Annotated in this window: 119 protein-coding genes and 1 tRNA gene (2 of these 120 cut by a window edge); 25 read left to right on the top strand and 95 right to left on the bottom strand. The window is 67.6% G+C overall.

Annotation, left to right across the window (positions count from 1 at the left end):
- Window positions 1–1,096, bottom strand: the 5' portion of a protein-coding gene (locus BKK79_RS12945; protein ID WP_442873228.1) for a saccharopine dehydrogenase C-terminal domain-containing protein. The gene continues 110 nt to the left of window position 1, outside the view; only the first 1,096 of its 1,206 coding nucleotides appear in the window; it begins with the start codon at window positions 1,094–1,096; its stop codon lies beyond the left edge, outside the window.
- 214 nt (window positions 1,097–1,310) lie between these two features.
- Here BKK79_RS12945 and BKK79_RS12940 point away from each other — a divergent pair, with 214 nt between their 5' ends.
- Together BKK79_RS12940 and dapB are read left to right on the top strand one after the other, a co-directional pair.
- Window positions 1,311–1,760, top strand: a complete 450-nt coding sequence (locus BKK79_RS12940; RefSeq protein WP_071015810.1) for an Lrp/AsnC family transcriptional regulator — start codon at window positions 1,311–1,313, stop codon at window positions 1,758–1,760.
- A 173-nt stretch (window positions 1,761–1,933) separates the two neighbouring features.
- Window positions 1,934–2,743, top strand: coding sequence for a 4-hydroxy-tetrahydrodipicolinate reductase (gene dapB, locus BKK79_RS12935; protein ID WP_071037831.1), 810 nt, complete (start codon window positions 1,934–1,936; stop codon window positions 2,741–2,743).
- A gap of 76 nt (window positions 2,744–2,819) precedes the next feature.
- Here dapB and BKK79_RS12930 read toward each other — a convergent pair whose 3' ends face one another.
- The 6 genes from BKK79_RS12930 to BKK79_RS12905 form a co-directional block, all read right to left on the bottom strand.
- Window positions 2,820–3,539, bottom strand: coding sequence for a hypothetical protein (locus BKK79_RS12930; protein WP_071015813.1), 720 nt, complete (start codon window positions 3,537–3,539; stop codon window positions 2,820–2,822).
- Between the two features lie 214 nt (window positions 3,540–3,753).
- Window positions 3,754–4,002, bottom strand: a complete 249-nt coding sequence (locus BKK79_RS12925) for a hypothetical protein (protein WP_071015815.1) — start codon at window positions 4,000–4,002, stop codon at window positions 3,754–3,756.
- Between the two features lie 189 nt (window positions 4,003–4,191).
- A complete protein-coding gene (locus tag BKK79_RS12920; RefSeq protein ID WP_071015817.1) occupies window positions 4,192–5,778 on the bottom strand; it encodes a chloride channel protein in 1,587 nt (528 codons plus the stop codon).
- Window positions 5,779–5,986: 208 nt separating this feature from the next.
- Entirely contained in the window at window positions 5,987–6,991 is a 1,005-nt protein-coding gene (locus BKK79_RS12915) for a Bug family tripartite tricarboxylate transporter substrate binding protein (RefSeq protein WP_083384169.1), read from the bottom strand.
- 121 nt (window positions 6,992–7,112) lie between these two features.
- Window positions 7,113–8,633 (bottom strand): acyl-CoA synthetase, encoded by a 1,521-nt coding sequence (locus tag BKK79_RS12910; protein ID WP_071037830.1) that lies wholly within the window; start codon window positions 8,631–8,633, stop codon window positions 7,113–7,115.
- 71 nt (window positions 8,634–8,704) lie between these two features.
- Window positions 8,705–9,631: an SDR family oxidoreductase gene (locus BKK79_RS12905; RefSeq protein WP_071037829.1), complete on the bottom strand. Its 927-nt coding sequence runs from the start codon at window positions 9,629–9,631 to the stop codon at window positions 8,705–8,707.
- A gap of 200 nt (window positions 9,632–9,831) precedes the next feature.
- On the opposite strand from BKK79_RS12905, the gene BKK79_RS12900 reads away from it, so the two are divergent.
- From BKK79_RS12900 to BKK79_RS12885, 4 genes are all read left to right on the top strand, one after another.
- Entirely contained in the window at window positions 9,832–10,749 is a 918-nt protein-coding gene (locus BKK79_RS12900) for a LysR family transcriptional regulator (RefSeq protein WP_071038532.1), read from the top strand.
- A gap of 138 nt (window positions 10,750–10,887) precedes the next feature.
- The gene (locus BKK79_RS12895; protein WP_071037828.1) at window positions 10,888–11,430 is read left to right on the top strand and encodes a winged helix-turn-helix transcriptional regulator; all 543 of its coding nucleotides are present in this window, start codon (window positions 10,888–10,890) and stop codon (window positions 11,428–11,430) included.
- Window positions 11,423–12,790, top strand: coding sequence for an MATE family efflux transporter (locus tag BKK79_RS12890; RefSeq protein ID WP_071038531.1), 1,368 nt, complete (start codon window positions 11,423–11,425; stop codon window positions 12,788–12,790). The genes BKK79_RS12895 and BKK79_RS12890 overlap by 8 nt, the downstream gene beginning before the upstream one ends.
- Window positions 12,791–12,937: 147 nt before the next feature.
- Complete coding sequence (locus BKK79_RS12885; protein WP_071015826.1) at window positions 12,938–14,086, top strand: metallophosphoesterase; 1,149 nt, start codon at window positions 12,938–12,940, stop codon at window positions 14,084–14,086.
- A gap of 183 nt (window positions 14,087–14,269) precedes the next feature.
- Here the strand turns inward: BKK79_RS12885 and ettA are convergent, their stop codons facing one another.
- Window positions 14,270–15,937, bottom strand: a complete 1,668-nt coding sequence (gene ettA / locus BKK79_RS12880) for an energy-dependent translational throttle protein EttA (protein WP_071037827.1) — start codon at window positions 15,935–15,937, stop codon at window positions 14,270–14,272.
- Window positions 15,938–16,179: 242 nt separating this feature from the next.
- Here ettA and BKK79_RS12875 point away from each other — a divergent pair, with 242 nt between their 5' ends.
- Window positions 16,180–16,404 (top strand): hypothetical protein, encoded by a 225-nt coding sequence (locus tag BKK79_RS12875; RefSeq protein ID WP_071015829.1) that lies wholly within the window; start codon window positions 16,180–16,182, stop codon window positions 16,402–16,404.
- A 55-nt stretch (window positions 16,405–16,459) separates the two neighbouring features.
- Window positions 16,460–16,954, top strand: a complete 495-nt coding sequence (locus BKK79_RS12870) for a M48 family metallopeptidase (RefSeq protein ID WP_071038530.1) — start codon at window positions 16,460–16,462, stop codon at window positions 16,952–16,954.
- Window positions 16,955–16,992: 38 nt separating this feature from the next.
- Here BKK79_RS12870 and BKK79_RS12865 read toward each other — a convergent pair whose 3' ends face one another.
- Window positions 16,993–17,361, bottom strand: a complete 369-nt coding sequence (locus tag BKK79_RS12865; protein WP_071015831.1) for a hypothetical protein — start codon at window positions 17,359–17,361, stop codon at window positions 16,993–16,995.
- A 2-nt stretch (window positions 17,362–17,363) separates the two neighbouring features.
- The gene (locus BKK79_RS12860; protein WP_157903249.1) at window positions 17,364–18,374 is read right to left on the bottom strand and encodes a tripartite tricarboxylate transporter substrate binding protein; all 1,011 of its coding nucleotides are present in this window, start codon (window positions 18,372–18,374) and stop codon (window positions 17,364–17,366) included.
- A gap of 148 nt (window positions 18,375–18,522) precedes the next feature.
- Between BKK79_RS12860 and BKK79_RS12855 the strand changes: the two genes are divergently transcribed.
- From BKK79_RS12855 to BKK79_RS12840, 4 genes are all read left to right on the top strand, one after another.
- Entirely contained in the window at window positions 18,523–19,503 is a 981-nt protein-coding gene (locus BKK79_RS12855; RefSeq protein ID WP_071037826.1) for a LysR family transcriptional regulator, read from the top strand.
- Window positions 19,504–19,681: 178 nt separating this feature from the next.
- Window positions 19,682–20,671 (top strand): polysaccharide deacetylase family protein, encoded by a 990-nt coding sequence (locus BKK79_RS12850; protein WP_071037825.1) that lies wholly within the window; start codon window positions 19,682–19,684, stop codon window positions 20,669–20,671.
- A gap of 36 nt (window positions 20,672–20,707) precedes the next feature.
- The gene (locus BKK79_RS12845) at window positions 20,708–21,271 is read left to right on the top strand and encodes an ester cyclase (protein ID WP_071015836.1); all 564 of its coding nucleotides are present in this window, start codon (window positions 20,708–20,710) and stop codon (window positions 21,269–21,271) included.
- A gap of 56 nt (window positions 21,272–21,327) precedes the next feature.
- On the top strand, window positions 21,328–21,696 hold the full coding sequence (locus tag BKK79_RS12840) for a TonB-dependent receptor domain-containing protein (RefSeq protein WP_071037824.1): 369 nt from the start codon (window positions 21,328–21,330) through the stop codon (window positions 21,694–21,696).
- A 43-nt stretch (window positions 21,697–21,739) separates the two neighbouring features.
- Here BKK79_RS12840 and BKK79_RS12835 read toward each other — a convergent pair whose 3' ends face one another.
- On the bottom strand, window positions 21,740–22,591 hold the full coding sequence (locus tag BKK79_RS12835) for an EamA family transporter (protein ID WP_071037823.1): 852 nt from the start codon (window positions 22,589–22,591) through the stop codon (window positions 21,740–21,742).
- Between the two features lie 148 nt (window positions 22,592–22,739).
- On the opposite strand from BKK79_RS12835, the gene gcvA reads away from it, so the two are divergent.
- The gene (gene gcvA, locus BKK79_RS12830) at window positions 22,740–23,651 is read left to right on the top strand and encodes a transcriptional regulator GcvA (protein ID WP_071037822.1); all 912 of its coding nucleotides are present in this window, start codon (window positions 22,740–22,742) and stop codon (window positions 23,649–23,651) included.
- 9 nt (window positions 23,652–23,660) lie between these two features.
- Here gcvA and BKK79_RS12825 read toward each other — a convergent pair whose 3' ends face one another.
- Window positions 23,661–24,572, bottom strand: coding sequence for a LysR substrate-binding domain-containing protein (locus BKK79_RS12825; RefSeq protein WP_071037821.1), 912 nt, complete (start codon window positions 24,570–24,572; stop codon window positions 23,661–23,663).
- Between the two features lie 120 nt (window positions 24,573–24,692).
- Here BKK79_RS12825 and BKK79_RS12820 point away from each other — a divergent pair, with 120 nt between their 5' ends.
- Window positions 24,693–26,204 carry an amidase gene (locus tag BKK79_RS12820; RefSeq protein ID WP_071037820.1) on the top strand — a complete coding sequence of 504 codons (1,512 nt, stop codon included), beginning with the start codon at window positions 24,693–24,695 and terminating at the stop codon, window positions 26,202–26,204.
- Between the two features lie 112 nt (window positions 26,205–26,316).
- Window positions 26,317–27,318, top strand: coding sequence for a Bug family tripartite tricarboxylate transporter substrate binding protein (locus tag BKK79_RS12815; RefSeq protein WP_418235899.1), 1,002 nt, complete (start codon window positions 26,317–26,319; stop codon window positions 27,316–27,318).
- 36 nt (window positions 27,319–27,354) lie between these two features.
- Here the strand turns inward: BKK79_RS12815 and BKK79_RS12810 are convergent, their stop codons facing one another.
- Window positions 27,355–27,600, bottom strand: a complete 246-nt coding sequence (locus tag BKK79_RS12810; protein WP_071015849.1) for a hypothetical protein — start codon at window positions 27,598–27,600, stop codon at window positions 27,355–27,357.
- A gap of 859 nt (window positions 27,601–28,459) precedes the next feature.
- Between BKK79_RS12810 and BKK79_RS12805 the strand changes: the two genes are divergently transcribed.
- On the top strand, window positions 28,460–29,722 hold the full coding sequence (locus BKK79_RS12805) for an outer membrane beta-barrel protein (RefSeq protein WP_232346212.1): 1,263 nt from the start codon (window positions 28,460–28,462) through the stop codon (window positions 29,720–29,722).
- 85 nt (window positions 29,723–29,807) lie between these two features.
- Here the strand turns inward: BKK79_RS12805 and BKK79_RS12800 are convergent.
- The 6 genes from BKK79_RS12800 to petA form a co-directional block, all read right to left on the bottom strand.
- Window positions 29,808–29,883: transfer RNA gene (locus BKK79_RS12800), tRNA-Thr, on the bottom strand.
- Between the two features lie 58 nt (window positions 29,884–29,941).
- Window positions 29,942–30,436 carry a ClpXP protease specificity-enhancing factor gene (locus BKK79_RS12795; RefSeq protein ID WP_071015851.1) on the bottom strand — a complete coding sequence of 165 codons (495 nt, stop codon included), beginning with the start codon at window positions 30,434–30,436 and terminating at the stop codon, window positions 29,942–29,944.
- Between the two features lie 63 nt (window positions 30,437–30,499).
- Window positions 30,500–31,111 carry a glutathione S-transferase N-terminal domain-containing protein gene (locus tag BKK79_RS12790; protein WP_020202026.1) on the bottom strand — a complete coding sequence of 204 codons (612 nt, stop codon included), beginning with the start codon at window positions 31,109–31,111 and terminating at the stop codon, window positions 30,500–30,502.
- Between the two features lie 200 nt (window positions 31,112–31,311).
- A complete protein-coding gene (locus tag BKK79_RS12785; RefSeq protein ID WP_071009998.1) occupies window positions 31,312–32,055 on the bottom strand; it encodes a cytochrome c1 in 744 nt (247 codons plus the stop codon).
- A 31-nt stretch (window positions 32,056–32,086) separates the two neighbouring features.
- Window positions 32,087–33,490 carry a cytochrome b gene (locus tag BKK79_RS12780; RefSeq protein WP_071010000.1) on the bottom strand — a complete coding sequence of 468 codons (1,404 nt, stop codon included), beginning with the start codon at window positions 33,488–33,490 and terminating at the stop codon, window positions 32,087–32,089.
- Window positions 33,491–33,492: 2 nt separating this feature from the next.
- On the bottom strand, window positions 33,493–34,110 hold the full coding sequence (petA, locus tag BKK79_RS12775; RefSeq protein WP_071010002.1) for a ubiquinol-cytochrome c reductase iron-sulfur subunit: 618 nt from the start codon (window positions 34,108–34,110) through the stop codon (window positions 33,493–33,495).
- A gap of 214 nt (window positions 34,111–34,324) precedes the next feature.
- Here petA and mscL point away from each other — a divergent pair, with 214 nt between their 5' ends.
- Window positions 34,325–34,750 carry a large conductance mechanosensitive channel protein MscL gene (gene mscL, locus BKK79_RS12770; RefSeq protein ID WP_071010004.1) on the top strand — a complete coding sequence of 142 codons (426 nt, stop codon included), beginning with the start codon at window positions 34,325–34,327 and terminating at the stop codon, window positions 34,748–34,750.
- 171 nt (window positions 34,751–34,921) lie between these two features.
- On the opposite strand, the gene BKK79_RS12765 is transcribed toward mscL, so the two are convergent.
- Window positions 34,922–35,668, bottom strand: a complete 747-nt coding sequence (locus BKK79_RS12765; RefSeq protein ID WP_071037818.1) for a Nif3-like dinuclear metal center hexameric protein — start codon at window positions 35,666–35,668, stop codon at window positions 34,922–34,924.
- Window positions 35,669–35,688: 20 nt separating this feature from the next.
- Between BKK79_RS12765 and BKK79_RS12760 the strand changes: the two genes are divergently transcribed.
- On the top strand, window positions 35,689–36,888 hold the full coding sequence (locus BKK79_RS12760) for a Do family serine endopeptidase (protein WP_071010008.1): 1,200 nt from the start codon (window positions 35,689–35,691) through the stop codon (window positions 36,886–36,888).
- 631 nt (window positions 36,889–37,519) lie between these two features.
- Here the strand turns inward: BKK79_RS12760 and BKK79_RS12755 are convergent.
- From BKK79_RS12755 to BKK79_RS12630, 26 genes are all read right to left on the bottom strand, one after another.
- Complete coding sequence (locus BKK79_RS12755; protein ID WP_071010010.1) at window positions 37,520–38,611, bottom strand: porin; 1,092 nt, start codon at window positions 38,609–38,611, stop codon at window positions 37,520–37,522.
- A gap of 290 nt (window positions 38,612–38,901) precedes the next feature.
- On the bottom strand, window positions 38,902–39,702 hold the full coding sequence (gene tatC / locus BKK79_RS12750) for a twin-arginine translocase subunit TatC (RefSeq protein ID WP_071010012.1): 801 nt from the start codon (window positions 39,700–39,702) through the stop codon (window positions 38,902–38,904).
- A 91-nt stretch (window positions 39,703–39,793) separates the two neighbouring features.
- Window positions 39,794–40,294, bottom strand: a complete 501-nt coding sequence (tatB, locus tag BKK79_RS12745; RefSeq protein WP_071010014.1) for a Sec-independent protein translocase protein TatB — start codon at window positions 40,292–40,294, stop codon at window positions 39,794–39,796.
- Window positions 40,295–40,387: 93 nt separating this feature from the next.
- Complete coding sequence (tatA, locus tag BKK79_RS12740; protein ID WP_071010016.1) at window positions 40,388–40,627, bottom strand: Sec-independent protein translocase subunit TatA; 240 nt, start codon at window positions 40,625–40,627, stop codon at window positions 40,388–40,390.
- A gap of 594 nt (window positions 40,628–41,221) precedes the next feature.
- Entirely contained in the window at window positions 41,222–41,608 is a 387-nt protein-coding gene (locus tag BKK79_RS12735) for a DUF4870 family protein (RefSeq protein WP_071010017.1), read from the bottom strand.
- Between the two features lie 87 nt (window positions 41,609–41,695).
- Window positions 41,696–42,064, bottom strand: a complete 369-nt coding sequence (locus BKK79_RS12730) for a phosphoribosyl-ATP diphosphatase (protein ID WP_071037817.1) — start codon at window positions 42,062–42,064, stop codon at window positions 41,696–41,698.
- Complete coding sequence (hisI, locus tag BKK79_RS12725) at window positions 42,061–42,468, bottom strand: phosphoribosyl-AMP cyclohydrolase (RefSeq protein ID WP_071010021.1); 408 nt, start codon at window positions 42,466–42,468, stop codon at window positions 42,061–42,063. The genes BKK79_RS12730 and hisI overlap by 4 nt, the downstream gene beginning before the upstream one ends.
- A 15-nt stretch (window positions 42,469–42,483) precedes the next feature.
- Entirely contained in the window at window positions 42,484–43,254 is a 771-nt protein-coding gene (gene hisF / locus BKK79_RS12720; protein ID WP_071037816.1) for an imidazole glycerol phosphate synthase subunit HisF, read from the bottom strand.
- A gap of 72 nt (window positions 43,255–43,326) precedes the next feature.
- Window positions 43,327–44,073 (bottom strand): 1-(5-phosphoribosyl)-5-[(5-phosphoribosylamino)methylideneamino]imidazole-4-carboxamide isomerase, encoded by a 747-nt coding sequence (gene hisA / locus BKK79_RS12715; protein WP_071010024.1) that lies wholly within the window; start codon window positions 44,071–44,073, stop codon window positions 43,327–43,329.
- 121 nt (window positions 44,074–44,194) lie between these two features.
- Window positions 44,195–44,848 (bottom strand): imidazole glycerol phosphate synthase subunit HisH, encoded by a 654-nt coding sequence (hisH, locus tag BKK79_RS12710; protein ID WP_071037815.1) that lies wholly within the window; start codon window positions 44,846–44,848, stop codon window positions 44,195–44,197.
- Window positions 44,845–45,468 carry a YchE family NAAT transporter gene (locus tag BKK79_RS12705; RefSeq protein ID WP_071010027.1) on the bottom strand — a complete coding sequence of 208 codons (624 nt, stop codon included), beginning with the start codon at window positions 45,466–45,468 and terminating at the stop codon, window positions 44,845–44,847. Before BKK79_RS12705 ends, hisH begins: the two co-directional genes overlap by 4 nt.
- 83 nt (window positions 45,469–45,551) lie before the next feature.
- A complete protein-coding gene (gene hisB / locus BKK79_RS12700) occupies window positions 45,552–46,139 on the bottom strand; it encodes an imidazoleglycerol-phosphate dehydratase HisB (protein WP_071010029.1) in 588 nt (195 codons plus the stop codon).
- A gap of 4 nt (window positions 46,140–46,143) precedes the next feature.
- Window positions 46,144–47,244 carry a histidinol-phosphate transaminase gene (gene hisC, locus BKK79_RS12695; RefSeq protein ID WP_071010030.1) on the bottom strand — a complete coding sequence of 367 codons (1,101 nt, stop codon included), beginning with the start codon at window positions 47,242–47,244 and terminating at the stop codon, window positions 46,144–46,146.
- A gap of 54 nt (window positions 47,245–47,298) precedes the next feature.
- Window positions 47,299–48,636 carry a histidinol dehydrogenase gene (hisD, locus tag BKK79_RS12690; protein WP_071010032.1) on the bottom strand — a complete coding sequence of 446 codons (1,338 nt, stop codon included), beginning with the start codon at window positions 48,634–48,636 and terminating at the stop codon, window positions 47,299–47,301.
- Window positions 48,637–48,666: 30 nt separating this feature from the next.
- The gene (gene hisG / locus BKK79_RS12685) at window positions 48,667–49,338 is read right to left on the bottom strand and encodes an ATP phosphoribosyltransferase (protein WP_071010034.1); all 672 of its coding nucleotides are present in this window, start codon (window positions 49,336–49,338) and stop codon (window positions 48,667–48,669) included.
- A gap of 17 nt (window positions 49,339–49,355) precedes the next feature.
- Window positions 49,356–50,606 (bottom strand): UDP-N-acetylglucosamine 1-carboxyvinyltransferase, encoded by a 1,251-nt coding sequence (murA, locus tag BKK79_RS12680; RefSeq protein ID WP_071010036.1) that lies wholly within the window; start codon window positions 50,604–50,606, stop codon window positions 49,356–49,358.
- 109 nt (window positions 50,607–50,715) lie between these two features.
- Window positions 50,716–50,964 (bottom strand): BolA family protein, encoded by a 249-nt coding sequence (locus BKK79_RS12675; protein ID WP_071010038.1) that lies wholly within the window; start codon window positions 50,962–50,964, stop codon window positions 50,716–50,718.
- 86 nt (window positions 50,965–51,050) lie between these two features.
- On the bottom strand, window positions 51,051–51,881 hold the full coding sequence (locus BKK79_RS12670; protein ID WP_071010039.1) for an ABC transporter permease: 831 nt from the start codon (window positions 51,879–51,881) through the stop codon (window positions 51,051–51,053).
- On the bottom strand, window positions 51,878–52,828 hold the full coding sequence (locus BKK79_RS12665; RefSeq protein WP_071010041.1) for an ABC transporter ATP-binding protein: 951 nt from the start codon (window positions 52,826–52,828) through the stop codon (window positions 51,878–51,880). The genes BKK79_RS12670 and BKK79_RS12665 overlap by 4 nt, the downstream gene beginning before the upstream one ends.
- Window positions 52,829–53,049: 221 nt before the next feature.
- The gene (locus tag BKK79_RS12660) at window positions 53,050–53,346 is read right to left on the bottom strand and encodes an STAS domain-containing protein (protein ID WP_071010043.1); all 297 of its coding nucleotides are present in this window, start codon (window positions 53,344–53,346) and stop codon (window positions 53,050–53,052) included.
- Between the two features lie 146 nt (window positions 53,347–53,492).
- A complete protein-coding gene (locus tag BKK79_RS12655) occupies window positions 53,493–54,116 on the bottom strand; it encodes an MlaC/ttg2D family ABC transporter substrate-binding protein (protein ID WP_071010045.1) in 624 nt (207 codons plus the stop codon).
- Window positions 54,117–54,340: 224 nt separating this feature from the next.
- Window positions 54,341–55,174, bottom strand: a complete 834-nt coding sequence (locus BKK79_RS12650; RefSeq protein ID WP_071037814.1) for an MlaA family lipoprotein — start codon at window positions 55,172–55,174, stop codon at window positions 54,341–54,343.
- Window positions 55,171–55,701 carry an outer membrane lipid asymmetry maintenance protein MlaD gene (gene mlaD, locus BKK79_RS12645; protein WP_071037813.1) on the bottom strand — a complete coding sequence of 177 codons (531 nt, stop codon included), beginning with the start codon at window positions 55,699–55,701 and terminating at the stop codon, window positions 55,171–55,173. Before mlaD ends, BKK79_RS12650 begins: the two co-directional genes overlap by 4 nt.
- Window positions 55,702–55,756: 55 nt before the next feature.
- Entirely contained in the window at window positions 55,757–56,533 is a 777-nt protein-coding gene (gene mlaE / locus BKK79_RS12640) for a lipid asymmetry maintenance ABC transporter permease subunit MlaE (protein WP_071015859.1), read from the bottom strand.
- Window positions 56,534–56,541: 8 nt separating this feature from the next.
- A complete protein-coding gene (locus tag BKK79_RS12635) occupies window positions 56,542–57,366 on the bottom strand; it encodes an ABC transporter ATP-binding protein (protein WP_071010052.1) in 825 nt (274 codons plus the stop codon).
- A gap of 151 nt (window positions 57,367–57,517) precedes the next feature.
- Complete coding sequence (locus tag BKK79_RS12630; protein ID WP_071010054.1) at window positions 57,518–58,588, bottom strand: Bug family tripartite tricarboxylate transporter substrate binding protein; 1,071 nt, start codon at window positions 58,586–58,588, stop codon at window positions 57,518–57,520.
- A gap of 233 nt (window positions 58,589–58,821) precedes the next feature.
- Here BKK79_RS12630 and BKK79_RS12625 point away from each other — a divergent pair, with 233 nt between their 5' ends.
- Entirely contained in the window at window positions 58,822–59,382 is a 561-nt protein-coding gene (locus BKK79_RS12625) for a GNAT family N-acetyltransferase (protein WP_071038527.1), read from the top strand.
- Window positions 59,383–59,455: 73 nt separating this feature from the next.
- Here the strand turns inward: BKK79_RS12625 and BKK79_RS12620 are convergent, their stop codons facing one another.
- The 11 genes from BKK79_RS12620 to pilM all read right to left on the bottom strand — a co-directional run bounded on the left by BKK79_RS12620 (window position 59,456) and on the right by pilM (window position 75,145).
- The gene (locus tag BKK79_RS12620) at window positions 59,456–60,919 is read right to left on the bottom strand and encodes a glutamate synthase subunit beta (RefSeq protein ID WP_071037812.1); all 1,464 of its coding nucleotides are present in this window, start codon (window positions 60,917–60,919) and stop codon (window positions 59,456–59,458) included.
- A 119-nt stretch (window positions 60,920–61,038) separates the two neighbouring features.
- Window positions 61,039–65,748, bottom strand: a complete 4,710-nt coding sequence (locus tag BKK79_RS12615) for a glutamate synthase-related protein (RefSeq protein ID WP_232346314.1) — start codon at window positions 65,746–65,748, stop codon at window positions 61,039–61,041.
- Window positions 65,749–66,099: 351 nt separating this feature from the next.
- Window positions 66,100–66,846, bottom strand: coding sequence for a transposase (locus BKK79_RS12610; protein ID WP_071037810.1), 747 nt, complete (start codon window positions 66,844–66,846; stop codon window positions 66,100–66,102).
- A gap of 99 nt (window positions 66,847–66,945) precedes the next feature.
- Window positions 66,946–68,082 carry a deoxyguanosinetriphosphate triphosphohydrolase gene (locus BKK79_RS12605; RefSeq protein WP_071010061.1) on the bottom strand — a complete coding sequence of 379 codons (1,137 nt, stop codon included), beginning with the start codon at window positions 68,080–68,082 and terminating at the stop codon, window positions 66,946–66,948.
- Between the two features lie 56 nt (window positions 68,083–68,138).
- Window positions 68,139–69,245 carry a 3-dehydroquinate synthase gene (gene aroB / locus BKK79_RS12600; protein WP_071010063.1) on the bottom strand — a complete coding sequence of 369 codons (1,107 nt, stop codon included), beginning with the start codon at window positions 69,243–69,245 and terminating at the stop codon, window positions 68,139–68,141.
- A complete protein-coding gene (locus BKK79_RS12595) occupies window positions 69,242–69,781 on the bottom strand; it encodes a shikimate kinase (protein WP_071010064.1) in 540 nt (179 codons plus the stop codon). Before BKK79_RS12595 ends, aroB begins: the two co-directional genes overlap by 4 nt.
- Before the next feature lie 215 nt (window positions 69,782–69,996).
- Window positions 69,997–72,162, bottom strand: a complete 2,166-nt coding sequence (gene pilQ / locus BKK79_RS12590) for a type IV pilus secretin PilQ (RefSeq protein WP_071037809.1) — start codon at window positions 72,160–72,162, stop codon at window positions 69,997–69,999.
- Window positions 72,159–72,701: a pilus assembly protein PilP gene (locus BKK79_RS12585; protein ID WP_071010074.1), complete on the bottom strand. Its 543-nt coding sequence runs from the start codon at window positions 72,699–72,701 to the stop codon at window positions 72,159–72,161. Before BKK79_RS12585 ends, pilQ begins: the two co-directional genes overlap by 4 nt.
- Window positions 72,698–73,396: a type 4a pilus biogenesis protein PilO gene (locus BKK79_RS12580; protein WP_071010076.1), complete on the bottom strand. Its 699-nt coding sequence runs from the start codon at window positions 73,394–73,396 to the stop codon at window positions 72,698–72,700. Before BKK79_RS12580 ends, BKK79_RS12585 begins: the two co-directional genes overlap by 4 nt.
- A gap of 2 nt (window positions 73,397–73,398) precedes the next feature.
- Window positions 73,399–74,058 carry a PilN domain-containing protein gene (locus tag BKK79_RS12575; RefSeq protein ID WP_071037808.1) on the bottom strand — a complete coding sequence of 220 codons (660 nt, stop codon included), beginning with the start codon at window positions 74,056–74,058 and terminating at the stop codon, window positions 73,399–73,401.
- A 16-nt stretch (window positions 74,059–74,074) separates the two neighbouring features.
- Window positions 74,075–75,145: a type IV pilus assembly protein PilM gene (gene pilM, locus BKK79_RS12570; RefSeq protein ID WP_198173277.1), complete on the bottom strand. Its 1,071-nt coding sequence runs from the start codon at window positions 75,143–75,145 to the stop codon at window positions 74,075–74,077.
- 380 nt (window positions 75,146–75,525) lie between these two features.
- On the opposite strand from pilM, the gene BKK79_RS12565 reads away from it, so the two are divergent.
- Window positions 75,526–77,910, top strand: coding sequence for a penicillin-binding protein 1A (locus BKK79_RS12565; protein WP_071037806.1), 2,385 nt, complete (start codon window positions 75,526–75,528; stop codon window positions 77,908–77,910).
- 118 nt (window positions 77,911–78,028) lie between these two features.
- Here the strand turns inward: BKK79_RS12565 and cyaY are convergent, their stop codons facing one another.
- Window positions 78,029–78,364, bottom strand: a complete 336-nt coding sequence (gene cyaY, locus BKK79_RS12560) for an iron donor protein CyaY (RefSeq protein ID WP_071010083.1) — start codon at window positions 78,362–78,364, stop codon at window positions 78,029–78,031.
- Window positions 78,365–78,500: 136 nt separating this feature from the next.
- On the opposite strand from cyaY, the gene lptM reads away from it, so the two are divergent.
- Both lptM and lysA read left to right on the top strand, forming a co-directional pair.
- A complete protein-coding gene (gene lptM, locus BKK79_RS42125) occupies window positions 78,501–78,722 on the top strand; it encodes an LPS translocon maturation chaperone LptM (protein WP_071015862.1) in 222 nt (73 codons plus the stop codon).
- Window positions 78,723–78,724: 2 nt separating this feature from the next.
- On the top strand, window positions 78,725–79,984 hold the full coding sequence (lysA, locus tag BKK79_RS12550) for a diaminopimelate decarboxylase (protein ID WP_071010085.1): 1,260 nt from the start codon (window positions 78,725–78,727) through the stop codon (window positions 79,982–79,984).
- 57 nt (window positions 79,985–80,041) lie between these two features.
- Here lysA and msrQ read toward each other — a convergent pair whose 3' ends face one another.
- The 6 genes from msrQ to BKK79_RS12520 form a co-directional block, all read right to left on the bottom strand.
- Window positions 80,042–80,725, bottom strand: coding sequence for a protein-methionine-sulfoxide reductase heme-binding subunit MsrQ (msrQ, locus tag BKK79_RS12545; protein WP_071037805.1), 684 nt, complete (start codon window positions 80,723–80,725; stop codon window positions 80,042–80,044).
- A complete protein-coding gene (gene msrP, locus BKK79_RS12540; RefSeq protein ID WP_071010088.1) occupies window positions 80,725–81,735 on the bottom strand; it encodes a protein-methionine-sulfoxide reductase catalytic subunit MsrP in 1,011 nt (336 codons plus the stop codon). The genes msrQ and msrP overlap by 1 nt, the downstream gene beginning before the upstream one ends.
- Before the next feature lie 196 nt (window positions 81,736–81,931).
- The gene (locus BKK79_RS12535) at window positions 81,932–82,360 is read right to left on the bottom strand and encodes a COG4315 family predicted lipoprotein (protein ID WP_071010090.1); all 429 of its coding nucleotides are present in this window, start codon (window positions 82,358–82,360) and stop codon (window positions 81,932–81,934) included.
- A 182-nt stretch (window positions 82,361–82,542) separates the two neighbouring features.
- Entirely contained in the window at window positions 82,543–83,709 is a 1,167-nt protein-coding gene (ccsB, locus tag BKK79_RS12530; protein WP_198173330.1) for a c-type cytochrome biogenesis protein CcsB, read from the bottom strand.
- A gap of 152 nt (window positions 83,710–83,861) precedes the next feature.
- The gene (locus BKK79_RS12525; RefSeq protein ID WP_071037803.1) at window positions 83,862–86,051 is read right to left on the bottom strand and encodes a cytochrome c biogenesis protein ResB; all 2,190 of its coding nucleotides are present in this window, start codon (window positions 86,049–86,051) and stop codon (window positions 83,862–83,864) included.
- A gap of 204 nt (window positions 86,052–86,255) precedes the next feature.
- A complete protein-coding gene (locus BKK79_RS12520; RefSeq protein WP_071037802.1) occupies window positions 86,256–86,921 on the bottom strand; it encodes a c-type cytochrome in 666 nt (221 codons plus the stop codon).
- Window positions 86,922–87,453: 532 nt separating this feature from the next.
- Between BKK79_RS12520 and yihA the strand changes: the two genes are divergently transcribed.
- The 3 genes from yihA (at window position 87,454) to BKK79_RS12505 (ending at window position 90,661) form a co-directional block, all read left to right on the top strand.
- Window positions 87,454–88,164 (top strand): ribosome biogenesis GTP-binding protein YihA/YsxC, encoded by a 711-nt coding sequence (gene yihA, locus BKK79_RS12515; protein ID WP_071037801.1) that lies wholly within the window; start codon window positions 87,454–87,456, stop codon window positions 88,162–88,164.
- Between the two features lie 277 nt (window positions 88,165–88,441).
- Entirely contained in the window at window positions 88,442–89,434 is a 993-nt protein-coding gene (gene hemB / locus BKK79_RS12510) for a porphobilinogen synthase (RefSeq protein ID WP_071010099.1), read from the top strand.
- A gap of 15 nt (window positions 89,435–89,449) precedes the next feature.
- Window positions 89,450–90,661: a magnesium transporter CorA family protein gene (locus BKK79_RS12505; RefSeq protein ID WP_071037800.1), complete on the top strand. Its 1,212-nt coding sequence runs from the start codon at window positions 89,450–89,452 to the stop codon at window positions 90,659–90,661.
- A gap of 30 nt (window positions 90,662–90,691) precedes the next feature.
- On the opposite strand, the gene dsbD is transcribed toward BKK79_RS12505, so the two are convergent.
- From dsbD to BKK79_RS12355, 31 genes are all read right to left on the bottom strand, one after another.
- Window positions 90,692–92,536, bottom strand: a complete 1,845-nt coding sequence (dsbD, locus tag BKK79_RS12500) for a protein-disulfide reductase DsbD (protein ID WP_231907951.1) — start codon at window positions 92,534–92,536, stop codon at window positions 90,692–90,694.
- A 140-nt stretch (window positions 92,537–92,676) separates the two neighbouring features.
- Entirely contained in the window at window positions 92,677–93,015 is a 339-nt protein-coding gene (cutA, locus tag BKK79_RS12495; protein WP_071037799.1) for a divalent-cation tolerance protein CutA, read from the bottom strand.
- 138 nt (window positions 93,016–93,153) lie between these two features.
- The gene (rplQ, locus tag BKK79_RS12490) at window positions 93,154–93,549 is read right to left on the bottom strand and encodes a 50S ribosomal protein L17 (RefSeq protein WP_071010105.1); all 396 of its coding nucleotides are present in this window, start codon (window positions 93,547–93,549) and stop codon (window positions 93,154–93,156) included.
- Between the two features lie 158 nt (window positions 93,550–93,707).
- Window positions 93,708–94,688, bottom strand: a complete 981-nt coding sequence (locus tag BKK79_RS12485) for a DNA-directed RNA polymerase subunit alpha (RefSeq protein ID WP_071010107.1) — start codon at window positions 94,686–94,688, stop codon at window positions 93,708–93,710.
- 178 nt (window positions 94,689–94,866) lie between these two features.
- Window positions 94,867–95,490, bottom strand: coding sequence for a 30S ribosomal protein S4 (gene rpsD, locus BKK79_RS12480; protein ID WP_071010108.1), 624 nt, complete (start codon window positions 95,488–95,490; stop codon window positions 94,867–94,869).
- A gap of 289 nt (window positions 95,491–95,779) precedes the next feature.
- Complete coding sequence (rpsK, locus tag BKK79_RS12475) at window positions 95,780–96,181, bottom strand: 30S ribosomal protein S11 (protein WP_008642963.1); 402 nt, start codon at window positions 96,179–96,181, stop codon at window positions 95,780–95,782.
- A gap of 25 nt (window positions 96,182–96,206) precedes the next feature.
- On the bottom strand, window positions 96,207–96,572 hold the full coding sequence (rpsM, locus tag BKK79_RS12470) for a 30S ribosomal protein S13 (RefSeq protein ID WP_071010110.1): 366 nt from the start codon (window positions 96,570–96,572) through the stop codon (window positions 96,207–96,209).
- Between the two features lie 19 nt (window positions 96,573–96,591).
- A complete protein-coding gene (gene rpmJ / locus BKK79_RS38975; RefSeq protein ID WP_008642959.1) occupies window positions 96,592–96,708 on the bottom strand; it encodes a 50S ribosomal protein L36 in 117 nt (38 codons plus the stop codon).
- Window positions 96,709–96,739: 31 nt separating this feature from the next.
- A complete protein-coding gene (infA, locus tag BKK79_RS38970; protein ID WP_018313956.1) occupies window positions 96,740–96,958 on the bottom strand; it encodes a translation initiation factor IF-1 in 219 nt (72 codons plus the stop codon).
- Between the two features lie 23 nt (window positions 96,959–96,981).
- Window positions 96,982–98,325 carry a preprotein translocase subunit SecY gene (secY, locus tag BKK79_RS12460; RefSeq protein ID WP_071010112.1) on the bottom strand — a complete coding sequence of 448 codons (1,344 nt, stop codon included), beginning with the start codon at window positions 98,323–98,325 and terminating at the stop codon, window positions 96,982–96,984.
- A 48-nt stretch (window positions 98,326–98,373) separates the two neighbouring features.
- Window positions 98,374–98,808: a 50S ribosomal protein L15 gene (gene rplO, locus BKK79_RS12455; protein ID WP_071010114.1), complete on the bottom strand. Its 435-nt coding sequence runs from the start codon at window positions 98,806–98,808 to the stop codon at window positions 98,374–98,376.
- 22 nt (window positions 98,809–98,830) lie between these two features.
- Window positions 98,831–99,013 (bottom strand): 50S ribosomal protein L30, encoded by a 183-nt coding sequence (gene rpmD / locus BKK79_RS12450; RefSeq protein ID WP_071010115.1) that lies wholly within the window; start codon window positions 99,011–99,013, stop codon window positions 98,831–98,833.
- 11 nt (window positions 99,014–99,024) lie between these two features.
- Window positions 99,025–99,543: a 30S ribosomal protein S5 gene (rpsE, locus tag BKK79_RS12445; RefSeq protein WP_039007559.1), complete on the bottom strand. Its 519-nt coding sequence runs from the start codon at window positions 99,541–99,543 to the stop codon at window positions 99,025–99,027.
- A gap of 20 nt (window positions 99,544–99,563) precedes the next feature.
- Entirely contained in the window at window positions 99,564–99,920 is a 357-nt protein-coding gene (gene rplR / locus BKK79_RS12440; RefSeq protein ID WP_071010117.1) for a 50S ribosomal protein L18, read from the bottom strand.
- 11 nt (window positions 99,921–99,931) lie between these two features.
- Entirely contained in the window at window positions 99,932–100,465 is a 534-nt protein-coding gene (gene rplF, locus BKK79_RS12435) for a 50S ribosomal protein L6 (protein ID WP_071010119.1), read from the bottom strand.
- A gap of 9 nt (window positions 100,466–100,474) precedes the next feature.
- Window positions 100,475–100,870 carry a 30S ribosomal protein S8 gene (gene rpsH / locus BKK79_RS12430; RefSeq protein WP_071010122.1) on the bottom strand — a complete coding sequence of 132 codons (396 nt, stop codon included), beginning with the start codon at window positions 100,868–100,870 and terminating at the stop codon, window positions 100,475–100,477.
- A 27-nt stretch (window positions 100,871–100,897) separates the two neighbouring features.
- A complete protein-coding gene (gene rpsN / locus BKK79_RS12425; RefSeq protein ID WP_071010124.1) occupies window positions 100,898–101,203 on the bottom strand; it encodes a 30S ribosomal protein S14 in 306 nt (101 codons plus the stop codon).
- Between the two features lie 9 nt (window positions 101,204–101,212).
- Window positions 101,213–101,755, bottom strand: a complete 543-nt coding sequence (rplE, locus tag BKK79_RS12420; RefSeq protein ID WP_071010125.1) for a 50S ribosomal protein L5 — start codon at window positions 101,753–101,755, stop codon at window positions 101,213–101,215.
- Window positions 101,756–101,780: 25 nt separating this feature from the next.
- Window positions 101,781–102,089 carry a 50S ribosomal protein L24 gene (gene rplX / locus BKK79_RS12415; protein WP_071010127.1) on the bottom strand — a complete coding sequence of 103 codons (309 nt, stop codon included), beginning with the start codon at window positions 102,087–102,089 and terminating at the stop codon, window positions 101,781–101,783.
- Between the two features lie 9 nt (window positions 102,090–102,098).
- Window positions 102,099–102,467 (bottom strand): 50S ribosomal protein L14, encoded by a 369-nt coding sequence (gene rplN / locus BKK79_RS12410; RefSeq protein WP_006576237.1) that lies wholly within the window; start codon window positions 102,465–102,467, stop codon window positions 102,099–102,101.
- A 290-nt stretch (window positions 102,468–102,757) separates the two neighbouring features.
- Window positions 102,758–103,036: a 30S ribosomal protein S17 gene (gene rpsQ / locus BKK79_RS12405; RefSeq protein WP_071010129.1), complete on the bottom strand. Its 279-nt coding sequence runs from the start codon at window positions 103,034–103,036 to the stop codon at window positions 102,758–102,760.
- A complete protein-coding gene (gene rpmC / locus BKK79_RS12400; RefSeq protein ID WP_071010131.1) occupies window positions 103,033–103,227 on the bottom strand; it encodes a 50S ribosomal protein L29 in 195 nt (64 codons plus the stop codon). The genes rpsQ and rpmC overlap by 4 nt, the downstream gene beginning before the upstream one ends.
- Window positions 103,228–103,238: 11 nt before the next feature.
- Window positions 103,239–103,655 carry a 50S ribosomal protein L16 gene (rplP, locus tag BKK79_RS12395; protein WP_006576240.1) on the bottom strand — a complete coding sequence of 139 codons (417 nt, stop codon included), beginning with the start codon at window positions 103,653–103,655 and terminating at the stop codon, window positions 103,239–103,241.
- 2 nt (window positions 103,656–103,657) lie between these two features.
- Window positions 103,658–104,455 carry a 30S ribosomal protein S3 gene (rpsC, locus tag BKK79_RS12390; RefSeq protein ID WP_071010132.1) on the bottom strand — a complete coding sequence of 266 codons (798 nt, stop codon included), beginning with the start codon at window positions 104,453–104,455 and terminating at the stop codon, window positions 103,658–103,660.
- A gap of 9 nt (window positions 104,456–104,464) precedes the next feature.
- The gene (gene rplV / locus BKK79_RS12385; RefSeq protein ID WP_061956552.1) at window positions 104,465–104,794 is read right to left on the bottom strand and encodes a 50S ribosomal protein L22; all 330 of its coding nucleotides are present in this window, start codon (window positions 104,792–104,794) and stop codon (window positions 104,465–104,467) included.
- A gap of 9 nt (window positions 104,795–104,803) precedes the next feature.
- On the bottom strand, window positions 104,804–105,079 hold the full coding sequence (gene rpsS, locus BKK79_RS12380; protein ID WP_071010134.1) for a 30S ribosomal protein S19: 276 nt from the start codon (window positions 105,077–105,079) through the stop codon (window positions 104,804–104,806).
- Between the two features lie 22 nt (window positions 105,080–105,101).
- Entirely contained in the window at window positions 105,102–105,932 is an 831-nt protein-coding gene (gene rplB / locus BKK79_RS12375; RefSeq protein ID WP_071010135.1) for a 50S ribosomal protein L2, read from the bottom strand.
- Between the two features lie 2 nt (window positions 105,933–105,934).
- Window positions 105,935–106,249 carry a 50S ribosomal protein L23 gene (gene rplW, locus BKK79_RS12370; protein WP_006576245.1) on the bottom strand — a complete coding sequence of 105 codons (315 nt, stop codon included), beginning with the start codon at window positions 106,247–106,249 and terminating at the stop codon, window positions 105,935–105,937.
- Window positions 106,246–106,866 (bottom strand): 50S ribosomal protein L4, encoded by a 621-nt coding sequence (gene rplD / locus BKK79_RS12365; protein ID WP_071010137.1) that lies wholly within the window; start codon window positions 106,864–106,866, stop codon window positions 106,246–106,248. The genes rplW and rplD overlap by 4 nt, the downstream gene beginning before the upstream one ends.
- 12 nt (window positions 106,867–106,878) lie before the next feature.
- Window positions 106,879–107,529: a 50S ribosomal protein L3 gene (rplC, locus tag BKK79_RS12360; protein WP_071010138.1), complete on the bottom strand. Its 651-nt coding sequence runs from the start codon at window positions 107,527–107,529 to the stop codon at window positions 106,879–106,881.
- Between the two features lie 415 nt (window positions 107,530–107,944).
- Window positions 107,945–108,362: the 3' portion of a flavin reductase family protein gene (locus BKK79_RS12355; protein ID WP_071037797.1), read on the bottom strand. 86 nt of this gene lie beyond the right edge of the window; the window shows 418 of its 504 coding nt (coding positions 87–504); its start codon lies off the right edge, out of view — the gene reads right to left on this strand; the stop codon is at window positions 107,945–107,947.

The following is a 108,362-nucleotide window of genomic DNA, read 5'->3' as shown; positions in this document are numbered from 1 at the left end:
GCACGCCCTGTGCCACCAGGTCGAGCGCGGCGCAGATGCCGGCGGCGGTGGTGAGCTGGATCGCGTTCAGGTGGCCAGCCGGCGAGTCGGCGCCGCCGATGCGCGCCGAGAACGAAGCCTGCGTCAGCGGCGCGGCGCCCGCGGCGCCCGCTGCAGGATACCCCGTGGCGCTGGCGAAGACGATCACCACATCCTGCTGCGTGACCGGGATCGCGCTGTCGAAGATCTCGCGCAGCCATTCGCGCCGGTCGCGCAGGCGCAGGTCGTTGAGCAGCAGCTTCATCACCGCGCAATGGCCCGGGTAGCGGATCGACTTGTAGTCGACCTGGCGCGCGCGCCCGGCCAGCGTCTCGGGCAACGTGCCCAGCCCGCCGGACGTATTGAAGGCCTCGTACTCGACGCCGTCCAGCGCGAAGCTCTCCAGCCCTTCCAGCGCGGGGACTTCGACCTGCCGGCCGTCGACGATGGCCTCGCAGGGATTGCAGTACTCGTTGATCAGGCCCTCGGTGCTCCAGGTGAGGTTGTACTTGAGCGCGTTGTTCGGGTACCGCGGCAGCGCGCCGACGCGCATGCGCAGTTCCAGCAGTTCGCCGCCGTCGCGCAGGAAGCGCTGCGCCAGGTCGTGCCCGACGATGCCGATGAAGCCCGGCGCCAGCCCGCACTGGGGCATCAGCACCGAGCGCGCGCCGTCGGCCAGGCGCCGGATGGCCTGGGTCGCGGCGACGTCCTCGGTCAGGTCGAAGTAGTGGACGCCGAGCGCCGCCGCCTGGGTGGCGACACCGACCGCCGCGTGGAAGGGCAGTGCGTTGAGCACCGCATCGGCGCCGGCCAGCAGCGCCGCGCAGGCGGCCGGCTCGGCGGGATCGCCGGCCTGTCCGACGATGCCGGCAGGCAGGCCCTGCAGCCGCGCCGCGTCGCGGTCGACCAGGCGCACGCGGTAGTCGCCGCTGTCATGCAGCATGGCGGCGATGGTGCGGCCGATCTTGCCCGCGCCCAGCACCACCACCTGCCAGGGCCTGCGCCCCGCGCGCGCGCCGCCGCCGCCCGCCACCCCCACCGGATCGGCCGCGCGGGCCAGTTTGCCTTGCATCGTCATGGGACCTCCTCTCGTGCTTGACCTGCCGCTGCATGACGGCCTTCTGGTGTGAAGTATGGGTCGCAGCTCCGTCGGAATGAAGGCACGAGATTGACGATATCCAGTCATAATCCGTCGAAACGACAGACATTCCCGACGAATCGACAAACGTCGACAGTCATCGACATGCAAGCGGCGCGCCGGCCCCGGCGCCTCGCAGGCAAGGAGGAACCCGATGCCGGAACTGGACGCCACCGACCGCCACCTGCTGTCGCTGCTGCAGGCCAACGCGCGCGAGAGCGCCGCCAACCTTGCGCGCAAGCTGGGCATCGCGCGCACCACGGTGGTGGCGCGCATCGCCCGGCTGGAACGCGAAGGCGTGATCGCCGGCTATGGCGTGCGCCTCGGCCAGCAGATGGAAGACAACGCCATCCTGGCCTTCTGCGGCATCTCGGTGCAGCCCAAGGCCGCGCCCGCGGTGGTGCGCGCGCTGCAGCGCCTGCCCGAGGTGGAAGAGCTGAACTCGGTCAGCGGGCCGGTGGACTACCTGGCGGTGATCCGCTGCGACACGCACGCGCGGCTCGACAAGCTGCTCGACGAGATCGGCATGCTGGAGGGGGTGAACCACACCGCCACCTCGATCGTGCTGGCGCGCAAGATCGATCGCAGGCGTGCTGCCGGGTAGTGCCGGGTAGTGCCAGGCAGCACCGCCGCAGGCGCCAGCCGGATCGCCCCGCGGCAGGACGGGCGCGGCGGCGCTATGCTGCCGCATGCGAACGCGCCAGCGGTGCGGCCGCCGCGCCGACCGTCCCCATCAACGAACCTCGAACCGCAACAAGCATCCAGGAGAGACACACCATGAACCCTCGCATCCGAGTCGCCGTCGGCGGCGTGACCGGCTGGGCCGGCAGCGAACTGGCGCGCGGCGTGGCGCATGCGCCCGATATGCAACTGGTGGCCGGCCTGTCGCGCGGCGCCGCCGGACAGCCGCTGGCGCAGCTGACCGGCCATGCCGACACGCCGGGCGTGGCGGCGGCCAGCATCGACGTGCTGGCGCAGACGCCGTGCGACGTCTACGTCGAGTACACCAAGCCGGCGGTAGCCAAGCACAACATCCTGCAGGCACTGCGCCACGGCGCGCACGTGGTGGTGGGCACCTCGGGCCTGTCGGACCAGGACTACGCCGAGATCGACGCCGCCGCGCACCAGGCCGGACGGGGCGTGCTGGCCTGCGGCAACTTCGCCATCACGGTGGTGCTGCTGCAGAAGTTCGCCGAGATGGCCGCACGCCACCTGGACCAGTGGGAGATCATCGACTACGCCAAGGCCGGCAAGGTCGATGCCCCGTCCGGCACCGTGCGCGAACTGGCCTATCGCCTGGGACAGGTCAGGCAGCCCGAACTGACGGTGCCGCTGGACAAGGTCAACGGCCCGGTCGAGACGCGCGGCGCCTCGCTGTCGGGCACCCAGGTGCACGCCGTGCGCCTGCCCGGCTACCAGCTCGGCGTGGAGGTCATCTTCGGCGCCGACGGCCAGCGCCTGCACCTGCGCCACGAGGCGGGCGACGGCTCCAGGCCCTATGTCTCGGGCGCCCTGCTCGCCATCCGCAAGGTGCACACGCTGCGCGGCGTGGTACGCGGACTGGATCACGTGATGGAAGGACTGTAGGACGGTCTGCAGGAACGTCTGCCAGGCAGGCGGTGCGCCGGCCCATGCCGGCAGCGCCGCAGCGCAGGCAGCCGGGCTACCAGGCGGCCTTGCCCTTGGCCTTCGGCTCGGGTGCGGCCTTGGCGGCCGGCGCCGAGGCCGGCGCCAGCTGCTTGGCCATGGCATCGCTCTGGCCCGTCATCAGCTTGCGCGCCTGCGGCAGCAGCATCTCGATAGTGCCCTCGTCGCCCTCTTCCGGGATCGCATACAGCTCCACCGTCAACGGCGCCTTGACCCAGGCCGCGTGCACGGTCTTGAGCGGCTTGCCGTTGCGGTCCTTGACCTCGACTTCGCGCTGACGGAGCGGCTTGCCGTAGCCGGCCACCAGCGACTCCAGCGCGGCCTGCTGGCCGCGCGTGCCGGTGGTCGGCACGATCAGGCCGACCAGCGCGTTACCGTCGACGAAGGCAACCACGTGCGTGCCGTCCATGAAGGACGGGCGCTTGTCGCGCGGCACGCCGATCTGGCGCATCACGCCGTCGCCGCGCAGTTCCACGCAGTAGGCTGTCACGTCGCGGCCATCCGGCGTGCGCTTGTCGGCGCAGTCGGGCAGTGCCGGGATCGGGTTGCCGATCTCCAGCGTGTGCAGCACCGGCGCCAGCGCGTTGCTGCCGGTGCCGGCGGGCGCCGCCTGGGCAGCGGTGGCCGAAGCCGCGGCGGTGGACGGGGCCGGGGTTGCCGCGGGCGCGGCGGCGCGGGCCGCCGGCAGGCAGGCCATCAGGCTGGCGGCAGCCAGCCCGGCAAGGGTCAATCGCATCGATACTCCAGGAATCTCGGACGGCCCGGCGCCATGCACGGGCAGCCAGCAGTATGCCGGCTTCCCGCGCCTGCGCGCCGTGCGCGGCGAACAAGGCAGACAAAACCGGGCACAGACTGGATTGGAGCCCGGCCGGCCCGGGCGGTTCCTGAGCGGCACGGCCGGTCCGTTCCGGTGGCTCCGGCGGCATGTGGCCGCGGGCGCCGGAGGGGCGCTAGGCCGTCATGCGCAGCACCGCGTTGGCCAGTCCGGCCAGCACCGCCAGGAACAAGGCCCACAGCAGCAGGCGCGGCACGCGGCTGGGCGGCAGTTCGCGGCGGCCGGGCCGCGCGCGGGAGGCGTCCTGGCGCACCTCGTGGCGCGGGCCGCGCGTATGCCACACCATGTCGGGATCCGGCCGGGGCGGCGGGTCCTTCGCCTGCTTGCTGGGCGCGGGGCGTCCCGCCGGTCCTTGCGTGGCCATCTGTGCTCCCCGGTGAAGCGAAAGGCTGCCATCCGGCGCGGGCGGCGCCGTCGCGCGCACCGGACAGTGCGCCGGCGCGGGCCCATGGTAAGGCATCCGCCCATGCCCGCAACGGGCGCGGCACACGCTGCCGGGCAGGTGTTTGAACGCCGCCACACCTGGGCGCAGCACGCTCCACCCGGCGCCCGCTCAAGCCGGCGCGGCCTTGCGCTCCAGCCCCACCGCCTCGCGCCGGAAGGCATGGCCGACGTGGTGGTAGAAGGGATGAGGGCAGAACTGGCGGGCCAGGAAGGAGGCCAGCAGCGAGGCGGCCAGCAGGAACAGGGTCAGGTCCTGCGAGCGGGTCATTTCCATCACGATCACGCTGGCGGTGATGGGCGCCTGCGTGGCCGCCGCCAGGAAGGCGGCCATCGATACCAGCGCCAGCACGCGCGGCTCGGCCATGCCGGTGATGAAATGCGCGACGTTGGCGCCGATGCCGGCGCCGATGGCCAGCGACGGCGTGAAGATACCGCCGGGGATACCGGCGAAATACGACACCACGGTGGACACCAGCTTGGCCACGCCGAACCACAGCGTGGTCTCGTGCGGCACGCCGTTGATCAGGCCGGCGGCCTGGCCGTAGCCGGTGCCGAAAGTAGCGCCACCGGTGGCCCAGCCGATCGCGGCGGCCACCAGGCCGCAGCCGAAGGCCACCTGCACCGGGTGGCGCCCCGGCCAGCCGCGCCAGCGCGCCGGCAGCAGCGCGGGCACGCCGCCGATCAGCGCCTTGGCGAACAGGCCACCCAGCACGCCGTTGAGCACCGCGCACAGCAGCACCGGGCCCCAGGCGCTGTGCAGCGCCAGGATCGGCGTGCGCACGGTGAAGTACGGGTTGTTGCCGAAGATGGCCAGCGACAGGAAGCCGGCGGTCAGCACGCCGGTGAGCACCAGCCGGTCCCAGCGCACGGCCGTGCCCTTGCCCAGTTCCTCGATGGCGAACACCACGCCGGCCAGCGGCGTGTTGAAGGCCGCGGCCAGCCCGCCGGCGGCGCCGGCGGCGATCAGCGCATTGGGATGGAAGCCGATGCGGAACTGCAGCCGTTCGTGGCACCAGCGCCCCCACGCCAGCATGGCGGCCGCCCCCACCTGCACCGAGGGTCCCTCGCGGCCGATCGATGCGCCGGCCATCAGGCCGCCGGCGGTGAGCACCACCTTCCACATCGACTGGCGGAACGACACCAGGATGTTCTGCGCGGTGCCCGCCTCGGGCAGGTTGACCGCGGCGATCACCTGCGGGATGCCGCTGCCGCGCGCCTGCGGCGCGAAGCGGATGGTGAGCCAGCGCAGCGCCGCCAGCCCGCAGGGCAGCAGCAGGAAGGCCAGCCACGGCCTGGCCGTGGTGATGCGCTCGTTCCACTGCAGCGCCCATTCGGCGAGCCAGGCGAACACCATCGAGAACAGCGCGACGCAGCCGGCACCGCACATGAAGACGGTGTAGCGCATGGTGGTGCGCGACAGGCGCCCGACCTGGCGCGACTTGCGCGTGGCGGCCGAACGCGCGCGGCGGCCCAGCGCGCGCAGAAGGTCAGGGTCGTCCACGGCGGGGGCATCGTCCGGGTCAGCGTGATCGGGCCCCGCGGCGCGCCGCGCGGCAGTTGCGCCGGGCGCGGCGGCAGGACCGGAGGCAGGGGATGAGGAAGGCGGGGCGGCGGCAGAACCGGCGGGTTCAGCCGAACCGGTCCCGGGCGGGGCGGCGCCGGGACGGGACGCCGGGTTGGTCTCTTGGTCGTTCATGGGGCGGCAGGCGGTTGCAGGGACACCGCAGCCGCTCCCGGGCGCCGGAAACGTCGCGGCATCCCCGGCACTATACGCCCCTCGACGCGGCTCGTGCCGCATGGAATCGCATGGAATCGCATGGAATCGCGTGGAATCGCGTGGAATCGCGTTCGCCCGCACCGAGCCGTGCCGAGCCGCATCAAGCCGTGCCCCCGCCGGCAGCCGCTCAGTCCAGCGCGATGTGGTTGGCCTGGATCACCGCGCCCCAGCGGGCCCGGTCGGCATCGACGTAGCGCTGGATCTCAGCGCTGTCGCGCGGGCGCTGGATCACCAGGCCAAGCTCGGCGAAGGTGCGGCGGAAGCCCGGGTCGGCGGTGACGTGCGCGGCGGCCGCCTGCAGCCGCGCCACCACCTCGGGCGGCGTCTGCGCGGGCACCGCCAGGCCGAACCAGGTCGCAGCCTGGTAGTCGGGATGGCCGCTCTCGGCCACGGTGGGCACGTTGGGCAGCACCTCCAGGCGTTCGCGGCCGGTCACCGCCAGCGCCTTGAGCTTGCCGGCCTTGATGTGCGGCAGCGAGGTGCTCACCACGTCGATCATCAGCTGCACGTCGTTGGCCAGCAGCGCCGACAGCGCCGGCGCGCTGCCGTTGTAGGGCACGTGGGTCAACTGGATGCCCAGCTCCGTCTTCAGCATCTCGGTGGCGAGCTGCAGCGGGTTGCCGAGCCCGACCGAGGCGTAGTTGAGCTTGCCGGCGTTGGCCTTGGCATAGCTGGCGAAGTCACGGATATTGCCGGCCGGCACCTGTGTGTTGGTGACCACCACCAGCGGGATCTCGGCCGCCACCGAGACCACCTTGAAGTCCCGCCTGGCGTCGTAGTTGACCTTCTTGTACAGCATGGGGTTGAGCACCATGCTGGCGTTGCTGGCCAGCAGCATCGTGTAGCCGTCGGCGGACGCGCGTGCCACGGCAGTGGCGGCGATCATGGTGTTGGCGCCGGGCCGGTTCTCCACCACCACCGGCTGCTTGAGGTCGCGGCCCATGCCGTCGGCCAGCGCGCGGGCGAGCTGGTCGGCGGAGCCGCCGGGGGCGTAGGGCACCACCAGCTTGACGGGCCGCTCGGGAAAGGCGGCGGCCCGGGCGGCCGGGATGCCGGCGGGAATGCAGAACGGGGCGGCGCACAGGGCGGCGGCCAGTCCGGCGCGCCAACCCGCGGGAATACGGTGCAGCATGGTGTCTCCTGTTGCTCGTCTTTTTGCTTGTCTTCCTGCTTGTCTTCCTACTTGTCTTTTGGCTCGCCTGCCGGCGCCCGCTCCGCGCATAGCCGATGCGGGCGGCCCGGTGCCGGCGGCGTCAGACCCGGCGCGTGCGCCCGGCCCAGTACTTGTCGCGCAGGCGGCGCTTGGCCAGCTTGCCGGTCTCGTCGCGTGGCAGCTGCGGCTCGATCACGATGGTGCGCGGCACCTTGAAGCCGGACAGCCGGCCGCGCAGCCATTCGACCATGGCGCCCTCATCCAGCTGCGCGCCGGGCACCGGCTGCACCATGGCCAGCAGGCGCTCGCCGTATTCGTCGTCGGGCACGCCGAACACCACGCAGTCGGCCACGCCGGGATAGCGCACCAGTTCATGCTCGATCTCGGCCGGGTAGATGTTGACCCCGCCCGAGATCACCATGTCCGAGGCGCGGTCGCAGATGAACAGGTAGCCGTCGGCGTCGAGGTAACCCATGTCGCCCAGGCTGACCATGCCGTCGCGGTCGATGGCCTGCCGCGCGGCCGCGTTGTGGCGGTAGGTGAAGTCGGGGTAGGCGGGCTGGCGCACGTAGACCAGGCCGACCTCACCGGGCGCGCAGGGGCGGCCGGACTCGTCGAGGATGCGTACCTGCGCGGCGTCGACCGGCCGGCCGGCGGTGCCCGGGCGGGCCGCCGCATCGGCCGGCGTGGCGACGGTGATCATGCCGGCCTCGCTGGAAGCGTAGGTCTCGTGGATGACCGGGCCGAACCACTCGATCATGGCGCGCTTGACCTCGGGCGCGCACGGCGCGCCGGTGGAGGCGACGAAGCGCAGCGAAGAGAGGTCGTAGCGCGCGCGCACCTCCGGCGGCACCTTGAGCATGCGCACGTACATGATGGGCACCAGGTAGAGCACATCGATGCGGTGCTCCTGCACCAGCGCCAGCACCTGCTCCGGATCGAAGCGCGGCGTCAGCACCAGGCGCTCGGCCACCTGCAGCGCGTTCTGGATGAAGACGCCGGGGGCGCTGTGATACAGCGGCGCCGACATCAGCGCGCGGCAACCGGCCACCACGCCCATGGTCTGCTCGACCACCGAGCGCATCTGCGCCAGCTGCGCGTCGAGCCGCTCCAGCGGGATGGGCGCGCGCAGCACGCCCTTGGGCCGGCCGGTGGTGCCCGAGGTATAGGCCATGTGGCCGCGCGGCGCCACGCGCGGGCCGTCGTAGGGCGGCTGCGCGCGCAGCCAGCTCTCGTAGTCGCGCACGCCGGGCGCGCCCGCCGCGCCGGCCTCGCCGTGGCGCCCCGGCGCCAGCGCCAGCACGGTCACGCCGGCCGGCACCGCGTCGCGCGCGGCGTCGAGCAGGTCGGCATGGGCGATCAGCACCTTGGCGCCGCTGTCGCTCAGCAGGAAGCGGATCTCCTCGGTGGTGAAATGCCAGTTGATCGGGCAGTAGTAGCAGCCGGCCGTGCGGCAGGCATGCACGATGTCGGCATAGATGGGATCGTTGCGCAGCAGCACGGCGACCACGTCGCCTTCCTGCACGCCCAGCGCGCGCAGACCGCCGGCCAGGCGCGCGCCGCGCTCGGCGAGCTGCGCGCCGCTGTAGTGGGTGCCTTCGAAGTAGAGATCGGCGGACATCGGTGCTCCTCCTGTTTGCGGTTGGCCTTTGGCTGTTAGCGCCTGGCTGTTTGTCGTGTCTGTCATGCTTGTCATGCCTGCGGTGCCGGCGGCGCCTGGCCGGCATCGGCGTCGGGCGCGCCGACCGTGCGCGCCGCGCGGTCGGCGGCATTGCGTGCCTGGATGCGCTCGCGCGCGGCCTGCCACTCAGCGTCGCCCCAGTCCAGGTACTGCTTGAAATAGGCGCCGTTGGCCAGCCAGTCGCCGCCATCGAGGGCGATGGTCTGGCCGTTGATCCAGCTGTTTTCGCACGCCAGCAGGAAGGCGGCCAGGTTGCCGATGTCTTGCGGGCGGCCGAGCCGGCCGGTCGGGTTCTGCCCACTCATCTCCTCCTGGCGCGCATCGGTCGGCCGCAGCCGCGCGCCGGCGCCCTCGGTGGGAATCACACCCGGGGCGATGGCGTTGCAGCGGATGCCGTGGCGCCCCCACTCCACCGCCAGCGACTTGGTCATGGCATCGACGCCTGCCTTGGACATGGCCGAGGGCACCACGAAGGGGGAGCCGGTCCAGACCCAGGTGACGACGATGGACAGCACCGCGCCGGGCAGGCCGTCGCGGATCCAGCGCTTGCCGACCGCCTGGGTGGTGTAGAAGGTGCCGCGGAAGACGATGTCGGAGATGGCATGGAAGCCATTGGGTGACAGGTCCTCGGTGCGGCTGATGAAGTTGCCCGCCGCGTTGTTGACCAGGCCGTCGAGCGGGCCGTGCGCCTGCCAGATCGACTCGACCATGGCGTCGACGGCGGCAGCGTCGCGGATGTCCACCGCATGGGTGGCGACCATGCCGCCGTGGGCCGCGCGCAGCCGCGCCGCGGCCTCGTCCAGCACCGGCAGGCGCCGCCCGCACAAGTGAAGTTCGGCGCCCAGCGCCGCCAGCTGGTCGGCCATGGCGAATCCCAGGCCGGTGCCGCCGCCGGTGACCAGCACGCGCTGGCCGGCGAACAAATCGCTCTTGAACATCGCTTGTCTCCTGCCGTCTTGCGGTCGTCGTTATCGTGCCTCGCCCGCCCCGCACGAGCGCGGCAGGCAGAAGCAGCCCACTGTAGCGGCGTGGCACCGCATCGACAATTGCCGAGGGCGGAATCACAATGTTGCGCGAGACGCGACAATCCCGCTGGCAATCCCGGATGGACCGGCCAGCCCGCACCATTCCGACCACGATGGACCTCAACCTCATCCAGGCCTTCGCCGACATCGTCGAGGCCGGCAACCTGGCCGAAGCCGGCCGCCGGCGCGGCGTGACGCGCTCGCAGGTCAGCCGCCAGCTGCGCGAACTGGAAACGCAGGCCGGCGCGCAGCTGATGCGCCGCACCACGCGCCGCCTCGAACTGACCGAAGCGGGCCACGCGCTGTACCAGCACGGGCTGCGCATCCTGCGCGAAGTCGCCGCGGCCCAGGCCGAGATCGACAGCCTGGGCAAGACACTGCGCGGCCACGTGCGCCTGAGCGTGCCGACCGGGCTGGGCGACAGCTTCGTGGCGCCGCTGCTGCTGCGCTTCGCGGCGCGGCACCCGGGCATCACGCTGCGCGTGTTCTTCGCCAACCGCGTGGTCGACCTGATCTCGGCCGAGATCGACGTGGCGCTCAAGGTCACCTCCGAACCGCCGCTCGACCACGTGGCGCGCGAGGTCTGCGAGATCGGCTGGCAGCTCTTTGCCTCGCCCGACTACCTGGCACGCGCCGGCACCCCGCTCACGCCGGCCGACCTGGCCAGCTGCCAGTTCCTGTGCCCGCCCTACCCCGGCCGGCGCTTCGCACTGCGGCTGGAACGCGACGGCCAGCGCGAAGAGGTCTCCCTGAGCCCGCACCTGCAGTCGGAGCACTTCCCCTTCCTGCTGCGCGCCGTGCGCGAACACCATGGCGTGGCCCTGCTGCCGGCCTATGCCGGCTGGGAAGACGTGCATGCCGGGCGCCTGGTGCGGGTGCTGCCGGCGTGGCAGCCCGAGGGGCTGGGCAGCCGGCTCTACCTGATCACCACACCCAGCGTCCACCCCACCCTGGCCACGCGCGCGCTGATCGGCTTCCTGCGCGAGGAGATCCCGGCGCTGGACGTGTTCCGGGAAGCGGCTGCGGACTGACGCCGCCCGGGCATGGCCCCGCAAGCCATGCGGCAATCGGCACGGCCACCGAACTTGCAAATTGCAAGCTAAGATGCGGGCTTGCAGATCGCAAGTCGGAACACCACAGCACAACAGGCCGAGCCGGAGGAGACGACGATGGGCCATACCGATTTTGCCGCCATGGCCTGCCCCGTGGCCCGCTCGATGGCGGTGCTGGGCGAGCGCTGGGCCATGCTGGTGCTGCGCGAGGCCTTCTACGGCAGCACCCGCTTCGACGAATTCGAGCGCCACCTGGGCATCGCCCCCAACATCCTCAGCGCGCGGCTGAAGTCGCTGGTCGAGCACGGCCTGATGGCCCGCGTGCCGGGCACGGATGGTGTGCGCCACGTCTACCGCCTGACCGCCAAGGGGCGCGACTTCTTCCCCGCCTTCGTGGCGCTCAAGGCCTGGGCCGACCGCTGGATGACCGACGCCGCCGGCCCCTATGTGGTGCTGCAGGATCGCGCCACAGGGGCAGCCATCGAGCCGCCGGCGCTGGCGCGCGCGGATGGCTCGCCGATCACGCTCGACGACCTGCGCCTGCGGCCGGGCCCCGCGGCTGGCACCTACCTGCAACGGCGCTTCGGTGACGAGGCGGCGCATGCCGATGCTGCCGCGCCGGCCGCCGGCGCACCGGCGCGGGAGGACGGCGATGCGTGAATCCCCGACCGCCGCCGCGCTGCCCCGCGCCGGCGCCGCCCGCGCGGCGCTGCCCACCCCACAGCTGCTGCGCGGCATCCTGCGCCTGGCCGCGCCCACCAGCCTGATCGCACTGCTGCAGGCCAGCGCCCAGCTGATCGAGACCTGGCTGGCGGCACGCCAGGGCACGGCCGCGCTGGCCGGCTGGGCGGTGGTGCTGCCCTTCGCGCTGCTGCTGCAGCAGATGTCCACCGGCGCCATGGGCGGCGGCGTGGTCTCGGCCATCGCGCGCGCCCTGGGCGCGGGCCGGCGCGAGGAGGCCTCTTCCCTGGTGCTGCACGCGCTGATCATCGCCATCACCGCCGGGCTGGCCTTCGCCGTGGCGCTGGCGGGCTTCCCGCGCGGCGTGCTGGGCGCGGTGGCCGGCGCCACCGCGGCGGAGGCCGCCACCACCTATGCGATCTGGCTGTTCGGCGCCGGCGCGGTGCCGGCCTGGCTGGCCAATACGCTGGCCTCGGTGCTGCGCGGCGGCGGCCGCCACGCGCTGGCCGCGCGCGTGCTGTCGCTGATGTGGATCGCCTTCCCGCTGCTGGCCTGGCTGCTGGCGGAACCCGCCGGCATGGGCCTGGCCGGCATCGGCGCGGCGCTGGCGGCAGTGTCGTGGGCGGCCGCGCTGGCCATGGCCGTCGTGGTGGCGCGCGGCGGCGCCGGCTTCACGCCGGTGCTGCGCATGCGGCCCTCGCGCGCGCTCTTCGCGCGCATCCTGTCGGTCGGGCTGGTGGCCTGCGCGCTGGCCTCGGTGGCCAACCTGACCACCATCCTGGTCACCGCCCAGCTGCGCCACCACGGCACCGCCGCGGTGGCGGCCTACGGCATCTCGGCGCGCCTGGAATTCCTGATGATCCCGCTTGCCTTCGGCGTGGGTTCGGCGCTGACCGCGCTGGTCGGCCGCGCGGTCGGCGCCGGCGACTGGGCCACGGCGCGGCGCACGGCCTGGGCCGGCGCGCTGCTGGCACTGGCCGTGGCCGGACTGGTCGGCGCGGCGGTGGGCCTGGCGCCAGCGCGCTTCGCGGCATTCTTCACCCACGATGCACAGGTGGCCGCCATCGCCGCGCGCGCGCTGTCCTGGGTCGGCCCGGCCTTCGGCGGTTTCGGCCTCGGCATGGCGCTCTACTTCGCCTCGATGGGCGCCGGCCGCATGCGCTGGCCGGTGGCAGCCGGCCTGGCCCGCATCGGCCTGGCCGCCGGCGGCGGCTGGCTGCTGGCCAACGTGGCCGGCATGGGGCTGGACGGGCATTTCCTGGGGGTGGCGCTGGGCATCAGCGCCTACGGCCTGGTCACCGCGCTCGGGGTGCGGCCGGGGGCCTGGTCGGCACGCTGAGCCTGCCACGGCGGCCGGATGCGTGCACGATGCGGCATCCGCCCCTCTTGAACTCGGCGCGCCGGGCCCAAAGTAGACTAGAGCGGCCGCCGCGGCCCGGGATCCACGGCGCCGCGCCCGCCTCCCGTCCCCAACCGAGAAGGTGCCATGCCCCCTCGCACCACCATATTCATCGCCGCCCTGCTGATCGGCCTGCTGCACGCCTACGTCGGCGCGCGCGTGCTGCCGGACCTGCCCGTGCCCCTGCTGGCGAAGCTGCTGGGCGGCGCCTGGCTGCTGCTGTCGTGGCCGCTGATCCCCGCCGCGCTGCTGGCGCGCCGCCTCAGCCACCCGTGGTCCGATGCCATCAACTGGGTCGGCATGCTGGCCATGGGCCTGTTCTCCTCCCTGCTGGTGCTGACCGCCGCGCGCGACCTCGTGCTGCTGGGCTGCCGCATCGCCGGCTGGCAGCCACCCTGGCTGCTGCCGGGCAGCGCCGCCGCCGTGCTGCTGCTGGCGCTGGCGGTGACGGCGCTGGGCTTCCTCAACGCGCGCCGGGTGGCGCGCGTGGTCGAGGTGCAGGTGCCGGTGGAGGGGCTGCCGGCCGCGCTGGACGGCTTCACCATCGTGCAGATCAGCGACATCCACGTCGGGCCGACCATCAAGCACAGCTACCTGGCGCGCATCGTCGAGCGCGTCAACAGCCTGCAGCCCGACGCGGTGGCCATCACCGGCGACCTGGTCGATGGCACGGTGCGCGAACTGGCGCCCCACACCGAGCCGCTGGCCCGGCTGCGCGCGGGGCACGGCAGCTTCTTCGTCACCGGCAACCACGAGTACTACTCCGGCGCCGATCCCTGGATCGCCGAGCTGCGCCGCCTCGGCGTGCGCGTGCTGATGAACGAGCACGTGGTGATCGAGCGCGACGGCCACGCGCTGGTGCTGGCCGGGGTCACCGACTATTCGGCGCACCGCTTCGACGAGGCGCACCGCAGCGACCCCGCGCGCGCCATCGACGGCGCGCCGGACCGGGCCGGCGTGCGCGTGCTGCTGGCCCACCAGCCGCGCACCGCACCCGCCGCCGCCGCGGCCGGCTTCCACCTGCAGCTGTCGGGCCATACCCACGGCGGCCAGTTCTGGCCCTGGAACCTCTTCGTGCCGATGCAGCAGCCCTATGTGGCGGGGCTGGACCGCCACCAGGACATGTGGATCTACACCAGCCGCGGCACCGGCTACTGGGGCCCGCCCAAGCGCTTCGGCGCGCCGTCGGAGATCACGCGGATCCGGCTGGTGCGAGCGGGCGCCGGGGCAACGTGACGGGCATCGAGCCGGCGGGTGCCTGCCCTCTCCCACGGCCCCTCTCCCACCAGTGGGAAAGGGGAGCCAACCATCGCTGGGGCGTGCGCATGCCGGGCCCACATCCGCGCCCACAACCGCGCCGCCCAATGAAAAACGCCCTCGCGTGAGCGAGGGCGTTTCCCTTTCCGGCCGGGGCCGCGCTCAGCGCGCGATCGGCTTGTAGCGGATGCGCTTCGGCTTGGCGGCCTCTTCGCCCAGGCGCTTCTTCTTGTCGGCCTCGTACTCCTGGTAGTTGCCGGGGAAGAACTCGACGTGCGAGTCGCCCTCGAAGGCCAGGATGTGGGTGGCGATGCGGTCCAGGAACCAGCGGTCGTGGGAGATCACCATCACGCAGCCGGCGAACTCCAGCAGCGCGTCTTCCAGCGCGCGCAGCGTTTCCACGTCGAGGTCGTTGGACGGTTCGTCCAGCAGCAGCACGTTGCCGCCGGCGATCAGCGTCTTGGCCATGTGCAGGCGGCCGCGCTCGCCGCCGGACAGCGAGCCCACCTGCTTCTGCTGGTCGCCGCCCTTGAAGTTGAAGCGGCCGATGTAGGCGCGCGACGGGGTCTCGTAGCGGCCCACGGTCAGCACGTCGGCACCGCCCGAGATTTCCTCGAACACGGTCTTGCTGCCGTCCAGCGCGTCGCGACTCTGGTCGACATAGGCCAGCTTCACGGTCGGCCCGACCTTGATCTCGCCGCTGTCAGGCTGCTCCTTGCCGGTCAGCATCTTGAAGAAGGTCGACTTGCCGGCGCCGTTCGGGCCGATGATGCCGACGATCGCGCCCGGCGGCACGGTGAAGCTGAGATCGTCGATCAGCAGGCGGTCGCCGAAGCCCTTGGTGACGTTCTTGAACTCGATGACCTCGTTGCCCAGGCGCTCACCCACCGGGATGAAGATTTCCTGGGTCTCGTTGCGTTTCTGGTATTCCTGGCTGTTGAGCTCGTCGAAACGGGCCAGGCGCGCCTTGGACTTGGCCTGGCGGCCCTTGGGGTTCTGGCGCACCCACTCCAGTTCCTTCTTCAGCGCCTTCTGCCGCGCCGATTCGGTCGACTCTTCCTGCTTCAGGCGGTTTTCCTTCTGGTCCAGCCAGGAGCTGTAGTTGCCCTTCCAGGGGATGCCCTGGCCGCGGTCCAGTTCGAGGATCCACTCGGCGGCGTTGTCGAGGAAGTAGCGGTCGTGGGTGACGGCCACCACGGTGCCGGGGAAGCGCGTCAGGAACTGCTCCAGCCAATCCACCGACTCGGCGTCCAGGTGGTTGGTGGGTTCGTCCAGCAGCAGCATGTCGGGGCGCGACAGCAGCAGGCGGCACAGTGCCACGCGGCGCTTCTCGCCGCCCGACAGGTGGCCGACCTTGGCGTCCCACGGCGGCAGGCGCAGTGCGTCGGCGGCGATCTCCAGCTGCAGCTCGGCGTTGTTGCCGTCGCTGGCGGCCAGGATGGCCTCGTACTTGGCCTGCTCGGCGGCCAGGACGTCGAAGTCGACATCCGGCTCGGCGTAGGCGGCGTAGATCTCGTCGAGCTTCTTGCGCGCCTCGAACACTTCGCCCAGGCCGCCTTCCACGGCCTCGCGCACGGTCTGCTCGGGGTCTAGCTGCGGTTCCTGCGACAGGTAGCCGATGTTCAGGTTGGGCATCGGCGTGGCTTCACCCTCGATGTCCTTGTCCAGGCCGGCCATGATCTTCAGCAGCGTGGACTTGCCCGAGCCGTTCAGGCCGAGCACGCCGATCTTGGCGCCGGGGAAGAAGGACAGCGAGATGTCCTTCAGGATGTGACGCTTGGGCGGAACGATCTTGCCCACGCGGTTCATGGTGAAAACGTACTGTGCCATGCGGATTCGCGGGTTGGGTGCTGGGGAATGGCGGCAGTGTAGCAAAGCCGGGCGGGAGCGCGGCCCGCGCGGCGGCCGGCGCGAGCCGGTACAATGCCGGCTGCGCGCACCGCGCCGCGGCAGCACCCGCCGGCCCGCGCCGCGCCAACCCAGACCCTTCCCGCAGCAACCCGCCCAGGCACGCCCCGAACCGGCCGCGCCGGGCCTGACGCCCGGCCCCCGCCGGGCCTCCGGATCTCCCGATGAGCAAACCCGCCCGCACCCTGACCTTCAAGTGCAAGAAGTGCACGAAGCCCGTGACCCTGTTCCTGCAGAAGGTCTCCGCCTGCTCGCATATCACGCCCTACCAGGGCTGGTGCAAATGCGGCGAACTGATGCGCCACGCCACCGGCGACAAGGAGGCCGTCGAGTCCTTCGTCAACTCGCTCGACGCCAACTGGGCGCACCACCACCATCACCACCACTGACCGCCGCGCCAAGCCTGCCGTGAACGACACCTGGCGCCCGGCCGCGCGCGACCCGCTGCGCTTTCTCGCCGGCTATCCGCCCGACCTGCTCGACCAGGTGCGCGCGCTGGTCGGCGCCGGCCGCCTCGGCGAGCACCTGGCGCAGCGCTACCCGGCGCGCCACACAGTGCAGACCGACCGCGCGCTCTACGCGTACGCCAACGACATCAAGCAGGAATACCTGCGCAGCGCGCCGCCGCTGCACAAGGTCGGCTACGACCCCCGCCTGGAAGCCGCGCATCGCGCGCTCGGCCTGCACACCGCCATTTCGCGCGTGCAGGGCGGCAAGCTCAAGGCCAAGAAGGAAATCCGCGTGGCGGCGGTGTTCAAGGACGGCCCGCCCGAGTTCCTGCGCATGATCGTGGTGCACGAACTGGCGCACCTGAAGGAGGCCGACCACGACAAGGCCTTCTACCGCCTGTGCGAGCACATGGAGCCGCGCTACCACCAGTTCGAGTTCGACGCGCGGCTGTTCCTGGCCTGGCGCGAACTGGAGCGGGCGCAGGGCTGAGCCCGGCGGCCCACGCCATGCGGCTGGCCATTGCACGGCTAGGCTGGCGACACCAGGGTCTTGCGATAGGCTCCCGGCGCCACCGCCCGGTGCAGAACGCACACTTGCACCACTCCCTGCGGTGCCGCCGCACGAACCGCTGCCTCGAAGTGGCGCAGCACCAGGGCGGCCAGTTCGGCCTGCACCGGCTCCGGCCTGGGCCGCGTCATCAGCAGATGGACCACCAGGAAGCCGTCGGCCGGCGTGTTGCCGGTCAGGGCGGCCTCGGCAACCAGCAAGCGGCTCTTCAGGTCATCCAGGCGCACATGCCCGGTCGCGGCCAGTGCGCCGTGCAGGGTGGCGCAGACCTCGCCGAAATCCAGGCTGCCGGCCAGCTCGCGCGTGGTTTCCACGATCAGGTGGGGCATGCTCAGTCGGGCCTCACGTTCGCCGCGGTGACCGCTGCGGTCCAGCGCGCCTGGGCCTGCGCCAGGAAGCGGCGGAAAGCCGGAACATCGAGCGGCTGCGCTTCGACCCCCAGGGCCAGCAGGCGCTGGCGCACCTGCGGCTCGGCCAGCACGGCATCGAGCTCGCGATTGAGCCGGACCACGATGTCGGCCGGCACGGCCGCCGGCACCATGATGCCGTACCAGGGCGCGGCGTCGAATCCGCGCATGCCCTGCTCGGCAAGCGTAGGCACGTCGGGCAAGGAGGCGGAGCGGCGCGCGCCGGTCTGCGCCAGCGGCACCACGCTGCCGGCGCGGATGTGGGGCAGCAGCGGCACCGGGCTGTCGAACATGAGCGCAATCTGCCCGCCCAGCAGGTCGTTGATGGCAGGCCCCGAGCCCTTGTAGGGCGAATGCAGCAGGCGCACGCCGCTCGCCTGCGCGAACATGGCGCCGATGATGTGCTGCGGCGTGCCGTTGCCGGCCGATCCATAGGCGATGGTGTCCGGCGCAGCGCGTGCGGCGCTCAGCAGCGCCGGCAGGGAAGCCAGGCGCTGGCCGCGCTTGCCCGCCACCAGGATGAAAGGCACCGAGCCGACCAGGCCGACGCCGGCCAGATCGCGCTGCGGGTCATATGGCAGCGATGGATACAGGGCGCGCCCCACCGACACCGGGCCGACCGCGCCCAGCAGCAGCGTATAGCCGTCGGCCGGCGCCTTGGCCGCATAGTCCGTGCCGATGGTGCCTCCGGCACCCGGCCGGTTCTCCACCACGACCGGCTGCCCGAGCCGCGCCTGCAACGACTGGCCCACCAGCCGGGCCAGCGCGTCGGTGGTGGCACCTGGCGCATACGGCACCACCAGGCGGATGGGCCGCTCGGGATAGGCCGCCGCTGCCGGCGCTGCGGCGGCAAGGGCGGCGGCGCAGACGGCAAGTGCCTGGACGGCCGCGCGAGCGGGTGGAACGGCTCGGCGCCGGATCGGGGTGGCAGTCAATTCTGGTCTCCTTGCCTGCGGGCTTGTGCGGGCTTGTGCGGGCTTGTGCGGGGTCGCAGTCTGCAAGCCCCTTCGTCGAGCAGCATTTCACCAGCACCGCCTCGGCACGTAAAATGATCGATTGATTTTCAATCCATCATCAATTCTTATGATTCAGCGCACGGCCCATCCGGCACTCGACCTGCGTCTGCTGCGCAGCCTGATGGCGGTGGCGCGCCATGGCGGCGTGACCGCGGCCGCCGATGCGCTCGGCCTGACGCAGCCGGCCCTGTCCCAGCACCTGCGCGAGCTGGCGGCACAGCTCGGCGTTCCGCTGTTCGCACGCGTCGGCCGCACCCTGGAGTTGACCGAAGCGGGGCGGCAACTGGTGCAGGCGCTCGAGCCGGTGCTCGAGCAACTGGAGCGGGTGGTGGCCGGCGCGGCTGCGCCGCGCCGGCAGGTGACGGGCATACTGCGCGTCGGCGCCATCCACACCTATCTGTCCGCGCTGGTCATGCCCGCCGTGCAGGCCTTGCTGGCCGCGCACCCGGAACTGGAAGTGCAGGTGTCGGAGTTCTCGGCCGCCGAGGTCGACCGTGCGCTGCTGGATGGCCAGATCGATCTCGGCCTCGCCTTCCGCGAACACCCCGGCCCCCGCCTGGCCGATGCGGTACCGAAACGCATCGCCCGCACAGCCCTGTTCCGCGAAACATTGGCGCTGATCGCTCCCGCACCACGCCTGCCGGCGCCCGAGCCCGCCATGACGCCGCGCGAGCTGGCCGCACTGCCGCTCGCGCTGCTGCCGCGACGCTTCGCCATGCGGCGCCAGCTCGACGCCGCCGCGGCTGCCGCCGGTGTCCAGCTGCACCCGCGGCTCGAAGGCCCCAGCGTCGACGCGCTGCTGCGTGCCGTGCTCGGCGGCAATCTTTACACAGTGGCCAGTCCGCTGGCGCTGCATGTCGCGGGGTCGCGCGGCGGCGGCTTCGCCGGACTGGCGCATCTGCCGCTCGCACTGCCGGGATTTACGCGTACGGCGGCGCTGCACCGCCGGCACGGCCGCCCGGACGGCGCTGCCGCATCTGCCTTTGTCGAGATGCTGGGCACGGCGGTGGCGGGTGCCGCCGCCGGCGGATTCGTGACATCTTGCTGAGCGGGCCGCGTATCGCAGCGCCAGCGCACCTGCACGTCAATGCCGGTGGTTGCGCCGCGCTTTCAAACCTGATTTGAAAAATATCCTTTTTTAACGATCTTTATCCAACAGGGATTGAAATCTACAGTGCGCACTCGATCGGCTGCCATCCCGGCGGCCAGCCAACAGGACGTGCGCCATGCCTACCACTCCTTCTCATCCCGAAGCCCCCGCCCGCCGGCGCTTTCTCGGCCAGGCCGCGCTGCTGGGCGCCGCCTTGCCTGGGCTGGCCGCCGCCCAGGCACAGGACGCGGGCGGCGGATCGCCGCATCGCGCCACCGCGCCAGCCGACCGTGGGCCGTTCTGGCCCGGCGGCTCGCGCCTGGTGATCTCGATCTCCATGCAGTTCGAGGCCGGCGCCCAGCCGGAGCGCGGTGCCAGCGGACCGTTCCCGCCACTGGACCCCAGATATCCCGACTACCCCATGCAGACCTGGTACGCCTATGGCGTGCGCGAAGGCATTCCACGCCTGCTGGACCTGTGGGAACGCACGGGGGTCAAGGTGACGTCCCACATGGTCGGCCAGGCGGTGGAACGCCACCCCGAGCTGGCACGCGAGATCGTGGCGCGCGGGCATGAGGCCGCCGGCCATGGCCAGACCTGGGAACCGCAGTACAGCATGTCCGCCGCGCAGGAGCGGGCCAGTTACGTGCAGAGCATCGCCAGCATCGAGCGCGCCACCGGCGTGCGGCCGGTCGGTTTCAATGCGTTCTGGATGCGCGGCTCGCCCCATACCCTGTCCATCCTGCAGTCGCTCGGCTTCCTCTATCACATCGACGACCTCAGCCGCGATGAACCGTCGCGACTGCAGGTCGGTGGCAAGCCCTTCGTAGTGGTGCCGTACACGGTGCGCAACAACGATATCGTCCGCTTCGATTCGCCGGCCACCAGCGTGGACGATTTTCTCGGCGAACTGAAGGCCGATTTCGACGTGCTCTACGCGGAAGGCGCGACGCGCCGCCGCATGATGTCCATCAGCGCGCACGACCGCATTTCCGGCACCCCGGCGCGGGTGCAGGCGCTGGAACGCTTCATCCGCTACGCGCAGGGGCACCCTGGCGTGGCGTTCCTGCGCAAGGATGAGATCGCACGCTTCATCCTCGGCGCGCGCGATGTACCTGCCGCTTGAACCCTCCCCTGCCCTCCCCGCCTACCGGAATCCATCATGTCCCTTAGCCATCTGCATCCCGCCCGCGTCGCCGCGCACTGCGCCCTGGCCGTCCTTACCCTGTGCGGAACCGCCCCCGCGCCAGCATTGGCCGGCGTGGACGACCACCTGGTCCTGCCGCTGCACGTCGCAGGCGCCGACCTCGAAGCGGCGAACCCGGCCCTGCTCGCCGCGCGCCGCTACGCCACCTTCTGGCACACCGGCGAGCCGCGCTATGCCGAGGCCGCACTGGCCCCGGACTTCCTCGACCGCACGCTGCCCCCCGGACGCACGCAGGGAAGGCAGGGCCCGCTGCAGGCGTCGCTCGCGTTCCGCGCTGCCGTGCCCGACCTGAGCGCCGAACTGGAAGATGTCGTGATTGCCGGCGACCGCGTGTCCGTGCGCCTGCGCTTCCACGGGCATTTCACCGGCCACTTCGGCACGGCCGCCGGCGCGGGCCAGGCCATCGACTTCCAGGCCTTCGACCTGTATCGGATCGCGGAAGGCCGCATCGCGGAAAACTGGCACCTGGAAGACAACCTCGGCCTGATGCAGCAGATGGGACTGGCTGCGCGGCAATAGGGTCGGCGGCAATACGTTGCGCGGCAATCGGGCAGTGGCATCTGGGCGGCAGCCTGATGGTCCCGGACACCTGGTATGCCAAGGGCAGCGCCTACGACGGCAATTGCGTGGCCGGCGCACCGCGCGTGGTGGCCGCCGCGCGGCTGGGCTACCGCGTGCCCTTCGTGCCGGGGCTGCGCGTCGGCGTCGACGGCAAGTTCACGGGCAGCACCCGGTTGCGCCAGGCCAACAACCTGTCGGTGCCGGGCTATATGGTGTTCCATCTCGGCGCGAGCTACACCACGCGCTTGTCCGGCTACGACGTGACGCTGCGCGCCGCTGTCAACAACCTGGCCGACCGCCGTTACGGGGAGTTCCAGTATGCCGACTACATCAAGCCGGGCGATCCGCGCAGCGTCAGCCTGAACGCAAAGATCGACTTCTGAGCGGAGGCCGGCGGGCGCTGCCGCCGGCCCCGCCATTACACCTTCACGCCAGCCGCAGCACCACCGCCCCCAGCAGGATCGCCAGCGCCGCCGCGTGGCGGCTGCGGCCGAAACGCTCCTTCAGCACCAGCGCCGACAGGCCCATGCCGAACACGATCGCGGTCTCGCGCAGCGCCGCCACCATCGCCACCGGCGCGTGCGCCATGGCGAGCAGCACCATGGCGTAGCCGCCGGCGGTGCAGGCGCCGCCCAGCAGGCCGACGCGCCAGCGCTGGCGCAGGTGGCGGCCCAGGTCGGCCGGGCGCCGCAGCAGGGCCCAGGCCAGCAGCGGCAGCGCGCACAGCACGAAGACCCAGCCGGTATAGGCGGCGGCGCTGCCCGCCAGGCGCACGCCGGTGCCGTCGACGAAGGTATAGCCGGCGATCACCACCGCATTGGCCAGCGCGAAAGCGGTCGCGGCGCGCGCCTTGGGCGACGCGGCGGCACTGCGCCGGGACACCAGCATCAGGCTGAGGATGCCCCCGCAGATCAGCAGCACGCCGCCCCAGGCGCCCGCCGGCAGGTGCTCGCCGATCAGCGCGCCGCTGGCCAGTGCCACCAGCAGCGGCGGCAGGCCCCGCATCAACGGGTACGCATAGCTCATGTCGCCGTGGCGGTAGGCCGCGCCCACCAGCGCGAAATAGACCACGTGGATGCCCGCCGAGGCGGCCAGGTGGGGCCAGCTCTGCGGCTGCGGCGCCGGCAGCCAGGGTAGCGCGAAGGCCGACAGCAGCGCCGCGCCGCCGGTCACCAGCACGATGTCCAGCGCCTTGTCGGCGCTGGCCTTGACGGCGGCGTTCCAGCCGGCGTGCAGCAGGGCGGCGCACAAGACCAGCAGGACGATGGGGGTGGACATCCAGGCTCTCCTCGGGTTTCGCTGCAGTATCCCTGCTTGAAGCCGGCCCGGCAAACCAGTAAATTTGGCCTTCCACAGTAGAAAAACTAATACGAGGCTGCGGCCTCTACCCCCTGCCCTCCCCGCCACCGACTGCACGACGACCCCGATGTCCCGCACCCTGCCTCCGCTCAATGCGCTGCGCGCCTTCGAGGCCGCGGCCCGCCTGGGCAGCTTCAAGGCTGCCGCCACCGAGCTGCACGTGTCCCAGGGCGCCATCAGCCAGCATGTGCGGCAGTTGGAGGACTGGTTCGGTCAGCCCCTGTTCGAACGCCACAACCGGCGCGTGGCGCTGACGCCGGCGGCCACCGCCTACCTCGCCGAGATCGGCCCGGCCTTCGACCGCATCGCCTCGGCCACCAGCCGCTACGGCCGCGGCGCAGCGCGCACGCGCACCGTGCTGCGCGTCAGCAGCGTGGCCACCTTCGCGCTGCGCTGGCTGGTGCCCCGGCTGGAGCGTTTCCGCCAGCGCCATCCGCAGGCGGACGTGCGCGTCGACACCTCGAACGAGCCGGTCGACGCGCTGCGCGAAGCCTATGACGTGATCATCCGCGGCGGGCCGGACACCTTCTACGGCTACACCATGCAGCCCTTCCTGGCCGAGCAGCGCTTGCCGGTATGCAGCCCCGCGCTGCCGGCGCACGCGCCGCTGGCGGTGCCCGCCGACCTGTGCCGGCACACGCTGCTGCACGCCTCCACGCTGCCGCGCGCCTGGGACGACTGGCTGGCCGCGGCCGGCGTGCCGGAGCTGGCGCCGGCCGCCGCGCTGACGCTGGACCATTTCTACCTGACGCTGCAGGCCGCGCTCGACGGCATCGGCGTGGCCATGGGCCCTACCGCGCTGGTGGCCGAAGACCTGGCCGCGGGGCGGCTGGTGGCACCGTTCCCGGACCTGCGCCTGCCCTCGCGCAGCTATTGCTGCTACCTGCCGCAGCACAAGGCCGGCGACGCCATCGTGCAAGCCTTCGCGCAGTGGCTGGTGGAGGAAGGCGATGCCGCCGGGGAAAGCCGGGGCAGCTAGGCATTCCGCTCAGCGCGGCGGCGCCAGCTGCTCGCGCAGGAAGTCCAGGAAGGCGCGCACGCCCTCCGGCAAGGTGCGCCCGTTCAGGGTCTGCAGCTCGATGGCGCGGCCGCGCATGCCGCGCTCGCGGAGCTCGGCCGCGTGCAACTCGCCGCGGCGCACGCGATCGCGCACGGTGACCTCGCCGGAGATCGACAGGCCGCCGCCATGCACCACGAAGTTGGTCAGGGTCTCGAAATGGTTGGTCACCAGCACCGGCTCGAAGACGATGCCGCGCTCGCCGCAGGCGAGGTCGAACAGCTGGCGCACGGTGTTGTCGCCCTCCGGCAGCGCCAGCGGGTAGGCCTGCATCTGCGCCAGCGACACCGAGCGAAAGCGCGCCAGCGCATGGTCGGGCCGCATGATGGCGATCACCGGGGCCGGCTGGCGGTGCTCGACGCGGATGCCCTGCTCGGTGGCGCGGCTGTAGGTGATGCCGATATCGGCCTCGCCACGCAGCACGATGGCGGTGGCCTCGGCGGGACTCGCCACCCGCACGTGGAACTGCAGACCCGGAAAGCGCTCGCGGAAGACCGCGATGGCGCGCGGCAGGAACTCGATGGCGAAGCCCGCCGAACTCGCCACGCGCACCCGCCCGCGCCGCAGCCCCTGCAGGGCCTGGATCTCCGCCACCACGCGGTCGGCCTCCAGCGCTCCGCGCAGGGCGAAGGCGGCCAGCAGTTCGCCGGCCGCGCTGGCCACCATGCCGCGCGGCCGGCGCTCGAACAGCGGCACGCCCAGCAAGGCCTCCAGCGCCGCCACCTGGCGGCTGACGGCCGAGGCCGTCACGTTCAGGCGCAGCGCGGCCTCGCTCAGCGAGCCGCTGCGCACCACCTCGAGGAAGTAGCGCAGGGCGGTGTCCTGCAGTTGGTTCGAGAGCATGGCGCGGCCACGTCCAGGTTTGCGTGAAATGCAATGATATTTGGAAAAATCCTCGATTGTCGAAACCCTCGGCCGTCCCTATGCTGTTCTGCATCGCCACGCACACCGCACCCTGACCGCATGACCGCCACCGCCCCCGCCGCCACCGCAGCACACGCCCGCCCGACCCCGAATGCCGCTCCGGAAGGTGGCACCGGAAGCACCATCGTCGCCCTCGACGCCGTCGCCCTGTCGCACGCCATCCACGCGCGCGAGGTGTCGTGCGCCGAGGTGCTCGACGCCTACCTGGCGCAGATCGACCGCCTGAACCCGCTGGTCAACGCCATCGTCGCGCCGGCCGCGCGCGAGGCGCTGGCAGCCCAGGCCGCCGAACGCGACGCCGAGCTGGCGCGCGGCCACAGCCGCGGCCCGCTGCACGGTTTCCCGCAGGCGCCCAAGGACATCATGCCGGTGGCCGGCATGGTCACCACCAAGGGCTCGCCGGTGTTCCGCGACCATGTGCCCACCGCCGATGCCGTGGTGTTCGAGCGCATGCGCGCCGGCGGCGCGCTCTTCGTCGGCCGCACCAACTCGCCCGAGTTCGGCCTCGGCGGCCATACCTACAACCCCATCTACGGCGCCACCCGCAATGCCTTCGACCCCGGCCGCTCGGCCGGCGGCAGCAGCGGCGGCGCCGGCGTGGCGGTGGCGCTGCGCATGCTGCCGGTGGCCGACGGCTCCGACATGATGGGCTCGCTGCGCACGCCGGCCGCCTTCAACAACGTCTACGGCCTGCGCACCTCGTTCGGCTGCGTGCCGCACGGCCCCACCGAAGAAGTGTTCTTCCAGCAGTTCAGCGTGGCCGGCCCGATGGCGCGCAACATCCCCGACCTGGCGCTGCTGCTGTCGGTGCAGGCCGGCTTCGACGCACGCCTGCCGCTGACGCGCCGCGCCGAGACCCCCGGCAGCTTCGCGCCCGCGCTGGAGCGCGACCTGCGCGGCACCCGCATCGGCTGGCTGGGCGACCTCGGCGGCCACCTGCCGACGGAACCCGGCCTGCTCGACACCTGCGCGGCGGCGCTGGCCCACTTCCGTACCATCGGCTGCCACGTCGAGCCGGTGCAGCCGGCCTTCGACCTGGACAGCCTGTGGCGCGCCTGGATCGACCTGCGCAGCTTCTCGGTGGCGGGCGCCAACGCGGCGCTGTACCACGACCCGGCCAAGCGCGCCCTGCTCAAGCCGGAAGCGGTCTGGGAGATCGAGCGCGGCCTCGCCCTGGGCGCCATGCAGGTCTACGACGCGGCGCGCGTGCGCAGCGCCTGGTACCAGGCGCTGCGCACGCTGTTCGAGCGCGTCGACTTCCTGGTCATGCCGGCCACCCAGGTCTTCCCCTTCCCGGTGGACTGGGACTGGCCCAAGGCCATCGACGGGCGCGCCATGGATACCTACCACCGCTGGATGCAGGCCGTGGTGCCGGCCACCATGGCAGGACTGCCGGTGCTGTCCGCACCGGCGGGCTTCGGCCCCGGCGGCCTGCCCTGCGGGCTGCAGATCATCGGCCCGGCGCAGGCCGACGCCGCGGTGCTGCAGCTCGGCCACGCCTACGACCAGGCCAGCGGCTACGCGCGCGTCGCCAGCCCGCTGCTGGGCTGAGCACGGACAGGGACGGGTGGCGGCAAGCACGCCGGCGACCGTCCCGCCCCCGCCGATACCGACTGCTTTCGCTTCCCCCATCCCCCGCCGGCAGGAGTCCGACATGACGAAGATGACGACCGCAGTACCCCGCCCCCGCCTGCGCGCACTGGCCGTCCTGTGCACGCTGGGCGCCCTGTGCGCCGCAGTCCCGCTCGGCGCGCGCGCCGACGCCGCCTACCCGACGCGGCCGATCAAGCTGCTGATCCCCTTCGCCGCCGGCGGCGCCACCGATGTGCTGGGCCGCCTGCTGGCGGTCGGCCTGGGCGAGAAACTGGGGCAGACGGTGGTGGTGGAAAACAAACCCGGCGCCAGCACCGTGGTCGGCGCCACCGTGCTGGCCAAGTCGCCGCCCGATGGCTACACCCTGCTGCTGGCCGCCAGCACCACGCTGACGCTGAACCCCGCCATCCGCCAGAACCTGGCCTACGACCCCGTCAAGAGCTTCACCCCGCTGGGCCTGGTGGCCGACATGGCGCTGGTGCTGGTGGCCAATCCCGCGGTACCCGTCAACTCGCTCAAGGATCTCGTCGCCCAGGCCAGGGCCGAACCGGACAAGTTCTCCTACGGCTCCTTCGGCACCGGCTCCTCGGTCCACTTCGGCGGCGAAATGCTCAAATCCGCCGCCGGCATCCGCATGGTGCACGTGCCCTTCAACGGCAGCGCACCCAGCCTCACCGCGCTGGCCGGCGGCCAGGTGCCGGTGGCGGTCGATACCATCGTCGCCACCCAGCCCCTGATCCAGAGCGGCAAGATCAAGCCGCTGGCGGTGCTGTCATCCCAGCGCCTGCCATCGCTGCCGCAAGTACCCACGGTGGCCGAAAGCGGCTACCCCGGCTTCGAGATGGGCACCTGGTTCGCGCTGCTGGCGCCGGCGGGACTGCCCCAGCCGGTACAGCAGAAACTGGAGAAGGCGCTGGCCGACGTCGCCACCGCGCCGCAGACCAGGCAACGCATGGTCGAACTGGGCCTGAGCCCGGCCTACGGCGACGGCGCGGCCGTGCGCCAGCGCGTCGAGCGCGAACTGCCGCAGATGCGGGCGGTGGCGGCGCGGGCGGCGATACGGGTGGATTGAACGACGGCGGCGCCACTGCTCGCCGGTGCGCGCCGTTCAGCCCCCGCGCCGATACACCACGCCGCGCGGCGTGACGGAGGTCAGGGGCGGCTGCGTTGCCGGCGCGGCTTGCGGAGCCGGCACGGCCTGGGAGGCCTGCGCTGCCTGCGCGGCTTCCGCACGCTGCACCGCGCGCTTGGCATCGCGCCCCTTCTCGATGATGTAGAAGTCGGGGCCGGCCACGGCGGAGAACGAGACGGAAGCGGCGGCCAATGCGGCGCCGATCAGAAGAAAGGATTTCACGATGAGGTCTTGGCTAAGGTAAAGGGAAACGGACGCGCCGGACGCGCGTCACCCCGGAGGCCGGCCACGCCCGCGCGCGCCATGCTGCTGGCGCACGGTCCGGACACGTTGCCGCGGGCCGGCGGTGAAGCGGGATCAGGCGGAGCCGGTTCGGCCCGGCGCAGTGCGACGGGTGCCGGGCCCCAGCGCGACGGCTGAGCGGAACGAGACCGCGTGCGGGAAAGGAGACGGAACGACGGGGCGAACTGCGGGGGCGGTGCGGGCTGCGGGAAGAGCCTCGGCCACTGCCATCACGACGGAGCGTTGCGGATGCATGATGTAGGCTTGGCGCTCGGGGCGGGCCTGGGCTGATCGACTTCAGCGCGCCATGCCGCCTCCGATGCAGGCAGTGTAGGACGTCGCGTGCACGACAAGAAACGACGAATACGCATGCGCTCCAGTCGCTGCGCGCATGCACCGGTTGGGGACATGGCGCATGGGCCCACGTGGTGCATGACGGCAGCTACAGCGTGGCGCGCCTGCCGTCTCGGCTGCCGTCGCACCTGCCGCGGCCTATGGCGCATGCCATGGCAGGCACGCCAGGCGCGCGCATCGCCTGCGTCCGGCAGGGTCTCCGCGTGGCGGCGTCAAGCGATGAAATCGCATGGATGGCAGTCGTTTAAATCCGCCTGCCCGGCAAGCCAGGCGGGGCGCGGCACGGCAGGCTGAGCGATGATCACGGTGTCCGCCAATGGCACGACGCTTGCGCCGCCGCGGGGATCCGCACCAGCCCGGTGCGCCTGCACACGCCGCGGCGAACCTCGCCACCGGCGTGGTGCAAGCCGCGCCGCAGCCGCTGCCATCACGAAGGAAGCCATCCATGAAGATCCCTCTTACCTCCTCCTGCGCCGCAACCGCCGTCGCGCTGGCCATCCTGGGCGCCAGCCCGGCGGCCCGCGCGCAGGACGCCACCATGCCCACCGCACAGCCCGCAACGGCAGAACCCGCGCCCACCGAGCCCACCGAGCCCACCGCGCCAGCCACGCCCGCGCTGCAACCGTCGATCGCCAGCACGCTGAGCGCCGCGCCGGTCCGGGTCGACGCCGGCCCGCTGGGCCCGCTCTGGTTCGGCGGCATCGTCAGCGGCCTGGTCCAGGGACAGAGCCACGCCGCCGCCAACGACCACACCTGGCAAGCCGACCTGGGCAATGCCCAGGTCTTCGTCAACAAGGCCGACGGCATGCTGCAGTTCTTCCTGCAGGCCGGCTACTACTCGGTGCCCGTGCTCGGCGTGCCCTACCAGCGCGCGGACCGCGCCACGCCCGCCCTGTTCAACGCCGTGCCGCAGGGCTACCTCAAGCTCGCACTGAGCGACAGCCTGTCGATCCAGGCCGGCAAGCTGCCGACGCTGATCGGTGCGGAAAGCACCTTCACCTTCCAGAATCTCAACATCCAGCGTGGCCTGCTGTGGAACCAGGAGAACGCCGTCAATCGCGGCGTACAGGTCAACTACGCCTCGGGCCCGCTGACCCTGTCGGCGTCCGTCAACGACGGCTTCTACTCGCAGCGCTACAACTGGGTCTCGGCCCTGGCCAGCTACGCCTTCGACGACAGCAATACCCTCACCTTCAGCGGCGGCGCCAGCACCCGCCGCAGCGATGTCTCCACCACCGCCACCCCGGTGCTGCAGAACAACCAGCAGATCTACAACCTGATCTATGCGCACACCCAGGGGGCCTGGACGCTGCAGCCCTATGTGCAGTTCACCCACGTGCCCAGCCTGCCCACGCAAGGCACCGGCGCCGCCTCCACCTACGGTGCCGCGCTGCTGATGAGCTACGACTTCGGCAACGCCGCCACGCCCGCCGCCCTGCGCCTGCCCGGCTTCAAGCTGCCGCTGCGGCTGGAGTACATCGCCTCCACCGGCGATGCCGCAAGCGGCGCCGCCAACCTGCTGTACGGCCCGGGCAGCGCGGCGTGGTCGCTGACGCTGACGCCGACCTACCAGTACCAGCGCTTCTTCGCGCGGGTCGAACTGTCCTACGTGGGCGCGCGCAAGACGGCGCCCGGACTGGCGTTCGGCGCGGACGGCAACCGGCGCGGGCAGGTGCGGGGGGTGCTGGAGGTGGGGATGTTGATGTAGCGCCTGCAGCGGCTCGGTTCGCCGGCGTCATGCGCCGGGCCAGGAAAGCAAAACGGCCCCGAGAAACTCGGGGCCGCTTCGGAATTGGTGCCGGCTGCAGGACTCGAACCCGCCACCTGATGATTACAAATCAACTGCTCTACCTGATGAGCTAAGCCGGCAAATGTGGTGCAGCCCGCCATTCTACTGCATGCCGGGCGGCTTGTGAGGAAGGCTGGCTTACTTCACCACCTTCAAGGCAGGCTTCTTGCCGCCGATGCGGGGCACGGGCGGGTTGGGATCGTCGTCGCCGTTGCCATCACCGCTGCCTTGCGGGGCGGGCGCGCTGTCGCTGCCGACCGGGGCCAGCTTGGGCGGCGGGTTGTTTTCACGCTCCGTGGCGGCCTGGGTCTCGGGCACGCTGCGCTCCACCGGGAAGGCCATGCCCTGGCCGTTCTCGCGGGCGTAGATGGCGAGCACGTTCTCGACCGGCACGTCGATCTTGCGCGAGACACCGCCGAAGCGGGCACTGAAGGTGATCCACTCGTTGCCCATGTCGAGGCCGCTGGTGGCGTCGAAGCTGACGTTGAGCACGATCTCGTTGTTCTTGACGAACTCGCGCGGCACGTTGGTGTTGGCGTCGACGAAGACCGCGATGTACGGCGTGAAGCCGTTGTCGGTGCACCATTCGTAGATGGCGCGGACCAGGTAGGGCTTGGTGGAGGTTTCAGGCATGGTGCTTCCAGTGGCGCGGGCCGGGCGGGCCGTCCGGTATGAAGCCGGACGGCGCTCCGCTGCTTAGCGGCGCATCACCTTTTCCGACGGGGTGAGTGCTTCGATGTAGGCCGGACGGCTGAAGATACGCTCGGCGTACTTCAGCAGCGGCGCGGCGTTCTTCGACAGTTCGATGCCGTAGTGGTCCAGGCGCCACAGCAGCGGCGCGATGGCGACGTCGAGCATCGAGAACTCTTCGCCCAGCATGTACTTGTTCTTGACGAAGATCGGGGCGAGTTGCGTCAGGCGGTCGCGGATGGCCGCGCGGGCGCGCTCGTGGCTCTTCTCGGCGGCCTTGCCCTTCTCATTCTCGAGGGCGTAGACGTGCGTGAAGAGTTCCTTCTCGAAGTTGAACAGGAACAGGCGGGCGCGGGCTCGCTGCACCGGGTCGGCCGGCATCAGCTGCGGGTGCGGGAAGCGCTCGTCGATATACTCGTTGATGATGTTCGACTCATACAGGATGAGGTCGCGCTCGACCAGGATGGGCACCTGGCCGTAGGGGTTCATCACCGAGATGTCTTCCGGCTTGTTGAACAGGTCGACGTCGCGGATCTCGAAATCCATGCCCTTTTCGAACAGGACGAGGCGGCAACGTTGAGAGAACGGGCAGGTGGTGCCCGAATACAACACCATCATGGTTGGATTCCTTGCGTGCGGGGTCGGTGGACTGGGCCCAGTATTCTGGCAGAAGCGACCAATAGAAAGCAAATTTATGGCATTTGAATCACATTAATGCAATCCAACACGGCACTTCCCGCCAGCGAAGTGCCGCCAGGCCGACAATGAAAAAGGCTGGACCGGCGGCGCCGGTCCAGCCCCTGCAGCGCTGGCCTGCCTTACTTGATGTCTTTCCAGTAGGCCGCGTTCAGGCGCCAGGCGAAGATGGTGAACATGCCCAGGAACAGCAGCACCCACACGCCCAGGCGCTTGCGCTGGTTCTGCGCCGGCTCAGACATCCAGTCGAGGAAGCCGACCAGGTCGGCCACGGCCTGGTCATACTCGACCGTGCTCAGCTTGCCGGGCGTGAGTTGCTCGAAGCCGGCGAACTTGTGCACGGTCTCGCCATGCTCTTCCACTTCCTTGAACTTGGCGGCGCGCTGGCCCTGCAGTTCCCACAGCACGTGCGGCATGCCGACGCTGGGGAACACGAGGTTGTTCCAGCCGGTGGCGCGGTTGTCGTCGCGGTAGAAGGTGCGCAGATAGGTGTAGAGCCAATCGTCGCCGCGGGCGCGGGCGATCACCGACAGGTCCGGCGGGGTCGCGCCGAAGAAGGACTTGGCGTCCTTGGGGTGCATGGCGATGGTCATGGTCTCGCCGACCTTGTCCGCGGAGAACAGCAGGTTTTCGCGGATCTGGTCGTCGGTGAGGCCGATATCCTTGAGGCGGTTGTACCGCATCAGGGAGGCGCCGTGGCAGTTCAGGCAGTAGTTGACGAACAGCTTCGCGCCGCGCTGCAGCGACGACAGGTCGCTGGTCTGCACCGGCGCCGGCTCCAGGGGATAGCCCCCTTCGCTGGCGATGGCAGGAGCGGCGGCAAAGCAGGCGCCCGCGAGTGCGAAGATCGAAAGCAGCTTTTTCATCTTGTGTCCTTGTCCTCTGGTGGGCCTTCGGTCAGTGCGGGGTGAAGGTCACGCGGTCCGGCACCGGCTTGAAGGTGCCGGCGCGGCTCCACAGCGGCATGGTCAGGAAGAAGGCGAAGTACAGCAGGGTGCCGAGCTGCGACACCTTTTCGCCCACCGGCGACGGCGGCTGCACGCCCAGGTAGCCGAGCACCAGGAACACCACCACGAAGACGATCAGGATCGACTTGTGGAAGGCAGGACGGTAGCGGATCGACTTGACCGGCGAGTGGTCCAGCCAGGGCAGGAAGAACAGCACGATGACCGAGCCGCCCATCACCAGCACGCCCCAGAACTTGGCGTCGATGAAGTAGAAGCCGACCGCCAGGATCACGGCGATGGCCAATGCGCCGATCTTGATACGCGCATCCTTGCTGCGCAGGAAGACCAGGCCCAGCAGCAGCGCGAAGAACACCCACAGGATCGGCAGGAAGTTCGAGGTGGTGGCGCGCAGCATCGAGTAGAACGGCGTGAAGTACCAGACCGGGGCAATGTGCGGCGGGGTCTTCAGCGGATCGGCCTGGAAGAAGTTGTTCGATTCCAGGAAGTAGCCGCCGACCTCGGGGAAGAAGAAGATCACCGCCGAGAACACCATCAGGAAGCCGCCCACGCCCAGCAGGTCATGCACCGAGTAGTAGGGGTGGAAGGGGATGCCGTCCAGCGGGATGCCGTTCTCGTCCTTCTTGGCCTTGATCTCGACGCCGTCGGGGTTGTTCGAGCCCACTTCGTGAAGCGCGATGATATGCGCCACCACCAGGCCAAGCAGCACCAGCGGCACGGCGATCACGTGGAAGGAGAAGAAGCGGTTCAGCGTGGCGTCGCTGACCACGTAGTCGCCGCGGATGAACAGTGACAGGTCCTGGCCGATCACCGGGATGGCCGAGAACAGGTTGACGATCACCTGCGCGCCCCAGTAGGACATCTGGCCCCAGGGCAGCAGGTAGCCCATGAAGGCCTCGGCCATCAGGCACAGGAAGATCAGGCAGCCGAAGATCCACACCAGCTCGCGCGGCTTGCGGTAGGAACCATACAGCAGGCCGCGGAACATGTGCAGGTAGACCACGACGAAGAAGGCCGAGGCGCCGGTCGAGTGCATGTAGCGCACCAGCCAGCCCCAGGGCACCTCGCGCATGATGAACTCGACGCTGGCGAAGGCGACCGGGATGCCGGCCGCATTCAGCGTGCCGTCCGGCTTGTAGTTCATCACCAGGAAGATGCCGGTGACGATCTGGATCACCAGCACCAGCAGCGCCAGCGAACCGAAGAAGTACCAGAAGTTGAAGTTCTTTGGCGCGTAGTACTTGGAGAGGTGGTCTTCCCACAGCTGGGTGGCGGGGAAGCGCGCGTCGATCCAGCCCAGCAGGCCGGTCGTCTTGACTTCTTTCTCGGCTGCCATGATCAGGCCTCTCCTTTCTCGTCCTTGCCGATCACGATCTTGGTGTCGGTCAGGAACTGGTATGGGGGAACGTCAAGGTTCTGCGGGGCCGGCTTGTTCTTGAACACGCGCCCGGCGAGATCGAAGGTCGAGCCGTGGCAGGGGCAGAGGAAGCCGGGATCGCTGCCGAGCTGGGGATTGGCGCCGGCGGGGAACGGGCCGGAAGGCGAGCAGCCCAGGTGGGAACAGATGCCGACCACGACCAGGACGTCCTTGTGGTCGGCGCGTGAACGGGTTTCGTTCTTGCAGTACTCGGGCGTCTTCATGGTGAAGGGCACATCCGAGTTCGGATCGGCCACTTCGACGTCGGTCTTCTTGAGAGACGCCAGCATCTCATCGGTGCGCCGCAGGATCCACACAGGCTTGCCGCGCCACTCCACCGTCATCATCTCGCCAGGCTTGAGGGCTCCGATGTCGGCCTCGACCGGGGCGCCGGCCGCTTTGGCCTTCTCCGATGGCGCAAACGTACTGACAAACGGCACCGCCACTGCCACTCCTCCGATGCCGCCAGCCACGGACGTCGCGATCAACCAAGTGCGACGCCCCTTATCCACGCTTTTCACGCTCTGCTGGTCACTCATTCCAAACCCCAGGGGAAGTCAATTTAGATTTTGCGTCAACCGCAAATTGTACCTTAGGCACATTGTTCGACGAAAGGCGCATGACACGCCACCGCCGTACGATAATCGGACGATGCAACAGGGTTCCCTGCTTCACACTTGCGTTCCTGGCGGTGATGCGGCAGGCTTTTGGCATGCGTATAGTACGATACGCGCAACAAATCGGGAGAATGCAATGGGAATGGTTTCGGAATTCAAAACTTTCGCGATGCGCGGCAACGTCATCGACCTCGCGGTCGGTGTGATCATCGGCGCTGCCTTCGGGAAAATCGTGGATTCGGTGGTCAACGACCTGATCATGCCCATCGTGGGCCGCATCATCGGCAAGCTGGACTTCTCCAACCTGTTCGTCACCTTATCGGAGCCACCAGCAGGAACACCGATGACACTGGACGCCCTGAAGAAGGCCGGCGTCCCGGTGTTCGCCTACGGGAATTTCCTGACCATCGTCGTGAATTTCGTCATTCTCGCGTTCATCATTTTCCTGATGGTGCGCGGTTTCAATAAACTGCGCGCCCAGGAGCCGCCTCCCGCACCGGCCCCGACGCCGGAAGAAGTGGTGCTGCTGCGCGAAATCCGCGACAGCCTGAAAGCCAAGTAAGGATTTACCCGTAGGACACGGCCCACAGCCGGTAAAAATATTGCGGCGCCGCATGTTATTGCGGCGCCGCAATATTTAAACACCCGTTCCGACCCGGTTTTCTTGCGCCAGATCAAATGGGATGGATTCTTCGCCCGGCAAGCGACAAACCGGGGCCGCGGGTCGCCGCGCTCAGACCGGATTCGGGATGTCGATGAAGGTGTGGCTGAGGCCGAAGCGGTCGGCCAGGTGCTCACCCAGCGCACGGATGCCGAAGCGCTCGGTGGCATGGTGGCCGGCGGCCAGATAGGCCACGCCGCTCTCGCGCGCCAGGTGCGTGGTCTGCTCGGAGGCCTCGCCGCTCAGGTAAGCGTCGACCCCCGCCGCCACTGCGGCATCGAAATAGCCCTGGGCCCCGCCGGTGCACCAGCCGATGCTGCGGACCATCTGCCCAGGCTCGCCCAGCACCAGCGGCTCGCGCCCCAGCACGCCGCCGACATGGGCAGCGAAGGTCGCGAGCGGCATCGCTTGCGGCAGCGAGCCGGACCAGCACAAGTCGTTGTCGCCGAAACGGCCATGCGGCGTGAGCCCGAGCTGCAGCCCGAGCTGGGCGTTGTTGCCCAGTTCCGGATGGCCGTCCAGCGGCAGGTGGTAGGCGAACAGGTTCAGGTCGGCACCGAGCAGGCGTTTGAGACGGGCGTGTTTCTGCCCGATCACGCGGGCATCCTCGTTCTTCCAGAAGTAACCGTGATGGACCAGCAGGGCATCGGCGCCGGCCTCGATGGCAGCCTCCACCAGCGCCAGGCTGGCAGTCACGCCCGTGACGATATGCCGCACTTCGGCACGCCCTTGCACTTGCAGGCCGTTGGGGCAATAGTCCTTGTAGCGAGACGCCTCGAGCAGATCGTTCAAGTACAATTCCAGCTCTCTGGTTTTCATTTTCCGCTCAAATTCCCAATATGTTGCGCCGATTTTGGCTGTTTTTCGCCCAGGCTGTCACGGTCGTGCTGGCGGTCTGGTTCGTCGTGGCCACGTTGAAGCCGGACTGGCTGCAGCGCGGCCGGGTCGCGGTCCAATCCGGCTCTCCGATCGTCGCGCTGAAGGAAGTCGTGCCCAATGTGAGCGGCGGGTCCGCGGAGGGCTCCTATAGCGAGGCCGCGCAGCAGGCGATGCCGGCGGTGGTGAACATCTTCACCAGCAAGAACGGCCGCAAGCGCAGCCAGAACCCGCAGCAGCAGGAAGATCCCTGGTTCCGCTTCTTCTTCGGCGACCGCCTGCCCGAGCGGCAGGAACCCGTGTCGAGCCTCGGCTCCGGCGTGATCGTCAGTTCCGAAGGTTACATTCTAACCAACCACCATGTGGTGGACGGCGCCGACGAGATCGAGGTGGCGCTGACGGATGGGCGCAAGGCCAATGCCAAGGTGGTGGGCTCCGATCCGGAAACCGACCTGGCGGTGCTGAAGGTGGGCCTGAAGGACCTGCCGGCCATCACGCTGGGACGGATCGAAAACGTCAAGGTGGGCGACATCGTGCTGGCCATCGGCAACCCGTTCGGCGTCGGCCAGACGGTGACGATGGGCATCGTCTCGGCGCTGGGCCGCAGCCATCTGGGTATCAATACCTTCGAGAACTTCATCCAGACCGATGCGGCCATCAACCCGGGCAATTCGGGTGGCGCATTGGTCGATGCGCGCGGCAACCTGCTCGGCATCAATACGGCGATCTATTCGCGCTCGGGCGGCTCGCTGGGGATCGGCTTCGCCATCCCGGTATCGACTGCCAAGCAGGTGATGGAATCGATCATCTCCACCGGCTCGGTCACGCGCGGCTGGATCGGCGTGGAGCCGCAGGACATGACCCCGGAGATCGCCGAATCCTTCGGCCTGGAAGCCAAGGAAGGCGCCCTGATCGCCGCCGTGGTGCAGGGTGGCCCGGCCGACAAGGCAGGGGTGCGTCCCGGCGATATCCTGGTCACGGTCGATGGCCAGCACATTGCCGACAGCACCGCGCTGCTCAATGCGGTGGCCCAGCTCAAGCCGGGGGCGGCGGCCAAGATGCAGGTCATGCGACGCGGCAAGCAGGCCGAGCTGACCGTGATGATCGGCAAGCGCCCGCCGCCGCCGCGCCGAGCCATGCAGCTCGACGAAGAAGAGGAATAAGCGGTACGCCATACGGTCCGCGCGCAGACCTCCGCGCCGGAAATACTGAAGCCCGCTGCCATGGCGGGCTTCTTTCTTGGGCGTCGGGAGCGCGTCGGCGGGAAAACCGCGCCCCCAGGGAAGCTTTGCCCTGAGGGGGCTGCCGACCGGCATTGGCTCATGCCGATCATGGCGGCCGGCGAAGCGGACATCGACGCAGCCGGAACGCCCCGTGGCGACGCCGGCAGGACCGCAGTTGCCACATCGCCGCCCAGCCCTCTGCCCAAGGCCTTCCATGGGCCATCCACGCTCAGGCATGTTGATGCGTTTGCGTGGCTCCAAAGGAACTCGCCACGCGCCAAAAACCTGCCTCCCCTCCCTGCTTCGACGACCCGAGAGGCGGCGCCCTCGGGCAGGCAGCTATGCGCTGCGGTGGGCTGCATCGGCCCCGCCGCACGCCAGGGCAATTGCCAGAGGAAGGGTCAGGCCACATCCGGAATGGGCGCTGCACGATAGCCGTGGCGCCTCCACGCAACGCCGGCGGCAGATGCGGGCCGCAGATGGGGCCGCAGAAATGAGAAAAGCCGGCTTCCTTGCGGAAGCCGGCTTTCGCCTGCAAGTCGATTCGAAGCGGGCTTACACCCGCGTCAAATTAGAACTTGTGACGGACACCAACCACGGCACCGAATTGGTTGCCGCCGGAGATGACGTTCGAAGCCGTGCTGCTGTTGTAACCATCGACGCCCAGCGACGAGCCGCTCTTGTTCTTGGTGTACGAGACCGAGGTGTACAGGTCGGTACGCTTCGACAGAGCGTAGTCGGCGGTCGCGACGAATTGCCACGGATCAGCCGAGGTGTTGCGGAAGTCTTGGTAGTAAGCGGCGCCGGTCAGCGACAGAGCCGGGGTCAGTTGGTAACCCAGACCCAGCCAGTACAGGTTGGCGGTGCTCACGACGCTGCCCGGGGCGGAAGCCACTGCGCCCGGCAGGGTTGCGCCGTTGTAGCCCTTCGCCCAGCGGTAGCCAGCGTAGACCTTGGCCGGACCGAAAGCGTAGGTACCGGCAACGCTTGCGCGGCGGATCGATTGGCCAGCCGAAGCAGCGGTGCTGCCGTTCGATTGGTCATAGGTCGCACCAACCGAGAACGGGCCGGCGCCGTACATGGCGGTGAAGCCGTACTCACGGCCAGCCGAGAACACGCCCGGGATTTCGTTGCCGTTGTTCTGGAAGCTGTACAGAGCGGCGACGGTCAGGCCACCGAAGGTACCAACGTACTTGGCGGCGTTGTCAGCACGCGAAGCGTATTCCGGAGCGATCGAGGTGATCGAGTAGCGGGTCGAGATCGCCATCGGATCGTAGACCAGGCCGAAATCATAGAACAGGGTCTGTTGGCGACCCAGGGTCAGGGTGCCCCACTGGTTCTGCAGGCCGACGTAGGCGTTACGGTTGAACAGACGGCTGGAGTCCGACTGGCCACCGGTGTCAACGTTGAAACCGCTTTCCAGGGTGAAGATGCCCTTCAGGCCGCCGCCCAGGTCTTCCACGCCACGCAGGCCCCAACGCGAACCGGACTGGTTGCCCGAGGTCATGCGCCATGCGTTCGACGATTGGCCGTTCGGACCCGGGGTGCGGTTGGTGTACTCGAGGCCAACGTCAGCCACGCCGTAAAGGGTCACGCTCGACTGGGCATACGCACCGCCGGCGGCCAGAGCGGCGACGGCAGCTGCAAACAGTTTCATCTTCATATCGACACTTTCCTTGTCAACTGATTGGGAAATCTTGGCTTGCCCAAGTGCTTGGGCGACGCACTTACTTAACGTCTGCTGCGTATTATGGGCCAGGCCCCCAGAGGCTCAGAAGGCTTTTTCGCGGTAAACACTGCGAATCAGCCCGATTTGTTGCGAGGGAGCAACAGACAAGTCTCCAATTTTCACCAAAGTGGTGCAAAAAATAGAGGTAAACCGAGGTACCCGTGGCCCTCCCACAGTCGGCTGCCGGCACGGTGGCCAGCGCCTCAGCGAGGGCCGCCGGCGGCTCAATCGGCCGTCGTGCCGCCCACGGCCTCCGGCGATTCCTCCGGCTTCAGGAAGAAGCGCGCCATCAGCAGGCCCAGTTCATACAGGGCGATCAGGGGCACGGCCAGCAGGAGCTGGGAGAGCACGTCGGGCGGCGTCACCACGGCGGCAATGATGAATGCGCCGACGATGACGTAGGGACGCACCTGCTTGAGCTTGTCGAGTTCCACCACGCCGAAGCGCACCAGCACGATCACCACCACCGGCACCTCGAAGGTGATGCCGAAGGCAAGGAACATGGTCATGGCGAAGCTGAGGTACTTGTCGATGTCGGTCGACATGTCCGCCCCGAGCGGCGCGTTGTAGTGCGCCATGAAGTGGAAGACCGTGGGGAAGACCAGGAAGTAGGCAAAGGTGACGCCGCACAGGAACAGCACATAGCTGCTGCTGACCAGCGGCAGGATCAGCCGCTTCTCATGCTGGTACAGGCCCGGCGCGACGAATTTCCAGATCTGGTACAGCACCCAGGGCAGTGCGATCAGGAAGGCGACCAGCAGTGTGACCTTCATCGGCACGAAGAAGGAACCGGTGACGTCGGTGACGATCATCCTGCCCCCCTTGGGCAGGGAGACCATCAGCGGCCGCGCGAAGAGGTTGAAGATTTCGGGCGCCCAGTAGACGAGGCCGAGGAAGATGATCAGCACGCCGGCCACCGCCTTGACCAGCCGCTCGCGCAGTTCGATCAGATGGGAGATGAAGGTTTCCTGCTGGTCGTCCTGCGGATCCGGCTCGGGAGAATGGGAGGAACGCGTATCGCTCATGGCGTGGATCGCTCAGCCGCGCGGGCCGGTAACGAGTAAGACTTGGCGGCGCGGGGCGCCGGGCTGTGGCGTGCCACTCGGGCCGGCCACGTCAATCGAAGAAAGAGCGGCCGGGGCCCGCCGCCGGCCGGTGGCGTTTGACGCGCGCCGCACCCGACTGTGCCCACATGCGCACATTCTGCTGCCGCTTGAACCACAGCGGCCGAGCGCCCTGCTTGACGCGCCAGCTCTTGCGGCCAGTGCGGACCTTGTGCGCCGCGTCCCACGAGGGCACGTAGCCAGTGCCGCCGCCGGGCTCGGCATGGCTTTCGCCGGACAGGGCCTCGTTCAGCGCCTGCGTCTGTTCGCTCACTTCCTTGTGGATGGTCCGCTCGACATCGCGCGCGGCTTCCTCGAACTCGGTGCGCATCTTGCGCAGTTCCTCGAGCTCGACCTCGCGGCTGACCTCGGCCTTCACATCATTGATATAGCGCTGGGCGCGCCCGACCAGCGCGCCGACCGTACGCGCCACCTTCGGCAGCCGCTCAGGGCCGATCACGATCAGCGCCACGGCACCGATCAGCGCGAGCTTGGAAATACCGAGGTCGATCATGCGGGCTTCGGGACAGGAAGAGGGACCGGCGCCGTGGCGCCGGAAGCGGAAAGGATCACGTGCGCCGCCGCGCGAACGTGGGCGGAACGCGCATCACTTCTGCTGCGACGACTTGTCCTTGGCCTCGACATCGATGGTGGTCGAGTCGCGCAGTTCCTTGGGCTGGGCGGACTGGGCCGGCTTATCGGCAGCGTCGCCTTCGCGCATGCCGTCCTTGAAGCCCTTGACCGCGCCACCCAGATCCTGGCCGATGTTGCGCAGCTTCTTGGTGCCGAATACCAGCATCACGATCAGCAGCACGATCAGCCAGTGCCAAATGCTCAACGAACCCATTTTCTATCGCTCCTGATGGCGCCGCGGACAGCCCTCCGGCCGTCCCGCCCCGTTTGTTCCGTCCTCACAAGCCTGCGCCGGGCGACGGTTGCCGGCGCGGCACCCGGCCGCCGTCAAACGGACCGCGGCCTGTACCTCCTTCTCCTGCTCGCTCCCGGCCGGCGCAGCGGCATCTTCCACTGCACGCATGGACCACCCTCGCCTGCGGGTACGGTTGATGGACGGCTTGTCCGTCTTCCGGCCCCGCGCCGATCATGGTACGGCACCGCCGACACTGCGCCAGCCCATGCCAGTCCGGGCACTCTCTACACCATTTTAGCAAGCAAGCCGCCTTCGCCGGGGCCGCAATTGGCCGGCGAGGCGGGATGCCTCCCCGGACCATGCAGGAAGTGTACCGGCGCCTTGAGATGAAGCCACCGGACGTCGGGCATCGCCCCATCCCTGCTGCGCCCTGGCGCCTGGTCCGCCCCGCGCCGGCCGGCTGCGGCCTAGCAGAAGTGACGATTATCCCGCGTGTTCATGAAAATCTCGTGGTTCGGGTGGAGTCGGATCAGGCGGACCGGGGAAGCGAAGCCACGTGGGCAGGCAGGCGGCTCAGAACGAGCCGTCCGGGTACATCGGCTTGCCATCGTTCAGGTAGAGCCAGCCCTTGACGATGCGGTACAACATCCACAGCGACAGCACGCCCCAGACGGCGAAGGCTGCCGGAATCAGCACCACGGTGAAGAACAAGGCCCCACCCAGCACCGCCCAGGCGATCGACCACCAGAAGGAGCGGATCTGCCAGGCGAAATGCGAGGCATAGAGGCTGCCGCGCGCGTCGTCGCGCTTGACGTAGTCGACGATGATGGCGACCAGCGCGGTAATGCCGCCGGTCAGCCAGAAGATGGCGTACAGGGCATACAGGATGTGCAGCAGCTTGCGCAGGCTGTCGAGCTGCGCGCCGGAAGGCAGGACCTGGCCGCTGGATTCGTTGCTCATGTGCGTCCTTCTCCTTGTTGTGCGGGGCAAGTGCCGGCCGGCGCGCGGCTCTCCGCGCGACCAGCGGCGTGGGCCTCGCCGTGGGCCTTATTGCGACCGGCTCGCCTTCTCTTCCAGCCCCGACAGGCCTTCGCGGCGCGCCAGTTCGCGCACCACGTCGTCCGGGGACAGGCCGAAGCGCGCCAGCAGCACCATGGTGTGGAACCACAGGTCGGCCACTTCGTAGACCACCTTGCCCTTGGCCTCGTCCGACAGGCCGGCGGCGCGCGCGTCCTTGGCCGCCATCACGGTCTCGGTCGCTTCCTCGCCGATCTTCTTCAGGATGGCATCGTCGCCCTTGTGGAACAGGCGCGCCACGTAGGACTTGTCGGGATCGCCACCCAGTTCGGGCTTGCGCGACTCCAGCGTGGCGGCGATGCGCGCCAGGATATCGGTGCCGCTCGGGGATGCGCTCATGGCTTGGCCGCGTAGATCTGGGTGGGGTCCTTCAGGACCGGCTCGACCGTCTGCCAGTCGCCGTTCTCCGCATCGCCCTCGAACTTCTGGAAGAAGCAGGCGTGCCGTCCGGTGTGGCAGGCAATGCCGTCGATCTGGGTGACCTTGAGCAGGACCACGTCCTCGTCGCAGTCGAGACGGATCTCATGCACCTTCTGCACATGGCCGGACTCCTCGCCCTTGTGCCACAGGCGTTTGCGCGAACGCGACCAGAACACCGCCTCGCCCAGCTCCACGGTGCGCTGCAGCGCCTCGCGGTTCATGAAGGCAAACATCAGCACGTCATTCGAGCCGACTTCCTGCACGATCACCGGCACCAGGCCGTTGTCGTCCCATTTAACCTTGTTGAGCCACTTCTTTGCCATCTTGCTTCGCCGTGATCAGATCCGCACCGGAATGCCCTCGCGGGCCATGAACGCCTTCGCCTCGCCTACGGTGTGCTGGCCGTAGTGGAAGATGCTGGCCGCCAGCACCGCATCGGCATGGCCCAGGCGGATGCCGTTGGCCAGGTCCTGCAGGCTGCCCACGCCCCCCGATGCGATCACCGGCACCGGCACGGCATCGCTGACGGCACGCGTCAGTTCGAGGTCGAAGCCGCTCTTGGTACCATCGCGGTCCATGCTGGTCAACAACAGTTCGCCCGCGCCACGCTCGGCCATTTCGCGTGCCCACTGCACCGCGTCCAGGCCGGTGGCCTTGCGCCCGCCGTGGGTGAAGACCTCCCAACGCGGCGGCTCACCCGGCGCCGAGCTACGCTTGGCGTCGATGGCGACCACGATGCACTGCGAGCCGTACCTGGCCGTGGCGTCCGACACCAGTTGCGGATTGGCGATGGCGGACGAATTGACACTGATCTTGTCCGCGCCAGCATTGAGCAGCCGGCGTACGTCCTCGACGGCGCGCACACCGCCGCCCACAGTCAGCGGGATGAAGACCTGGGAGGCCACGGCCTCGATGATGTGCAGGATCAGGTCGCGGCCGTCGCTGGTCGCGGTAATGTCGAGAAATGTGATTTCATCGGCACCCTGCTCGTCGTAGCGGCGCGCGATTTCGACCGGGTCGCCTGCGTCGCGCAATTCGACGAAGTTGACTCCCTTGACCACCCGCCCGTTGGTCACGTCCAGGCAGGGGATGATACGTTTGGCTAGCATGAGATTCCTTGTCCGGCCCTGCCCCGGCTCGCAGCCGGGGCGGCCGGCACGGCGCGCCGTGCGCGCGTTGCCCTATTGCTCCGCGCCCAGCTTGTCAGCGCGGGCCTGCGCGTCGGAGAAGTTCAGGTCACCCGAGTAGATCGCGCGGCCGCAGATCACGCCTTCCACGCCATCACCCTCGACCGCGCACAGGTGATCGATGTCGGCCAGGTTGGAGAGGCCGCCACTGGCGATCACCGGGATCGACATCGACTGGGCCAGCTTGACCGTCGCCTCGATGTTGATGCCCTGCAGCATGCCATCGCGACCGATATCGGTATAGATGATGGCTTCGACGCCGTAGTCCTCGTACTTGCGGGCCAGGTCCACCACTTCGTGGCCGGTCAGCTTGCTCCAGCCGTCGGTGGCGACCTTGCCGTCCTTGGCATCGAGGCCAACGATGATGTGGCCGCCGAAGGCCGAGCAGGCATCCTTCAGGAAGCCGGGATTCTTCACTGCCGCGGTGCCGATGATGACGTAGGACAACCCGTCGTCGAGCCAGCGCTCGATCGTGTTCAGGTCACGAATGCCGCCGCCCAGCTGGACGGGGATTTCGCCCCCCACCTCGGCGATGATCGCCTTGATGGCGGCTTCGTTGCGCGGCTTGCCCACGAAGGCGCCATTCAAGTCGACCAGGTGCAGGCGACGAGCGCCCTGCTCCACCCAGTGACGTGCCATGGCGGCGGGATCCTCGGAAAAGACGGTGGCCTGGTCCATGTCGCCTTGTTTGAGGCGTACACACTGACCGTCCTTCAGGTCGATGGCCGGAATGAGCAACATATGCGTGACGAGCGTGGTTGAGTAGAAAAAAGGGAACAAGACCGGCGGACCGGTCGAGTCAGGTCAGGTCAGTTCGGGTCGATTCAAGTCAGAACAGGTCGATCGGTCAAGGGCCGGATCCTCACGGATTCCAATGCACGAAGTTCCTGTACAGCTGCAGACCCATCGCGGCGCTCTTTTCCGGATGGAACTGCGTGGCAAAAATATTATCGCGCGCCACGGCACTGGTAAACACGACGCCATACTGCGTTTCGCCTGCCGTATGGGCCGGGTTGTGCGGCCGCACGTAGTAGCTGTGGACGAAATAGAACCAGCTGTCGTCCGGGATCCCCTCCCACAGCGGGTGGGCGCCGACCTGCCGGACCCGGTTCCATCCCATCTGGGGAACTTTGAAGCGGGAGCCGTCCGGCTGCGTCATGCCGTCCAGCTCGAAGCGGATCACTTCGCCGGGCATCAGTCCGAGGCAGGGGGTGTCGCCCTGTCCGGCGCGGCGCTCGGTACTGCTGTCGAACAGCATCTGCTCGCCCACGCACACGCCCAGCATCGGCTTGCTGGTCGCCGCCTCCAGCACGGCCTGCTGCAGGCCCGAGGCCCCCAGCGCGCCCATGCAGTCCGGCATCGCACCCTGGCCGGGCAGCACCACCCGGTCGGCGGCGCGGATACCCTCGGGGGCATCCACCACCCGCACGTCCGCTTCCGGCGCCGCGGCACGCAGTGCCTGCGCGACCGAGCGCAGGTTGCCCATGCCGTAATCCACAATTGCTATGGTAGTCATGATTTCAAAACAGGCAAAAGGGTCTTCAGCCCGTCCACAATGAATTCCACGGCCAGCGCCGACAGGATCAGGCCCATCAGGCGCGTGCCGATATTGATGCCGGTGCGGCCGATCACCCTGGAAATGGGGTCGGCCGCGCGGAATACCAGATACACCACCGCCCCCAGCACCACGCCGATGGCGACCAGCACCAGCAACTGGTACCAGTGCTGGGTCTTGCCGGCATAGACGATCACCGTGCTGATCGAGCCCGGCCCGGTCAGCAGCGGCAGCGCCAGCGGCACCACCGCCACGCTGGCCTTGGCCTCGGCCTCGTCCTCCTCCTCGGGCGTGGCCTTGGTGCGGCTGGTCTGGGCGTTGAGCATGTTCATGGCCATCATGATCATGATCAGGCCACCGCCGACCTGCAGGGACGCCACCGAGATATTGAAGAACTCGATGATCTGCTGCCCCAGCAGCGCCGACACCGCCACCACCACCGCCACCGAGATCGATGCGATCTTGATCGTGTGCAGCTTCTCGGTCTCGGACTGCTGGTCCGTCAGGCTGATGAAGAACGGGATCGCCCCGATCGGGTTGATCAGCGCCAGCAGCGAGATGAACGACTTGAGGGTATCCATCGGTTGCGTGCGGCCGGCTTGCCGGCCAATCCAGGCGCCTCGCGGCGGTTCCGCCCCCCCGGCGCGCCGGGGGACGGTTCTGCTTACAGCGTCCCCTTGGTGGACGGCACGGTGCCCGCTGCGCGCGGATCCAGTTCCACCGCCATGCGCAGCGCCCGGCCGAAGGCCTTGAACACGGTTTCGCACTGGTGGTGGGCATTGATGCCGCGCAGGTTGTCGATATGCAGCGTGACGCCGGCATGGTTGACGAAACCGCGGAAGAACTCGATGGTCAGGTCGACATCGAAGCTGCCCACGCGGGCGCGCGTGAACGGCACGTGGAATTCCAGGCCCGGGCGGCCCGAGAAATCGATCACCACGCGCGACAGGCATTCGTCCAGCGGCACATAGCTGTGCCCGTAGCGGGTGATGCCCTTCTTGTCGCCGATGGCACGTGCCACGGCCTGGCCGAGCGTGATGCCGACGTCCTCGACCGTATGGTGGTCGTCGATATGCGTATCGCCCTTGGCCTCGACCTCCAGGTCGAACATGCCATGCCGGGCGATCTGGTCCAGCATGTGGTCGAGGAAGGGCACGCCGGAGGCCAGCTTCTGGCGTCCGGTGCCGTCGAGATTGAGCGAAACGCGGATCTGCGTTTCGGAGGTATTGCGGGTGACCTCTGCAACACGCATGGTGTTAATCCTGCAACGAGGCACGGAAGGCCTCGAGAAACTGCGCGTTCTCTTCGGGGGTGCTGACCGTGACGCGCAAACAGTTGGCCAGCAACGGGTGCATTTTACCCACGTTCTTGATCAGCACCTTGCGCGCCAGCACTCGGTCGAAGATCTGTGCGCCATCGGGCACGCGCAGCAGCAGGAAATTGGCCGCGCTGGGGAAGACGGTGACCCCGGGCAGCGCCTGCAACGCCGCCACCAGGTTCGCGCGTTCCGCGCGCAACCGGGCCGCCTGCTCGTCGAGCACGGCGACATGCTCCAGCGCGAACAGCGCGGCGGCCTCGGTCAGCACATTGACGTTGTATGGCGGACGCACCTTGTCGAGCTGCGCCAGCCATTCCGGCGCGCCGGCCACGTAGCCCAGGCGGATGCCAGCCAGGCCAAGCTTGGACACGGTGCGCATCACCAGCAAGTTGCCGAAGTCCGCCAGGCGCGGCATCCAGCTCTGCTGGGCGAAGGGCTGGTAGGCCTCGTCGACCACCACCAGGCTCTGGCAGACGGCGCCGTCGGCGGCGCGCAGGATGGCCTCCATGTCGGCTTCGTCGAACAGGTTACCGGTGGGATTGTTCGGATAAGCCAGGTAGATGATGGCGGGCTGGTGCTCGGCCATGGCCGCCAGCATGGCGTCGCGGTCGAGCGTGAAATCCGCGCGCAGCGGCACGCCGACGAAGCCCAGGCCGGCGAACTGCGCCGACATCGCGTACATGACGAAGCCCGGCACCGGCGCCAGCACCTTGGCGCCCGGCTTGGCGGCGGCCAGCGACAGCATGCTGATGATTTCGTCGGAGCCGTTGCCGAGCAGCACATCCATGCCGGCCGGCACCTGCATCACCGCCTGGAGCCTGGCGCGCAGCGCGTCGCTGCTCGGCACCGGGTAGCGGTTGAGCGCGACCTCGCCCAGGCGGGCGGACAGTTCGGCGCGCAGCGCGGGCGGCAGCAGGTAGGGGTTCTCCATGGCGTCGAGCTTCACCAGACCATGCGCGTCCGGCACGTGGTAGGCGCCCATGGCGCGCACGTCGTCACGGATGATGCGTTCGATCAGGGAAGGCTTTACGGCAGACATGGAAGGTCCTCTCGGGTGGGTTGCCGCCGCCCGGCAGGGCGGCGGCGGGTGGAATCAACTGCGCTTGATACGGTACTCGGCGCTGCGTGCGTGGGCCTGCAACCCCTCGCCGTAGGCCAGTTCGGCGGCGATCTGGCCCAGCATCTGCGCACCGCCCTCGCTGACCTCGATCAGGCTGGAGCGCTTCTGGAAATCGTAGACGCCCAGCGGGGAAGAGAAGCGCGCGGTGCGCGAGGTCGGCAGCACGTGGTTGGGGCCGGCGCAATAGTCACCGAGCGACTCGCTGGTGAAGCGGCCTAGGAAGATGGCGCCGGCATGGCGGATCTTCTCCGCCCACTGGCGCGGATTCTCCGCGGAGATCTCCAGGTGCTCCGGCGCGATCGCGTTGGCGATCTCGCAGGCCTCGTCCATGTCGCGCACCTTGATCAGCGCGCCGCGTCCGGACAGCGAGGCGGCAATGACGTCGCGGCGCGGCATCACATCGAGCTGGCGCTGGATGCTGGCCTCCACCGCGGCGATGTAGCGGGCGTCCGGGCACAGCAGGATCGATTGCGCCAGTTCATCGTGCTCGGCCTGCGAGAACAGGTCCATGGCCACCCAGTCGGGATCGGTGGTGCCGTCGCAGATCACCAGGATCTCGGACGGCCCGGCGATCATGTCGATGCCCACCGTGCCGAACACGCGGCGCTTGGCGGCCGCGACATAGGCATTGCCCGGACCGACGATCTTGTCCACCTGCGGCAGCGTGGCGGTGCCGTAGGCCAACGCCCCGACCGCCTGCGCGCCACCGATGGTGAACACGCGGTCGACGCCGGCGATCTGCGCGGCGGCCAGCACCAGCGGGTTGCGCACGCCGCCCGGCGTCGGCACCACCATGATCACTTCCTTGACGCCGGCCACGCGCGCGGGAATCGCGTTCATCAGCACCGACGAGGGATAGGCGGCCTTGCCGCCCGGCACGTAGAGGCCGACGCGGTCGAGCGGCGTGACCTTCTGGCCGAGCACCGTGCCGTCGGACTCGGTGTACTCCCAGCTGTGGCTGCCGCATTCGATCTTCTGCTTCTCGTGGTAGGCGCGCACGCGCGCCGCCGCCGCCTCCAGCGCCGCGCGGCGCTTGGGCTCGAGCTCGTCGAGCGCGGCTTCCAGCTCCGCCTGCGACAGTTCGAGCGCGCCCAGCGAGGCGGCCTCGACGCGGTCGAAACGCTGCGTGTATTCCAGCACCGCGGCATCGCCGCGCGCCTTCACGTCGGCCAGGATCTGCGCCGCGGCGCGGTCGATGGCTTCGTCTTCCGAAGCCTCGAACGCCAGCACCTCGCGCAACGCGGCGGCGAAGCCCGCCTCGCTCGAATCGAGCTGGCGGATCACCACGTGTTCGGTACGGTTTTCAGTCATGATGGCTATCCCCTGGGGCAAGCGGCGGCTTCAGGCCAGCGCCGCCGAGGCCCGTTCGAATGCGTCGAGAATCGGCGTGAGCCGCTCGCGCTTGAGCTTGAGCGCGGCCTGGTTGACCACCAGCCGCGACGAAATCTGCACGATCTCCTCCACCTCGACGAGGTTGTTGGCGCGCAGCGTGCCGCCGGTGCTGACCAGGTCGACGATGGCGTCGGCCAGGCCCACCAGCGGACCCAGCTCCATCGAGCCGTAGAGCTTGATCAGGTCGACGTGCACGCCCTTCTTGGCGAAGTGCTCGCGCGCGGTCTGCACGTACTTGGTGGCGACCGCCAGGCGCGCGCCCTGGTGCACGGCACTGGCATAGTCGAAACCAGCCGGCACCGCCACCGACATGCGGCACTTGGCGATATTGAGGTCGATCGGTGCATAGAGGCCCGCCATGCCGTGCTCCATCAGCACGTCCTTGCCGGCCACGCCGAAATCGGCGGCACCGTACTGCACGTAGGTCGGCACGTCGGAGGCGCGCACGATGATGACGCGCACGTCCGGATCCGTGGTCGGCAGGATCAGCTTGCGCGACGTCTCCGGATTCTCGGTGACGCGGATGCCTGCAGCCTCCAGCAGCGGCATCGTCTCGGTGAAGATGCGGCCCTTGGACAGAGCCAGCGTCAGCTGGTTGGCGGGGCGGATGGCGAGATTCATGGGTGTCCTCGGGATACTCAGGCGATGCGGCGGATCTTGGCGCCCACCGCCGACAGCTTGTCTTCGATGCGGTCGTAACCGCGGTCCAGATGATAGATACGGTCGATGACGGTCTCGCCTTCGGCCACCAGCCCGGCGATCACCAGGCTGGCCGAAGCGCGCAGGTCGGTGGCCATCACCTTGGCACCGGACAGGCGCGGCACGCCGGTCACCACCGCCGTATTGCCCTCCACCGAGATATTCGCACCCAGCCGGCTCAGTTCCTGCACATGCATGAAGCGGTTCTCGAAGATGGTCTCGGTGACGCGCGACGTACCTTCGGCGACCGCGTCCAGGGCCATGAACTGCGCCTGCATGTCGGTCGGGAAGGCCGGGTACTCCGAGGTACGGAAGCTGACCGCGCGCGGGCGCTGCGGCATCGCCAGGCGGATCCAGTCCTCGCCGCTGTCGATGCGCGCGCCGGCTTCGCGCAGCTTGTCCAGCACCGCGTCGAGAATGGCCGGGCTGATGCCGCGCAGCGTCAGGTCGCCGAGCGTGGCGGCAGCCGCGCACAGGAAGGTGCCGGCCTCGATGCGGTCGGCAACCACGTCATGGCTGGCGCCGTGCAGGCGCTCGACGCCCCGCACCACCAGCCGGTCGGTGCCGATGCCCTCGATCTGCGCGCCCATCTTGACCAGCAGGCGGGCCAGGTCGGTCACCTCGGGCTCGCGCGCGGCGTTCTCCAGCACGGTCTCGCCGTCGGCCAGCGTGGCGGCCATCAGCAGGTTCTCGGTGCCGGTCACGGTGATCATGTCGGTCACCACGCGTGCGCCCTTGAGGCGCTTGGCACGGGCATGGATAAAGCCATGCTCGATGGCGATCTCAGCCCCCATCGCCTGCAGGCCCTTGATGTGCTGGTCCACCGGCCGCGCCCCGATGGCGCAGCCGCCGGGCAGCGACACGCGCGCCTCGCCGAAGCGGGCCACCAGCGGCCCCAGCACCAGGATGGAGGCGCGCATGGTCTTGACCAGCTCGTAGGGTGCCTCGGGCCGGTTGACGCCGCTGCCGTCCAGCGTGACGGCGTGGCCGTCCTGCTCGGCCTTCATGCCCATCTGGCGCAGCAGCTTCAGCGTGGTGCGCACGTCCTGCAGGTCGGGCACGTTGCCCAGCGAGACCGTGTCGGCGCAGAGCAGCCCCGCGCACAGGATCGGCAGCGCGGCGTTCTTGGCCCCGGAGACGCGGATCTCACCGCGCAGCGGGCCGTTGCCCTGGATCTCAAGTTTGTCCATGTTCCGTCGTTTGGTGGAAGGCCGGCGGGCCGGCAAGGGACGCTCGCGCTGCGGCGGCACATGCCGCCCCGTCGCTCCGCCCTGCGTGCCCGCGCGCTTCCGGTTGCTCTTACTTGCCGTCGGCCGCCTGCCATTCGGCGGGCGTCAGGGTCTTCATCGACAGCGCGTGGATCTCGGCCTTCATGCGGTCGCCCAGCGCCGCGTAGACGCGCTGGTGCCGCTGGATGAGGCGCTTGCCCTCGAACTCCCCGCTGACGATGGTGGCGAAGAAGTGCTGACCGTCGCCCTCCACCTGCAGGTGTTCGCATGGCAGACCTTGGGCGATATAGTCCCTGACTTGTTCCGGTGTAGGCAGCATGTCTTTCTCTTTGTTTCGTCTCGTTACGTCTGATCGCTTGGCTTGCGGTATAGGAATCGGCAGCGGCGCGGGGGAGCGCCTCAGCCTCAATGCCGCAGCTTGTAGCCCGACTTCAGCAGCCGCAGCGCCAGCGCCGCCAGCACCAGGAAGGCGGTCCCGACCACGGCCAGGCTGAAGACCGGGTCGGCGTCGGACACGCCGAAGAAGCCGTAGCGGAAGCCGTCGATCATGTAGAAGAACGGGTTCGCATGCGACACCCCTTGCCAGAAGGGGGGCAGCGAGTGGATGGAATAGAACACGCCAGACAGGAAGGTGGCCGGCATGATCAGGAAGTTCTGGAACGCCGCGAGCTGGTCGAATTTCTCCGCCCAGATGCCGGCGATCAGGCCGAGCGTGCCGAGGATGGCGGCGCCCAGCACGGCAAAGGCCAGGATCCAGCCCAGGTGGGCGAAATTCAGGTGCGCGAACCAGGCGGTGACCAGCAGCACGCCGAGCCCGACCGACAGGCCCCGCACCACGGACGCCAGCACGTAGGCACTGAACATCTCCCAGTGCGACAGCGGCGGCAGCAGCACGAACACCAGGTTGCCGGTGATCTTGGACTGGATCAGCGAGGACGAACTGTTGGCGAAGGCGTTCTGCAGCACGCTCATCATTACCAGGCCGGGCACCAGGAAGGCCGTATAGCTGATCTGGTCGTAGACCTTGACGCGGTCTTCCAGCACGTGACCGAAGATCAGCAGGTAAAGGATGGCCGTCAGCACGGGCGCGGCCACGGTCTGGAAGCTGACCTTCCAGAAACGCAGCACTTCCTTGTAGAACAGCGTGCGGAAACCCACCAGGCCGCCGGGCGCCGAGACGGCGGCCGGCAGGCGGCGCGCGGCGTCGCTCACGTCGAATTCCACGGGCGCCTTCATGCTGCCACCTCCATTGCGGACGCCCCCTGGGCGCCGGGCATGTCGGCCTCGCGGCGCATGATCTGGACAAACACGTCTTCCAGGTCGGCCTTGTTGATTTCCATGTCTTCGATCTCGCAGCCGGCCTCGCGGCAAGCCGCCAGGATGGGTTCCACCGCCGCATAGCCCGACAGGCGCAGGCGCACGCCGCGCTCGCCAGGGTTGGCGGGCATGCGCAGCGCCTCGAGCTCCTGTGGCAGCGTGCCGCTGGCCAGCGTCAGCTGGAGCTGCAGGCCGGCGAACTGGGTCAGCAGGTTGCTGGTGCGGTCCAGCGCCACCACCTCGCCGAACTTGAGCATGGCGATGCGGTCGCACAGCGCCTCGGCTTCTTCCAGGTAGTGGGTGGTCAGGATCACCGTGTGGCCCTCGCGATTGAGCCGCGCGATGAACTTCCACAGCGTCTGGCGCAACTCCACGTCGACGCCGGCGGTCGGCTCGTCGAGCACGATCACCGGCGGGCGGTGCACCAGGGCCTGGGCCACCAGCACGCGGCGCTTCATGCCACCGGAGAGCTGGCGCATATTGGCATCGGCCTTGTTGGTCAGGTCCAGGTTGGCCATCACCTCGTCGATCCAGTCGTCATTGCGCGTCAGGCCGAAATAGCCGGACTGCAGGCGCAGGGTCTCGCGCACGGTGAAGAAGGGGTCGAACACCAGTTCCTGCGGGACCACGCCCAGCATGCGGCGCGCCATGCGGTAGTCGGACACCACATCGTGCCCGAGCACGCTGACGCTGCCCGAGTCGGCGCGGTTCAGGCCCGCGAGGATCGAGATCAGCGTCGTCTTGCCTGCGCCGTTGGGACCGAGCAGGCCGAAGAATTCGCCCTGCTCGACGGAGAAGCTGACGCCCTTGAGCGCCTGCAGGTTGCGGTAGCGCTTGCGAACGTCGGTGAGTTCGATGGCTTTCATGGCCGGGTACTGTGGGGCTGGCAGGCTCTGCGGAGCCGGCCGGCCGGGACTGGGCGGGACTGCCGCCGGCATCGGTCGCGCGCGTCTGGCGCGCAACGGGCGAACAACCGGGAATTATAGGGGATGCGGGCGAAGTCCCGCTTTGGACGAGGCGCGCGGCCGGAACCGGCACCCGGGCATCGCACTGGCGGCCGATGCGTCGGTCCGCCACGGATGCCGGGTCAATGTCGGTGGCTGGCGTGGAAGCCGGCGGCACCCGCCGGGATGCCCAGCAGGCCGTCGACGCCGTAGACCTCTGCCAGTGCGGCCAGCTGGCGTGGCACGCCGACGAAAGCCAGCGCCTGGCCACGCGCGTCGGCGGCCCGGCGCAAGGCCAGCAGTACCGCGACAGCGGCCGAATCCACCTGCGCCAGCGCGGCGCAATCGACCTGCGCCTCGCCCTGCGCCAGGCGCGACAGACCGTCACGCAGCACGGCGGCGGCGTTGCGGTTGGTCAGCGAGGTACCGAGCGAGAGCATGCGGAGGGTGTCGGGTATTGTGAACCGCCGCCCATGGCGTCATGGCGCGGCGTTGACGGGTCATTGTAGCAGCTTGGCAGCGGCGTGCTGCACCGCAACCAGAATGTGGCGGAACCGGGTTCCGAAGCCGGCCCGCCCTCTCCCGCTCAGCTCTTGGCGTTGGCCAGCTGGCGGTTGCGGTCCTGCAGCGTCTTGATGACACCGTCGATGCCCTGCTGGCCGACGATGGTGTTGAAGCTGCCCTTGTAGGCCTCGGTCAGCCAGGCGCCCAGCACATTGATGTCATAGACCTTCCAGCCTTGCGGCGTCTTTTCGAGGCGGTAGTCGAGCTGCATCGGCTCGCCCTTGTTGATCACCTGGGTGCGGATGGTGGCGTCGGTGTCGTCGGGCGCACCACGGTAGGGACGGAACTGCACGGTCTGGTCGCGGATCTGGGCGATCGCACCGGCGTAGGTACGGATCAGCAGCGTCTTGAACTCATCGATGATCACCTTCTGCTGCTCGGGCGTGGCCTTGGACCAGTTGCGGCCCATGGCGATCTGGGTCGTCCTCTGGAAATTGGCGTTGGGCAGGATCTTCTGCTCGACCAGCGAGGTGATCTTGTTGATATTGCCCGCCTGCATATCCTTGTCGGCCTTGACGGTGCTCATCACGTCGCCCACGACGGCCTTGACCAGCCCGTCGGGTGTCGAAGCATCCTGCGTCTGAGCATGCGCAGCGCCGCTGAAGGCGAAAACGGTCACGAGGGGAAGCAAGAGTCGCTTGATCATTGGGTTTCCTTGTCTATCGTGGAGGCGGATCGTCGCCGGCACCCGGTGCCTGGCAGCGAGCCCCGCGAACGGGGCTGGCGCAGATCCGCCTTTTACTATTGGAACACGGGCCGCTGGCGGGAGTTCAGGCCAGCCGTGCCGGATGCGCCATATCTAATAATTTGTTGCAGTGCTCACAGGCTGCTCACGCTGCCGCGCAGCCGGCGCTAGTGGCCGCTAGCCCGCTAGCGGCCGATGCGCAGGCTCGGCACGGTAGGCGTGACCGGCAGGGTCTGCCCCTCGGGCTGCGGGCCTGCGGGCGCGGACGCGCCCTGGTTGCCTGACTGGTCCTTATCCTTGTCCTCGTCGCGCGCCGGCGGGTTGCCGTCATAGATCTGGTATTCGCGCCGCTGCAGATAGGCATCGCGCAAGAACGAGTAGCGGTCCAGCGCAGCCTGTTCGAGCAGGTTGGACACGCCCAGCAGTTGCGCGCGGGTGTTGACCAGGCGCAGGCCCGTGAGCGAGTTGCGCAGCCAGATCGGATGCAGGTAGGCCGACGGATCCATGTAGCGGTCGACCAGCATGCCGGCGGTGTCGCGCACGGTACTCGGCCCGAACACCGGGAGTACCAGGTAGGGGCCGGCCGGCACGCCCCACACCCCCAGGGTCTGGCCGAAGTCTTCCTTGTACTTCGGCAGGCCGGCCGGGGTGGCGATGTCGATCAGCCCGCCGATGCCCAGCGTGCTGTTGAAGATCACGCGCAGGCTATCCTCGACCGCCCGCGTAGGCTTGCCCTGCAGCAGGTTGTTGGCGGCCGAGTAAACGTCGCCGATATTGGAGAAGAAGTTGCTGACCGCGGTCTGCACCGGGGATGGCAGCACGAAGTCGTAAGCCTGGGCGACCGGCTTCATCACGTACTTGTCGACTTCGTCGTTGACACGCAGGACGCCGCGGTTGAGCGGCTCCAGCGGGTCCTTGGGATTGGCGTCCGGGCCGGTGGCACAGCCAGCCGTCAGGGCCAAGGCGGTCGCGCAGGCGGCGAGACCGGCGCGCCGCGGGATCGAAAGCGTCCGATTCATTTCGCACCTCCCGCTGCCGGCAGGGCGGCAGCGCTGCTGCTGCCGCTGCTGCCATTGCCACTGCCGGCGCCGGCGTCAGCGGCCTTGTTGTAAAGAAACTGCCCGATCAGGTTCTCCAGCACCACGGCCGACTGCGTCATGGTGATGCGCGAACCATCCGCCAGCATGGCGGTATCGCCGCCCGGCTCGAGGCCGATGTACTGTTCGCCCAGCAGGCCCGAGGTCAGGATCTTGGCCGAGGTGTCCTTGGGAAACTGGAAGCGCTTGTCCAGCTTGAGCAGGGCTGTGGCCTGGTAGGTCTTGTCGTCGAAGCTGATGTCCGCCACGCGGCCTACCACCACGCCGGCGCTCTTGACCGGCGCACGCACCTTCAGGCCGCCGATATTGTCGAAGCGCGCCTGCACCGAATAGGTTTCCTGGAAGGAAAAGGAGCTCATGTTCCCTGCCTTCAGCGCCAGGAACAGCAGGGCCAGGAAGCCCACCACCACGAACAGCCCCACCCAGAAGTCGAGTGCGTTTCTTTTCATCTGTGTCTCTTTTCAAGCGCCGTATGCCTGCCAGGCGCGCCGATGGCGGCGCGGCCTAGCTGAACATCAGCGCGGTCAGCAGGAAATCCAGTCCCAGCACCGCCAGCGATGCGATCACCACGGTGCGCGTGGTCGCGCGCGACACCCCCTCGGGTGTCGGCTTGGCCTCAAAGCCCTGGTACAGCGCGATGAAGGTCACGGCGATGCCGAAGATCACGCTCTTGATCACGCCGTTGAGCACGTCCGCGCGCACGTCCACCCCGTTCTGCATCTGCGACCAGAAGGCGCCGGCGTCGACGCCGATCATCTGCACGCCGACCAGGTAGCCGCCCAGGATGCCGACCGCGCTGAAGATCGCGGCCAGCACCGGCATCGCCACCACGCCGGCCCAGAAGCGGGGCGCGATCACGCGTTGCAGCGGATTGATGGCCATCATTTCCATTGCCGTGAGCTGTTCGCCGGCTTTCATCAGGCCGATCTCAGCCGTCAGCGAGGTGCCCGCACGCCCGGCGAACAGCAGGGCGGTGACCACCGGACCGAGTTCGCGCACCAGCGACAGCGCCACCAACAGCCCGAGCGCCTGCTCGGAGCCGTAGCGATTCAGCGTGTAGTAGCCCTGCAGTCCGAGCACGAAGCCGACGAACAGCCCGGACACGGCGATGATCACCAGCGACAGGTTGCCGACAAAGAAGATCTGGTCCGACACCAGTCGGAAGCGCTTGAACAGCGGCGGCGACAGCACCAGCACGGAGAAGAACATGCGCGTGGCATGGCCGACGCCGACCACGCCCAGGCGCACCGCAGCGCCGATCGCGCTGAAGAAACCGATCACTGCACCGATCATGCCCGCCCGTCTCCCAGCGCGAAGTCCTCGGCCAGCGGCGGCCCGGGATAATGGAAAGGCACCGGACCGTCCGGCTCGGCCAGCACGAACTGCCGCACGAACGGGTCATCGGAGGCCCGCAACGCCTCCGGCTCGCCCTCGGCGGCAATGCGACCGTTGGCGATGAAATAGACGTAGTCGGCGATCTGGAAGGTCTCGTTGACGTCGTGGGAGACGATGATGGTGGTAGCCCCCAGCGCGTCGTTGAGGCTGCGGATCAGGCGCGCGGTCAGGCCGAGCGAGATCGGATCGAGCCCGGCGAACGGCTCGTCGTACATCAGCAGCGCCGGATCGAGCGCGATGGCCCGCGCCAGCGCCACCCGCCGCGCCATGCCGCCCGAGATCTGCGACGGCATCAGGTCGCGCGCGCCGCGCAGGCCGACCGCATTGAGCTTCATCAGGACCAGGTCGCGAATCATCGGCTCGGGCAGGTCGGAATGCTCGCGCAGCGGAAAAGCGACGTTGTCGAAAACGGACAGGTCGGTGAACAGCGCGCCGAACTGGAACAGCATGCCCATCTGCCTGCGCACGGCGTACAGGTCCTTCTGGCCCAGGGTGCCGAGATCGGCACCGTCGAAACTGACCTGGCCGCACTGTGCCCGCACCTGCCCGCCGATCAGGCGCAGCACGGTGGTCTTGCCGCAGCCCGAGCCCCCCATCACCGCAACCACTTTACCGCGCGGGAAACGCATGGTCAGGCCGGACAGGATGGGCTTGGCGCCTGGCGCGTAGGCGAAGTCGACCGCCTCTAGCTCGACGAGGTTTTGCGCTTTATCGATCACATTGGCACCGCATTGGACAGTGCCGCATTATAAGGGCTTGTCCGGATAGCTGCCGTGCGTATGTGGCGCAATACCCATCGGAAATCGGTGAAACAATGTGTGCAGGCGCAGGCGCACCCGCCAGCAGTCGGCGGCCGGCCGACAGCCAGCATCAGGGGCTGCCTTGTCCGCCAGCCTCGCGCAGGATGGCCTGCCACTGCAACTGGTCGGTCCGGATGGCGGTGGCGAAGGCATCCGGCACATCGCTCATCGGCGTCAGCCCGGCCGCCTGCAGGCGCTCGCGCACTTCGCGCTCGGCCATCACCGCGGCAAGTTCTGCGGCCAGGCGCGCCACGATGGCGTGCGGCGTTTTGGCCGGCGCGAGCACGCCGAACCAGGCTGCGGCGGAATAACCGTCCAGCCCGGCCTCTTGCAACGTGGGGACGGCCGGCGCCAGTGGCGAGCGCTTCAGGCCGGTGACGCCGAGCAGGCGCAGCGCACCGTTGCGGACGTGTGCTTGCACCGCCCCATAGGAGCAGAAGCAGGCGCTGATGCGGCCGGCCAGCATCTCCTGCACCACGGCCCCCTCCCCCTTTGCCGTGACCAGGGGCACGCCGTTGCGCAGACCCAGCACGGTGTACTCGGCATACAGGTGCGCAGGCGTGCCCGGCTGGCCGGAGCCGTAGCTGTAAGCGGCGGGATTGGTCCGCACCGCCGTCATCCACTGCTGCACCGTGCGCACCGGCAAGTGCGCGCCGACGGCGAGGAAAAGCGGCATGGTGGCCACCCGCGCCACCGGGGTGAAATCGCGCTGCACATCGTAGGGGACGGGCTCCAGGCCTGGCTGGATCAGCATATTGGCCTGGTGGAACAACAGGGTATGACCGTCGGAGCTGGACTTGGCGACCAGGTCGCCGGCCAGGGTACCGGCCGAACCGGGGCGATTGTCGACGTCGACGGGAACACCCAGGCGGGCGCTCAGGCGCTCGGCCAGCAAGCGCGCCACCGCATCGGCGACGCCACCGGCGGGAAACGGCGCGATCAGGCGGATCGGCCGCGCGGGGTAGCTGATCTGCCTTGGCGCCGAGGCGGGCTGGGCTCCCGGCGCGGACAGGGCGAAGGCGGCAAGGGCGAACCCCAGGACCTTGCCGGCGAGGTAGGCGCCTGCTCGCGCAGGGGTGACGGAAAACCACAACTGCGCCCTACCTCGCCAAAGCCGCGCCAACATGCGTACTTCGGACATCTATTCCTCCCGGGCGCCGTGGATGGTGGCAGCCAATTTGGGTCGAGTGGGAAGCGTTAGCGAGGCAGTCTTTATCGTTGTGCATGGCATTGTACGGACCACCCCCGAGGCGGCACAGACCACGTAAACCATAGCCGGGAGAACCCTGTAGCAGCACCTGCCGGGCCAGCAGAGAAGATGGCAGCGGCACACAACTCCAGGGAATGCCGGCCATCGCTGCCTATAATGCCGGGATGTCCGAATTCCTCCTCCGACCCATGCAGGTCGCCGACCTGCCCGGCGTTCTGGCGGTGCAGGCGCAATGCTACGGCAACATGCTGCTGGAATCCGAGGCGGCGCTGGCCAGCAGGCTGGCCCTGTCGCCCGCCACCTGCTGGGTCGCCCAAGCCGGCAACGAGCCCGCCGCCGGCGCTCCGCTGGCGGCCTACCTGATCACCCATGCCTGGCCACGCAGCACGCTGCCGACGCTCGACGGCGTGCTTCCCGCTGCCGTGCCGGCTGCCGCGGCTGCGGTGGCCGGCCTGACGTGGTTCGTGCACGACATGGCGGTGGCGCCGACCGGACGTGGCGGCGGGCTGGCGCAACGGCTCTACCGGGCCGCGCAGGCGACCGCCCTGCAGGCCGGCCTGCACCATTCACGGCTGATCGCCGTGCAGGCAGCCGGCGCCTGGTGGCAGCGCCTGGGCTACCGGCCGCTGGATGCGGCGCAGACAGCGCCGTTCGCAGCCAAGCTGGCCGGCTATGGCGCCGGCGCCGTCATCATGGAGTGCGCACTGGCGGCGGCACCCGCCTGAGCGGCACGCGGCCCCAAAGAAAAAACCCGCCCGGCTGGCGCGGGGCGGGTTGGGTGCAGCGGCAGCGCAGGCGTCAGCGCGGCAGTTCCGAGTGCCCCATCAGGAAGGCGTCGACCGAGCGCGCGGCCTGGCGGCCTTCGCGGATCGCCCACACCACCAGGGACTGGCCGCGACGCACGTCGCCGGCGGCGAACACCTTGGCCACGTTGGTCTGGTAGGCCCGCTCGCCTTCGGTGGCGGCCTTGGCGTTCTTGCGTGCGTCGGTGTCGACGCCGAACGCTTCCAGCATCGAGCCCACCGGGTTGGTGAAACCCATTGCCAGCAGCACCAGGTCGGCCTTCAGGGTGAACTCGCTGCCCGGCACTTCCTGCATCTTGCCGTCCTTCCACTCGACGCGGCAGGCCTTCAGGCCGGTCACCTTGCCGTTCTCGCCGATCAGTTCCTTGGTGGCCACCGACCAGTCGCGCTCGCAGCCCTCTTCGTGCGACGACGAGGTGCGCAGCTTGATCGGCCAGTACGGCCATACCAGCGGCTTGTTTTCTTCTTCCGGCGGCTGGGGCAGCAGTTCGAACTGGGTCACCGAGATGGCGCCGTGGCGGTTCGAGGTGCCGACGCAGTCGGAACCGGTGTCGCCACCGCCGATCACGATCACGTGCTTGCCTTCGGCGCGGATCTCGTTGGCACCGTCGCCGGCCACTTCCTTGTTCTGCGGGATCAGGAATTCCAGCGCGTAGTGCACGCCGGACAGGTCACGGCCCGGCACCGGCAGGTCGCGCGGCACTTCCGAGCCACCGGCCAGCACCACGGCGTCGAACTGCTCCATCAGGGCCTTGGCCGAGATGGTCTCGCGCGCATAGTTCTTGATCCCCGCCGGCAGTGCGCCGTCGGTCACCATCACGCCCGCGCGGAAGGTCACGCCTTCGGCCTGCATCTGCTCGATGCGGCGGTCGATCAGCGACTTCTCCATCTTGAAGTCGGGGATGCCGTAGCGCAGCAGGCCGCCGATGCGGTCGTTCTTCTCGAACACCGTGACGTCATGGCCGGCACGTGCCAGTTGCTGCGCGGCAGCCAGGCCGGCGGGCCCCGAACCGACCACGGCGACGGTCTTGCCGGTCTTGTGCTTGGGCGCCTGCGGCGCGACCCAGCCCTCTTCCCAGGCCTTGTCGATGATGGCGTGCTCGATCGACTTGATGCCCACCGGCAGCTCGTTGATGCCGAGCGTGCAGGCGGCCTCGCACGGTGCCGGGCAGATGCGGCCGGTGAATTCGGGGAAATTGTTGGTCTGGTGCAGCACTTCGATCGCCGACTTCCAGTCCTGGCGGTACACCAGGTCGTTGAAGTCGGGAATGATGTTGTTGACCGGGCAGCCGTTGTTGCAGAACGGAATGCCGCAGTCCATGCAGCGCGCGCCCTGGATCTTCGCTTCGCTGTCGGACAGCGCGAAGACGAATTCCTTGTAGTGCTTCACGCGCTTGACTACGGATTCGTAGCCTTCGTTCTGGCGCGGAAATTCGAGAAAGCCAGTCGCCTTACCCATGTTGCGTCCTTGGTCTTGCTGCGCGGCGCCGGCGCATCGGCCGGCCCCGCTATGAGGTCAGTATCTGGTCGGATCCGCGGCGCAGCGCGCCGCGGTCCGTGCTGGTCGGAGAGCCCGCTTCAGGCAGCGATCGCTTCGCGGCCGCTGTCCTTGGCTTCCTGCTCCTTGGCATACATCTCGCCCAGCGCGCGCTTGTACTCGGTCGGGAAGACCTTGACGAACTTGCGGCGCGCGGTGGTCCAGTCGGCCAGCAGCGCCTTGGCGCGTTCGGAGCCGGTGAAGCGGAAGTGCTGCTCGATCAGCTGGCGCAGGATGACTTCGTCCACCTGGCGCTCGCCACCGACCTTGTGCCAGGTGGCAGGCGACTGGCCCTTCTCCTGGTCGGCCGCGGCCAGCACCGCTTCCAGCGCCACCATCGAGGTGTTGCAGCGCTTATCGAACAGGCCGTCCTCGTCGTAGACGTAGGCCACGCCGCCCGACATGCCAGCCGCGAAGTTGCGGCCGGTGCCGCCCAGCACAACCACGGTACCGCCGGTCATGTACTCGCAGCCATGGTCGCCGGTGCCTTCCACCACGGCCATCGCGCCGGAGTTGCGCACCGCGAAGCGCTCGCCGGCCACGCCGTTGAAGAAGGCCTCGCCGGCGATGGCGCCGTACAGCACGGTGTTGCCGACGATGATGTTGCGGGTCGGGTCGCCGCGGAACTCGTGCGGGGCACGCACGATCACGCGGCCGCCCGACAGGCCCTTGCCCACGTAGTCATTGCCGTCGCCCACCAGGTCCAGCGTGATGCCGTGCGCCAGGAACGCCCCGAACGACTGGCCGGCGGTGCCCTGCAGCTGGATGTGGATGGTGTCGTCAGGCAGGCCTTCATGGCCGTACTGCTTGGCCACCACGCCCGACAGCATCGCGCCCACGGTGCGGTTGACGTTCTTCACCGGCTGGATGAAGGACACGCGCTCGCCCTTGTCGATGGCGGGGCGGGCCTTGGCGATCAGTACGTGGTCGAGCGCCTTGCCGGCTTCGGCCGAGAGGCCGTGATCCTGCACGTCGGTATGGTAACGCGGCACTTCCGGCGCCAGCGACACCTGGTGGAAGATGCGTGCGAAGTCCAGGCCGCGCGCCTTCCAGTGTTCGACGCCGGCACGGGTGTCGAGCAGGTCGGCACGGCCGATCAGCTCGTCGAAGGTGCGGATGCCCAGCTGGGCCATCAGCTCGCGCGCTTCCTCGGCGACGAAGAAGAAGAAATTGACGACGTGCTCGGGCTTGCCCTGGAATTTCTTGCGCAGCACCGGATCCTGCGTCGCCACGCCCACCGGGCAGGTGTTCAGGTGGCATTTGCGCATCATGATGCAGCCCTCCGCGACCAGAGGCGCGGTGGCGAAGCCGAACTCGTCCGCGCCCAGCAGCGCGCCGATCACGACGTCGCGGCCGGTCTTCATCTGGCCGTCGGCCTGCACGCGGATGCGGTTGCGCAGGCCGTTCAGCAGCAGCGTCTGCTGCGTCTCGGCAAGGCCCAGTTCCCACGGCGTGCCGGCGTGCTTGATCGACGACCACGGCGAAGCACCGGTGCCGCCGTCATGGCCGGCGATCACCACGTGGTCGGCCTTGGCCTTGGCCACGCCAGCCGCCACGGTGCCCACGCCCACTTCCGACACCAGCTTGACCGAGATGTCCGAGACCGGATTGACGTTCTTCAGGTCATGGATCAGCTGCGCCAGATCTTCGATCGAGTAGATGTCGTGGTGCGGCGGCGGCGAGATCAGGCCGACACCCGGCACCGAGTAGCGCAGCTTGCCGATGTAGTCGGACACCTTGTGGCCGGGCAGCTGGCCGCCTTCGCCGGGCTTGGCACCCTGCGCCATCTTGATCTGGATCTGGTCGGCCGAGGCCAGGTACTCGGCGGTGACGCCGAAGCGGCCCGAGGCGACCTGCTTGATCCTGGAACGCAGCGAGTCACCGGCCTGCAGTTCCAGGTCGCGCTCGATCACGTTGTCGCCCAGCAGGCCCTTCAGGGTGTCGCCCTGCTTGATGGGGATGCCGCGCAGTTCATTGCGATAGCGCTTCTCGTCCTCGCCGCCTTCGCCGGTGTTGGACTTGCCGCCGATGCGGTTCATCGCCAGCGCCAGCGTGGTGTGGGCCTCGGTCGAGATCGAGCCCAGCGACATGGCACCGGTGGCGAAGCGCTTGACGATTTCCTTGGCCGGCTCGACTTCCTCCAGCGGAATCGCCTTGGCCGGGTCGACCTTGAACTCGAACAGGCCGCGCAGCGTCATGTGGCGGCGGCTCTGGTCGTTGATCAGGTTGGCGTATTCCTTGTAGGTCTGGTAGGCACCCTTGCCGTCGTTGGCGCGCACCGAGTGCTGCAGCTTGGCGATGGAGTCCGGGGTCCACATATGCTCTTCGCCGCGGATGCGGAAGGCGTACTCGCCGCCCGCGTCCAGCATGTTCGCCAGCACGGGGCTGTCGCCGAAGGCGTCGCGATGCAGGCGCAGCGCTTCCTCGGCCACCTCGAAGATGCCGATGCCCTCGACATTGGAGGGGGTGCCGTGGAAATACTTCTGCACCAGTTCGCGCGACAGGCCGATGGCTTCGAAGATCTGCGCGCCGGTGTACGACATGTAGGTGGAGATGCCCATCTTGGACATCACCTTGTGCAGGCCCTTGCCGATCGCCTTGACGAAGTTCTTGATCGCCTTCTCGGGCGACAGGTCGCCGGACAGGCCCGTGGCCATGTCGGCCAGGGTTTCCATCGCCAGGTAGGGGTGCACGGCTTCCGCGCCGTAGCCGGCCAGCAGGGCAAAGTGGTGCACTTCGCGTGCCGAGCCGGTTTCCACCACCAGGCCGGTGGAGGTGCGCAGACCCTTTTCCACCAGGTGGTGGTGGATGGCCGAGGTGGCCAGCAGCGCGGGGATCGCCACCTGCTCGGTGTCGACGCGGCGGTCCGACACGATCAGGATGTTGTAGCCCGAACGCACGGCATCCACGGCCTCCGCGCACAGCGAGGCCAGGCGCGCCTCGATGCCTTCCTTGCCCCAGGCCTTCGGATAGCAGATGTTCAGTTCGTACGAACGGAACTTGCCGCCGGTGTAGTGCTCGATGTTGCGGATCTTGGCGATGTCCTTGAAGTCCAGCACCGGCTGGGACACTTCGAGACGCATCGGCGGGTTGATGTTGTTCAGCTCGAGCAAGTTGGGCTTGGGACCGATGAAGGACACCAGCGACATCACCATGTTCTCGCGGATCGGATCGATCGGCGGGTTGGTGACCTGCGCGAACAGCTGCTTGAAGTAGTGGTACAGCGTCTTGTTCTTCGACGACAGCACGGCCAGCGGGCTGTCGTTGCCCATCGAGCCGGTGGCTTCCTCGCCGGATACCGCCATCGGCGCCATCAGGAACTTGACGTCTTCCTGGGTGTAGCCGAAGGCCTGCTGGCGGTCCAGCAGCTTGGCGGCCGGCTTCTTCTCGGCGGCCACGTCCTCGGGCTTGGCGTCCAGCTCATCGAGCTTGATGCGCACGGCATCGATCCAGCTCTTGTAGGGCTTGGCGTTGGCCAGGTTGTCCTTGAGCTCCTTGTCGTCGATGATGCGGCCCTGCTCCATGTCGATCAGGAACATCTTGCCCGGCTGCAGGCGCCACTTCTGCACGATGCGCGACTCGGGGAAGGGCAGCACGCCGGCTTCCGAGGCCAGCACGACGAAATCGTCCTCGGTCACGTAGAAACGCGCGGGACGCAGGCCGTTGCGGTCCAGCGTGGCGCCGATCTGGCGGCCGTCGGTGAAGCAGATGGCGGCGGGGCCGTCCCACGGCTCCATCATGGCGGCGTGGTATTCGTAGAAGGCGCGACGGTTGTCGTCCATCAGCGTGTGCTGTTCCCAGGCTTCCGGGATCATCATCATCATCGCGTGGACGAGCGGGTAGCCGGCCATCGTCAGCAGTTCGAGGCAGTTGTCGAACGAGGCGGTGTCGGACTGGCCCGGGTAGATCAGCGGCCACAGCTTGGGCAGGTCGTCGCCGAGCACCGGCGAGGAGATCGCGCCGGTACGGGCGTTGATCCAGTTGACGTTGCCCTTGACGGTGTTGATTTCACCGTTGTGGGCGACCATGCGGTACGGGTGGGCCAGTTCCCAGGCGGGGAAGGTGTTGGTCGAGAAGCGCTGGTGCACCAGGGCCAGGGCCGACACGGCGCGTGCATCCTGCAGGTCCAGGTAGTACTCGCCGACCTGGTTGGCCAGCAGCAGGCCCTTGTACACGACCGTGCGCGCCGACATCGACGGTACGAAGTACTCCTTGCCGTGCTTGAGCTTGAGCGCCTGGATGGCGTGGCTGGCCGTCTTGCGGATCACGTAGAGCTTACGCTCCAGCGCATCCGTGGTCATGATGTCGCGGCCACGGCCGATGAAGATCTGGCGGATCACCGGCTCCGTCGTGCGCACGGTCGGCGACATCGGCATGTTGATATCGACCGGCACGTCGCGCCAGCCCAGCACCACCTGGCCTTCCAGGCGCACGGTGCGCTCGAGCTCCTGCTCGCAGGCCAGGCGCGAGGCGTGCTCCTTCGGCAGGAAGATCATGCCGACGCCATATTCGCCGGCCGGCGGCAGGGTCACGCCCTGCTTGGCCATCTCTTCGCGGTAGTAGGTATCCGGGATCTGGATCAGGATGCCCGCACCGTCGCCCATCAGCGCATCGGCGCCGACCGCGCCCCGGTAATCGAGGTTCTCCAGGATCTTCAGGCCCTGCTGGATGATCTCGTGGCTCTTCTTGCCCTTGATGTGCGCGACCATGCCGACGCCGCAGGCATCGTGCTCGTTGCTCGGGTCGTACATGCCCTGCGCCTGCGGGCGGAGGTCGATGGCGGAGGAAGACTCGCTGGCCTGCGCTTGGGCCGAAGAAGTGTGCAATTGGTCCACGGGCTGGATTCCGGTGAGGGCTGCGCAGCCAGCAAGGCAGACCGAAACGGGACCGTGCGCTGCCTTCTGTCCTGCGCCCGGGAAACCGGCCGGCGGAAAGGCAGCGATCTACGGACCGCAGCGGCGTACACGAGCGTGACGCGCCGCACAATGACTGTGGGTTGAGCAACTATAAGAGAATCGCGCAAGCATCGCAAAAAAATTAAATGGGGTCAGATACCATTTAATCTCGCACCACTTTCGTCATGGGTTTTAAATGGGGACAGATTAATGCTCCACGGCGGTGCCTAGTGCAGTGCCTGGTGCTTCCTCCCCGCCCTCGAGCATGGTGGAACGGCGCGGCCTCCCCTTGGGCAGTGGCTGGATACGCCGTGGCGCATACCGCTCCAGCTGTGCCAGGAAGGCGGCGTCGCCAAGTGGCCAGCCACTGTGGGCGTGCTGGCGCAGCGTGGCGAGCTGGCTGCCCGACAGACCTTCGGCGCTCAGTGCTCGATAGTTGGACTGCCGCTCGAAGGGTGTATTGCCCAGGCTCCAGTAGGCAGAGTGATCGCTTACAAAGGCACTGGCCTCGATGCCGGCATGGTGCCGGTAGCTGCACCAACGATCGACTTCCGGCGACGCGGCTTCGCCGGCTCGCACGGCATTGCCCTCGACGTAGAGCATGGCCGGCAGCATCCAAACCGTCGGGTCGAATACCGCTGAGCGGAAGCGCCCTTCCCACAGCGTGCCGCTGCGACCGGCGGCCCGGTTGAAGTGGCGCGCGTAGCGGCGGCCGACCGCCTGCATGGCCAGGCTCAGCGAGTCAGCCTGGCGCGGCGTGGCGACGAGATGGACGTGGTTGGGGCGCAGCGCATAGGCATGGACGGCCAGATCGTGCTCGCGCGCGGCCATGCGCAGGCAGTCGAGGTAGTGCAGGTAGTCGTCGGCGACGAGGAAGACGGGTTGACGGTTGTTGCCGCGCTGCAACACCAGGACCGGCTGGCCGGCGGGAGAGAAACGGGGGAGTCGTGCCATGGGAGTTCAAGCGGATGCCATGGCGCCATCATAGCCTGATCCGTCCCCATTTTCCCGCCACCGTCCGGGTGGCGGGGCCGTGGCGGGCTCAATGCAGGCTCATGCCCCTTCGGCGACGGCGAAGATACGCCGGTGCTCGCGGATCGCATAGCGATCGGTCATGCCGGCGATGTAGTGGGCGACCAGGCGCGCCTGGTCGCCCCCGGGCCCGGCCTGGTACTGCGGCGGCAGCAGGCGCGGATCGTCGAGGAAGGCGCCGAACAGGTCGCTGACGATGCGCTGGGCCTTGGCCGACATTCGCATGACCTGGTAGTGGCGGTACAGATGGCGGAACAGGAAGCGCTTGAGCGCCGCCGCCTCGTCCTGCATCGGCTTGCTGAAGGCGACCAGCGGCCCGGCCGCGCGCACCGCGTCGATGCTGGCCGGCGCCTGCGCAGCGATGTTGCGGCTGGTGGTTTCGATCAGGTCGACGATCAGCGTATTGATCATGCGCCGCACCGTCTCGTTGATCAGCCGGCGACCGTTGATGCCGGGGAACAGCGCGGCAGCCTCGGCCCGGTGCCTGGTCCACATCGGCACTTCGTCGAGTTGGTCCAGCGTCAGCAGGCCCGAGCGCAGGCCGTCGTCGATATCGTGGTTGTTGTAGGCGATCTCGTCGGCGAGGTTGGCCAGCTGCGCCTCCAGCGAGGGCTGCGTGCCCTCCAGGAAGCGCCGGCCCAGTTCGCCTAGCGCGGCGGCGTTGACGCGCGAGCAATGCTTGAGAATGCCTTCCCGCGTCTCGAAGGTCAGGTTCAAGCCGTTGAAGCCACCGTAGCGCTCCTCCAGCTCGTCCACCACCAGCAGGCTCTGCAGGTTGTGCTCGAAGCCTCCGTGGTTCTTCATGCAGGCGTTCAGCGCATCCTGCCCGGCGTGGCCAAAGGGGGTATGCCCCAGGTCGTGCGCCAGCGAGATGGCCTCGACCAGATCCTCGTTGAGCCGCAGGTTGCGCGCGATCGAACGGGCGATCTGCGCCACCTCCAGGCTGTGCGTCAGCCGGGTGCGGAACAGGTCGCCTTCGTGGTTGACGAAGACCTGGGTCTTGTACTCGAGGCGGCGGAAGGCGGTGCTGTGGATGACCCGGTCGCGGTCGCGCTGGAATTCGCTGCGCGAGGACGATGCGGGTTCGATGTGGACCCGCCCGCGGCTGCGCAGCGAGCGGGCGGCATAGGGGGCAAGGTGGCTTTCAAGGTCGGTCATGCGGCAATCCGGGGGTCCATTGAGGGGATCTCGGGCTGCGAGGCATCACCGTCCGTTCAGGCGACGGTCGCCTCTGCGGGAGGTTTCAATATCGCGTGCTGCAGCGTGGCGCGCAGGTCCGCGTCGGGCACGGTGGTGATGAAGGCATCGCCCAGCTTCTTCAGCAGGATGAACTTGATGCTGCCGGCCTCGGCCTTCTTGTCCACCTTCATCAGTTCGATGTAGCGCTCGGTACCGAGTTCCGGCGCCACCGACGGCAGCATCGCCGCCTCGACCAGCCGGCGCAGGCGCGCACGCGTCTGCACATCGATGAAGCCCAGGCGCAGAGACAGGTCGGCCGCCATCACCATGCCGCAGCCGACAGCCTCGCCGTGCAGCCACTCGCCGTAGCCGAGACCCGCCTCGATGGCGTGGCCGAAGGTGTGGCCGAAGTTCAGGATGGCGCGCAGTCCACCTTCGCGCTCATCTTGCGCCACCACATTTGCCTTGATCTCGCAGGAGCGCTGCACCGCCAGCGCCATCAGTTCGGGATCGCAGGTGTTCAGCGCCTGGATATGCTGCTCGATCCACTCGAAGTAGCCCGCATCGGCAATCGCGCCGTGTTTGATCACCTCGGCCATGCCCGCGGCCAGCTCGCGCGGAGGCAGGGTCTGCAGCGCCTCGATGTCGGCGATCACCGCGCGCGGCTGGTGGAAGGCGCCGATCATGTTCTTGCCGAGGGGATGGTTGATGCCGGTCTTGCCGCCCACCGAGGAATCGACCTGGGCCAGCAGCGTGGTGGGCATCTGCACGAAGGGCACGCCGCGCATGTAGCAGGCCGCGGCAAAGCCGGTCATGTCACCCACCACCCCGCCGCCGAGCGCCACCAGCGTGGTCTTGCGGTCGGCACCAGCGCGCAGCAGCGCGTCGAAGATCAGGTTGAGCGTTTCCCAGTTCTTGAAGGCCTCGCCATCCGGCAGCGTGACGACGCGCACGGTCTTGCCCAGCGAAGCCAGCGCCGCCTCGACGCGCGCCGCATACAGCGGCCCGACGGTCTCGTTGGTGACGATGACGGCGTGCTGGCCGCGCACGTGAGGCTGGAGCAGGTCGGCCCGGCCAAGCAGGCCGCCGCCGATATGGATGGGATAGCTGCGCTCTCCCAGGGAGACTTCAAGCGTGATCATGGGGTCGTGTGTGGCGCCGGACCGGCCGGCACATCGTCGCCGGCAACGTGGAAGCCGGCCATTTCAAGTTGCATCAAGACCATATTAGCAAGCTGCGCGACAGAAGGCTTGCCGGTCTCGATGATGAAGTGGGCCACTTCGCGATAGAGGGGGTCGCGCGCGGTGTACAAGGCTTCGAGCCGCCCCTTGGGATCCTCGGTCTGCAGCAGCGGGCGATTGCGGTCGTGGCGGGTGCGCAGCCACAGGTCGTGCGGACTGGCGCGCAGGTAGACCACGGTGCCGCGCGCATGCAGCAGGGCGCGGTTCTCCGGACGCAGCACCGCGCCACCGCCGGTCGCCAGCACGATGCCGCTGCGCTGCGTCAGCTCGTCGATCATCTGGGCCTCGCGCTCGCGGAAGCCCGCCTCGCCTTCGTGCTCGAAAATCACGGGGATACGCACGCCGCAGCGCGCTTCGATCTCATGGTCGGAATCGAAGAACGGATAATCCAGGCGCCGGGCCACGGCGCGGCCGACGGTGGTCTTGCCGGCGCCCATCAGGCCGACGAAAAAGAGATTCGGGCGGGAGGCTGTCACGGGGGATAGAACGCGGGAGGCCGGTGCGCACCGGGCCTCCCCTGTCTCGAACTGCATCATCTTCGTCTTTTGGCCCGCTCTGGGCAAGTGCCGCATGCGGCAGCAGGGCCGGGGCGATAAAAAAGGCCGCATCAGCGATGCGGCCTGCCAGTCTACTGCATAGCGCGCCGGCGGGGCTATTTCAGGGAGACATTGTCGTTCAGGATGCGCGGCGTCAGGAACACCAGGAGTTCCGAGCGGTTGTTGACGCGGGAGTTGTCCTTGAAGAGGTTGCCGAGTACCGGGATATCCCCCAACCAAGGCACTTTATTGCTGTTGTTGCTCTCCGTCTGCATGAAGATGCCGCCGATCACCACCGTTCCGCCGTTATCCACCAGTACCTGGGTCTGCACGTGCTTGGTGTCGATGGCGAAGCCGGCCGTGGTCTGGATGCCGACGCTGTCCTTGTTGACATCCACGTCCAGCAGCACATTGCCCTCCGGCGTGATCTGCGGCGTCACCTCCAGCTTCAGGTTGGCCTTGCGGAACTGCACGGAAGTCGCACCGCTGGAGGTGGCGGCCTGGTAGGGCAGCTCCGTGCCCTGCTCGATCAGCGCCTTGACGTTGTTGGCCGTCACCACGCGCGGGCTGGAGATGATCTTGCCGAGCCCGTCGGCTTCCAGCGCCGACAGTTCGAGCGCGACGAAGCGGCTGGCACCGGCATTGAACAGGCTGATGGCCGCGGTCGCCGGGTTGACGCCGTTGATCACGGCGGCCGGCAGGCTGACCGCCGGGCTGTTGTCCCAGGTCGCATTGGCCGTCACCGGACTGACCACGTTCGAGTAGGTATTGCCGTAGCCCGCGCCATTGGTCTTGGAGGCAAAGCCCAGTTTCACGCCCAGGTTGCGGCTGAAGGAGTCGGTGGCCTCGACGATGCGCGCCTCGATGATGACCTGGCGTACCGGGATATCGATCTTGCCCAGGAAGTTCTGCACTTCCTCCAGCTTGCTGGCGACGTCGGAGACGAACAGCTGGTTGGTGCGCGCATCCGCGGTCAGCGAGCCGCGCTTGGACAGCATGCGGGTATTGCCCATGGTGCCGCCGACACCGCCGGCGACCGTGGCGGTGGTGCCCAGGCCGGAGCCGGCCGCGCCCGGGCCGCCGACCGCCTGGCCGAGCAGCATGCGACGTACATCGTCGGCGCGCTGGTAGTTGAGCTGGAATACCTGGCTGCGGATCGGCTCCAGCTCGCTGATCTGCTGCTGTGACTCGAGCTCGAGCTTTTCCTTGGTCGCCAGCTCCGACTTGGGCGCCACCCACAGCACGTTGCCGCTGCGGCGCGAAGCCAGGCCCTTGGCGTCCAGCACGATCTGCAGCGCCTGGTCCCACGGCACGTCCTTGAGACGCAGCGTCAGGTTGCCCTGCACGGTATCGCTGGTGATGATGTTCAGGTTGGTGAAGTCGGCGAACACCTGCAGCAAGGAGCGGATATCGATGCTCTGGAAGTTCAGCGAAAGCCGTTCACCACGGTAGCCCGGTCCGCTGATCAGCTTGGCGGGATCTTCCTTGACCGGCCGCACCTCGACCACGAACTGCGTGTCGGTCTGGTAGGAGCTGTATTCCCAGTTGCCACGTGGCGAGATGGTCAGGCGTGCGTTGCCGTCGGCATCGCTGGCGCGCAGCGACTGCACCGGCGTGCCGAAATCCATCACATCGAAGCGGCGGCGCAGGCTTTCGGGCAGCGCGGTACCGATGAAGTCGACCACCACGTTCTGGCCCTGCTGCGCGATGTTGACACCGGAATCGCGCGAGGACAGGTCGACCACCACCCGTCCGGCACCATCGGTGCCGCGGCGGAAATCGATGCTGCGCACGGCAGGGCGCAGGCCCGGCGCAGCCGGGGAAGCCAGCGCGGCGCTCGGGGCGAAGGTCGGCGCGGCCGCCTTGCTCTGCGGCGCGACATTGTCGATGCGCACGAGGAAACGCGATCCGCTCAGCTCGGTGCGATAGGTGGCGGGCCGCCCCAGGTCCAGCACCACGCGCGTGCGATCGCCCGTCTGCACCACGCTGGCACCACGCACCAGCTTGCCGCCGTAGCTGTACTGCGCGCGGCCCGCGGCAAACCCGGTGTTGACGAAGTCGATGGCGATGCGCGCCGGACTCTGCGTGGAGAAATCCACAGGCGGCTGCGCCGGCGGCGCAGCCAGGTCGATGGTGAAGACGGTCTGCTCGCCGACAGTGGCCACGTCCACCGACTTGACGAGATTCGGCGACGTACTGCCTTGCGCCCATGCCGGCGACAGCGCCAGCGACAGCACCATCGCGGCGGCGGCGAAGGCGCGCGTCCAGCGTTGCGCGCTCATGCCGCTCCCTCCAGTTTCAGGCTGGTCATTTTCTGTTTCCACTCCCCTACCCCTTCCCGGACCAATTCACGCAACTCGATCGTCTGATCAGTGATGCGGACCACCCGGCCATAGTTCTGGCCGAGGTACTGACCCACCTTGACGTGGTGGATCTTGTTATCTACCTGGACGATGCCGTAGGTTTCGCCGCGCTTGTGCATGGCCCCCAGCATCTTGAAGTTCTCCAGCGGAAAGTCTTCCAGCGGCTCGCGCCGCCGGCCGGCTTCCGGGGATTCGGAAAGCACCCGGTTGAGATCGCCGATCTTGGTCTGCGAAAAGGGTTCGGGAGCATTGCGCCCCGCGTACTCGCGCGGCACGAAGGGGGTAGGCTGCGGCAGGGGCGCGGGCGGCGGCGCCTTGGCGGTGCGGGTCGAGGCCATCCAATGGCGCAGCGCGTCCTCCTCGCCGTCACCACAGGCGCTGAGCAGCGCGGCCCCCAGCAACGCGGCGCCGAGCACGCGTATGCGGCCGGCAGGAAGGGAGCGGATCAGCCGGATCATTTGGCGCCTCCCGGCTGGCCTGCGCCCTTCTTGTTCTTGGCCGCATCGGCGGCTGCCTTGCGCTGCGCCGCCTGCTCGTCGGCGTCCAGCGTGCGATAGGCCATCGCCTCCGCCTCCATGGTCAGGCCGCTGCCGTCCTTGCCGGCGGTGAGCTGCAGGCCCCGCATGGTGACGATACGCGACAGCGCCGCCACGTCGGCGTTGAACTGTGCCACGTCGTGATAGCGGCCCGTGACCTTCAGGTTCACCGGGATCTCGGCGAAATAGGGCTTGATGACCGCGGCCTGCGGCTTGAACAACTCGAACTGCAGGCCTCGGGCCACGCCCGCATGGTTGACGTCGGCCAGCAGCGCGTCCATCTCGGTCTTGTTCGGGAGCTGGCGCTCCAGCAGGGCGACGCGCTGCTCGACCTCGCGCTTCTGCTCCCGCAGCGCGGCCAGGTTGGCGATCTGCGCCACCTTGGTCTGGTACGCCTGCTTCAGGGTGTTCTGCTCGTTGCGCCTGGCATCGAGCTCGTCGAACTTGCCGCTCCAGTAGAACTGCCAGCCGAGCACCAGCACCAGCAAGCAGGCCAGCAGCGCGAACGCCACCCGCGGCGCCTGCGGCCAGGTCTCGGGCTCGTTCAGGTTCAGGCCGCGGAACTGGCCGGCCAGGTCATTGAGAGCGGCCAGCGAGATTTCGGAATTGAGCGCCATGATCAGCCCTTGTTCGCCGCGGCAGGCACCGTGGGCATGGAGGCGGCAGCACCGCCGGCCCCGCGTCTTGCCTTGCCGGCGTCGGCCGCCTCGGGCGCCCGATAGGCAAAGCGCATCGAGAAGTCGAACAAGCGGCGTTGCTCGCGCAGGTTGTTGGTCATGGTCACCGCCTTGGACTCGACCAGTTCGGCCTTGTCGAGCCAGGCCACCTGGCCGATGTTGCGCAGCAGTTCGGAAACGCGCTCGTTCGACTGGGCCACGCCGGACATGGTGAAGCTGTCGCCGGTCTGCTTGAGGCTGGTCAGGTAGACGCCTTCCGGCACCTGGCGCACCAGTTCCTCCAGCAGTTGCACGGGGCGGTTGCGTTCGGTCTGCAGGCTCTCCACCGCCTGCTGCCGTTGCAGCAGGGAATCGATGTCCTTCTTCAGCGCATCGACTTCGCGGATCTGGCCATCCATGCGCGCGTTCTCCTGGCGCAGCATCTGGTTCAGTCCTTCCTCGGCACTGACGCGGCTGTCGATGTAGAAGCCGCCCAGCAGCACCACCAGCAGGCCACCGCCAGCGGCAGCCGCCAGCATCGTGTAGACCTTCCTGCGCCGGGCGGCCTTGCGTGCTTCGTGGTAGGGCAGCAGGTTGACCGACGGGATCGAATGGATCGGCATGATGTCTCCCGTCGGGCTATTGCAATCCGCGCAGCGCCAGCCCGGCGCCGACGATGTAGGCCGGCAGGTCGCGCTGCAGGTAGCGTTCGTTGACCTTGCCGGCGGTCGCCATATTGGCGAAAGGATTAGCGAGCGTGGTGGTGATGTGGGTCTGCTGCTCGATCGCCGCCTGCACGCCCAGCAGCGAGGCGTGGCCGCCGGACAGCAGGATCTCGTCGACCCGGGCCACGCCGGAGCCGCTGATGAAGTTGCGCACCGCGCCGTCCACTTCCTCGGCCAGCATATGCAGCGAAGGCTTCAGCAACTGGGTGCGCCAGGCTTCCGGCAAGGTGTTCTTGCGCTTCTTGACCTCGGCCTTGAGCGCGTCGAGCGAGAACATGCGGGCCACGCTCTGCGTGAGCTGGTCACCATAGCTGCCCAGCGCCTGCTCGTACAACTCCTGCCAGCCCTGGTAGAAGATGGCCTTGGAACGGCTGCCGCCCAGGTGCACCACCGCCACCACCGGCAGCATGCGCGCATCGGCTTCGGAGAGCGCTTCCGGCACGCCGAGCATGTGGACCACGGAGCGCTGCACGGCGTACTCCTCGATGTCCATCACCTGCGGTTTCAGTCCGGCCATCTCGGCGGCGGTGACGCGTTCCTGCACACGGTCGCTGTTGGCCGCCGTCACGCGCACGCCGATGCCGCCCTCGGTCTCGTTGGGACCGATCACGGCAAAATCGAAGTTGACGGGTTGCGATGGCGGATAGAGGCGGTGCGCCTCGGATTCCACCTGCAGATAGAGTTCGTCGTCCGTCAGGTTGTCGGGCAGGCTGACGGTCTGCGACTCGGTCAGCATGGACGGCACGCCCAGCACCACATCCTTGGTGCGGATGCCGGCCTTGCCCAGCGCACGCTTGAGCGCGGCGCCGACCGCTGCGATATCGACCACGTTGCCATCGGCAACGGCATTGCGGTCCAGCAGTTCGCTGGCGCATTTCTCCAGCCGGTAGTCCTGCTTGCTGCCGCCGACCGACAGCTCCACTACCTTGACGCTGGACGAACCAATATCCACGCCGACCGTAGTCCGGCGCAGAAGCCCCGACAAGATGCCCCGTCGCAAGGTGACCCCCTGACATTTGAACTCGCCCCTGGCATGTCTGCTCTAATTGGACGAATCCTGTTTCTTGGATGAAACGTTTCCCGTTTTCTGTTCGAGGATTCTCACAAAAAGGCGGAGCGCTGGCAATGTGCCGGTCTGGACACGCATTTAATTTGTTTCCGCCCCTGCCAAAGCGTTGCCAAAATCCGACGCCCCTCTCCCGCATGCGCCGCGAAGGCACTTTGCCGACTTCCACGCGGTTTCAGACAGGTTTCCAAGGCATTACATCTTGTAACAGCACTGCTGCGGCGCTTCCGTCACCGGCGAAGCGGAGCGCAGGGACACGGGCGATATAATCCGGGCACCTCAGACTAGGCAAATTCCCCATGGTCACCCCACAACCGACGACGCCCGCCCCCGCCCGCCGCCCCCTCTGGCAGCGCGCGCTGATGTGGGGATTCGGCCTGCTGCTGGCCGGTGCCGTCGCCGTTGCGCTGCTGCTCGGTTATGCCCTGCTGGTGGCAGCCCCGAACCTGCCTTCGCTCGACACCATCACGGACTACCGTCCCAAGATCCCGCTGCGCGTCTACACCGCGGACAACGTGCTGATCGGCGAGTTCGGCGAAGAGCGCCGCAATTTCGTGCCGATCACGCAGATCCCGGACATCATGAAGAAGGCAGTGCTGGCGATCGAGGACGACCGCTTCTATGAGCACGGCGGCGTCGACTTCGTCGGCGTGCTGCGTGCGGGCCTGGCCAACCTGCGCGGCGGCTTGTCGCAGGGCGCCTCGACCATCACCATGCAGGTGGCGCGCAACTTCTTCCTGTCGAGCGAGAAGACCTATACGCGCAAGATCTACGAGATGCTACTGTCGTACAAGATCGAGGCGAACCTGAGCAAGGACCAGATCCTCGAGCTGTACATGAACCAGATCTACCTGGGACAGCGCGCCTACGGCTTCGCCAGCGCGGCGCGCGTGTATTTCGGCAAGTCGATCCAGGACCTCAGCATCGCCGAAGCGGCCATGCTGGCGGGCCTGCCCAAGGCGCCCTCGGCCTACAACCCGGTGGTCAACCCGAAGCGCGCCAAGGTGCGCCAGGAGTACATCCTGCAGCGCATGCGCGACCTGCGCTACATCACGCCGGAGCAATATGAGCAGGCGCTGCACGAGGAGGTGAAGGTACGCAGCGAAGGCAACGAATTCTCGACCCATGCCGAGTACGTGGCCGAGATGGTGCGCCAGCTGATGTACGCCCAGTACCGCGAAGAGACCTATACGCGCGGCCTGACCGTCTACACCACGCTGCGCAAGCCCGATCAGGACGCCGCCTATGAATCCGTGCGCGACGGCATCATGAATTACGAGCGCAAGCACGGCTACCGCGGGCCGGAGGCCTTCATCGACCTGCCGGGCAATGCCGACGACCGCGAGCAGGCCATCGACGACGCGCTGCTGGAACACCCCGGCAGCGACGACCTGCGCTCGGCCGTGGTCACCAGCGTGACGCCGCGCCAGGTCACGGCCACGCTGCTGTCGGGCGAGGTCGCCACCATCGAAGGTGCGGCGCTGCGATTCATCGCCCCCTCGCTGTCGGCCAGCGCCCAGCCGAAAATGAAGATGCGCCCGGGCGCCATCATCCGCGTGACGCAGGATGCCAAGGGCGCCTGGTCGGTCACGCAGCTGCCCGAGGTGTCGGCGGCCTTCATCTCGATCGACCCCAACGATGGCCAGATCCGCTCGATGGTGGGCGGCTTCGACTTCAACCGCAACAAGTTCAACCACGTGACGCAGGCGTGGCGCCAGCCCGGTTCCAGCTTCAAGCCTTTCATCTACTCGGCTGCGCTGGAGAAAGGCTTCTCCCCTGCCACCGTGATCAACGACGCGCCGCTGACCATCGGCCCCGACACCGGCGGCCAGGTCTGGGAGCCGAAGAACTACGACGGCAAGTTCGAAGGCCCGATGACCATGCGCCGCGCGCTGGCCAAGTCGAAGAATCTGGTCTCGGTGCGCATCCTGCGCGCGATCGGCACGCAATACGCCCAGGACTACATCACGCGCTTCGGCTTCGACGCCGACAAGCATCCCGCCTACCTGCCGATGGCGCTGGGCTCGGGCAGCGTGACCCCGCTGCAGATGGCGGCAGCCTATTCGGTATTCGCCAACGGCGGCTACCGCGTCAATCCCTTCCTGATCCAGAAGGTCGTCGACGCGCGCGGCAACGTGCTGTCGGAGACCAGGCCCGCGCGCGCCGGCCAGGATGCCGTGCGCGTGCTCGATGCCCGCACAGCCTTCATCGCCGACAGCATGCTGCGCGATGTGGTGCGCATGGGCACGGCCAACCTCGCCAAGCAGCGCCTTGGCCGCAACGACCTGGCCGGCAAGACCGGTACCACCAACGATGCGGTCGATGCCTGGTTCGCCGGCTATACGCCGGGCCTGGTGGCGATCGCCTGGATGGGCTATGACCAGCCCAAGAGCCTGGGCGTGCGCGAGACCGGCGGCGGCCTGGCACTGCCGATCTGGGTCGGCTACATGAGCCATGCCCTCAAGGGCGTGCCGGAAATCCCCGAGCGCCAGCCGCCGGAGGGGGTGGTGATGGCCGGCGGAGACTGGACCTTCGAGGAAAATGCCGGTGGTGCCGGCGTAGCCTCGGTGGGCCTGGGCGACCCGTGGCCCGGCAAGGCCGACAGCGGCGCCTCGCAGCCGCAGCCGCCGGCCGATGCCGAAGCGGAGAAGAAGCGCGTCCTGGAGATGTTCGGCGGCGCTTGAAACGCTTGAGACAACTGGCAGCCGCCTCCCGCCCATGAAAAAGCCGGCCCTGTGGCCGGCTTTTTCATGGGCATGGCAGCGCAGGCGCGCGCCCGCACGCCTCGGGCCAGGATCAGCCTCAGGCCAGGGTCAGCACCACCCCTGCCTGCTGGCTCAGGTAGCGCGACAGCGCCTCGAACAATTCGCCGCCGCCGCGCGTGTCGACCCAGCGCCCGCCGTCGCGGCGGAAGTGGAAGCCGCCCGCGCGTGCCGCCACCCACAGCTCCTGCATCGGCGCCTGGCTGTTGACGATGATCTTGGAGCCGTCTTCGAATTCCAGCTCCATCACGTTGCCGCTGCGGTTGATCTCGATGTCGGCGCCGGCGGCATCCGCCGCGTCTTCCACGGCGCGTTCCAGACGGTCCAGCTCCTGTTCTGCCAGGGCCAGGAACTCGCTCTCGCTCAAGGGGGGCATGCTAAACTCCAAGGTCCGCCGGCCGCTCTTCCTGCGCCCGCATCATGCAGGCGCGGGCGCGGCCGGCGCTGTATTTGAATGCAATTCCGATGGTCCCGGCCCGTCCCGGCCGGGACGCTTCTTCAAGGACGACCCGATGTTGCGTCGTGTAGCGATTGTATCGGCGTTTGCCGCCAGCCTTGCGATGTCCCTGCTGTCGGGATGCGGCGTGCGCGGCCCGCTGGTGATGCCCAAGCGCCCGCCCGAGCCGACCGCGCCCGCCGCACCCGATCCGGGACTGGGCCGTCCCGACGCCGTCTACGCGCCAGGCGCCCCCGCAGCCGCGGCGCCGGCCGCGAGCGCCCCCGCCTCCAAGTGACCATGAACGCCTTCTTCCAACGTCGCGACGGCGAGCTTGCCGTCGAGCAAGTGCCGCTGTCGCGCATCGCCGCCGAGTTCGGTACGCCGACCTACGTCTACTCGCGCGCCGCGCTGACCGCCGCCTACGAGGCCTACGCCGCCGCCTGCGCCGGCCGCCATGCGCGCGTGCAGTACGCGATGAAGGCCAACTCCAACCTGGCCGTGCTGCAGGTCTTCGCCGCCCTGGGCGCGGGCTTCGATATCGTCTCGGGCGGCGAGCTGATGCGGGTGCTGGCCGCCGGCGGCGATCCGCGCAAGGTGGTGTTCTCCGGCGTGGGCAAGAGCGCGGCGGAGATGGAACTGGCGCTCTCGCACGAGGTGCTGTCGTTCAACGTCGAATCCATTCCCGAACTGGACCGGCTGAACGCCGTGGCCGGCCGGCTGGGCAAGCGCGCGCGCGTGTCGCTGCGCATCAACCCGGACGTCGACGCCAGGACGCACCCCTACATTTCCACCGGCCTGAAGGGCAACAAGTTCGGCATCGCCTTCGAGGACGTGCTGCCGACCTACCGCGCCGCGGCGGCCCTGCCCCACCTTGAGGTGGTGGGCATCGACTGCCATATCGGCTCGCAGATCACCGAAGTGGCGCCCTACCTGGAGGCACTGGACAAGGTGCTGGACGTGGTGGAGGCACTGGCGCAGGAAGGCATCGACCTGGAGCACATCGATGTCGGCGGCGGCCTAGGCATCACCTACGCCGACGAAACGCCGCCGGACATCACGGCCTTCGCCTCGACGCTGCTGTCGCACGTGGCCGCGCGCGGCCACGGCCACCGTGAAGTGCTGTTCGAGCCGGGCCGCTCCCTGGTGGGCAATGCCGGCCTGCTGCTCGCGCGCGTCGAGTACCTGAAGCCGGGTGCCACCAAGAACTTCTGCATCGTTGATGCCGCGATGAACGATCTGGCGCGCCCGGCCATGTACGAGGCCTACCACGCCATCGAAGCGGTCGCGCCGCGCGCCGCGCAGGCCGTGACCTACGACGTGGTCGGCCCGGTCTGCGAGTCTGGCGACTGGCTCGGCCGCGACCGCGCCCTGGCAGTTCAACCGGGCGACCTGCTGGCCATCATGTCGGCTGGCGCCTACGGCTTCGTCATGAGTTCGAACTACAACACGCGCACGCGTGCCGCCGAAGTCATGGTCGACGGCGACACCGTGCACCTGGTGCGCGAGCGCGAACGCGTCGAGGACCTGTACCGCGGCGAGCGACTGCTGCAGGGCTGACGCCTCCACGGGGGGAGCGGCGTCCCGCTCCCCCTGCACCCCGCTCCGCGCCGCCCCTTATGCGTGGCGCACCTCCTGCGCCCGCGGTCTGCGCCACCACAGCCGCAGTCCCAGCAGCACGAACACCACCGTGGCATAGACCGACACCACGGCGAAATCGTGCTTGCCTGATTTGTGCCACCAGTAGTGCAGGATGGCCAGCACCGCGATCGCATAGACGGCCCGGTGCAGGCGCTGCCAGGCCCTGCCGCCAAGGCACCGTACCATCGCGTTGGTGGAGGTCGCGGCCAATGGCACCATCAGCATGAAGGCAGCGAATCCCACCGTGATGAACGGCCGCTTGGCCACGTCCTTCAGCATGTAGGCGAAGTCGAAGCCGCGGTCCACGCCGACCCACAGCAGGAAGTGCTGCAAGCCATAGAAGAAGGCGAACAGGCCCAGCATGCGGCGCAGCCGCACCAGCCAGTTCCAGCCCAGCAGCCGCCGCAGCGGCGTCACCGCCAGCGTCGCGCACAGCATCACCAGGGTCCAGGTACCGGTTGAGCGCGTGACGAATTCCAGGGGGTTGGCGCCGAAGCGGTCGGTCGCCCCCAGGTAGAGCAGGCGTACGAACGGCAGCAGGGCCAGCAGCCATGCCGCCAGCTTGATCGCACGCAGGGCCGCGGGGGTCGGCGCGGCCAGGCTCCAGCGCCCGGCGGCCGTGGCCGGCCCCTGGCCTGCAGGCAGGTCCGGGGCAGCCATCAGAAGTACTTCCTCAGGTCCATGCCCTGGTAGAGCGAGGCCACCTGCTCGGCGTAGCCGTTGAACATCAGCGTCTTGCGCTTGGGCGCGAACAGCGCGGCAAAGCCACCGCCGCCCTTATCCTCGCCAATGCGGCGCTCGGTGGCCTGGCTCCAGCGCGGATGGTCGACCTCCGGATTGACATTCGAGAAGAAGCCGTACTCCTGCGGCGCCGCCTGGTTCCAGCTGGTCGGCGGCTGCCGCTCGACGAAGCGGATGCGCACGATGGACTTGGCCCCCTTGAAGCCGTACTTCCATGGCAACACCATGCGCACCGGCGCGCCGTTCTGCCTGGGCAGCACTTCGCCGTACAGGCCGAAGGCCAGCAGTGCGAGCGGGTGCATGGCTTCGTCCATGCGCAAACCCTCGCTATAGGGCCAGTCCAGCACCGGGCTGGCCAGTCCGGGCATCTGCTTCTTGTCGGCCAGCGTGAGGAACTGCACGTACTTGGCGCTGCCCTGCGGCTCGACGCGGCGCACCAGGTTCGCCAGGGAGTAACCGATCCAGGGGATCACCATCGACCAGCCCTCGACGCAGCGCATCCGGCAGATGCGCTCCTCCAGCGGCGCCAGCTTCAGCAGCTCATCCAGGTCGAACACCTTGGGCTTGTTGACCAGGCCTTCCACCACGACCTGCCAGGGGCGCGGGCGCAGCGTGTCGGCGAAGCGGGCCGGATCGGACTTGTCCGTGCCGAATTCATAGAAATTGTTGTAGGTGGTGATGTCCTCATAGGATGTCTGCCGGTCTGCCACCACATAGCTGCGGTTCAGCACAGCCGCCAGCCGCGGGCCGTGGCCGGCCGGCACCTGGGCACGCGCGTGGCGCGCGGCCCAGGGGCCGAGTGCGCCGATCGCTCCGCCGCCGGCCGCCAGCGCCAGCAGTCGCCGGCGCGACTCGAACAGCGAGCGCGGCGTGATCTCGGAGGCGGGCACATCGGTGCCGCGCAGCCATCGCGGAGGAGGAATCAGCATGGTCTTTCCTTTGTACGGGCCAGCCCGGGGACACACCATCGCGCCGCATCGGGCATCGGACACCAGCCTTGGTCGGACGGTACGCCCCGAACCTGACAGTTTTCTTGCCGTGCCGCCACCAAGCCACCCATCTCCCCAGGGCATGGCGGCCGCGCCGGCTCCGTCACGCCGGCGCGGGCCGCTCGGGCCCGATGCGTCAGGGCGTGGCGACGTGCCAGACGTTGTTGAAGTTGTCGCCGGCGCGGTCCCCCGGGCTGGCATCCTTGGCGAAGCGGTAAAGCGGACGGCCGCGGTAGGCCCACTGCTTGCTGCCATCCTCGCGCGTGATGATGGTGAAGTCACCGCTCGGCGACGTGCCGGGCTGGGCCAGCAGCGGCGGCCAGTTCTTTGCGCAGGCGCCGTTGCAGGCGCTGACGCCAGCCCCGACATTGTCACGGTCGAACACATAGAGGGTCAGGCCCTGGGGATCACTCAGCGCACCATTCGTCACCTTGACCGTGGGCGGCATATTGCCGCTGGAGCTTCCCATTCCCATGCTGGAACAGGCCGCCAGCAGGACAGCCGAGCAGGCCAGGGCCAGGGCGCCGGCGCGCGCGAAGGGAGCGGTACGACAGAAACGGGCCATGATGTCAGTCTCCAGTCAAAAGAAAAAAGCAAAAAAAGGCGCCGCCAGCCGGCGCCGTCCTCTCAGTAAACACCGAATACGGCGCTTTTCATCCTCGGCGCGAAAAAAAACCTGCCCAGGGGGCAGGTTCCTTGCGATGCGTCAAATCCGTCACATCACAACGGTGCGGCCGTGGTACGGGACTACAGCTCGCCGTAGCTGTGCAGGCCGGACAGGAACATGTTCACCCCCAGGAAGGCAAAGGTCGTGACCAACAGGCCGACCAGTGCCCACCAGGCCGCCATGGTGCCGCGCAAGCCCTTCATCAGGCGCATGTGCAACCAGGCTGCGTAGTTCAGCCAGACGATCAGCGCCCAGGTCTCCTTGGGGTCCCAGCTCCAATACCCGCCCCAGGCCTCGGCGGCCCACAACGCTCCCAGGATGGTGGCGATGGTGAAGAAGGCGAAACCGATCGCGATCGCCTTGTACATGACATCGTCCAGCACCTCCAGCGCCGGCAGGCGCTCGGCCAGGATGCCTTTCTGCTTGAGCAGGTAGGCCACTGCTACCATCGCGGCCAGCGCGAAGGTGCCGTAGCCGATAAAGTTCGCCGGCACGTGGATCTTCATCCACCAGCTCTGCAGCGCCGGCACCAGGGGCTGGATCTCCTGCGCATTGCGGCTCACCGTGTACCACAGCAGGAAGCCGACCGCGGCCGACACCACCAGCATCACGAAGGGACCCAGCGCGCGCGTGGCGTAGCGGCCCTCGTAGTACAGGTAGAACAGCGATGTGATCAGCGTGAACAGCACGAACACTTCATACAGGTTCGAGATGGGGATATGCCCGATGTCGGTGCCGATCAGGTAGGACTCGTACCAGCGCACCAGCAAGCCGGTGAAGCCCAGCGCGACTGCCGCCCAGCACAGCTTGTGGCCGATGCTGTAGCCGGTGGCGCTGCGCGCCAGCAGGCCGCCCCAGTAGAACAGCGTAGAAAGGAAGACCAGCGCGCTCATCCACAGGATGGCCGATTGGCTCGAGAGGAAATACTTCAGGAAGAAGGCCTGCTCGGCGCGCGCAAGCTGCCCCTGGTAAAGCTGCAGGGCGGACAGCGCCAGCACGGCCAATACCACCATCAGCAGGCGCACCGGTTTCCAGTGCCAGCCGAGCAGCGCGAAGGTCGGCACCGAGGCGATCAGCACGGCCTTGTCATAGCCGTTCATCCAGTTGCCGTAGCGGGTCAGCGCCACGCCCGCGCCGACGGCGAGCAGCAGGGCGAAGACCCAGTCGAGCCAGCCGAGGCGGCGCAGGAAAGACGGTTCGAGGTAAGGCGCCGGTTCGGCGGCGGCGCCGGGCCGCGCGGCGCCCATGCCGGCGCTGGCCTGGTTCACATTGGACGACATATCTCCTGCCTGCATCATCGCGCGCCGGCCGGACCGGCGCCGCTGTTTTCTCCGGCGCGTGCGGCGCGCCGCCCCGCCCGCCTGGCGCGGGCTGCCCTCGCGGACCTTGCCTGGCCGGCCTAGTGAGCCGGCCGGTCTTCTGCCGCCACCGCGGCCCCGGCCTCCTCGGCCGGCGCGCCTGCGGCGCGGCGCACATCGTCGCGCAAGGCCGTGAACTCCTTCTCGAAGTCCAGCGTGCGGCGCTGGGTCGACATGGCCATCAGCACGTGGCTGCCCGCCCCCTCGGCGCGGTCCTTGATCCAGATCCAGACGCGCCGCTCGCGGATATAGAGCATGGCGAACACGCCCAGCACCAGCAGCAGACAGCCAAGATACACGATGTTCTTGCCCGGCGCACGGGTCAGCTGGAACACGCTGGCCTGGACCTGCTGGAAGTCTTCGAGCTGCAGGAAGACCGGCGCCTGGTAGAAGACGCTGTCGGACAGCGCATTGACCGCCTGCTGCAGGAAGGCGCCGCTCTGCACGCTGTTGGGCACCACCGGTAGCTTGTCGTGCTCGCGCGATATCTGCCACAGCTCCCACATGGAACCGTTCAGGATCTTGAGCAGCACGTCGGCCGCCTTCTGCTGCTCGGCCTGCGGCACGGTCTTTTCCAGGAAGGCGGCCACCGCGGCAAAGCCGCCCGGCGGCGCGTCCGGCGCCGGACGGCCGGCGCCTGCAAACAGGTCGAGCGCGCGCAGGGCGCTTTCGGCAAGTTGCGTGCGCAGCGTGGCCTTGTCCTCGCCGGGCATCGACGCCTGCGCAAAACGGCGCGCTGCCTCGCCGCGCATGCCACGGTCCTGCAGTGCGGCGCGCAGGCGCATCCAGTCGGCCACGCTGCCCTGGTCGTCGGCAGGAATGCGCAGGTAGCGGAAGGGCTCGTTGGGGGAGTCGCGCACGCCGGCCAGGAAGACCGTCTGCCCGTCGAGCTGTACCGGCACCATGTAGTTGTTGAACTCACGCGCCTGGCCATTGCGATCGCGCAGCTTGTACTGCACCGACGGACCGACGTTGCGCAGTTCCTTGGCGCGCTCGGGATTCGCCGCCGCGCCGAGATGGGATTCCAGTTTGGCATTGAGCGACTGGCGCGCCACACCGCGCGCGTCGGGCTTGCCCGAGGCATCGGTGACGTTCTCGATGTTCATTAGCCGGAAATCGCTGAACTCCACCGTCAGGCCATCCTGGTCCGCCGCGGTACCGGTGCCGGCCAGCGGGGCATTGCCGCCGACGCTGCCGGTGAAGGCGAATGTCTTGTCGGACGAGCCCTGCATCGGATAGCCGACGAACTTCAGGTGCGAGCCGCCATCCTCGAAGCTCGACTGGTAGATGGCCACGCCATCCACCACCAGCGGCTCGTTGACCTTGATCGTGGCCTCGGTGCGCTTGCCGGTGGCGCGGTCGGTCACCACCACGTCCGAGGCGAACAGCTTGGGCATGCCGGTGGAATAGTGCTCGATGGTGAATTTCTTCAGCGTGAGCGTGAACGGCAGGTCCTGCACCAGGGCGCCGTCGGCCACGTTGAGAATGGCGGTGGAAACGGTGGCCCCCTCGGGCACGAAGGCATTGCCGCGGAAGCCCGGGTTGCTGGCCGACAGGCGATGCTGCGGCGGAATCTCGCTGATCACGGCATTGCCCGAGATCGGCGTCTTGCCGCCGAACCACATCTGTGCGCGGATCAGCATGTCGCCGTCGATCAGCCCGCCCAGGCAGATCACCACGATGGCGCTGTGAGCGAGGATGTAGCCCAGCTTGTTGGCAGCACCGGCCTTGGCCGCCAGCAGCGTGGCACCCTCGTGGGCCACCGGCCGGATGCGGTAGCCACGGTTGTGCAGCAGTGCCTGCAGGTGAGCGGCAGCATCGGCACGCCCGCGCCCGGTATCGAATTCGCCGCGGTGGTGGAAGGCACGCAGGCTGCGCTCGCGCACATGGTCCTTCCACGAACGCATGTCGGCCACCATCTTGGGGGCGTTGCGCGCGATGCACAGCGAGGTCGAGATGACCAGGAAGGCCAGGATCAACAGGAACCACCAGGAGCTGTAGACCTTCTGCAGCGACAGCGCATGGAACAGGTCGGCCCAGAACGGCCCGAACTGGTTGACGTAGTTCGGGTAGGGCTCGTTCTGCTTGAGCACGGTGCCGATCACGCTGGCGATGGCGATCACCGTCAGCAGCGTGATGGCGAAGCGCATCGAGGACAGCAGCTCGACCGCGTCGCGCAGCAGGCGGTGGGGTGTCTTCAGGTGCAGTCCCGAAGTGGAAGCGGTCGACATGTGCGGTCAGGCCCTACAGCCGGTTGTGGCCAAACTTGTGGCCAGACGGGTGGCCGGATGCTTGGAGCATAGGTTGGCAAGAAAAAGGGCGGACCTGCTCGGCGAGCAGCCCACCCTGTTCGATGATACTCCGCGCGCCGGGCCGCGCCCCGTTCCTGCGTCAGCTTGCCGCAGGGCCTCGGGCCGCTCCGGCGCAGGCCAGCCTCAGCGGACGCCGGCGACGTAGTCGGCCACTGCCTTGATCTCGGCGTCCGACATGCGCGCGGCGATGGCCGTCATCACCGGGTTGTTGGTGCGCGTGCCCTGGCGGAACGCGACCAGCTGCGCCTCGGTGTAGTCGGCCCACTGACCGCCGATGCGCGGATACTGGGCCGGGATGCCGGCGCCGGTCGGGCCGTGGCAGGCGGCGCAGGCCGGCACAGCCTTGGCGGCAATGCCGCCGCGGTAGATCTTCTGGCCGGCCTCGATGGTGTCCTTGTTCTTGGCCGTGGCAGGCTTCAGTCCCTGCTTGGCCAGGTAGGCGCCGACATCGCGCATTTCCTGGTCGCTCAGCGTGGCGGCATAGGCCGACATGATGGCGTTGTTGCGGGTCTTCGCCTTGAAGTTCTGCAGTTCCTTGACGATGTACTCGGGATGCTGGCCGGCGAGCTTCGGATTGGCGGCGGCGCCGCTGTTGCCGTTGGCGCCGTGGCAGCTCAGGCAGGCGGGGACATTGCGATCGGGGGCGCCCTGCGTGTACAGCGTTTCACCCTTGGCGGGGTCCGCTTTCGGTGCCTGTGCGGCTTGTTCTGCAGCGGATGCCAGACTGGTCATGGTGGCGGCCGGCAGGGCCAGTGCCACGATAGCCAGGAATTGCGCAATGCGGTTCATTCGCACACCTTGTCTGATTTGTTATCGAAACCGTGCTGCGTGCCGCTTGCCTGCATGCCGCGGTGAGGACGCGCGGCGTGCAGGGTGGTGATGTCCAGGGTTCTACGCGACCTGCGCCCGGCGCCACCGCCCAGACCCGGCGGCGCGCCCCGCGGGCCCGCCGCGCGCCGGTCCGGGTAGAAGCTTCCGGCCCCCTCCGACCCGCCACGCACACGGCGTCGGGCAGGGACGCAGCGCCGATGGCGAGCGCGCAAAGGCCGCGCTGCTACCACAATGAAACGGACACGCAAGACCTCCTGGAGAAGCCTAGGGCGGCGCAAGGATGCCACGCGTCACCCAATCCGGAGACCGTAAACCGGCTTATTGTACAATAAATCGTCTCCTCGAAAGATGGCGCCGACCCCGGCGCGGCGGCAACGCCACCCGACCCGGCTCCCAAGGCGCGGCCTCGCCGCCGCCGGCCCCAACCCGCGCTGCCCGATGGCGCGAGACGACCTGTCTTGCCATCGTCCAGCCGCTTAGTCCCGACCGCATGTCCCTCCTACACCAGGCCCGCTTCTTCAATACCGTCAACCACCTGCGCGACCTGCCCGCCACGGCCGTGCCGGAAGTGGCGTTCGCCGGTCGCTCCAACGCCGGCAAGTCGACCGCCATCAACGTGTTGTGCAACCAGAAGCGCCTGGCCTTCTCGTCGCGCACACCGGGGCGCACCCAGCACATCAACTATTTCTCGGTGGCACCGGTCAAGGCACCGGAGCCGCTGGCCTTCCTGGTCGACCTTCCCGGCTACGGCTACGCCCAGGTCTCGGGCACCGCCAAGTTCCACTGGCAGGGCCTGCTGAGCGACTACGTGCAGACGCGCACGCAGCTCGCCGGCCTGGTGCTGATGATGGACGCCCGCCGCCCGTTCACCGACCTCGATTGCCAGATGGTCGAGTGGTTCCTGCCCACGGGGCGGCCCATCCACGTGCTGCTGACCAAGGCCGACAAGCTCACCAACAGCGAGAACGCCCTGGCCTTGCGTGAAACCCGGCGCATGCTGGCGGAATACGCGGCACAGCTCGAACAACCGGTGCCGCTGACCGCGCAGTTGTTTTCCAGCCTGAAGCGGCGCGGCATCGAAGAGGCCCAGCGCGTCGTGGCCGGCTGGCTCGGCCTGCCCGAGGCGCAGGCGGCCGACGCCAAGCCCGCGACGCAGCCCGAGGCCCCCGACGCGGCCGGCGGCGAGCAGCCGGTGCCCTGAGCGCCACGGCACGCGGGCAAAAAAAACCCCGTTGCATGCAACGGGGAGGAACATTCCCGCCAAGAAGGGCGACGGGTACCCGCTCAGGGAGGAGTAGCGGGGGACACCGCGCCGCGCATGGCGCAACGCAGAGTGTCCGCGAGTATGATAGCGGGCACGCCCGAAAGTTTAGTTTTTCTCGACTTTCTTTTTCACGGGACCGCCGGCCTGGCCGGCAACATGCCCATGCCGCAGCGCCGGCCAGGCCGGCCGGCGCATCACTCCGCTGATTCCGTTCATGTCCACCTTCCCCGAATACCGTCCCCGCCGCATGCGCCGCGATGACTTCTCGCGCCGCATGATGCGCGAGCATCGCCTGACCCCCGACAACCTGATCTATCCGGTCTTTGTGCTGGATGGCCACGACAAGCGCGAAAGCGTGGCGTCGATGCCGGGCGTCGAGCGCGTCTCGGTCGACCTGCTGCTGCCGGTGGCGCAGGACTGCGTGGAACTGGGGATTCCTGTGATTGCGCTGTTCCCGGTGATCGACCCGTCGCTCAAGACGCCGGACGGCATCGAAGCCACGAACGCCGAGGGCCTGATCCCGCGCGCCGTGCGCGCGCTGAAGGAGCGCTTCCCCGAACTAGGCGTGCTGACCGACGTGGCGCTCGACCCCTACACCAGCCACGGCCAGGACGGCGTACTGGACGAAAACGGCTACGTGATCAACGACGTCACCGTGGAGATCCTGGTCCGGCAGGCGCTGACCCAGGCCGAGGCCGGCGTCGACATCGTGGCGCCGTCCGACATGATGGACGGGCGCATCGGTGCGGTGCGCAGCGCACTCGAGGAAGCCGGCCACATCCACACGCGCATCATGGCCTATTCGGCCAAGTACGCCTCGGCGTTCTATGGTCCTTTCCGCGACGCGGTCGGCTCCGCCGCCAACCTGGGCAAGGGCAACAAGATGACCTACCAGATGGACCCGGCCAACACCGACGAGGCCCTGCGCGAGGTGGCGCAGGACATCATGGAAGGCGCCGACATGGTGATGGTCAAGCCCGGCATGCCCTACCTGGACATCGTGCGCCGCGTGAAGGACGAGTTCCGCTTCCCCACCTACGTCTACCAGGTCAGCGGCGAGTACGCCATGCTGAAGGCCGCCGCGCAGAACGGCTGGCTCGACCACGACAAGGTGATGATGGAGTCCCTGCTGGCCTTCCGGCGAGCGGGCGCCGACGGCATCCTGACCTATTTCGCGCGCGATGCCGCGCGGCTGCTGGCACGCTGAGCGCCGCCGCCGCGCATGCAGCTGCTTGGCTTCTCCGCCAGCCAGGTCCACCCGCTCGACACCGTCGAGGCCGCGCGGGGCTTCCTCGCCGGCCATGCGTCGGCCCGTTTCATCTGGATCGATTGCACCATTGAGGAAGTGACGGCGGCAGCAAGCGCCTGGCGCGACCAGCTGGCCGCGCTGGCGGGCGCATCGGTGCTGGACCTGCATCTGGCGGATGCGACCAATCCCGCCCACCCGTCCTACTTCGATACCACCCATGCCTATGACATGGTGATCTTCCGCAAGCTGACGCTGGAGACCAGCCGCCTGATCGCGGAAGCCGGGGCGGGCAGCACGGAAGCGGGCAACGGCGAGGCAGCCGGGCCCAGGCCGCGCCGGCGCGCGCCGGGCTTCCTGCCGGCGCTGGCGCGCATCGATACGCAGCCGGTGGCCTTCTTCGTCTTCGACAACGTGCTGGCCACGGTCGGGCCGGCCCAGTCGCGCACCATCGAGCAGGTGCGCCAGCGCCTGCTGGAACTCTGCCAGGCGCCGCCGGCGAAGGCCCGCGGCAACGGCCAGGCGGCGCTGGTCCACGGCATCCGCCCGCCGACGCGCCCCGAAGACCTGATGCTGCGGCTGCTCAATGCCATGGTCGACCGCTACCTGGAACTGCGGGCACCGCTGACGCGCCAGCTCGACCGCTGGCAGCGGGCACTGCTGAACGCGCGACGCGGCTTCTCCAGCTGGGAAGGCCTGCTGGATGCACGCATCCAGCTGCGCCGCCTGGAACACCTCAGCGAAGAGCAGCGCGACGCGCTGCAGGAATTCCGCGACAGCCTGCTGGACAACCGCTACAGCGACGCCTCCGAGCCCGGGCCGGGTGCCGCCGCAGCCGGGGGACCGGCCGGGCGCGACGAAGTGCTGCTGGTGCGCATCAACGACCTGATGGAACACATCTCGCGCGTACTCGCCCATGCGCGGCGGTTGGAGGATTCGATCGAGTCGGCGGTGCAGATCCACTTCTCGGCAGTGGCGCATCGCACCAACCGCACCATGCGCACGCTGACGCTGATCACCGCGCTGTTCATGCCGCTGACGCTGATCACCGGCATCTTCGGCATGAACTTCGAGCGCATGCCGTGGCTGCATGAGCCGGACGGCTTCTGGTGGTCGCTCGGCCTGATGGGCGCGGTGGTGGTGGTACTGGGCGCGGTATGGCAGCTCAGCCGCTGGCTGGACCACTGAGCCTGGCTTGCCGCCGCGGCTGGCGCAGCCTCAGGTACGCGTGGCGGAACCGAGCGCCCGCTGCAGGCTGTCGAGAAAGCGCTCGGCGGACTGGTAGCCGATCACCCGTACCGGGCGCTCGCTGCCATCGGCGCCGAACAGGATGATGCCGGGCGGGCCGAACAGGCCGAAACGCTTGAGCAACGCCTTGTCGTCGGCATTGTTGCGGGTCACGTCGGCCTGCAGCAGCACCAGGCCAGACAGGCGCGAACGCACGGCGGTGTCACTGAAGGTCAGGCGCTCCATCTCCTTGCAGCTGACGCACCAGTCGGCATAGAAATCCAGCAGCACCGGCTTGCCCGCCGCCGAGGCTTGCGCGACGCGCGTCTCCAGTTCGGTCACCGAGGCGACGCGCTCGAAGCGGACCTCGGCATGCCCGGCCCCGCCCGGCACGGCGGCGCCCGCACCGCGCACCGCAGCCAGGTGCGACAGGGGCTGCAGCGGATCGCGGCCGCCCGAGGCCAGGCCCACCAGCAGGATGGCACCGGCCAGGGCCGCCAGCAGGCCCAGGCCCTTGCCCAGCCGCGCCAGTCCGTGCGGCTCGCTGCCGAGCTGGTCGAAAGCGCCGAGAAAGACCGCCGCCACCAGCAGCAGGGCGGCCCAGGCCGCCATCAGCAGCCAGGCCGGCAGCACCGGACTCACCATCCAGATCGCCACACCCAGCAGCAGGAAACCGAAGAAGCGCTTGGTCACCTCCATCCAGCGTCCGGCACGCGGCAGCAGGTTGCCAGCCCCGACGCCGACCAGGACCAGAGGCACGCCCATGCCGAGGGCCATGGCGAACAGTGCACCGCCACCAGTGAAGGCATCGCCGGTCTGCGCGATATAGGCAAGCGCGCCGGCCAGCGGCGCCGTCACGCAGGGGCCGACGATCAGCGCCGAGATCGCGCCCATCGCGGCGGCACCGGCGACCTGGCCGCCCTGGCGGCGGTTGGAGGAAGCCGTCAGCCGCGTCTGCCAGCGCTGCGGCAGCTGCAGTTCATAGAGGCCGAACATGGACAATGCCAGCGCCACCATCAGCACGGCGAAGGCGCCCAGCACCCAGGGATTCTGCAGCGCAGCCGACAGCCCCTCGCCGAGCAGGCCGGCGGCCACGCCGACCGCGGTGTACACCACGGCCATGCCGAGCACATAGGCCAGCGACACCGCCAGCGCGCGGCCGCGCGTGACGTGCTCGCCCACCACGATGGACGACAGGATGGGCACCATCGGCAGCACACAGGGCGTGAAGGTCAGCAGCAGGCCGAGGCCGAAGAAGAGCGCGGCGATCAGCGGCAGGTTGCGGCTGGCCAGGGCGCCGGCGATGCGATCGCCATCGTCGCCGCCATCCAGCCTGGCCCCAGCGCTTGCGGCCGGGGCATCCGCGCCCGGCGCACGCGCCGTCGGCGCCTCGCTGCGCGCTGCCTTGCCGAGCAGTCCATCGAGCGCGCTGCCGCCGACCTGGAAGGCATGCTCCATCGGCGGATAGCACAACCCCTTGTCGGCGCAGCCCTGCGACGTCACCACCAGGGTCCAGCCGCCCTCGGGGGCCGACTCCACCGGCACGCGGATGGTGACGCCGTTGTGGTACGTCTCCATCTCCTTGCCGAAGTTCTCGTCGAACTTGACCTTGCCCGGTGGAAACTGGGGCTGACCCAGCTTCACTCCGGCCGGCTGCGCGGCAAAGGCGAAGCGGTCGCGGTACAGGTAGTACCCATCGGCCACGTCGAAGCGCACCTCGATGGCGTGCGCGTCGATCTGGCGGGCGGCGAAGCGGAAGGCCTGCTCGGGTGGCAGGAAGTCATCGCCGGTCGCTGCCACGGCGCCACCGGCCCCGCACAGCCAGGCGAACACCATCAGGCATGCCGCGGCGAAATGCCGCAGCGAGGCTGCGCGAGCCCGGCCTCCCGCCAGGCCTCCCGCTTGTCCGTGCCATGCAGCCACCCACTCCAGAAACATACCTCGTCCTCGTCAGTCCAGTGCGCCGCGGGCGCGCCTCAGCGCCCGCCGGGCGTCGTTTCCGCGCTCACCCAGGCCAGGTAGGGCGCATGGCCGGCCGCCAGCGGCCACGCCACGATCTCCGGCACCTCGTAGGGATGCGCCGCGCGGATCGCCGCTTCCAGTGCCGGATAGCGTGCGGCAGTGGTCTTGATGAGCAACGGCCATTCGGTCGCCTGCTCGATCGCGCCCTGCCACCGGTATTCCGACTCGCATGGAGCCAGCCGGTTCACGCAGGCTGCCAGACCCGCTTCCAACAGCACGTGCGCCATATGCCGTGCGCCGGCCTCATCGGGCAGGGTGGTCATCACCATCCAGATCGCTTCCACCGGCTCCATGTGCCACCTCGTCTCGTCTTGTCGTGCTCGTCCGACGCCAGCGACCAAAGCCCAAAAACAAAAGAGCCAGGCATCAGCCTGGCTCGATTGTAAGCGGTGCGCGCCGGCCCGTCCTCTCGGACGGGCTGCGCCGCGGGCTTATTCCGCTGCTTCCTCGGCCGGAGCCTCGGTCACTTCCGGACGGTCGACCAGCTCGACCAGCGCCATCGGCGCATTGTCGCCCTGGCGGAAGCCGAACTTCAGGATACGGGTGTAGCCGCCCGGACGGGCGTTGTAGCGCGGGCCAAGTTCGGTGAACAGCTTGGTGACCATGTCGCGGTCGCGCAGGCGGGCGAAGGCCAGGCGGCGGTTGGCGACGGTGTCCTTCTTGGCCAGCGTGATGAGGGGCTCGACGACCTTGCGCAGTTCCTTGGCCTTGGGCAGGGTGGTCTTGATCAGCTCGTGCTGGAACAGCGAGTTGGACATGTTGCGCAGCATCGCGAGACGGTGCGACGAGGTGCGGTTCAGTTTCCGCAGACCATGACGGTGACGCATGATGATTCCTTTCTATTTCAGTGTTTGACCAGCTCTTCTATCGCCGCAGGCTTGCCAAAGGCTGCTTCCGACGCGGGCCGGTAGTCGATTGAAGCCGCCGGCACCTGCCGGCGGCCGCGCTTGCACGGGAGGCCGCTCACGCCGCCACCCGACGCAAATTACTTCTCCAGGCCTGCGGGCGGCCAGTTCTCGAGCTTCATGCCGAGGGTCAGGCCGCGCGAGGCAAGGACTTCCTTGATTTCGTTGAGCGACTTGCGACCCAGGTTCGGGGTCTTCAGCAGCTCGTTCTCGGTACGCTGGATCAGGTCGCCGATATAGTAGATGTTCTCGGCCTTCAGGCAGTTGGCCGAGCGCACCGTCAGCTCCAGGTCGTCGACCGGGCGCAGCAGGATCGGATCGATCTGCGGCGCGCGGCTCGAGGCGGCTTCCGCCGACGACTCGGTGCCTTCCAGGGCAGCGAACACGGACAGCTGGTCGACCAGGATGCGGGCCGACTGGCGGATCGCTTCCTCGGGCGAGATCACGCCGTCGGTTTCGATGTTCATCACCAGCTTGTCGAGGTCGGTACGCTGTTCCACGCGGGCCGACTCGACCGCGTACGACACGCGGCGCACCGGCGAGAACGAGGCATCCAGCACGATGCGGCCGATGACCTTGCTCGCTTCGTCGCCGAACTTGCGCACGTTGCCGGGCACGTAGCCACGGCCCTGTTCGACCTTGATCTGCATGTCCAGCTTGCCGCCGGCAGACAGGTGGGCGATCACGTGGCCCGGGTTGATGATCTCGACGTCGTGCGGCAGCTCGATATCGGCAGCCGTCACCACGCCTTCGCCTTCCTTGCGCAGCGAAACCGTGACTTCATCGCGGTTGTGCAGCTTGAAGACCACACCCTTGAGGTTCAGCAGCAGGTTGACCACGTCTTCCTGCACGCCATCAATGGTGGAATACTCGTGGACCACCCCAGCGATCGTCACTTCCGTCGGCGCATAGCCGACCATCGAGGACAGCAGCACGCGACGCAGGGCGTTACCGAGCGTATGCCCGTAGCCACGCTCGAACGGCTCCATCACGACCTTGGCGTGATGATCGCCAAGCGGCTCGACGGCGATGATTTTTGGCTTGAGGAGTGCTGTTTGCATTAGGTTGTCCTTTTCAATACCCTCGGCTCGTTACACCGATAAGGCTGACGTATGGAACCTGAACATCCCATCGTGCGATGGGCAACAAGCCCGGCGCGCCGGGGCGCGTCGGGCTGAAGAGGGAGCTTGGCGAAAATACAAGCGTTGGACCGGTCTTGGGTCGGGCCAATGCCTGGAATTAGCGCGAGTAAAGTTCGACGATCAGGCTTTCGTTGATGTCGCCCGAGATATCGGCACGATCCGGCACTTGCTTGAAGGTGCCTTCGAACTTCTTGGCGTCGACAGCGACCCAGGTCGGGAAACCCGACTGCTCGGCCAGCGACAGCGCTTCGGCGATACGCACTTGCTTCTTCGATTGCTCACGCACCGTCACCACGTCACCGGCCTTGATCTGGGCCGACGGGACATTCAGGGCCTGGCCGTTCACCAGGATGGCCTTGTGCGACACCAGCTGACGCGCTTCGGCGCGGGTCGAACCGAAACCCATGCGGTAGACGACGTTGTCCAGGCGCGATTCCAGCAGTTGCAGCAGGTTTTCGCCGGTGTTGCCCTTGCGGCGGTCAGCCTCGGCGAAGTAGCGGCGGAACTGGCGCTCGAGCACGCCGTAGATGCGCTTGACCTTCTGCTTTTCGCGCAGCTGGTTGCCGTAGTCCGAGGTGCGGGCACCCGAGGTGCGGCCGTGCTGGCCCGGCTTGCTGTCCAGCTTGCACTTGTCGGCCAGCGAGCGACGCGCGCTCTTCAGGAACAGATCAGTGCCTTCGCGGCGGGAGAGTTTGGCCTTCGGGCCGGTATAACGTGCCACTTTATCTTCCTTTGGTCGATCACGGCGCCATGCCGCCAGAAGGCGGTGCGCCGCGAGTCCGCCTGGTCCTGCCGCCTTATCGGCGCGGCTGGGCGAACGGTGGGCTTATCCGGCGCGGCCCTCCGATTGAAGGCCGCGCAAAACAGCATGTACTTGAATGGCCGCCCAGGCCACGACTGCCTGGCGGCGCAAAACGAAAACCTGCCACAAACAACTGGGGCAGGCCAACGCGCGATACTACCACAAGCGGTCGCAGCAGGGGAAGCCCTGCTGCGACCGTGCCTGGCGCTTAGATACGGCGGCGCTTCGGCGGACGGCAGCCGTTGTGCGGCACCGGCGTCACATCTTCGATCACCGCGATCTTGATGCCGAGGGCGTTCAGGGCACGCACGGCCGACTCACGGCCCGGGCCCGGGCCCTTGATGCGCACTTCCAGGTTCTTGATACCCTGGTCTTGCGCCACGCGGCCGGCGTTCTCGGCTGCGACCTGGGCTGCAAACGGGGTCGACTTGCGCGAACCCTTGAAGCCCTGGCCACCGGCGGTCGCCCACGACAGAGCGTTGCCCTGGCGGTCGGTGATGGTGATGATGGTGTTGTTGAACGAAGCGTGGACGTGCGCGATGCCGTCGGCAACGTTCTTCTTGACCTTCTTACGCGCGCGCTGGGCGGCGTTGTTCGGACCTTTTGCCATTGTCTATCTTCCTCTGCCTTCGGCTTTACTTCTTCAGAGCCACGCCGGCCTTGCGCGGACCCTTGCGGGTACGTGCATTGGTGCGGGTACGCTGACCGCGCAGCGGCAGTCCCTTGCGGTGACGCATGCCACGATAGCAACCAAGGTCCATCAGACGCTTGATGTTCATCGTGGTCTCACGACGCAGGTCACCCTCGACCGTGACCTTGCCTACCTCGTCACGGAGCTTTTCCAGGTCGGCGTCGGTCAGGTCCTTGACCTTCTTGTCAAAAGGAACGCCGGTGGCCTCGCAGATTTTGCGGGCGCGCGAGCGGCCGATACCGTAAATGGCGGTCAGGCCGATCTCGGTATGCTTGTGGTTCGGGATGTTAACCCCTGCGATACGTGCCATTCGTCAATCCTCTCTACGATTAGCCTTGGCGTTGCTTGTGGCGGGGATCCGACGAGCAGATCACGCGCACGACACCGTTGCGCTTGATGATTTTGCAGTTGCGGCAAATGCGCTTAACAGAAGCCAGCACTTTCATAATTTTCCTCTTCCTTCAATTCCTGTTCGCTTCACTTCGTCCGGAAGACGATCCGTGCACGCGACAGATCATATGGGGTCAGCTCGACGGTCACCTTGTCACCCGGAAGGATCCGGATGTAATTCATCCGCATTTTTCCGGAGATATGGCCCAGTACCACATGGCCGTTCTCCAGCTTCACACGGAAGGTTGCGTTGGGGAGGTTTTCCAGCACCTCCCCGTGCATCTGGATGACATCGTCTTTTGCCATACCTAGCCCGTACCGACCCGGCTTCAGCGCAAGGTCAGATTACCCTTGAAATTCGCCTTCTTCAGCAGCGACTCATATTGCTGCGACATGACATAGGACTGGACCTGAGCCATGAAGTCCATCGTGACGACCACGATGATCAGCAACGAGGTTCCGCCGAAATAGAACGGAACATTCCAGCGCAGCACCAGGAATTCCGGCAACAGGCAGACCAGTGTGATGTAGATCGCACCAGCCAGCGTCAGGCGCACCAGGATCTTGTCGATATAGCGCGTCGTCTGCTCGCCCGGACGGATGCCAGGAATGAAGGCACCGCTTTTCTTCAGGTTGTCTGCAACTTCACGGCTGTTGTACACCAGGGCCGTATAGAAGAAGCAGAAAAATACGATTGCAGTCGAGTACAGCAGGATGTACACCGGCTGGCCGGGCGACAGGGTTGCGGCCAGGTCCTTGATGAACCGACCGACCGCCCCGGTCGAATCCGAGGTGAACCAACCCGCGATGGTCGCCGGGAACAGGATGATCGACGATGCGAAGATCGGCGGAATCACCCCGGCCATGTTCAGCTTCAGCGGCAGGTGCGACGACTGACCGCCGTACACCTTGTTGCCGACCTGACGCTTGGCATAGTTCACCAGGATCTTGCGCTGGCCACGCTCGATGAACACCACGGCGTAGGTCACGCCGATGATGATCGCCACGATCAGGATCGAGGCGATGATGCTCATCGAACCGGTGCGCACCAGCTCGAACAACCCTCCGATCGCATTGGGCAGGCCCGCTGCGATACCGCCGAAGATGATGATCGAGATGCCGTTGCCCAGACCACGCTCGGTGATCTGCTCACCGAGCCACATCAGGAACATCGTGCCGGTCACCAGCGTGATCACGGCCGTGACCCGGAACATCAGGCCCGGATCCAGCACCAGGCCAGGCTGCGACTCCAGTGCGACCGCGATCGACAGCGCCTGGAAGGTGGCCAGGACCACCGTGCCGTAGCGCGTGTACTGCGTGATCTTCCGCTGCCCTGCCTGCCCTTCCTTCTTCAGCGCTTCCAGCTGCGGCAGCACGATCGTCAGCAACTGCATGATGATCGACGCCGAGATGTACGGCATGATGCCGAGCGCGAAGACGGTAAAGCGCGACAGCGCACCGCCCGAGAACAGGTTGAACATCCCGAGGATGCCACCCGACTGACTCTGGAAAAGCTTCGCCAGCTGGTCCGGATCGATTCCCGGCACCGGAATGTGCGCACCGATGCGGTAGACGATCAGGGCCAGCACCAGGAACATCAGCCGGCGCTTGAGATCGCCGTACTTCGCCGTGTTCTTGGCTAGCGCGCTTGCATTGGGTTTCGCCGTGGCCAAACGATGCTCCGACTGTGACTCGCCTTGACTGCGAAATCAGCTGCTAGTTTATTCCGCGATCTGGCCGCCAGCGGCTTCGATCGCGGCCTTGGCGCCAGCGGTGGCACCCAGACCCTTGATCGTCACCTTGCGGGTCAGCTCGCCGGCCTTGATGACCTTGGCACTCTTGACCAGGTCGCTCACCAGGCCGGCCTGCTTCAGAACCAGCAGGTCCACCTCGGTGGCTTCCAGGCGCTCGATGTCGCGCAGGGTCACTTCAGCGTTGAAGGCCTTGGTCAGCGAGGTGAAGCCACGCTTCGGCAGGCGACGGTACAGGGGCATCTGGCCGCCTTCGAAGCCGACCTTGTGGAAGCCGCCCGAACGCGACTTCTGACCCTTGTGACCGCGACCAGCCGTCTTGCCCAGGCCGGAGCCGATACCGCGGCCGACGCGACGCTTGGCGTGCTTCGAACCGGCGGCCGGTTTCAGGTTGTTCAGTTGCATCTTGCTCTCCGAGTTCCCGGTATCAGGCCAGAACCTTGACCAGGTACGAGACCTTGTTGATCATGCCGCGCACGGCGGGCGTGTCCTGCAGCTCCGAGACGGAGTTCAGGCGACGCAGGCCCAGGCCAATCACGGTGGCGCGATGATCCTGGCGCGTGCCGATCAGGCTCCGCACCAGTTGCACTTTTACGGTTTTCTGCGACATTTGCGGACTCCTTAGCCGAGGATGTCTTCGACCGACTTGCCGCGCTTGGCGGCGATCTCGGACGGAGTGCTCATCTTCTGCAGGCCATCCAGCGTGGCGCGGACCATGTTGTACGGATTCGTCGAACCGTGCGACTTGGTCACCACGTTGGTCACGCCCATCACTTCGAAGATCGCGCGCATCGGACCGCCGGCGATCACGCCGGTACCTTCCTTGGCAGGCATCATCAGCACCTTGGCGGCGCCGTGCTTGCCCACGACTTCGTGCTGCAGCGTGCCGTTCTTCAGTGCGACCTTGACCATCTTGCGACGGGCTTCATCCATCGCCTTCTGCACGGCCACGGGGACTTCCTTAGCCTTGCCCTTGCCCATGCCGATGCGGCCGTCGCCGTCACCTACAACGGTCAGCGCAGCGAAACCGAGAATCCGGCCACCCTTCACCACCTTGGTGACACGGTTGACCGAGATCATCTTCTCGCGGAGGCCGTCGTCGCGTTCGTCCTGCTGGACTTTTGCTTGCATCTTTGCCATGACGTATCTCTCTCTAGCGCTTAGAACTTGAGGCCGGCTTCGCGTGCAGCGTCAGCCAGAGCCTTCACGCGGCCGTGGAAGCGGAAGCCGGCGCGATCGAACGCGACGATTTCCACGCCGGCAGCCTTCGCCTTCTCGGCGATGCGCTTGCCAATCACGGTGGCGGCGGCGGTGGTCGCGCCACTGCCGGTCAGTTCCTTGCGCACTTCTGCTTCGAGGGTCGAAGCCGAGGCCACCACTTGGGTGCCGCACGGCGAGTAGACCTGAGCGTAAATATGCGAGTTCGTGCGGAACACCGTCAGACGATTCACTTTCAGTTCCGCGATCTTCGCGCGGGTCTGACGTGCACGGCGCAAACGAGCGTCTTTCTTGTTCATCTCTGCACCCCTTACTTCTTCTTGGTTTCCTTCAGGATGACGCGCTCGTCGGCGTAGCGCACACCCTTGCCCTTGTAGGGCTCGGGCGGACGGTACGCGCGGACTTCAGCGGCAACCTGACCGACTTTCTGCTTGTCCGCACCCTTGATGATGATCTCGGTCTGCGTCGGCGTTTCCGCCTTCACGCCTTCCGGCATCTCATGGATCACGTCGTGCGAGAAACCAAGCTGGAGCTTCAGCGCAGCGCCTTGGAGCTGGGCACGGTAGCCCACGCCAACCAGGGTCAGCTTGCGCTCGAAACCGGTGGTCACGCCCTTGACCATGTTCGCCGCGAGGGCGCGCATGGTGCCTTGCAGGGCGTTTGCTTCGCGCGATTCATCGGCCGGGGCGAAAGTCAGCGTGTCGTTCTCGACATTGACCTTGACCAGGCTGTGAATCGGCTGGGACAGCGTACCGAGCGGGCCCTTCACAGAGAGCACACCGGCCGCCACGTTCACTTCCGCGCCTTTGGGCAGCGCGATGGGAGCCTTACCTACACGGGACATGGTTCCTCCTTAAGCGACGTAGCAGAGAACTTCGCCGCCCACGCCGGAGGCACGTGCCTTGCGGTCGGTCATCAGACCCTTCGGGGTCGAGATGATCGCCACGCCCAGGCCGTTCATCACCTGCGGGATCTCGCTGCGGCCCTTGTAGACACGCAGGCCAGGCTTGGACACGCGCTCGATGCGCTCGATGACCGGACGGCCTGCGTAATACTTCAGACCGATGGTCAGTTGTGCCTTGCCGCCTTCTTCTTTCACTGCGTAGTCGTCGATGTAGCCTTCGTCCTTCAGGACCTTGGCGATCGCTGCCTTCAGCTTCGACGACGGCATGACAACCGACGCCTTCTGCACGCCTTGGGCGTTGCGGATGCGCGTCAGCATATCGGCGATGGGATCGCTCATGCTCATACTGTTTCTCCTGTAGCCTGTGCGTAATTACCAGCTGGCTTTCGTCAGACCCGGGATTTCGCCACGGAAGGCGATCTCGCGGATCTTGTTACGCGCCAGGCCAAACTTGCGGAAGGTACCGCGGGGACGACCGGTGATCGCGCAGCGATTGCGCTGGCGAGTCGGGTTAGCGTTGCGCGGCAGCTGCTGCAGTGCCAGACGCGCGCCGTAACGCTCTTCTTCCGACTTCTCTTGGTCGTCGATGATGGCCTTGAGGGCTGCGCGCTTAGCGGCGAACTTCGCCACCAGCTTGGCGCGCTTCTTCTCACGTTCAATCAGAGCCAGTTTAGCCACGGTTACCCCTTAATTACGGAACGGGAACTTGAATGCAGCGAGGAGCGCCTTGGCTTCCTCGTCATTCTTCGCCGTCGTCGTGATGCTGATGTTCAGACCACGCAGTGCGTCGATCTTGTCGTACTCGATTTCGGGGAAGATGATCTGCTCTTTCACACCGATGTTGTAGTTGCCGCGACCGTCGAACGAACGGCCCGACACACCACGGAAGTCACGCACACGCGGCAGCGCCACGGTGACGAAACGATCGAGGAATTCGAACATGCGCTCGCCGCGCAGGGTCACCATCGCACCGATGGGGTAGCCCTGGCGGATCTTGAAGCCGGCGATGGCCTTCTTGGCCTTGGTCACCACGGGCTTCTGACCAGCGATCTTGGTCAGGTCGCCAACGGCGAGCTCGATGACCTTCTTGTCGTTGATCGCTTCGCCCAGACCCATGTTCAGGGTGATCTTGGTGATGCGCGGCACTTCCATGATCGACTTGAAACCGAATTGCTCGATCAGCTTCGGAACGACCTGTTCTTTGTAAAACTCTTGCAGACGTGCTGTCATGCTCAACTCCTATCCGTGCCCAGAATCAAGCAGCCACGACGGCGCCGGTGGTCTTCAGGAAGCGCACGCGCTTACCGTCTTCCACCTTGATGCCGACGCGCGACGGCTTGCCATTGGCATCCACGAGCGCAACGTTGGAAATATGCAGGGGCATGACCTTGTCGACCACGCCACCGGTGGTACCCAGCATCGGGTTCGGGCGAGCGTGCTTCTTGGCAACGTTCACGCCTTCGACGGCAACCTTGTCGCCCAGCACGGCTTGCACGGTGCCACGCTTGCCCTTGTCCTTGCCGGTCAGGACGATGACCTCATCGCCTTTGCGAATCTTGTTCATGGCGGCTCCTTACAGCACTTCCGGCGCGAGCGACACGATCTTCATGAAGCGCTCGGTACGGAGTTCACGAGTCACCGGCCCGAAGATACGGGTGCCGATCGGCTCGAGCTTGTTGTTCAGCAGGACGGCGGCATTGCCGTCGAACTTGACGAGCGAACCGTCCGCGCGGCGCACGCCCTTGGCGGTGCGGACCACGACGGCGTTATAGATGTCGCCCTTCTTGACACGGCCACGGGGGGCTGCGTCCTTGACGGTCACCTTGATGATGTCGCCAACGCTCGCATAGCGGCGCTTGGACCCACCCAGCACCTTGATGCACAGCACTTCGCGCGCACCAGTGTTATCGGCCACTTCGAGCCGGCTTTCTGTCTGAATCATGGTGTTATCTTCCCAACTTAATCCGCCTGGCTTGCCGGAATGCAAGCCCGCCGGTCAGTCTTGGTCCCGTCGGAACCGGCTTTGCGCCAGCACCGCTTGGGTTGATCAACTTTGAAGTCGGTAGTCGCCTGGCGACCCTGACTGGAGAGACCCCCAGCCCGGTCCGCCGACCCCGGCTCGCCTCACAGGCCCGCCCGGGTGGTACAGCTAAGGCGAACGCAATAAAGCGGAAGTCCAGGATTATAACATATAACCCTGGACTTGCAAGCTAGGATACGACCGCGTTGTCGTTAGATGACGCGGGCGGCTTCCACCAGACGGGAGACTACCCAGGCCTTGGTCCGGGACATCGGACGGCCTTCCTGGATCTCGACCTTGTCGCCTTCCTTGTACTGGTTGGCTTCGTCGTGTGCGTGGTACTTCTTCGAACGCAGCACGTACTTGCCATACAGCGGGTGCTTGACGCGGTTTTCAACCAGGACCGTCACGGTCTTGTCCATCTTGTCGCTTACAACCCGGCCGACCAGCGTGCGGCGAAGCGACGATTCCGTTTTTGCAGTTTCAGTCATTTCGAGCTCGCCTTTTCACTCAGCACGGTTTGCACCCGCGCGATGTCCTTGCGCACCTTCTTCAGCTGGCTGGTGTTCTGCAGCTGTTGGGTGGCCTTTTGCATGCGCAGGCTAAATTGGGCCTTCAGCAGCTCGGAGAGCTCCTGGTTCAGCCCGGCGGCGTCCTTGCCGCGCAGTTCGGATGCTTTCATTCCTGCTCTCCTTACGTCCCGACCTGACGCACCACGAAGTTGGTGGCGATCGGCAGCTTGGCGGCCGCGAGGCGGAACGCCTCACGTGCCAGCTCTTCGCTCACGCCATCCATTTCGTACAGCATCTTGCCCGGCTGAATCTCAGCCACGTAGTACTCCGGGTTGCCCTTACCGTTACCCATACGGACTTCAGCGGGCTTCTTCGAGATCGGCTTGTCCGGGAAGATCCGGATCCAGATGCGGCCGCCACGCTTGATGTGACGGGTCATCGCACGACGTGCCGACTCGATCTGGCGAGCCGTCAGGCGGCCACGGCCCATTGCCTTCAGGCCGAACTCGCCGAAAGACACGGCGTTGCCACGGGTAGCCTTACCCGTGTTGCGGCCTTTCTGCTCCTTGCGGTACTTTCTGCGCTTAGGTTGCAGCATCGTTATTCTCCACTCTTCCCATCTGCGCCAGGCGCAGCGCGGCGGCCGGCACCGGCACCGCCGCGGCGGTTGCCACCCGGACGGCCTTCACCGTCACGGCGGCGACCATCGGGGCGACCCGGACGGCGGCGACGTTCGTCTTGCGGCTCTTCCACCACCGGCGCTTCGTTGCGGCCGAGGTGATCTCCCTTGTAGACCCACACCTTGACACCGATGATGCCGTAGGTGGTTTCCGCTTCGGAGAAGCCGTAGTCGATGTCAGCACGCAGGGTGTGCAGGGGCACACGGCCTTCGCGGTACCACTCGGTACGGGCGATTTCGATGCCGTTCAGACGGCCCGAGCTCATGATCTTGATGCCCTGGGCGCCCAGACGCATCGCGTTCTGCATCGCGCGCTTCATGGCGCGGCGGAACATGATGCGACGCTCGAGCTGCTGGGTGATCGAGTCGGCGATCAGCTGCGCATCGGTTTCCGGCTTGCGGATTTCCTCGATGTTCACGTGCACGGGCACGCCCATGCGACGCTGCAGCTCGGCCTTCAGCAGTTCGATGTCCTCACCCTTCTTGCCGATCACCACGCCCGGACGCGAGCTGTAAATGGTGATGCGGGCATTGCGGGCGGGACGCTCGATCACGACGCGGCCAACCGATGCGTTCTTGAGCTTCTTCTTCAGGAAGTCGCGAACTTCGATGTCTTCTTTCAGCATGCCGGCGAACTTCGTGTTGGCGGCGTACCAACGCGAGGCCCAGTTACGGCTGACGGCCAGACGGAAGCCAGTCGGATGAATCTTCTGTCCCATCGTGACTCCTTAGTTGCCGAGCGTCACAGTGATGTGACAGGTTTGTTTCTCGATGCGGTTGCCGCGGCCCTTCGCCCGTGCGGTGAAGCGCTTGAGCGAGGTCGCCTTGTCGACGTAGATCGATTTGACCTTCAGTTCGTCGATGTCGGCGCCTTCGTTATGCTCGGCGTTGGCGATGGCCGATTCGACCACCTTCTTCACGATCCCGGCGGCCTTCTTCGGGCTGAACGCCAGGATGTTGAGCGCGCGCTCGATCGGCAGACCACGGATCTGGTCAGCGACCAGGCGCGTCTTCTGGGCGGAGATACGGGCACCGCGATGAATCGCTTTCACTTCCATGATGGCACCTTACCTCTTCGCTTTCTTGTCGGCCGCGTGACCCTTGAACGTGCGAGTGATCGCAAATTCGCCGAGCTTGTGGCCAACCATGTTTTCCGTCACGTACACCGGCACGTGTTGACGGCCGTTGTGCACGGCGATCGTCAGGCCGATGAAGTCCGGCATGATGGTCGAACGACGCGACCAGGTCTTGATGGGCTTCTTGTCCTTGCCGCCTGCAGCCGCTTCCACCTTTTTCAGCAGGTGGGCGTCACAGAACGGACCCTTCTTTGCGGAACGTGTCATGTCTTTAGCTCCTACCTACCGATTAACGCTTGTGGCGCTTCTGCACGATCATGCTGGCAGTGCGCTTGTTGCTGCGGGTGCGGTAGCCCTTGGTCGGGGTACCCCACGGCGACACCGGATCGCGACCAGCAGCGGTCTTGCCTTCACCACCACCGTGCGGGTGATCCACCGGGTTCATCACCACACCGCGGACCGTCGGGCGGATACCGCGCCAGCGGGTCGCACCGGCCTTGCCGATGACGCGCAGGCTGTGCTCTTCGTTACCCACTTCACCAACGGTGGCACGGCATTCGATGTGAATGCGGCGCACTTCGCCGGAGCGCAGGCGGACCTGGGCGTACACGCCTTCGCGGGCCATCAGCACAGCCGAGGCACCGGCGGCACGGGCGATCTGCGCGCCCTTGCCGGGCAGCATTTCCACGTTGTTGATCGTGGTACCGACCGGGATGTTGCGGATCGGCAGGTTGTTACCGGCCTTGATCGGCGCTTCCGAGCCGTTCATCAGCGATTGGCCGGCGACCATGCCCTTGGTGGCGATGATGTAGCGGCGCTCGCCGTCGGCGAACAGCACCAGCGCGATGTTCGCGCTGCGGTTCGGATCGTATTCCAGGCGCTCGACCTTGGCGGCGATGCCGTCCTTGTCGTTGCGCTTGAAGTCGACCACGCGGTAGTGGTGCTTATGACCACCGCCCTTGTGACGGGTGGTGATGTGACCGTTGTTGTTGCGGCCCGACTTCTGGAATTGCTTTTCCAGCAGCGGAGCATGGGGCGCACCCTTGTGCAGGTCGCGGTTGACGACCTTCACCATCGAGCGGCGACCCGGGGAAGTCGGCTTGGTCTTGACGAGTGCCATGATTACTTGGCCTCCGCTTCGAAGTTGATTTCCTGACCCGGCTTCAGCGACACGTACGCCTTCTTGACGTGGTTGCGACGGCCCATGAAGCGGCCGAAGCGCTTTTGCTTGCCCTTCTGGTTCAGGATCTGAACGGACTGCACCTCGACCTTGAACAGCAGTTCGACTGCCGCCTTCACTTCCGCCTTGTTGGCGTCGCGGGCGACTTCGAACACGACCTGTTCATTCTTGTCGGCGACCAGGGTTGCCTTTTCGGAAACCACGGGCGCGAGCAGCACCTGCATCAAACGATGATCGTTCTTGGCTACTTGCGTCATTTCAGCAACTCCTCGATCTGCGCGACGGCCGCCTTGGTGACCAGCACCTTCTTGTAGTGCACCAGCGACAGCGGATCGGCGTGGCGTGCTTCAACCACCGACACGTGCGGCAGGTTGCGAGCGGCCAGGTAGAGGTTCTCGTCGAGGCTGTCGGTGATGACCAGGACCGAGTCCAGGCCCATGGCCTTGAACTTGTCGGCCAGCAGCTTGGTCTTCGGGGCTTCGACGGTCAGACCTTCCACCACGTTGATACGACCTTCACGTGCGAGCTGCGAGTAAATCGAGCGCAGGCCGGCACGGTACATCTTCTTGTTGACCTTCTGGCTGAAGTTCTCTTCCGGCGAGTTCGGGAAGATACGGCCGCCCCCGCGCCACAGCGGCGAGGAGGACATACCGGCACGGGCGCGACCCGTACCCTTCTGGCGCCACGGCTTCTTGGTCGTGTGCTTGACCTCTTCACGATCCTTCTGCTTACGGTTGCCGCTGCGAGCGTTGGCCTGGTAAGCGACGACGATCTGGTGAACGAGGGCTTCGTTGTAGTCACGACCGAAGACTTCGGGCGAGGCGGTAACGCCGGCGCCGATCTGGCCGTTGTCCTGCAGGAGCTTGAGTTCCATTGTTTCCGCTCCTTAAGCTTTGGCTTTGGCCTTGACGGCCGGGGTCACGATAACCTTGCCGCCCTTGGAGCCGGGGATGGCGCCCTTGACCAGCAGCAGCTTGCGCTCTGCGTCGATCTTGGCGATTTCCAGGTTCTGGACGGTGCGGGTGACGTCACCCAGGTGACCGGTCATGCGCTTGCCCGGGAACACGCGGCCCGGATCCTGCGCCATACCGATCGAGCCCGGCACGTTGTGCGAACGCGAGTTACCGTGGGTGGCACGGCCGGAAGCGAAGTGGTAGCGCTTGATGGTACCGGCGTAGCCCTTACCGATGGTCACGCCCTGCACGTCGATCTTCTGACCGACTTCGAACAGGTCGACCGACAGCGAACCGCCAGCTTGCAGTTCGGCAGCCTTGGCTGCATCGATACGGAATTCGCGGATGATTTCGCCGGCTTCCACGCCGGCTTTGGCGAGGTGACCCGCCAGCGGCTTGGTGACGCGGCTGGCGCGTCGCTTGCCGAAGGTGACTTGAACCGCGGTGTAACCGTCGGTCTCGTCCGTCTTGATTTGCGTCACGCGGTTGTCGCCGACCTCGACCACGGTAACGGGGATCGAATCACCGTCGTCCGTGAAAATACGGGTCATGCCAACCTTGCGACCTACAAGGCCAAGGCTCATGGTTTGCTCCATTCCCAGCTGCGATTGGCCGGGGCTGATTGATACACGAAACTGTGTGATCTGCGGAATGCCGCAGGAGTCTGCCGCGGAGCGCATGGCTGCGCGCGGCACGGGCTTGCGCAAAAGAGGACAGCGCGAGGCCAAAACGGCCAGCCCACCACCCAGAGACACGGGTAGCCTTACACTATATCCGACCCAATTGGAAAGGGCAAGAGGTAAACCCGGATTCCGGGCGGGGCCGTTGCGGCGATGCGAAACAGGTGGCAGGCCGGCCGCCCGCTGCACGGAAGGCCGTCCCGGCCGCGATAGGCAATGGGCCGGCGGTCGGGCGATGGAGACCGCCGCCGCAAGCCGGGAACGACGGGGAGCGGTGCATCGATGGAGCCGCCTGCGCCGTGCGCAAAGGGCCTCGGGCCTAGGCAGCGATGCGCACGAAGCCGCCGCCGTAGAAGACCAGCGGCTCGCCCTCCCCCGCTTCGCAGCTTTCGACTTCGCCCACCACCAGCAGGTGGTCTCCGATCGGATCGGCGCGCACCACGCGGCAGGCCAGCGTGGCCAGGGCATCGTCGAGGTAAGGCACACCGGCCGGGCACCGGCGGTGGGCCACGCCGCTGAACTTGTCCGGCGCGGGCGTCGCGAAGTGGCGGGCCAGCGCCCCCTGGCCGGCATGCAGGACGCTGACGCCGAAACCCGCGGCCGGCACGAACAGTCCGGCGTTGGGCGAGTGCAGCGCGAGGCTCCAGAGGATCAGGGGCGGTGCCAGCGACAGGGAGGCGAAGGAGTTCACGGTCAACCCGACCGCCCTGCCCTGCGCGCCAGCCGCCCCGATCACC

The sequence above is a fragment of the Cupriavidus sp. USMAA2-4 genome, assembly GCF_001854305.1.
GTDB classification, from domain to species: Bacteria; Pseudomonadota; Gammaproteobacteria; order Burkholderiales; family Burkholderiaceae; genus Cupriavidus; species Cupriavidus malaysiensis.
Note: the sequence above shows the minus strand (reverse complement) of the source record. Positions and strands in the feature narration are given on the sequence as shown.

Bases quoted from the DNA above. Each gene is read 5' to 3' on its own strand.
- BKK79_RS12940 (WP_071015810.1), top strand. From the start codon at position 1,311: ATGCCGGAACTGGACGCCACCGACCGCCACCTGCTGTCGCTGCTGCAG.
- dapB (WP_071037831.1), top strand. From the start codon at position 1,934: ATGAACCCTCGCATCCGAGTCGCCGTCGGCGGCGTGACCGGCTGGGCC.
- BKK79_RS12930 (WP_071015813.1), bottom strand. From the start codon at position 3,539: ATGCGATTGACCCTTGCCGGGCTGGCTGCCGCCAGCCTGATGGCCTGC.
- BKK79_RS12925 (WP_071015815.1), bottom strand. From the start codon at position 4,002: ATGGCCACGCAAGGACCGGCGGGACGCCCCGCGCCCAGCAAGCAGGCG.
- BKK79_RS12920 (WP_071015817.1), bottom strand. From the start codon at position 5,778: ATGAACGACCAAGAGACCAACCCGGCGTCCCGTCCCGGCGCCGCCCCG.
- BKK79_RS12915 (WP_083384169.1), bottom strand. From the start codon at position 6,991: ATGCTGCACCGTATTCCCGCGGGTTGGCGCGCCGGACTGGCCGCCGCC.
- BKK79_RS12910 (WP_071037830.1), bottom strand. From the start codon at position 8,633: ATGTCCGCCGATCTCTACTTCGAAGGCACCCACTACAGCGGCGCGCAG.
- BKK79_RS12905 (WP_071037829.1), bottom strand. From the start codon at position 9,631: ATGTTCAAGAGCGATTTGTTCGCCGGCCAGCGCGTGCTGGTCACCGGC.
- BKK79_RS12900 (WP_071038532.1), top strand. From the start codon at position 9,832: ATGGACCTCAACCTCATCCAGGCCTTCGCCGACATCGTCGAGGCCGGC.
- BKK79_RS12895 (WP_071037828.1), top strand. From the start codon at position 10,888: ATGGGCCATACCGATTTTGCCGCCATGGCCTGCCCCGTGGCCCGCTCG.
- BKK79_RS12890 (WP_071038531.1), top strand. From the start codon at position 11,423: ATGCGTGAATCCCCGACCGCCGCCGCGCTGCCCCGCGCCGGCGCCGCC.
- BKK79_RS12885 (WP_071015826.1), top strand. From the start codon at position 12,938: ATGCCCCCTCGCACCACCATATTCATCGCCGCCCTGCTGATCGGCCTG.
- ettA (WP_071037827.1), bottom strand. From the start codon at position 15,937: ATGGCACAGTACGTTTTCACCATGAACCGCGTGGGCAAGATCGTTCCG.
- BKK79_RS12875 (WP_071015829.1), top strand. From the start codon at position 16,180: ATGAGCAAACCCGCCCGCACCCTGACCTTCAAGTGCAAGAAGTGCACG.
- BKK79_RS12865 (WP_071015831.1), bottom strand. From the start codon at position 17,361: ATGCCCCACCTGATCGTGGAAACCACGCGCGAGCTGGCCGGCAGCCTG.
- BKK79_RS12855 (WP_071037826.1), top strand. From the start codon at position 18,523: ATGATTCAGCGCACGGCCCATCCGGCACTCGACCTGCGTCTGCTGCGC.
- BKK79_RS12850 (WP_071037825.1), top strand. From the start codon at position 19,682: ATGCCTACCACTCCTTCTCATCCCGAAGCCCCCGCCCGCCGGCGCTTT.
- BKK79_RS12845 (WP_071015836.1), top strand. From the start codon at position 20,708: ATGTCCCTTAGCCATCTGCATCCCGCCCGCGTCGCCGCGCACTGCGCC.
- BKK79_RS12840 (WP_071037824.1), top strand. From the start codon at position 21,328: ATGGTCCCGGACACCTGGTATGCCAAGGGCAGCGCCTACGACGGCAAT.
- BKK79_RS12835 (WP_071037823.1), bottom strand. From the start codon at position 22,591: ATGTCCACCCCCATCGTCCTGCTGGTCTTGTGCGCCGCCCTGCTGCAC.
- gcvA (WP_071037822.1), top strand. From the start codon at position 22,740: ATGTCCCGCACCCTGCCTCCGCTCAATGCGCTGCGCGCCTTCGAGGCC.
- BKK79_RS12825 (WP_071037821.1), bottom strand. From the start codon at position 24,572: ATGCTCTCGAACCAACTGCAGGACACCGCCCTGCGCTACTTCCTCGAG.
- BKK79_RS12820 (WP_071037820.1), top strand. From the start codon at position 24,693: ATGACCGCCACCGCCCCCGCCGCCACCGCAGCACACGCCCGCCCGACC.
- BKK79_RS12815 (WP_418235899.1), top strand. From the start codon at position 26,317: ATGACGACCGCAGTACCCCGCCCCCGCCTGCGCGCACTGGCCGTCCTG.
- BKK79_RS12805 (WP_232346212.1), top strand. From the start codon at position 28,460: ATGAAGATCCCTCTTACCTCCTCCTGCGCCGCAACCGCCGTCGCGCTG.
- BKK79_RS12795 (WP_071015851.1), bottom strand. From the start codon at position 30,436: ATGCCTGAAACCTCCACCAAGCCCTACCTGGTCCGCGCCATCTACGAA.
- BKK79_RS12790 (WP_020202026.1), bottom strand. From the start codon at position 31,111: ATGATGGTGTTGTATTCGGGCACCACCTGCCCGTTCTCTCAACGTTGC.
- BKK79_RS12785 (WP_071009998.1), bottom strand. From the start codon at position 32,055: ATGAAAAAGCTGCTTTCGATCTTCGCACTCGCGGGCGCCTGCTTTGCC.
- BKK79_RS12780 (WP_071010000.1), bottom strand. From the start codon at position 33,490: ATGGCAGCCGAGAAAGAAGTCAAGACGACCGGCCTGCTGGGCTGGATC.
- petA (WP_071010002.1), bottom strand. From the start codon at position 34,110: ATGAGTGACCAGCAGAGCGTGAAAAGCGTGGATAAGGGGCGTCGCACT.
- mscL (WP_071010004.1), top strand. From the start codon at position 34,325: ATGGGAATGGTTTCGGAATTCAAAACTTTCGCGATGCGCGGCAACGTC.
- BKK79_RS12765 (WP_071037818.1), bottom strand. From the start codon at position 35,668: ATGAAAACCAGAGAGCTGGAATTGTACTTGAACGATCTGCTCGAGGCG.
- BKK79_RS12760 (WP_071010008.1), top strand. From the start codon at position 35,689: ATGTTGCGCCGATTTTGGCTGTTTTTCGCCCAGGCTGTCACGGTCGTG.
- BKK79_RS12755 (WP_071010010.1), bottom strand. From the start codon at position 38,611: ATGAAGATGAAACTGTTTGCAGCTGCCGTCGCCGCTCTGGCCGCCGGC.
- tatC (WP_071010012.1), bottom strand. From the start codon at position 39,702: ATGAGCGATACGCGTTCCTCCCATTCTCCCGAGCCGGATCCGCAGGAC.
- tatB (WP_071010014.1), bottom strand. From the start codon at position 40,294: ATGATCGACCTCGGTATTTCCAAGCTCGCGCTGATCGGTGCCGTGGCG.
- tatA (WP_071010016.1), bottom strand. From the start codon at position 40,627: ATGGGTTCGTTGAGCATTTGGCACTGGCTGATCGTGCTGCTGATCGTG.
- BKK79_RS12735 (WP_071010017.1), bottom strand. From the start codon at position 41,608: ATGAGCAACGAATCCAGCGGCCAGGTCCTGCCTTCCGGCGCGCAGCTC.
- BKK79_RS12730 (WP_071037817.1), bottom strand. From the start codon at position 42,064: ATGAGCGCATCCCCGAGCGGCACCGATATCCTGGCGCGCATCGCCGCC.
- hisI (WP_071010021.1), bottom strand. From the start codon at position 42,468: ATGGCAAAGAAGTGGCTCAACAAGGTTAAATGGGACGACAACGGCCTG.
- hisF (WP_071037816.1), bottom strand. From the start codon at position 43,254: ATGCTAGCCAAACGTATCATCCCCTGCCTGGACGTGACCAACGGGCGG.
- hisA (WP_071010024.1), bottom strand. From the start codon at position 44,073: ATGTTGCTCATTCCGGCCATCGACCTGAAGGACGGTCAGTGTGTACGC.
- hisH (WP_071037815.1), bottom strand. From the start codon at position 44,848: ATGACTACCATAGCAATTGTGGATTACGGCATGGGCAACCTGCGCTCG.
- BKK79_RS12705 (WP_071010027.1), bottom strand. From the start codon at position 45,468: ATGGATACCCTCAAGTCGTTCATCTCGCTGCTGGCGCTGATCAACCCG.
- hisB (WP_071010029.1), bottom strand. From the start codon at position 46,139: ATGCGTGTTGCAGAGGTCACCCGCAATACCTCCGAAACGCAGATCCGC.
- hisC (WP_071010030.1), bottom strand. From the start codon at position 47,244: ATGTCTGCCGTAAAGCCTTCCCTGATCGAACGCATCATCCGTGACGAC.
- hisD (WP_071010032.1), bottom strand. From the start codon at position 48,636: ATGACTGAAAACCGTACCGAACACGTGGTGATCCGCCAGCTCGATTCG.
- hisG (WP_071010034.1), bottom strand. From the start codon at position 49,338: ATGAATCTCGCCATCCGCCCCGCCAACCAGCTGACGCTGGCTCTGTCC.
- murA (WP_071010036.1), bottom strand. From the start codon at position 50,606: ATGGACAAACTTGAGATCCAGGGCAACGGCCCGCTGCGCGGTGAGATC.
- BKK79_RS12675 (WP_071010038.1), bottom strand. From the start codon at position 50,964: ATGCTGCCTACACCGGAACAAGTCAGGGACTATATCGCCCAAGGTCTG.
- BKK79_RS12670 (WP_071010039.1), bottom strand. From the start codon at position 51,881: ATGAAGGCGCCCGTGGAATTCGACGTGAGCGACGCCGCGCGCCGCCTG.
- BKK79_RS12665 (WP_071010041.1), bottom strand. From the start codon at position 52,828: ATGAAAGCCATCGAACTCACCGACGTTCGCAAGCGCTACCGCAACCTG.
- BKK79_RS12660 (WP_071010043.1), bottom strand. From the start codon at position 53,346: ATGCTCTCGCTCGGTACCTCGCTGACCAACCGCAACGCCGCCGCCGTG.
- BKK79_RS12655 (WP_071010045.1), bottom strand. From the start codon at position 54,116: ATGATCAAGCGACTCTTGCTTCCCCTCGTGACCGTTTTCGCCTTCAGC.
- BKK79_RS12650 (WP_071037814.1), bottom strand. From the start codon at position 55,174: ATGAATCGGACGCTTTCGATCCCGCGGCGCGCCGGTCTCGCCGCCTGC.
- mlaD (WP_071037813.1), bottom strand. From the start codon at position 55,701: ATGAAAAGAAACGCACTCGACTTCTGGGTGGGGCTGTTCGTGGTGGTG.
- BKK79_RS12630 (WP_071010054.1), bottom strand. From the start codon at position 58,588: ATGTCCGAAGTACGCATGTTGGCGCGGCTTTGGCGAGGTAGGGCGCAG.
- BKK79_RS12625 (WP_071038527.1), top strand. From the start codon at position 58,822: ATGTCCGAATTCCTCCTCCGACCCATGCAGGTCGCCGACCTGCCCGGC.
- BKK79_RS12620 (WP_071037812.1), bottom strand. From the start codon at position 60,919: ATGGGTAAGGCGACTGGCTTTCTCGAATTTCCGCGCCAGAACGAAGGC.
- BKK79_RS12615 (WP_232346314.1), bottom strand. From the start codon at position 65,748: ATGTACGACCCGAGCAACGAGCACGATGCCTGCGGCGTCGGCATGGTC.
- BKK79_RS12610 (WP_071037810.1), bottom strand. From the start codon at position 66,846: ATGGCACGACTCCCCCGTTTCTCTCCCGCCGGCCAGCCGGTCCTGGTG.
- BKK79_RS12605 (WP_071010061.1), bottom strand. From the start codon at position 68,082: ATGACCGACCTTGAAAGCCACCTTGCCCCCTATGCCGCCCGCTCGCTG.
- aroB (WP_071010063.1), bottom strand. From the start codon at position 69,245: ATGATCACGCTTGAAGTCTCCCTGGGAGAGCGCAGCTATCCCATCCAT.
- BKK79_RS12595 (WP_071010064.1), bottom strand. From the start codon at position 69,781: ATGGGCGCCGGCAAGACCACCGTCGGCCGCGCCGTGGCCCGGCGCCTG.
- pilQ (WP_071037809.1), bottom strand. From the start codon at position 72,162: ATGAGCGCGCAACGCTGGACGCGCGCCTTCGCCGCCGCCGCGATGGTG.
- BKK79_RS12585 (WP_071010074.1), bottom strand. From the start codon at position 72,701: ATGATCCGGCTGATCCGCTCCCTTCCTGCCGGCCGCATACGCGTGCTC.
- BKK79_RS12580 (WP_071010076.1), bottom strand. From the start codon at position 73,396: ATGGCGCTCAATTCCGAAATCTCGCTGGCCGCTCTCAATGACCTGGCC.
- BKK79_RS12575 (WP_071037808.1), bottom strand. From the start codon at position 74,058: ATGCCGATCCATTCGATCCCGTCGGTCAACCTGCTGCCCTACCACGAA.
- BKK79_RS12565 (WP_071037806.1), top strand. From the start codon at position 75,526: ATGGTCACCCCACAACCGACGACGCCCGCCCCCGCCCGCCGCCCCCTC.
- cyaY (WP_071010083.1), bottom strand. From the start codon at position 78,364: ATGCCCCCCTTGAGCGAGAGCGAGTTCCTGGCCCTGGCAGAACAGGAG.
- lptM (WP_071015862.1), top strand. From the start codon at position 78,501: ATGTTGCGTCGTGTAGCGATTGTATCGGCGTTTGCCGCCAGCCTTGCG.
- lysA (WP_071010085.1), top strand. From the start codon at position 78,725: ATGAACGCCTTCTTCCAACGTCGCGACGGCGAGCTTGCCGTCGAGCAA.
- msrQ (WP_071037805.1), bottom strand. From the start codon at position 80,725: ATGGCTGCCCCGGACCTGCCTGCAGGCCAGGGGCCGGCCACGGCCGCC.
- msrP (WP_071010088.1), bottom strand. From the start codon at position 81,735: ATGCTGATTCCTCCTCCGCGATGGCTGCGCGGCACCGATGTGCCCGCC.
- BKK79_RS12535 (WP_071010090.1), bottom strand. From the start codon at position 82,360: ATGGCCCGTTTCTGTCGTACCGCTCCCTTCGCGCGCGCCGGCGCCCTG.
- ccsB (WP_198173330.1), bottom strand. From the start codon at position 83,709: ATGGGCGCCGCGCGGCCCGGCGCCGCCGCCGAACCGGCGCCTTACCTC.
- BKK79_RS12525 (WP_071037803.1), bottom strand. From the start codon at position 86,051: ATGTCGACCGCTTCCACTTCGGGACTGCACCTGAAGACACCCCACCGC.
- BKK79_RS12520 (WP_071037802.1), bottom strand. From the start codon at position 86,921: ATGAACCGCATTGCGCAATTCCTGGCTATCGTGGCACTGGCCCTGCCG.
- yihA (WP_071037801.1), top strand. From the start codon at position 87,454: ATGTCCCTCCTACACCAGGCCCGCTTCTTCAATACCGTCAACCACCTG.
- hemB (WP_071010099.1), top strand. From the start codon at position 88,442: ATGTCCACCTTCCCCGAATACCGTCCCCGCCGCATGCGCCGCGATGAC.
- BKK79_RS12505 (WP_071037800.1), top strand. From the start codon at position 89,450: ATGCAGCTGCTTGGCTTCTCCGCCAGCCAGGTCCACCCGCTCGACACC.
- dsbD (WP_231907951.1), bottom strand. From the start codon at position 92,536: ATGGTGTTCGCCTGGCTGTGCGGGGCCGGTGGCGCCGTGGCAGCGACC.
- cutA (WP_071037799.1), bottom strand. From the start codon at position 93,015: ATGGAGCCGGTGGAAGCGATCTGGATGGTGATGACCACCCTGCCCGAT.
- rplQ (WP_071010105.1), bottom strand. From the start codon at position 93,549: ATGCGTCACCGTCATGGTCTGCGGAAACTGAACCGCACCTCGTCGCAC.
- BKK79_RS12485 (WP_071010107.1), bottom strand. From the start codon at position 94,688: ATGCAAACAGCACTCCTCAAGCCAAAAATCATCGCCGTCGAGCCGCTT.
- rpsK (WP_008642963.1), bottom strand. From the start codon at position 96,181: ATGGCAAAAGGTCCGAACAACGCCGCCCAGCGCGCGCGTAAGAAGGTC.
- rpsM (WP_071010110.1), bottom strand. From the start codon at position 96,572: ATGGCACGTATCGCAGGGGTTAACATCCCGAACCACAAGCATACCGAG.
- rpmJ (WP_008642959.1), bottom strand. From the start codon at position 96,708: ATGAAAGTGCTGGCTTCTGTTAAGCGCATTTGCCGCAACTGCAAAATC.
- infA (WP_018313956.1), bottom strand. From the start codon at position 96,958: ATGGCAAAAGACGATGTCATCCAGATGCACGGGGAGGTGCTGGAAAAC.
- rplO (WP_071010114.1), bottom strand. From the start codon at position 98,808: ATGCAACTGAACAACCTGAAACCGGCCGCCGGTTCGAAGCACGCCAAG.
- rpmD (WP_071010115.1), bottom strand. From the start codon at position 99,013: ATGTCGCAGAAAACCGTAAAAGTGCAACTGGTGCGGAGCCTGATCGGC.
- rpsE (WP_039007559.1), bottom strand. From the start codon at position 99,543: ATGGCAAAGATGCAAGCAAAAGTCCAGCAGGACGAACGCGACGACGGC.
- rplR (WP_071010117.1), bottom strand. From the start codon at position 99,920: ATGAACAAGAAAGACGCTCGTTTGCGCCGTGCACGTCAGACCCGCGCG.
- rplF (WP_071010119.1), bottom strand. From the start codon at position 100,465: ATGTCCCGTGTAGGTAAGGCTCCCATCGCGCTGCCCAAAGGCGCGGAA.
- rpsH (WP_071010122.1), bottom strand. From the start codon at position 100,870: ATGAGCATGAGCGATCCCATCGCCGATATGCTGACGCGCATCCGCAAC.
- rplE (WP_071010125.1), bottom strand. From the start codon at position 101,755: ATGACAGCACGTCTGCAAGAGTTTTACAAAGAACAGGTCGTTCCGAAG.
- rplX (WP_071010127.1), bottom strand. From the start codon at position 102,089: ATGAACAAGATTCGCAAAGGCGATGAGGTCATCGTCCTGACCGGCAAG.
- rplN (WP_006576237.1), bottom strand. From the start codon at position 102,467: ATGATTCAGACAGAAAGCCGGCTCGAAGTGGCCGATAACACTGGTGCG.
- rpsQ (WP_071010129.1), bottom strand. From the start codon at position 103,036: ATGACTGAAACTGCAAAAACGGAATCGTCGCTTCGCCGCACGCTGGTC.
- rpmC (WP_071010131.1), bottom strand. From the start codon at position 103,227: ATGAAAGCATCCGAACTGCGCGGCAAGGACGCCGCCGGGCTGAACCAG.
- rplP (WP_006576240.1), bottom strand. From the start codon at position 103,655: ATGCTGCAACCTAAGCGCAGAAAGTACCGCAAGGAGCAGAAAGGCCGC.
- rpsC (WP_071010132.1), bottom strand. From the start codon at position 104,455: ATGGGACAGAAGATTCATCCGACTGGCTTCCGTCTGGCCGTCAGCCGT.
- rplV (WP_061956552.1), bottom strand. From the start codon at position 104,794: ATGGAAGTGAAAGCGATTCATCGCGGTGCCCGTATCTCCGCCCAGAAG.
- rpsS (WP_071010134.1), bottom strand. From the start codon at position 105,079: ATGACACGTTCCGCAAAGAAGGGTCCGTTCTGTGACGCCCACCTGCTG.
- rplB (WP_071010135.1), bottom strand. From the start codon at position 105,932: ATGGCACTCGTCAAGACCAAGCCGACTTCCCCGGGTCGCCGCTCGATG.
- rplW (WP_006576245.1), bottom strand. From the start codon at position 106,249: ATGACGCAAGTAGCCAAGAACGATCATCGTTTGATGCAGGTGCTGCTC.
- rplD (WP_071010137.1), bottom strand. From the start codon at position 106,866: ATGGAACTCAAGCTCCTGCAGGACAACGGCCAGATCGGCGCCGGCGTT.
- rplC (WP_071010138.1), bottom strand. From the start codon at position 107,529: ATGAGCCTTGGCCTTGTAGGTCGCAAGGTTGGCATGACCCGTATTTTC.